Consider the following 94,930-nt stretch of genomic DNA (forward strand, 5'->3'; position numbering starts at 1 on the left):
CCCCCCCCCCCCCCCCCCCCCCCCCCCCCCTTTTTTTTTCACGCCGACGCGATGTGTATAAGAGACAGGACACGGAGAGGGTAGCGCCCGAGGCACGCCCCTCCCCTAACCCCTCCCGCAAGCGGGAGGGGGATACGCGATTACTCGCTGTCGACGAGCACCAGTTCGGAATCTTCGAGCGCGGTGATCGCGACGGTCTGGCCGCCATCCATCGCCGCGCCATCGCGCGCCTTGAACGTCTGGCCGTCGATCTCGACCGATCCCGTCGCAGGAACCAGATACGCGTGACGCCCGGGGCCGACTTCGTGCGTGATCGTCTCGCCAGCCCGCACCAGCGCTGCGAGCACGCGCGCGTCGGCACGGATCGGCAGCGCATCGGTGTCCTCGGCAAAGCCGCTCGCCAGCGTCACGAACTGCCCCGAACGATCGTCCTTCGGGAAAGGCTTTGCGCCCCAGCTCGGCGATCCGCCCTTGCGGCTCGGCTCGATCCAGATCTGGAAGATCGTCGTCTGCTCGGGCTCTAGGTTATATTCGGCATGGCGCACGCCGGTTCCGGCGCTCATCACCTGGACGTCGCCCGCCCCGGTGCGGCCTTCGTTGCCCATCGAATCCTTGTGCGTGATCGCGCCCTTGCGGACATAGGTGACGATTTCCATGTCGCGGTGCGGATGCGGCGGGAAGCCGCTGTTGGCGGCGATCTCGTCGTCGTTCCACACGCGGATCGCGCCCCAGCCCATGCGGGCGGGCTCGTAATAATTGGCGAAGGAAAAATGGTGGCGGGCGTTGAGCCAGCCATGCTCGGCATGGCCGAGGCTCTCGAACGAACGTCTCTCGATCATTGCGGATCTCCCGAAGGAATTGCGTTGGCACCAAGATAGGCGTTTGGATTGCGCGGTAAATGGAAACACTGGAAACCGATCGTTTCGACATGTAAGGAAACGCGTCGCCCGGAGCCTGGTACCAAATGCGTCTTCCCGATCTCGAAGCCTGGGCGATCTTCGCCAGTGTGGTCGAACACCGCTCCTTCAGTGGAGCCGCCGATTCGATCGGCGTTTCGAAGGCGACGGTGTCGAAAGCGGTGACGCGGCTCGAGGCGCATCTCGGGCAATCGCTGTTCCACCGCACGTCGCGCCGGCTGACCTTGACCGAGACCGGCAAGGGCCTGGCGGAACATGCCGCCCGGATTCTCGCCGAGGCGATCGCCGCCGAGGAAGCCGCGCACGATGCCGCGACGACCCCCACCGGGCTGGTACGATTGAGCGCACCGATGACGCTCGGCCTCGCGATCGTCGCGCCGCTCGTCGCCGAGTTCCTGCTGCTCCATCCCGGCATCGAGATCGAGCTGATCCTGTCCGACGCCAAGGTCGATATCGTTGCCGAGGGGTTCGATATCGCGCTGCGCATCGCCGACCTGCCCGACAGTTCGCTGCGCGCGCGTCGGCTTGGGCCGATCGCCATCCATATCGTCGGCTCGCCTGAGTATTTCGCGCGAGAGGGCCGACCGACCCATCCCGCGCAACTCGGCGAACATGCCTGTTTCGGCTATACCAACGTCACCGGACCGTGGCGCTTCTTCGGCCCTGGTGGTGCAGAAGCTGCCGTGCGGCCAAGAGGCCCGCTATCGGCGAACAGCGGCGACGCGCTGCTCCCGGCGCTCCGCGCTGGACTCGGCATCGGCTTGCTGCCGGACTTCATTGTCGGCCCCGACCTTGCCTCGGGGAAGCTCGAGGTCGTGCTCGCCGACTGGCATGGACCGCCGATCGCGCTGCATCTGGTGACCCCGCCAAGTGCGCTCCGGCCCGCGCGCGTCGAGGCGCTGATGGACTTTTTGACGGAGAAAGTTCGCAACCCTTGCGTTCGCGAAGGGTGAAGCGCCTTGCCCCCGATGCCGACGACGCCCGGTTCATCCGCCGTGTCCTGATCGTCATTCTGATCGTCGCGCTCACTGCGGCGGTGTGGCGTGCGGGCAATCTGCTGATCCTCGCGTTCGGCTCGATGCTCGGCGCGGTCGCAATCCGCGCGATTGCCGAGCTCTTTGGCAGGGTCGTCCCGCAACGCGCGACGATGCCGCTCGCGGTGACCACGGTGCTCGCGGTGATCGGGTTTCTCGGGTGGCTGTTCGGCGTCGAATTCGCGCAGCAGATCAACCAGCTCGTCTCGCAATTGCCGCATCTGCTCGACCAGCTTTCGCACTGGATGTCGCAATCGCCGGTCGGTGCGAAGATCGTCGAAGCGGTCAAGGCGGCATTCGCCGGATCGCGCGTCGCCAGCGACATCGGGGGCCTGCTGAGCGGCAGCGGCCAGTTGCTGCTCAACTGCATCCTCCTCCTCGTCGGCGCCCTGTTCTTCTCCGCCGACCCCGACGTCTATCAGCGCGGCGCGTTGCTGCTCGTGCCGCCATCGGTGCGCCCGGCGTTTGCCGATGCGCTGGTCGATGTCGGCACGACGCTGCGGCTGTGGTTGCGCGCCGAGCTGATCGGGATGACCTCGATGGGGCTGCTCGTCGGCACGGGGCTGTGGATCGCTGGCGTGCCCTCGGCGTGGGCGCTCGGGCTGCTCGCGGGCCTTAGCGAATTCATTCCCTATGTCGGGCCTACCGCTGCAATGCTTCCCGCACTCGGGCTTGCCGCGACCGCGGGAACGGCCCCGTTGATGGGCACGCTGATCACCTATGCGATCGTCCGCGTGATCCAGACCAACTTCGTCACGCCCTATGTCCAGAGCCGCGTGATCGACATCCCGCCCGCGATCACGGTGTTCGCGATCATTGCGATCGGCTTCGTCTTCGGGCTGTTCGGGCTCTTCTTTTCGGCAGGATTGCTGGTGGTCGGATTTTCGCTCGTGCGCAGCCTGTATCTGTGCGAGGTGCTCGGCGAGGACCTCACAGACGATGCCGAATCACCCCGCGAATCGCGGATTCAGGCCGATTAATGCGAAATTAACCTTTTGCCTTCATCACTGATCAGGTTAATGGTTTGTGTCAGGCATATCGGGCCGCAGGGAGCTCCGATCGTCTGGTAAGCAATGGGGACCGCCAGATGCGCGTATTGTTGATCGAGGACGAGCCGACGACCGCGAAGGCGATCGAGCTCATGCTGACGGCCGAAGGCTTCAACGTCTACAAGACCGACCTCGGCGAGGAAGGCTTGGATCTCGGCAAGCTCTACGATTACGACATCATCCTGCTCGACCTCAATTTGCCCGACATGCACGGCTACGACGTGCTGAAAAAGCTCCGCGTCGCGCGCGTCCAGACGCCGGTGCTGATCCTGTCGGGCATCAACGAGATGGACAGCAAGGTCCGCAGCTTCGGCTTCGGCGCCGACGATTACGTCACCAAGCCGTTCCACCGCGAAGAACTCACCGCGCGCATCCACGCCGTCGTGCGCCGCTCGAAGGGCCATAGCCAGTCGGTCATCCGCACCGGCAAGCTTGCGGTCAATCTCGACGCCAAGACGGTCGAAGTCGATGGCAGCCGAGTTCATCTGACCGGCAAGGAGTATGCGATGCTCGAGCTGCTGAGCCTGCGCAAGGGCACCACGCTGACCAAGGAAATGTTCCTCAACCACCTCTATGGCGGGATGGACGAGCCCGAGCTCAAGATCATCGACGTCTTCATCTGCAAGCTGCGCAAGAAGCTGTCGCTCGCTTGCGAAGGCGAGAATTACATCGAGACCGTCTGGGGCCGCGGCTATGTGCTGCGCGAGGCCGACGAGATGATGGCACCCGCGGCCGTCGCCTGATCGCCCAACAGTTTACCGCTCCCGCTGCGGCGGGAGACAGGCCGCGACATCGGGGGACGTCGCGGCCTTTTCTTTACTTGCGGCTCCATGCCTTGGCGCCGCCGATCCAGGTCTGCTCGACCTTGGTCGCGCGCAATTCGGTCGGCGAAGCGAGCAGCGGGTCGCGGTCGACGATGATGAAGTCGGCGCGCTGCCCGACGCCGAGGCGTCCGAACTTGTCCTCGGCAAAGCCGGCATAGGCCGCGCCCCCAGTGAACGCCCACCACGCCTGCTCGCGCGTGATGCGCTCTTCGGGGCGCCAACCGCCGAACGGCTGCCCATCGGCATCCTGCCGCGTGAACGCCGCCGCCCAGCCGGCGAACGGATCGGGCTTCTCGACCGGATAGTCCGACCCGAAGGCGAGCGTCGCACCGTTCTTCAGCATCGAGTTCCACGCATAGGCACCGGCGAGCCGATCGGGCCCGAGCCGCGCCTCGGCCATTGCGCGATCGCTCGTCTGGTGCGTCGGCTGCATCGAGGCGATGATGCCGTTCTTGCCGAAGCGCGGCAGATCGACCGGATCGACGATCTGTGCATGTTCGATCCGCCAGCGGCGATCGCCCTTGTACGTATCGGCCATGTCCTCGATCGCCGAGAGGACCTCGGCATTGGCGCGGTCGCCGATCGCATGGACCGCGACTTGGTAATGGTCGAGCGCGGCGCGGCTCATGTAATTGCGGATCACGTCGTCGGACATGAACCCCGCCCCCGTTTGCCCCGGCGCATCGCTATACGGCTTCTTGAGCCAAGCGCCGCGCGACCCGAGCGCGCCATCGGCATAGAGCTTGACCCCGCCCATCCGCAGCCGGTCGCCATAGAGCCACTGCGTCGGCCCGGCGCCGCCGATCCGCACCGCGGTATCGACCCCCATGCCATAGCTCATGATCCGCACGCGCAGATTGCCCGCGTCGCCGGTGCGGCGATACGCCAGCCAGTCGTCCATGCTCGTGCCCATGTCGGCGGTCGCGGTGATGCCGTAGGACATCAGGATCTCCTGCGCCTTGAGGAAGGCGACGTCGCGCTCCTTGGGCTGCGGCTGCGGCACGACCTTCTCGACCAGCGATTGCGCCGCATCGACGAACACGCCGCTCGGTAGCGGGCCGGTCTTCTCGATCCGCCCGCCCGCGGGCGCGACCGACTTGGCCGTGACGCCTGCTGCCTTGAGCGCGGCGCTGTTGCCCCAGCTCGCATGCCCGTCGGCACGCGCGAGCCAGACCGGGCGATCGCTGACCACCGCGTCGAGATCGGCGGCAGTCGGGAAGCGGCCGAGCGCCCACACCTCCTGGTTCCAGCCGCCGCCGATGATCCACTTCTTCTCGGGGTTGGCGGCGGCGTAAGCTGCGATCCGCGCCTTGGCCTCGTCGAGCGACTTGGTGCCCGACAGATCGAGCTCGAGCGCGCGGAAGCCCAATTCCATGACATGCCCATGCGCGTCGATGAAACCGGGGAGCAGCACCTTGCCATGTTCGTCGGCGCGCCAATCCAATTTGACCGGGCGCTTCTCGCTGTCGACGAGCAGCTTGACGACCTTGCCCTCGGGCGAGATCAGCAGGCCGGTGAAGCGCAGGACCCTGCCGTCCTTGTCGAGCGTGATCCCGGTGACATTATCGATCAACCCATCGGCAAAGGCAGCATTCGGGAGCGAGAGCGCCGCAAGGACGAATGCGGCGCGACGGGCGAAGGACTTGGTCTGCATGCGCAATGCGATAAGCAATGTTCCTTCGTCGCGCCAGATGGTCTAGGCGGCGACATGGTTACTCATCCCCGCCCCGCGCCCGAAACCCTCCCCGTCACCCTCGCCGATGTCCAGGCGGCGCACGCGCGGATCGCCGATCAGATCGTGCGGACGCCGACGTTCATCAGCAAGACGCTGTCCGAGCTGACCGGGGCGACGGTCTATCTCAAGTTCGAGAACCTGCAATTCACCGCGGCGTACAAGGAGCGCGGCGCGCTCAACACGCTGCTGCAGCTGCCCGCGGGCACGAGCGGCGTGATCGCGGCGTCGGCCGGAAACCATGCGCAGGGCCTCGCCTATCACGCCAATCGCCTCGGCATCCCGGCGACGATCGTGATGCCGACCAACACGCCGACCGTGAAGGTGACGCAGACCGAGGGCCACGGCGCGACCGTCGTGCTGTTCGGCGACACGTTCGACGCGGCCTATGCGCACGCCCGCGAGCTCGAAGGCGAGCGCGGGCTGACCTTCGTCCATCCGTTCGACGACGTCCGCGTGATTGCCGGCCAGGGCACGTGCGCGATCGAGATGCTGCAGGACGTGCCGAGCATCGACACCTTCCTCACCCCGATCGGTGGCGGCGGCCTGATCTCGGGCATGGCGGTGGTCGCTGCGGCGGCCGACCATCCGATCGAAGTCGTCGGCGTCGAGGCCGAGTTGTTCCCGTCGATGTTCAACCGCATCAACGGCACCGCAATGCCGTGCGCGGGCGATACGCTCGCCGAGGGTATCGCGGTGAAGGAGCCCGGCGGGATCACTTCGGGGATGGTCAAGGCGCTGGTCGACGACATCGTGCTGGTCAGCGAGCGCAACCTCGAACGCGCCGTCAGCCTGTTGCTGCAGATCGAGAAGACCGTGGTCGAAGGTGCGGGCGCAGCCGGCCTCGCCGCGCTGCTCCAGCATCCCGAGCGCTTCGCCGGCAAGACCGTCGGCGTCGTGCTGTGCGGCGGCAATATCGACACGCGGCTGCTCGCCAACGTCCTGCTGCGCGATCTCGCGCGCTCGGGCCGGCTCGCGCGGTTGCGGATCCGGCTGCAGGATCAGCCCGGCGCGTTGTTCAACGTCGCGCGGATCTTCGATGCCGAACGCGTCAACATCATCGAGATCTATCATCAGCGGGTCTTCACGACGCTCCCCGCCAAGGGCCTGATCACCGATGTCGAATGCGAGACGCGCGACCGCGCGCATCTCGACCGGCTCATCGCCGCTTTGCGCGCCGGGGGCTATGAAGTGAGTACCGTCGAACTCGCGTGACGAAACGAATCTGGCGTGCGGCCAACCGAGTCCCGCGACTCTATCGCAGGGGCCCGGATCGGTGCATTTTATTGCCAGCGCGCTGAATCGATTCAGCAAATGCGGCATTAACCACCAATATTGGTAAAGCCGCTTTTCATCACGTTCGGGAAGATTCATAACGGCGGTGCGAACTGGCCGCCGGGGCGGCAGGACACGCTCATTCAAGGGACCTTCCGCGGTGACAGCGCCATTCCGCTTTCCACGATTTTTCGTCACCAGCCCGTCGCCCTGCCCGTATCTGCCCGGTCGCCAGGAGCGGAAGGTGTTTACCGAGTTGCGCGGCGAGCAAGCGAGCGATCTTAACGATGCGCTTGGCCGGATCGGCTTTCGCCGCAGCCAGTCGGTCGCGTATCGCCCGAGCTGTTCGGGCTGCACCGCGTGCGTCTCAGTCCGCGTCGTCGTTTCGGACTTCGAGGCGAATGCGACGCAGCGCAAGCAGTTGCGGAAGAATGCTGACCTCGAAGTCTCGGCGTGCCGGCCGTGGGCGACAGACGAACAATTCCAGCTGCTGCGCCGCTATCTCGCCTCGCGGCATCCCGGCGGCGGCATGGCCGAGATGGACGAAGGCGATTATGCCGACATGGTCGAGCATTCGCCCGTCAACAGCTTCATCGTCGAATATCGCGAGCCGTCGCTCCACGGCGAGCGCGGAAAGCTGATCGGTGCATGCCTCACCGATCAGCATTCTGACGGGCTGTCGATGATCTACAGCTTCTTCGACTCCGACAGCACCGATCGCCCGGGGCTCGGCAACATGATCATCATGGATCACATCCTGCGCGCGCGTGCCGTCGGGCTGCCCTATGTCTATCTCGGCTATTGGGTGAAGGGCTCGCCGCGGATGGCGTACAAGATCCGCTATCGTCCGATCGAAGTGCTCGGCCCGCAAGGCTGGGGGCTGCTGGTCGACGAGGATGCGGTCTATTCGCCGCCCGCCGAAAAATACGCGATCATGGCCGAGCAGGTGGTAACGACGCGCTGATCCGATCGCGGGGTTATTGCCCCGCCGCGCGATCCACATGGAGGTCAACGTCGAGCACCTCGTCGCCCTCGCCGAGCCGCGATCCGGCGACGGGTGCGGCCCCTGCCGAATCGAGCGCGACGGCCACGCGCGCATAGGCTTCGTCGGCGCAGAGGCCCGTGCACGGATCGAACGCTACCCACCCGAGCCCTGCCACATGCGCCTCGGCCCAGCCGTGCGGCGCAGGGCGACCATCCCCGACCTCGATACACGACGGGCTGTAGCCAGAGACGTAACGTGCCGGCACGCCGAGCGTCCGCGCCGCGGTGACGAACACCTGCGCCAGATCGCGCGCGCTGACCTTCCCTTCGGCGAACGCCTCGATTGCGGTGCGGCCTGCGACCGGACGCCCGCGACACAGCGCGAAGCGCCTGTGCACCGCCAGATTGAGCGCATGCAGCCGCGCGACCGGATCGGTCTCGCTGATCGCGCTTGAAAAGCCGATGATCTCGGCATTGGGCTTGGTCAGCGCCGTCTCGCGCAGGAACAGTTCGGGCGGCAACGGCTCGTGCCCGCCATGCACGATCCCGTGCGAGCGGTTGGTCAGCACCTCGCCCGAGACATGGATCTCGATGCTGTCGAGCGGTCCCTCGACATACAGCATCGTCGTGCGGTTGCCGAAACCGTCGCGCCCATAGCGCAGCCGTGCATCGCAATCGACGTGGAGGTTCCACCCTGCGACCGACTGGTCGTGCGTATCTTCCGGGATCAACCGAAGCAGTTGGGTCAGCCGCGCCTGCGGGTTGGTGAAGCGATACGTCGTGCGGTGATCGATCGCGAGCCGCATCAGCTGAACTTGAACTGGCGGCCGACGGCCATGTGGAGATTGTCGTTCTCGGCGATGAAGCCCTGCAGATATTGGTGCAGCCCGCGCGCGATCACTTCGCCCGATTTGGTGCGAGCCAAGCGTTGCTGGCGGGTGCGCGCCATCCGGTCGGCCTCGCCGTGCAGGCCGGTACGCTTGGCGAGCAAATTGAGGATCTCGACTGCTTCCTCGACCGAGGCGGCGAGGCTGCGCGGCAGTTCGGAGCGTGCGATCAGCAAGTCGATGACGTTCGCCGGCTTCAACCCTTCCGAATAGAGCCAGCGATACGCGGTGACTGCGGACACCGTCTGCAGGATCGTCGTCCATTGGTCGCGGTCGACCACACCGCCGACCGATTCGCCCTTGGGCAGCAGGATATGATATTTGACGTCGAGCAGCCGTGCGGTGTTGTCGGCACGTTCGATCGCTTGGCCCAAGCGGATGAACCACGTCGTCTGGTTGCGCAGCATGCGGTGCACCGCGCCCTCGAACCCGCGCGTCTCGGCCTTTACCGCCTCGACCAGGTTGAGCGTCGCCATCGCGCCGCCGGGGCTCGAGCGATTGTCGAAAATCAGCCAGGCGCCGTTGATCGCGGTCCAGGCTTCCTTGGTCAGCGCGGTGCGCACCGCGCGCGCATTGTTGCGCGCCATGTCGAGCGCGCGGACGATCGAGCCCGGATGGCTGGTGTCGACGGTGAGGAAGCGCGCGACCGAGCTTTGTGAGATGTCCTTGCCGGTCTTGGCGAAGGCCTGGTCGGTTTCGGTCACCGCCAGCGCCGATGCCCACGCCGCCTCGCCCGCCGGGCGCGGTGAAAGGACGTCGAGCCTGACGGTCGCCTCGACCAGCCGCGCGATGAAGTCGGTCCGCTCGACATAGCGGCCGAGCCAGTACAGCGACGATGCGGTCCGGCTCAGCATTGCGAGGCTCCGCGGCATGGCGAGGACCGCAGCGCGCCGCTCACGAGACTTGCTCCTGCGATTGCGTCTGCGACTGGAGCGGGTGGGACGGTTGCGCGCCCGCGCCATTGTCCATCAGGACGAAGCTGTCCTTGGTACCACCGCCCTGCGATGAATTGACCACCAGCGATCCCTCTTTCAGCGCGACGCGCGTGAGCCCGCCTGGAACGACCTGGACGCCCTTCGAGCCCGTCAGCACGAACGGCCGGAAATCGACATGGCGCGGCGCCAGGCCTGCCGCGGCAAGCGTCGGTACCGTCGACAGCGCCAGCGTGGGCTGCGCGATGTAGCGGTGCGGCTCGGCGATCAGCGCGGCGCGGAAGCTTTCGATCTCGGCCTTGGTCGCGGTCGGCCCCACGAGCATGCCGTATCCCCCCGAACCGTCGACCAGCTTCACCACCAGCTCGGGCAATCTTTCGAGCACATATTTCAGCGCTTGCGGCTCTCGGCAGCGCCATGTCTCGACATTGGGCAGCTTCGCGTCACCGCCCGAATAGAATTTCACGATCTCGGGCATGTACGAATAGATCGCCTTGTCGTCGGCGATGCCGTTGCCCGGCGCGTTGAGCAACGCGACGTTGCCCGCGGCATAGGCCGCGATCAGCCCCGGCACGCCGAGCATCGAGTCGGGGCGGAAAACGAGCGGGTCGAGATAATCGTCGTCGATCCGGCGATAGATGACATCGACCTTCACGCGCCCCGCAATCGTGCGCATCCACACGACGTCATCATCGACGACGAGATCGGCCGCCTCGACCAGCTCGATCCCCATCGAATCGGCGAGGAAGCTGTGCTCGTAATAGGCCGAATTATAGTGCCCCGGCGTCAGCACAACGCAGACCGGCGCGGCGACGCCGACCGGCGCGACCGACTTCATCGTCTCGAGCAAGCGATCGGGGTAGGAATCGACCGCCGCGACGTGGAAATCGCGGAACAGCTCGGGGCATAGCCGCAGCATCGCTTCGCGGTTCTCGAGCATGTAGCTCACCCCCGACGGGGTGCGCGCATTGTCCTCGAGCACGAAGAAATCGTCGGGTCCGGTGCGCACCAGATCGATCCCGCAGATATGCGCCCAGATGTCGTGCGGCGGGCGGATGCCGGCGATCTCGGGACGGAACTGCGGATTGCCGAAGATCAGGTCGGGCGGCAGCACGCCTTCGGCGAGGATCCGGCGTTCGCCGTAGATGTCGTGGAGAAAGGCGTTGATCGCCTCGACACGCTGGACGAGGCCGACCGACAGCCGCTCCCATTCGTCGGCGAGGAAGATGCGCGGGACGATGTCGAACGGGATGATCCGCTCGCTCGCATCGCTCTCGCCATAGACGGCGAAGGTAATGCCCAATTGACGGAAGGTTGCCTCGGCCGATTGCTGGCGCCGACGGAGCTCGGCGTCGGGGGTGGTCTCGATCCAGGCGCCCAAGGCGGCAAGTTCGTCCCGCGGGGTCGTCGACCCTGCCTGCCCCATGATTTCGTCAAACGCCGGTCGTGTCCCCATCGAAAAGGTAAAGCCCCCAAATACGTCTTGGGTTCCATGCTGCGATGGATTGTTGCGCCGCACAAGCGCTGCCGAAAAGAAATCTGCTGTCTAGCGCGCGCGTTCCTGCGCCAGCGCACTGGCAAAATCGCGCCGCGCTTCCGCCACCAAATGCGGGAGCGTCCCGGGATCGACGAAGGCGTCCACCGCGCCGGCGTCGTGGCGCCTGGCCTGTCCGAGCAAATCGACCTGATCGGGGTGCATCGGCAGCACGATGTCGGCGGGCAGCGTCGCCAGCCGATCAAAGCTGTGGCGATAATCGGCGATGATGCCGGGATAGGCGCGATTGCCGATCAGGCGATTGCCCGCCACGGTCACGCTGCACGGGAATACGACGTTCAATCGCCGCCCACGCTCGACTACCGGGATCGTCCAGGTCGTGCAGCCCGGCGTATGTCCCGGGGTCAGCACCGCGGTCAGCGCGACACTGCCGACGCGGATTTGTTCGCCATCGCGGACGATCCGGTCGACCGGAACCGGCGCAAAGCGGGTGTGACCGTTCGCATTGTCGGCTTCGTGTCGGCCACGGCGTAGCGCGGAGGCATCGCCGGCCGAGGCGACGAGCTTGGCGCCACTCCAGCGGCGCAGTTCGGCGAACGCAGCGGCATGGTCGAAATGCGCGTGCGAATTGAGGATCCATTTGATCTGACGCGGTTGCACCCCGATCGTCGCGAGGTTGCGCTCGACCAGACCGGCGCTCTGCGCGAGTGGGCCGCTGACAAGGATCGTTCCCGCGCGCGTGACGATCGCATAGACGCCGAGCCCCTCGGTCCCGACATACCAGACCGGCCCGGCAATGTGGAATGGCGCTGTCGGTCGCGACCAGGCGGGTGGGTTCTGCGCGCTCGCCGCGCCTGCCCCGAGGACCAGCGCGGCGAAGCCGGCAAGCGCGCGCGCGATCATAACGCCGCCAATATCCCCGGCGTCAGCACTTGCGGGAGAACGCGCGGTTCGGCCGCGCCCGGCGCATAATACAGGTATAGCGGCACCCCCGCGCGGTTATGCGCCTCGATGAAGCGGCCCATCGTCGCATCGCCATTGGTCCAGTCACCGAGCAGCACCGCGACCTTGTGATCGGCAAAGCTTTTGCGCGTCGCATCGGTCTCGATCGCGGCCTTCTCGTTGACCTTGCACGTCAGGCACCAGTCGGCGGTGAAATAGACGAACACCGGTCGCCCCGCCTTGCGCAACGTGTCGAGCCGCGCCTCGGTGAAGGGCTCGTTGCCAGCCTCGGCGACCGCGGCCTTCGCCGGTGCGCGGGACACGAGCGCCGCGCCGCCGATCGTGACGGCGAGCAACGCGATCAGCGCGCCCCAGCCGAACGCCAGCCCGCGTGCCTGGCGGCGACCGCCGATCCACAACGCGAAGCCTGCGAACAGCGCCGCGCCGAGCCCGAGGATCAGCCCGTTGACGCCCGCCTGCCGCCCGAGCACCCAAGCGAGCGCGAGCGCGGTCAGCCACATCGGCACCGACAGGATGTGACGGAAGGTCTCCATCCACGCACCGGGCTTGGGCAGCTTCTTGCGCAACGCTGGCACGAAACCGAGCGCGAGGAACGGGATCGCAAGCCCGAGCCCGAGCCCCGCGAACACCGCCAACGCCGCCGGCCATGGCAGCACCAGCGCAGCGCCCAGCGCCGCGCCCATGAACGGCCCGGTGCACGGCGTCGCGATGAACGCCGCGAGCGCACCGGTTGCGAACGCGCCGCCTGCCCCGCCCGAGCGATTGACGAATTGCGGCGTCGGGATCTCGAACAACCCGCCAAGGTTGAGCGACAGCGCCACCGTCAGCAGCAGCAGCACGACGATCGCGCGCGGATCCTGCAACTGGAACGCCCAGCCGACCGCGGTCCCGCCTGCCCGCAGCGCGAGAATCGCCGCGCCCAGGCCAACGCACACCGCGACGACGCCGCCGGTATAGGCCAGCGCCTCACGCCGCGCCGCGCCCTCGTCGAGATGACCGCGGGCTAAGCTCAGCGCCTTGAGGCTGAGGATCGGGAAGACGCACGGCATGATGTTGAGGATCAACCCGCCAAGCATCGCGCCGGCAAAGGCGATCAGCGTCGCCATCAGCACGCCGCCGGCAGGTGCGCCGGTCGATGTGGCCGCGGTCGCGGCGACGGTGCCGGCATTGGCGGTCACGCGCAGTCCCTGCTGCGCGCCGATCTGCAACACGCCGACAAGCGGCCCCGCCCCGCCGGTCGCGCCCGCCTTGGTTTCGACGATCAGCCGGTCGCCATCCTGGCTCACGGTCTGCGGCGCGTTGTAATCGAGCAGCCCGGTCGTGACCGGGTAGAAATAGGCGTCCTTCGGAGCTGCACCCGCCGGATACGGTATCGCGATGCGGATGCGACCGTCGCTCGCTTGAAAGACGCCCTTCGCATCGAGCGGCTTGGGCACCGCGCGGCGCCACGCATCGAAACGCGCTTGCGTGTCGGGCGCAATCGCGCCGTCGCCAACGGTCAGCGAAAGCGACAGATCGGCGGCTTCAGGAACGCATACCGTCGCCGAGCAGACGAGATAGGTGGTATGGAGCGCGACCGGCAGCGCGGTCCCGGCGGCGAGGCCAGCTGGTACCTTGAGCGTGACGAGCGGCGCATAGGGCTTCTCGAACACATAGTTCATCAAGTCGGCGACGACGAGCCGCCCCGGCACCGGATAGACCGGCTCGCTTGCGGTCACCCCCTTGGGCAGTTTCCATTCGAGCTTGGCCGGAAAGCCCGCATCGCCGGGATTTTCCCAATAGCCGTGCCAGCCAGCCTCGGGCACCGTCGCCAGCGCGACCGTGACGGTCGACCCCGCCGCCGGCGTCGCGCTTTCCGCCACCAGCGTGATTGCGAGGTGATGCGCGCCCGGAGCGCCGATCGGGCCGCCATCGGCTTGCGCCGCGCTTGCCGTCAGCATCGCCAGAACCGTCATCAAGCCGAAATGAAACCAGCGCATTCGCACATCCTTGTAGGTCACGCGCACCAAGGGCATAGCTCGCGCGGGGTCAAGTATATGGCGCGGAGATCACCGATGAAACGACAGGCTTCCCTCGTGGCGATGGCGCTCGCGCTGCTTTCGGCCCCGCTCTCGGCAAAGGAACCCGCGCCGTTCACCCCGCCCGCGAGCGCACCGAAGCTGATCGTGGTCATCTCGGTCGATCAATTCTCCGCCGACCTGTTCGACGAATATCGCAAGTCCTTCACCGGCGGCTTCGCGCGGTTGCAGCAGGGTGGCGTCTTCCCGAGCGGCTATCAGAGCCACGCCGCGACCGAGACCTGCCCCGGCCATTCGACGATCCTGACCGGTTTGCGCCCCGAACATACCGGCATCATCGCCAATAACTGGACCGACCTCAGCGTCGCGCGCGCCGACAAGGTGGTGTATTGCGCCGAGGACGAAACCGTCCCCGGCACGACGCACGACGGCCAGTACACCGTGTCCGACAAGCACCTGCTCGTCCCCACGCTCGGCGAACGGATGAAGGCCGCCAATCCGGCGATCCGCGTCGTCTCGGTCGCGGGCAAGGATCGCGCTGCGGTGATGATGGGCGGCCACAACGTCGACGAGCTCTGGTGGTGGAACGGCAAGGCATTCGTCAGCTATGCCGGCCGCGCCACCCCCGCCGTCGTCGCGCGCGCCAATGCCGCGACCGCCGCGAACATCGCCGCGCCGCAAGCCGCGCTCGACGTGCCCGAGGTCTGCAAGCCGCACGATCGCGCGGTGCAAGTCGGTGGCGGCAAGACCGTCGGCGCAGGACATTTCGAGCGCGCCGCGGGGAGCGCTTCGGCGTTCCGCGCCTCGCCCGCGTTCGACGGCGCGATCGTCGCGCTGGCGGCTGGACTCGTGCAGGACATGAAGCTCGGGCAAGGGCCCACCACCGACATCATCGACGTCGGCGCATCGGCGACCGATTATATCGGCCACACTTATGGCACCGAAGGCGCCGAGATGTGCATCCAGCTCCAGCAGCTCGATGCGACGCTCGGCTCGTTCTTCCAAATGCTCGATTCGACCGGGGTCGATTATGAAGTCGTGCTCACCGCGGACCATGGCGGCAACGACCTTCCCGAACGCGAGGTCGATGCCGGGCTGCCTGCCGCGCAGCGCGCCAAGGTGATGCTCGCGCCTGCGGTCGCTGGGAAAGAGATCGCGACCAAGCTCGGCATCGCAAAGCCGGTGCTGTTCGGCGACATCCCCAATGGCGACGTCTATATCGCCAAGGATCTGACGGGTGCGCAGCACAAGGCGGTCGAGGCCGCGGCGATTGCCTATTACAAGGCGTCACCGCAAGTCGCCGAGGTGTTCACCGCCGCACAAATCCGCGCGACGCCGAGCCCCAAGGGACCGCCCGAGAAGTGGACCATGCTCGAGCGCGCGCGTGCGTCGTTCCGGGCCGGGCGGTCGGGCGATTTGCTCGTCTTCCTCCAGCCGCGCGTCACGCCGATCCCGAGCGCGGCGGGCGGCTATGTGGCGACGCATGGCAGCCCGTACGATTACGATCGCCGCGTCCCGATCCTGTTCTGGCGCAAGGGGATGAGCGCGTTCGAACATACCGGTGGCGTCGAGACGGTCGATATCGCGCCGACGCTCGCGCACCAGATCCGGTTGCCGCTGACGGCGCCGAAGGTCGATGGGCGGTGCCTGGATCTGAATGCGGGCGGGCAGCCCTGCCGCTAAAATCCCTCTCCCACCGGGAACATCGGGTCGGGTGAGGGCAGGCTAGAATAGCTGCCCTCACCCTTCCCGCTCCACATGGGAGAGGGAGATTGGTTACCGAACCTCGTACGATCGGATCCCAGCCCCAAGCCGATTCGCGCCGATCGCCAGCTGATCCCCGCTCATATTGGCGACGAACGCCGGATTGGTCGGCGCACCCGGCGCGAGGCTCGCGTCGTTATCCTCGATCCGCAGGCCCGCCGCGCTGTAGGTCTTCGCCTCGGCCGAGACGACGATCAGCCCGCTGTGATTCTCCTTGCGCGCGCCCTGCACGAAGGTGTTGCGTGCGATCAGCCCGGTCGCGCCTTGCGACAGGTCGATCATGTAGTTGGTCTTGCTGCCCTTGGTGTCGTCGAAGCTGTTGTCGGTGATCGTGACGCGCGGCGTGCGCAGCTTGACGTAATGCCCGCCGGTGCCGCGTTCGAAGCGCGAATTGGTGACGGTCACCGATCCGAGATTGGCGAGGTAGATGCTGTGCGAGCAGCTCGGCGTGATGTCGCACTGCCCGAGACCCGCGAAGGTCGAATGGTCGATCGTGATCTTTTGCCCGCTGGGCTGGCCGCCGAGGATGCCCTCCTGATTGTCGAGGAACATCGAGTTGCGCACGACGAGATCGCCGACTTCGCTGCGGATCCCGGCGCCATTGCCGTCGCCGACCGCGATCTTGCGGAAGACGATGCCGTCGACCACCGAGCTCTGCCCGCGCAGCACGAATGCCGCCTTGTCCTCGCACGCCGTCCCCTCGAAGATCGCCGTGCCCGGGGTCACCGCCTTGAAGGTGATGTGCCCGCCCGACTGGATCGTGCACTGATGATAGACGCCGGGCGCGATCAGGATCGTCGCGGTGCCCATGCGGATCGACTGCACCGCCTCATCGATCGTCTGGAAGCCTTGGCCGGTCCCCTCGATCGTGAAGGGCGCGCGCTTCTGCGCGGCGGCGGGGGCGGCGATCGCGATGGCGAGCAGGGGTAGAATGCGACGCATTGGGCTGGCTCCTTTGCGCGGCACGATGCCCGCGGGGAGCCCGGGTGGGAAGGCTAATTGAGGGTTAACCTCGCACCGTCACCCCGGACTTGGTCTGGGGTCCATACGAGACGGCAGATGACTCGCATGGATGCCGGATCAAGTCCGGCATGACGTTGGGTCAGTCCAGATTGGGCCGCAACCAGCGGGTCGCGGTCGCCAGATCGACACCACGCCGCTCGGCATATTCCTCGAGCTGGTCGGGCCCGACGCGCGCGACACCGAAATACTCCGCCTGCGGATGGCCGAAATAGAAGCCCGACACCGCCGCGGTCGGCAGCATCGCGAAGCTTTCGGTCAGCGTGATGCCGGTCGCTTCGGTCGCGCCGAGCAGCTCGAACAGCATCGGCTTCTCGCTGTGATCGGGGCAGGCCGGATAACCCGGTGCCGGGCGGATACCGCGATATTGCTCGCGGATCAGCGCCTCGTTGGTGAGCTGCTCACCCTCGGCATAGCCCCACAATTCGGTGCGGACATGCTGGTGGAGCCGCTCGGCGAACGCCTCGGCGAGACGGTCGGCGAGCGCTTTGAGCAAGATGTCCGAATAGTCGTCGTTATCGGCCTTGAAGCGCGCGAGGTGCGCGTCGATGCCGTGGCCGGCGGTGACCGCGAACCCGCCGATCCAGTCGCCTGCCGGATCGATGAAATCGGCGAGACACATGTTGGCGCGCCCCTCGCGCTTGGCGATCTGCTGGCGCAGGAAGGGCATCCTCACGTCTTCAAGCCCCTCCCCTTCAGGGGAGGGGTTGGGGGTGGGGGACGTCCCACCGAGACTGTCGGCGGCGGACGCGCTGGACGGCTCCACCCCAACCCCTGCCCTGAAGGGGAAGGGCTTTGCGGAAATCACCACGTCGTCCCCCTCGCGCCGGCACGGCCACAGCCCCGCCACGCCCTTGGCGGTCAGCCATTTCTCGGCGATGATCTGGTCGAGCATCTTCTGCGCATCGGCGAAGAGCGACGTCGCACTTTCGCCCACCACCGAATCGGTCAGGATCGCCGGATAATTCCCCGCCAGCTCCCACGCGCGGAAGAACGGCGTCCAGTCGATCAGTTCGCGCAGATCGGCGAGGTCCCAATCCTCGAACACATGCACGCCGGGCTGCTTCGGTGCTTCGGGCTTTAGCGCCATGTCGGCCGGGAAGGCATTGGCGCGCGCCGCCTCGATCGGGATGAGCTCGCTCTGCCCCTTGTTGGCGCGCGCGATCCGCACCGCTTCATACTCGTCGGCGGTCTTCTGGACGAAATCGTCGCGGATCGTGTCGCTGACCAAGGTCGACGCCACACCCACCGCACGGCTCGCGTCGAGCACATGCACGACCGGCCCATCATAGGCCGGCGCGATGCGCAGCGCGGTATGGACCTTCGAGGTGGTCGCGCCGCCGATCAGCAACGGCATGGTCATGCCCGCGCGCTTCATTTCCTCGGCAACGGTCACCATCTCGTCGAGCGACGGCGTGATCAGCCCCGACAGGCCGATCATGTCGGCGTCATTTTCCTTGGCCGACTTCAGAATGTCCGACCACGGCACCATCACCCCCATGTCGACCACGTCGAAGCCGTTGCACTGGAGCACCACGCCGACGATGTTCTTGCCGATGTCGTGCACGTCGCCCTTGACGGTCGCCATGATGATCTTGCCCTTGCCGCGCGCGCCGGGCTCCTTCGCCGCCTCGATGAAGGGGAGCAGATGCGCCACCGCCTTCTTCATCACGCGCGCCGACTTCACCACCTGCGGCAGGAACATCTTGCCCGATCCGAACAGGTCGCCGACGACGTTCATCCCGTCCATCAGCGGCCCCTCGATCACCTCGATCGGCCGCGCGAATTGCTGGCGGCACTCCTCGGTATCGTCGACGACATGTGCGTCAATGCCCTTGACCAGCGCATATTCGAGCCGCTTGGTCACCGGCAGGCTGCGCCATTCGGCGGCGGCCTTCTCGGCGACGGCGTCAGTGCCCTTGAAGCTCTCGGCCATCGCGATCAGCCGCTCGGTCGCGCCGTCATCGGAATTGAGGATGACGTCCTCGCACGCCTGGCGCAGCTTGGGGTCGATCGCGTCGTAAATGTCGAGCTGCCCCGCATTGACGATCGCCATGTCGAGCCCGGCGGGGATCGCATAATAGAGGAACACCGAGTGCATCGCGCGGCGCACCGGCTCGTTGCCGCGGAAGCTGAACGACAGGTTCGACAGCCCGCCCGAGATATGCGCGTGCGGGCAGCGCGCCTTGATGTCGCGGCACGCCTCGATGAAGTCGACCGCGTAATTGTTATGCTCCTCGATCCCCGTCGCGACCGCGAAGATGTTGGGATCGAAAATGATGTCCTCGGGGGGAAAGGCGATGCCCATCAGCAGGTCATACGCCCGACCGCAGATCTCGAGTTTGCGCGCACGCGTGTCGGCTTGGCCGACGGTGTCGAACGCCATCACCACCACCGCGGCGCCGTAGTTCATCACTTTGCGCGCCTGGGCGAGGAACTGGTCCTCGCCTTCCTTCATGCTGATCGAATTGACGATCGGCTTGCCCGAGACGCACTTGAGCCCCGCCTCGATCACCGACCATTTCGAGCTGTCGACCATGAACGGGATGCGCGCGATGTCGGGCTCGGCGGCGATCAGCTTCAGGAAGGTCGTCATCGCGTACTCCGCGTCGAGCAGGCCCTCGTCCATGTTGACGTCGAGCACCTGCGCGCCGCTCTCGACCTGCTGGCGCGCGACTTCGACCGCGGCGGGGTAATCGCCCGCCATGATGAGCTTCTTGAAGCGCGCCGAGCCGGTGACGTTGGTGCGCTCACCGATGTTGACGAAATTGGTGGAGGAGTTCGCGATCGTCATTTTGCCTGCTTCTCCCTCCCCCGGTTTCGCGGGAGAGGGTTGGGGTGAGGGTCTTCTTCTGCGCGACGCAGGACCCGATTGAAAACGTAGTAGGAAAAGAAGGCCCTCACCCGGCCTCTCCCGCAAACGGGAGAGGGGAAGAAGGCAGTTCGCTCGCGGCTAAGCCGCCATCGTCATCGGCTCGAGCCCCGCCAACCGCGTCACGACCGGCGGCACCGGCAGCGCGCGCGGGGGCAGCTCGCCGACCGCCTTGGCGATCGCTGCGATATGCGCCGGGGTCGAACCGCAGCACCCGCCGAGCACGTTGACCTGCGCGTTGGCCGCCCATTCGCGCACCAGCCCCGCGGTGGTCGACGGCTGCTCGTCATATTCACCGAGCTCGTTGGGCAGCCCGGCATTTGGATACACCATGATCAGCGTATCGCAGATGTCCGACAGCGTGCGCACATGCGGCCGCAACTGCTCGGCGCCGAACGAGCAATTGAGCCCGATCGTCACCGGCTTGGCGTGGCGCACCGCGTGCCAGAACGCCTCGACGGTGTGCCCCGACAGGTTCCGCCCGGAAAGATCGGTCAGCGTCATCGACAGCATGATCGGCACGTCGCGACCGAGCGTGTCGGCCGCTTCGAGCACCGCCATGATCCCGGCCTTGGCGTTCAAGGTATCGAACACCGTCTCGATCAGGATGAAATCGGCGCCGCCTTCGAGCAGCGCGTCGACCTGCTCGCGGTACACGTCCTTCAGATAATCGAAGTCGATCTCGCGGAAGCCCGGATCGTTGACGTCGGGGCTAAGCGACAGCGTCTTGTTGGTCGGCCCGACCGCGCCCGCGACGAAGCGTGGGCGGCCGTCCTTTGCCTGGAACTCGTCGGCGAGTCGGCGCGCGAGCTTGGCGCTCTCGACGTTGATCTCGCGCACGAGATGCTCGGCGGCATAATCGGCCTGGCTGATGCGGTTGGCCGAGAAGGTGTTGGTCTCGGCGATATCGGCGCCGGCTTCGAAATAGGCGCGGTGGATCGCTTCTGGCACCTCGGGCTTGGTCAGCGCGAGGATGTCGTTGTTGCCCTTCTGGTCCTTGGCGAGGCCGAGCGTGCCTGCATAGTCGGCTTCGGACAGCTTCCAGTTCTGGATCTCGGTGCCGAATGCGCCGTCGGTGATCAGGATGCGCTTGGCGGCTTCGGCGAGGAATGTCTGGCGGGTGGTCATCGTCTATCCTCTCCCCTCCCGCTTGCGGAAGGGGCTGGGGGTGGGCACCCGACCTAATCGGGTGGTAGCTTTGGGGAGAGCGCGAGCCCACCCCCAACCCCTCCCGCAAACGGGAGGGAAGAAAAGGTTTACGCCGCTTGCGCCGCGATCAGCGCCGGCTGCCCGCGAATGCCGAGCAGATGGCAGATCGCGTAGCTGAGCTCTGCCCGGTTGAGCGTGTAGAAATGGAAGTCGCGCACCCCGCCCGCATACAAGCGCCGGCACAGCTCGGCCGCGATCGTCGCCGATACCAACTGGCGCGCGGCGGGGCGATCGTCGAGCCCGTCGAACAGCGTCCCCATCCAGTCGGGCACCACCGTGCCGCACATCGCGGACATGCGCTGCACCGCGCCGAAGTTCATGATCGGCATGATCCCCGGAACGATCTCGGCGTCGATCCCGGCCTTGGCAGCGGCATCGCGGAAGCGGAAGAAGGTCTCCGCCTCATGGAAGAACTGCGTGATCGCGCGCGTCGCGCCGGCATCGAGCTTGCGCTTGAGATTGTCGAGATCGGCCGCCTCGCTCACCGAATCCGGATGGCATTCGGGATAGGCCGAAACCGAAATCTCGAACGGGTGGAGCTTGCGCAGACCCGCGACGAGCGCCGCGGCATTCTCATACCCACCGACCGGCGACTGGAACTTCTGCCCCGCGACGGGCGAATCCCCGCGCAGCGCGACGATGTGGCGCACCCCCGCCTTCCAATATTCATCGGCGATCGCGTCGATCTCCTCGCGCGTCGCATCGACGCAGGTGAGGTGCGCCGCTGCCGGAATGTCGGTCTCGCGCGCGATCCGGGCGACCGTCGCATGCGTCCGCTCGCGCGTCGTGCCGCCCGCGCCGTACGTGACCGAGACGAAGCGCGGGCCGAGCGGCGCCAGCGTCTGAACCGACTCCCACAGCGTCTCCTCCATCTTCTCGGTCTTGGGCGGGAAGAATTCGAAGCTCACCCGCGCGTCGCCCGCGATATCGGCGAACAACGGCGCTGCGAGCGCGAGCCGCGCCTCCTGCATCTGCTTTACCGAAACCGTCATGCCGCCTTCACCTCTGCTACGCGTTGGCCGACCTTGCGGGCGAGCCACAGTTTGACCGTCAATTCCCCGCCCTCGAGCGTCTCGATCCGGGCCGGCGCCAGCCCCGCCGCGGCGAACCACGTTTCGATCTGATCGTCCGCGAAGCCCAGGCGGGTATGCGCATCCTTGGCGCGCAGATCCTCGCGGTCATGCGCTGCGAAATCCGCGATCAGCAGGCGCCCCCCCGGTTTCAACACGCGCGCAGCCTCGGCGATCGCCGCGCCGGGTTGCTGCGCAAAGTGCAGCACGTGGTGAACGATCGCGACGTCCGCCGCGTCGTCGCCGAGCGGCAGCGCATAGAGATCGGCCTGGCGCAGTTCGGCATTGCTCAGCCCGCGCTCGGACAGTTTCGCGCGCGCGAGCCGCAGCATTTCGGAACTGCGATCGATCCCGAGCGCTTGCCCTGCCCGTCCCGCGAACAGCTCGAGCATCCGCCCGGTGCCGGTCCCGATGTCGATCAACTGGCCGATCGGTGCGTCGCCAAGCACTGCCGACATCGCCGCCTCGACCTCGCTCTCGGCGATGTGGAGCGAGCGAATCGCGTCCCACTGCCCGGCATTCGCCTCGAACCAGCTTGCCGCCGACGCTGCGCGATCGGCGCGGACCGCAGCGAGCCGCGCGGCATCGGCGACCCGCCAATGATCGGGCTCGATCTCGCCCCACGCATCGAGCGCGGTCGCGATCGGGCCGACGGTGGCGCCGCTGCCGAGCGCGACGAACACCCAGCTGCCTTCCTTGCGCCGCTCGGCGAGCCCCGCGTCGCACAGAATTTTCACGTGCCGCGAAACGCGCGGCTGGCTCTGCCCGAGCACTTGCGCGAGTTCACCGACCGACAGCTCCATCGTCCGCAACAAGGCGACGATCCGCAGCCGCGTGGCGTCGGCAAGCGCGCGAAAGATATCGAGGGCAATGGTCATCGTGGCATCACATATAAAGATATCTTTATATGAGGTCAACGCGGTTCGAACGCCCCTATTCCGAGACTGGCAGCGCAACAACATGCCGTCCGCGGAGTTGAAGCCCCCGACCCCATCCTCTAGCGTGCGCCCATTGCTGGGAGCCAAGGACCTATCATGATCAAGACCCGCATCCTGCTGCCGCTCACGATCGTCGCCGCCATCGGCCTCGCCGCGTGCAGTCCCAAAGCGCAGAACGATATCGGCGAAGCCGCCAACAGCGTTGCAGCCGACGCAAACGCGACCGGCGCCAAGGCCGTTGACGATACAGATGCGGCGCTGGGTGCTGCCGAAACGCGACTCGACAATGCCGGCGCTGTCCTCAGCAACAAGGCCGACCGGCTGTCCGACAAGGCCGACCGCGCCGCCGATCGCGCCGGGGCCGCAATTTCCGACTTCGGCAACGACATCCGCGATTGATGCGCATCGGTTCCAAGCGACGCGCCCTGCTCGTCTCGTTGCTGCTGCTTGCCGCCTGCTCGCGCGGTACGTCCTCGACCGGCGCACCGCCGGGCGAGGACCAGGCGCTTGACGAGGCGGCCGCGTCGCTCGACGCCAATTCTCCCGACACCAACGCCGCCGTGATCGTCACCGACGACGCGCCCGGCAACGAGGACCAGCCGCAATGACCACACTCCGCCGCCTGGGTGCCACAGACCTCCGCATCGCCCCGCTCGTGCTCGGCGGCAACGTCTTCGGCTGGACTGCCGATGAAGCGACCAGCTTCGCCGTGCTCGACGCCTTCGTCGCAGGTGGCGGCACGATGATCGATACCGCCGACGTCTATTCCGCCTGGGTTCCCGGCCACAAAGGCGGCGAATCCGAGACCGTGATCGGCGCGTGGCTCAAGCAATCGGGCAAGCGAGACCAAGTGCAGATCGCGACCAAGGTCGGCATGCTGCCGGGCGAAGGCGGCGAAAAGCTCGCGCCGGCCCGGATTGCCGCTGCCTGCGACGCCTCGCTCAAGCGGCTCGGCGTCGACACGATCGACCTGTATTTCGCACATCAGGATGACGACGCGGTCGCGCAGGAAGATGCGCTCGCCGCGTTCGGCAAGCTGATCGACGCGGGCAAGATCCGCGCGCTCGGCGCATCGAACTTCCACGCCGCGCGGCTGAAATCGGCAAACGATGCCGCCAAGGCACACGGGCTGCCACATTATCATGTGCTCCAGCCCGAATATAACCTCGTCAGCCGCCAGAAGTTCGAGGGCGAGCTCCAGGCGTATTGCGTCGAGTACAATATCGGCGTGGTGCCCTATTACGGGCTCGCCTCGGGCTTCCTGACGGGCAAATATCGCAGCGCCGACGATTTCGGCAAGAGCGTGCGCGGCGGACGGATGCAGGCGTTGCTCGACGGCAGCGGACCGGCCGTCCTCGCCGTGATGGATGCGATCGCCGCGGAAACCGGCGCGAGCCTCGCGCAGATCGCGCTCAAATGGCTCGCCGAACAGCCCGCCGTAACCGCGCCGATCGCCAGCGCGACGAGCGTCGCGCAGGTCGAGGAATTGCTGGGATCGATGGACCTCGTGCTGAGCCCGGAGCAGATCGAGCGCTTGGCGGTCGCGGGCGCCTGAACGCCCAGGCGTCAGGCAACCGCGCGTAGCGGTTCGAGCATGGCGAGCTTGGCGCGCAGCCAGTGCGCGCCAAGCTCGGCGTCGAGCGCGACGGGGCTGAACGGATCGAGCCCAGACCCCGGATAGAAGGTCATTTCGCCGAACAACGGCCGCCCATCGATTTCGTAGAGGTCGACCCGCACGAAATCGCGCCCGTCGGACAGGCGCTCGGCGGCCATGATCATCTGGCCGAGCGTGACCGGCGGCGTCGGGTCGGGATCGGCGCTTGCCGCCGACACGCGCTGCCAGTGGCGGTCGAACAGGATCCAGCGATGCCGTCCGCCGCGACCGAGATGAACCTGCACGTAGCGGACGCGCCCACCGAACACGTAGAATTTATAGTCGATCGGCAGCACCGGCGGCGCGCCGATGAACGGCTCGACCATCAGCCCGTGTGGGATGCCGGCGTAGAGATCCTCATCGAGCCAATATCCATAGGTCGATCGCATCCATCCGGCCGCACGCCGGCGGATGTCCGCCCAGTTGGCGCCATCGTCGAAGACGAAGGCGGTCTGGTTGCAGCCGTGCCGCGCCTTGACGACGAATGGCGTGGGCCATGCCGGTGCCTCGGGTAATTCGGTTCCCTGCCACAGCGTCGGGATGACCCAGTCGGCGCCGAGCCGCTCGGTCACCATCGTCTTCGCCACCAGCTTGTCCGCCATTCGCACCATCGCGGGGTCGGCGCCGGTCAGTTTGCGCGCCTGGACCAGCTCGGTGAAGGTGCGCGGATCATCGAGCGCGGGCCAGCGCCCGTGTCGCCACCAATAAGTCAGGTAGATCCGCCACCGTGCGCGCACCCTGGCAAGTCGAGGCGCTGAGGCCGGAAACGCAACATCCATCGCAGCACAAGCCGCGATGGATGCTGTTGGTTCCGGACTGGCCGAAAGCTGCGGCGGGTTCGAGGGGGAGCTCAAATCCCGCCGCGGCAAAGCCGCGTCGTCGGACGGGGCTGCAGGCCCCGCCGGCCGGGCCTGCCGCGGGCGCGGCGGAGCTTCGCTCCGCCGGCTGCGTCAGGCTGCGAACTGATTCATCGTATTGTGCGCGCCGCCTGCCTTGAGCGCCGCCTCGCCCGCGAAATACTCCTTGTGATCGTCGCCGATGTCCGAGCCCGACATGTTCTGGTGCTTGACGCAGGCGATCCCCTCGCGGATCTCCTTGCGCTGGACGCCCTTCACATAGCCGAGCATCCCCGCATCGCCGAAATACTCCTTGGCGAGATTGTCGGTCGACAGCGCCGCGGTGTGATAGGTCGGCAGCGTGATAAGGTGATGGAAGATGCCGGCGCGTGCGGCGGCGTCCTTCTGGAAGGTGCGGATCCGCTCGTCGGCTTCGTCGCCCAGTTCGGTGCCGTCATAATCGACCGACATCAGCCGCGCCCGGTCATACGCCGAGACGTCCTTCCCCTCGCCCGCCCAGGCATCATAGACCTGCTGGCGGAAGTTGAGCGTCCAGTTGAAACTCGGCGAATTGTTGTAGACCAGCTTGGCGTTGGGGATGACCGCGCGAACGCGGTCGACCATGCCCGCGATCTGTTCGATATGCGGCTTCTCGGTCTCGATCCACAGCAGGTCGGCGCCGTTCTGCAGCGAAGCGATGCAATCCATCACGCAGCGGTCCTCCCCGGTGCCGGCGCGGAACTGGAACAGGTTCGATGCGAGCCGCTTCGGGCGCAGCAGCTTGCCATCGCGGTTGAGGATGACGTCGCCGTTGCGCGCGGTCGCCGGGTCGATCTCCTCGCAATCGAGGTAGCTGTTATACTGGTCGCCGAGATCGCCCGGCTCCTTCGACACCGCGATCTGCTTGGTCAGCCCAGCGCCGAGCGAATCGGTGCGCGTGACGATGATGCCGTCCTCGACGCCGAGTTCGAGGAAGGCGTAGCGGCACGCGCGGACCTTCGCGAGGAAGTCCTCGTGCGGCACCGTGACCTTGCCGTCCTGATGGCCGCACTGCTTTTCATCGCTTACCTGGTTCTCGATCTGCAGCGCGCACGCACCCGCCTCGATCATCTTCTTGGCGAGCAGATAGGTCGCCTCGGCATTGCCGAAGCCCGCGTCGATATCGGCGATGATCGGCACGACATGCGTCTGATAGCCGTCGATCGCGTTGAGCAGGCGCTGCTCCTCGACTTGGTTGCCGCTGGCGCGCGCCGCATCGAGATCGCGGAACATCATGCCGAGCTCGCGTGCATCGGCCTGGCGCAGGAAGGTGTAGAGCTCCTCGATCAACGCCGGCACGCTGGTCTTCTCGTGCATCGACTGATCGGGCAGCGGGCCGAATTCGGAGCGCAACGCGGCGATCATCCAGCCCGAGAGGTAGAGATAGCGGCGCTCGGTCGAGCCGAAATGCTTCTTGATGCTGATCATCTTCTGCTGGCCGATAAAGCCGTGCCAGCAACCGAGCGACTGGGTGTAGGCCGACGGGTCGGCATCATACGCCGCCATATCCTTGCGCATGATCGCGGCGGTGTAGCGCGCGATGTCGAGCCCGCTCTGGAACCGGTTCTGCACCCGCATCCGCGCGACGCTCTCGGCGTCGATGCCGTCCCACGTGCCGTTGTAGCGCTGGATCAGGCTCTTGGTCTGGGCGATGTCGGTCTGGTAGGTCATGGGGGTGCCCCTCGCTCTGTGTGTATGGCGAGATAGGTACATGAATTGACAGCGCTGTAAGCCGCTCATCGACTGACTACCGCGTTATCCTGTCAAACCCGCCGCCGGTGCAGTGTAATATTGTAAATATCACACTGCACCGGCCGGCTGCTATCGCGCTGGGCTTGCCACCGACCCGGCGAGAATGCCGCCGTCGATCGTCAATTCGGTCCCCGTCATGTAGCGCGCCTCGTCGCTCGCCAGCAGCACCGCGAGTGCGGCGACTTCCTCGGGCTCACCGAAGCGGCGCAGCGGCGTGTCTGCGACCAGCGCCGCCTCGCGCGCCGATCGATCCGGCCCGTCACCCAGCATCGGGTCCCACATCGGCGTGAGGATCGCCGCGGGGTGGATCGAGTTGCACCGAATCGCCAGCCCCTGTTGCGCGCAATAGAGCGCCACGGTCTTGCTGTGGTTGCGGATCGCCGCCTTCGACGAGGCATAAGCCGCCGCGGCCGGGATCCCGATCATCCCCGAACGCGACGAGATGTTGATGATCGACCCCGCCCCCGTCGCCCGCATCGCGCCGATCGCATAGCGACAGCCGAGAAAGGTGCCATCGAGATTGACGCGGTGAACCGCTCGCCAATCCTCGAGCGTGGCATGTTCGGGATCATGCGCGGCAACGCCGTCCTCGAACCCGGTGACGCCGGCATTGTTGACCAATACGTCGATCGCTGGCCACGCCACCGCGAACCGCGCCCAATCCGCTTCAAGCGCAACGTCGAGCAAGGCCCAGGCCTGATCGAGCTCGGTGGCGAGCACCTGCGCACGCGAGCCATTCTTGTCGGTCACCACGACGCGCGCGCCTTCGGCCGCGAACGCACGCGCGATCGCCGCGCCGATGCCGCGCCCTGCGCCGGTCACGACGCACAGTTTGTCTTCCAATCGTTTCACGCGAGAATTCCAGAGATGAGAGGCCGCGCTCGGGCGGCAGGATGGTCAGGCAGTCGGCTGCGTGTTCATCGATCTCACTCCGGTTGGCTGCACACTCTAACTGCTGGCGTCGCGGGCGGCAAATTCCCGTTCAATCCCCGCCGAAGGTAAACGCGCTTACTCCGCGCTCGCGATCGTTGAGCACCAGCGCACGCCCCGCCGGCGGCAACGAGCGCTGCGGACAATGCCCGCGCCCGCACGCGCGACACCCGAGGCCGATCGGGGTCGCCTCCCCCTTGAGATCGACCCCGCGCGCGATCGCCAGCGCGCCGGCATGCTCCGCCGCCACGCCCAGCCCGACGACGAACTCGGCCGCTACCGCGCCGAAGCGACGCCCTTGCGGCGCGACCGTCCGCGCGAGCGTCAACCAGCGCGCGCCGTCCTCGAGTTCGACGAGCTGCACGACGAGCTTGCCCGGCCGATCGAACGCGGCATGGATCTGCCACAACGGGCAGCGCCCTTCGGCCTCCGCCAAAGGCGACGCACTCGCCCCCGAAAAGCGCTTCGACGCTTGCCCGGCACGGTCGATCCGCACGAAGAAGAACGGCAGCCCCCGCGCGCCCACGCGCTGCAACGTCGTCAGCCGGTGCGCGACTTGCTCGAACCCGGCACCGAAGCGGCGCTGGAGCAGCTCGATATCGTATCCCGTCGCCTCGCACGCGCGCAGGAAGCGGGCGTAAGGCATCATCACAGCGGCAGCGAAATAGCTGGCGAGGTGGCGGCGATAGAGCCGCTCGGCGGCGCGATCTGTAAAGCCCGCGCCCTTGACCAGCCCGTCGATTTCGCCCCGCGCCTCGATCTCGGCAAGCTGATACGCCACCGCGAAGGTGCGCGACGCAGGGTCGAGGATTTCCGACACCTGCAATTGCCGCGCGTGGAGATCGGTACGGCGCAGCAGGTCGGGCATCACGTCGACCGGCAGCACGCGGATCGTCAGCTGATGCTTGACGCGCAATCGCTCCGAGATCGCGCCGTAGAGATCGCCGGCTCCAAGCCGCAACTCGTCGGCGAGTTTCTCCGCGATCGTGTCGAGATCCGAAAAATGTCCGCGCCAGCGTTCGATCTCGCGGCGTACCTCGCCGACCGAATCGAGCGCGCCGGGCGCGGCCGCGCTGCCCGCGCCGATCCGGTCGAAGGCACGCGCAAAGGCTTCGGCGCCGCCGGGTGCGCCGGCGAGCCATTCCTCGAGTTCGTTGCGGTCGATCTCGAGATCGGCGAACATCGGATCGGCAAGCCGCCGCCTGAGCGCGGCCTCGCCCCCGCCCGGCTCGCCTGCCGCGAGCGCGCGCGGATCGAAGTCGAAACTCTCGGCGAGCTTGACGATCAGCGATCCCGACAGCGGGCGCTGGTTCTTCTCGACGAGGTTGAGATAGCTCGGCGAAATCGTCAGCACTTCGGCCATCGCCGCCTGGGTCAGCCCCGCCTGGCGCCGCAAGCGGCGGATGGCGTGGCCAGCGAAGAGTTTGCGATCGGCCATGACACGTCCTCGGATCTGCTCGGCGCTCCGGCGGAGTCGCGGGCGTACATGACCCTAACTGTCACATCTTTACAAGATCACCCGAGTTTGCGTCAGGATTGGTCACGCCTTTACCGATACCGCAGCCGAATCCCGCTGGCGGTTGGCACGGAATCACTCCTAGTGGCGCCACGACTGGTGAGCAGGCTTGTAAAAAGCGCCACAGTTTGAATGGCTTTGAGAGTTTCCTGGGGAGGAAAGGATGCCCGCCGCGCCTCGTGCGCGGCGGGCATTTCCTGTTTCTACCCCTCTCCCTTCGGGAGAGGGTGGCCGAGCGAAGCGAGGTCGGGTGAGGGCAGCACCCATCGCTGGAGCGCGCTGTCCTCACCCTTCCCACCCGGCTTCGCCGAGCGGGCCCCTTCCCTCTCCCGCAGGGAGAGGGAGTTTCTAAACCCCAGACACAAAAAAGGGACGGGCAGCAGCGCCGCCCGTCCCCTCTTCAATCCCCGCAGATCAGGCCGCGAGCTTGCGCAGCACGTACTGCAGGATGCCGCCGTTGAGGAAATATTCCAGCTCGTTGACGGTATCGATCCGGCACTTCGTCATAAACGTCTCGACCGTGCCGTCGGCGCGGGTCATCGTGACCTCGACGTCCTGGCGCGGACGGATTTCCGAGACCTTCATGATCGTGAAGCTCTCGGAGCCATCCAGGTTCAACGTCTTGCGATCGACGCCTTCGGCGAACTGCAGCGGCAACACGCCCATGCCGACCAGGTTCGAGCGGTGGATGCGCTCAAAGCTCTCGGTGATGACGACGCGCACGCCGAGCAAATTGGTGCCCTTCGCCGCCCAGTCGCGCGACGAGCCGGTGCCATATTCCTTGCCCGCGATGACGATCAGCGGAACGCCATCGGCCTTGAAGCGCATCGCTGCGTCATAGATCGGCATCGTCTCGCCCTTGTACGAGGACATGCCGCCCTCGACGCCGGGGACCATCTCGTTCTTGATGCGGATATTGGCGAAGGTGCCGCGGACCATCACGTTATCGTTGCCGCGACGCGCGCCGTACGAGTTGAAGTCGGCGCGGGTGACCTGCCGCTCCATCAGCCACGCGCCCGCAGGCGAATCTGCCTTGATCGAGCCGGCCGGCGAGATGTGGTCGGTGGTGATCGAATCGCCGAGGATCGCGAGCGGACGCGCCTCGATGATGTCCTGCACCGGCGCCGGGGTCATCGACATGCCCTCGAAGTACGGCGGGTTGGCGATGTAGGTCGATGCCGGCGGCCAGGCATAGGTGTCCGACCCTTCGATCGCGATCGCCTGCCACTTCTTGTCGCCGAGGAAGACGCTCGCATAGCGCGACTGGAACATGCCGCGGTCGATGTTCGCGTCCATCACGTCGCGGACTTCGGCGTTGGTCGGCCAGATGTCCTTGAGATAGACGTCGGTGCCGTCGGTTGCCTGGCCGATCGGGGTGGTGGTGAAGTCCTCGGTCACCGTGCCCTTGAGTGCATAGGCGACGACGAGCGGCGGCGAAGCGAGGAAATTGGCGCGCACGTCGGGCGAGACGCGGCCCTCGAAGTTGCGGTTGCCCGACAGCACCGAGGCAGCGACGATGTCGTTGCCGTTGATCGCTGCCGAGATGGCGGGTGCGAGCGGGCCCGAATTGCCGATGCAGGTGGTGCAGCCATAACCGACGAGGTTGAAGCCGACCGCGTTGAGGTCTTCGGTCAGCCCGGCCTTGTCGAGATAGTCGGTGACGACCTGCGAACCCGGCGCGAGCGAGGTCTTGACCCAAGGCTTGGGCTTGAGACCGAACGCATTGGCTTTCCGCGCGACGAGGCCGGCGGCGACGAGCACCGACGGGTTCGACGTGTTGGTGCAGCTGGTGATCGCGGCGATCACCACGTCGCCGTCGCCGATGTCATGGTCACGGCCTTCGACCGGAACGCGCTTGGCGGTCGAATGATGATAGATCTTCGCCAGGTCGGCGTTGAACGTGTCGTCGACCTCGGTGAGGATGACCTTGTCCTGCGGGCGCTTCGGACCGGCGAGCGACGGCACGACATTGGCCATGTCGAGCTCGAGCGTGTCGGTGAAGACGGGGTCGGGCGCATCGGCCAGACGCCACATGCCCTGTGCCTTGGCATAGGCCTCGACCAGCGCGATGTTCTCTTCGCTGCGGCCGGTCAGGCGCAGATAGGTGAGCGTCGCGTCATCGATCGGGAAGAAGCCGCAGGTCGCGCCATATTCGGGTGCCATGTTGGCGATCGTCGCGCGATCGGCGAGCGACAGCGCATCGAGGCCAGGACCATAGAACTCGACGAAGCGGCCGACCACGCCCTTGGCGCGCAGCATCTGCGTGACGGTGAGCACGAGGTCGGTGGCCGTAATGCCCTCGGCGAGCGAGCCGTGCAGCTTGAAGCCGACGACTTCGGGGATCAGCATCGACACCGGCTGGCCGAGCATCGCGGCCTCGGCCTCGATCCCGCCGACGCCCCAGCCGAGCACGCCGAGGCCGTTGACCATCGTCGTGTGGCTGTCGGTGCCGACGCAGGTGTCGGGGTACGCGATCGTCTTGCCGTCGGGCGCGACCGAGGACCACACCGTCTGGGCGAGGTTCTCGAGGTTGACCTGGTGGCAGATGCCGGTGCCGGGGGGCACGACCTTGAAATTGTCGAGCGCCTTCGAGCCCCATTTCAGGAACTCGTAGCGCTCGTTGTTGCGCTGATATTCGAGCTCGACGTTATCCTCGAACGCCTTGGGCGTGCCGAATTCGTCGACCATCACCGAGTGATCGATCACGAGATGGACCGGCACCAGCGGGTTGATCTTGGCGGCATCGCCACCAAGCTTGGTGATCGCATCGCGCATCGCCGCGAGATCGACGACGCAAGGGACGCCGGTGAAATCCTGCATCAGCACGCGCGCGGGGCGATACTGGACTTCGCGGTCAGACTTGCGCTCCTGCTGCCAGTCGATGATCGCCTGGAGATCCTCGGTGGTGACGGTCTTGCCGTCCTCGAAGCGCAGCAGGTTCTCGAGCAACACCTTCATCGAGAAGGGCAGACGGCTGATGTCGCCGAGCTTCTCGGCCGCAGCGGCGAGGCTGTAATAGTCGTAGTGCACGCCACCCACGTCGAGCGTGGTGCGTGTACCGAGGGTATCCTGGCCGATGGCGGTCATAAGCAGCGGGTCCTTCCCTTTGCGTCAGGCCGCGGCGGGGAGGCGAAACCTTGGAGGTTCCGCGCGGGCGCGACCGACTATGCGAATGCGAGAGTCGGGAGGCCGATAGCAGCGAGGTGTCGCTTGGGGAAGGGCGTGACGGCCGCGCGCAGGCGCGACGCGCGCAATCTTCGGCGCATGAGCGCTTTTTCACTATTGTCGCAGGCGCCGGGCGCGCTACGTCTCGGGCGGGCCGAATGGCGGCTTAGCATTGAGCAGACTGGAGATTTTCGCTCCGGCGCAACAGCTCGAGACTGCGATACGAGGGGGCCGTCGATGCAAATGTTGCGCCTTATCCTTCCTGCGGCAGCGCTGATCGCACCGATGCCGGCATTCGCCAGAACGCCGGCGGGGTGTCAGATCGCCAAAATGCTCGAGCTTCCCGTGACGATGAACGGCCGATCACCGATGGTGCTCGCCAAATTCGGCGCCAAGGATGCGCGCTTCATCCTCGACAGCGGAGCCTTCTACAGCACGATCTCGCGGGCGAACGCCGCCGAGTTCGGCGAACGCGTATTGCCCCTGCCGAGCTATTTCCGGATCACGGGCATTGGCGGCGATGCCTCTGCCGCCTTCATCACCGCCAAGGACTTCTCGCTAGGCGGGATCGCCATCCCGAAGGCGGATTTTGTCGTGGCCGGTAGCGACACCGGGACCGCGGGGCTGCTTGGTCAGAACGTCCTCGGCATCGGCGATGTCGAATATGATTTGCCGCACGGCGCTGTCCGGTTGATGAAGGTGACCGGGTGCGCGAAGGCCAACTTGGCGTATTGGGCAGGCGACAAGCCCATCACGATGGTCCCGCTCGCCGCGCCGGGTCCGGGGCCGTGGAAACCGCATACGATCGGCACGATCCTGCTCAACGGCGTCAAGATCCGCGCGATGTTCGACAGCGGCGCGCAAAGCTCGCTGGTGTCGCTCGCCGCGGCCAAGCGCGCGGGGGTAACGCCCGACTCCCCCGGCGTCATCCGCGCCGGATTTAGCCGCGGCCTCGGCGCGCGGCAGGTGCCGGCGTGGCTCGCGCCGTTCGACACGATCGACATTGGCGGCGAGGCGATCCGCCGCCCTCGCCTGACCATTTCCGAGATCGGGATGCAGGATATCGACATGCTGGTCGGTGCCGATTTCTTCCTGACACACCGCATGTTCGTGTCGAACGCCAATCGCGCGCTGTTCATCACCTATGAGGGTGGCCCGGTGTTCAACTTGACGCCAAAGGGCGCGATGTCGGCCGAGGGCAAGGCGCTCGACTTGACCAACGTCGCCCCCGAGCCGACCACCGCCGAGGAATATAGCCGGCGCGGCGCGGTCTTGTTTTCCAACCACCGCGTTACCGAGGCGTTGCTCGATTTCTCCAAGGCGTGCGCGCTCGCCCCGACCGAGGGCCGCTATTTCTATCAGCGCGCGATGGCGCGGCTCGCCAATCGCCAGCGCGACGCGGCGCTCGGCGATCTCGCCGAATCGATCCGGCTCGCGCCGGGCGACCCTGACGCACGGATCGCGCGGGCGCGGCTGAAAGTCTCGATCGCGCCACGCGCCGAGGTGCTCGACGACGTCAAAGCCGCCGATCGCGCGATCGCCCCCTCGTCGGACAAGCGGCTCGCCGTTGCGAGCCTGTACGACCGGCTCGACGAACCCACCGCCGCGCTTGCCAATTACGATCAATGGCTCGCCAGCCATCCGGAGGACAGCGGTCGCGCATCGGCGCTCAACGGTCGCTGCTGGGCGCGCGGCTTGCTCGGGACCGAGACCGACAAGGCGCTGTCGGATTGCAACGCCGCGATCCGGATCCAGCCCAAAAACCCGTCATACCTCGACAGCCGCGGGCTGATCCGGCTGCGGCGCGGCGAGCTCCGCCAGGCGCTCGCCGATTATGACGCCGCCCTGGCGGTCGCGCCCAAGAACCCCTGGACGCTGTACATGCGCAGCCTCGTCGCGGCGAAGAGCGGCGATACGGTAAAAGCCGAGAGCGACCGCGCGCTGGCGCTGAGCCTCGACCCCACCGTGGTCGAGCGCGCGCGCAAGATCGGCCTCTGACCAGGCAACGCCCCAACTAACTGCAAATTTGTTCATGCCGCGTGCGTCTTACGCACGCTTGCGCTCGTACCTGCGCCGACAAGAACAGCCAAAGCGGTCTCGCGGCGGTTAGCGTCCTGTCGTGTGTAGGCGAAGCGGTGACATCGCAGATCAAGGTCCGCCACGGAGACGTCGCGGTCGTGGTCCGACGATGCACCCGCAGCAGGGGAGGTCTGAACCGATGACCGACGATGCAAGCAAGCAACTGATCGACGTTCTGGATCGGCGTGTCGAACGCCGCAACGAACGCCGTGATTTCTTCAAGACCGCCTTTGGCGCCGCAGCCGTCGCAGGCGCCGGCATCGGCGCGATGTCGATGGGCAGCCGCGCCTCGGCAGCCGACCCGACCACCCCGACCGATCCCGACATCCTCAACTTCGCGCTCAACCTCGAATATCTCGAGGCGCAGTTCTACAGCGTGGCCGTCACCGGCGTCGGCCTGTCGCCATCGATGCTGACCGGAACCGGCACACAAGGTGCCGCGGTCGGTGGCCGCAAGGTCGTCTTCACCGACCCGCTCGTCGCCGCATACGCCAAGGAAATCGCGGCGGATGAAATCACGCACGTGACCTTCCTGCGCACTGCACTCGGCAGCTCGGCCGTCGCGCAGCCCGCGATCGACATCGGCATCACGCCAACCGGCGCGTTCAGCTCGGCCGCCCGCGCCGCAGGCCTGATCGCCTCCGCCCCTGCCGGCACCGCGCAGACTTCGGTGTTCGATCCCTATGCGAACGACGACGCCTTCCTGCTCGGCGCGTTCATCTTCGAGGACGTCGGCGTCACCGCGTACAAGGGCGCTGCCCCGCTGCTCACCAAGACGTATATCGAGGCAGCCGCCGGCATCCTCGCGGTCGAGGCGTATCATGCCGCGCTCGTGCGCACCGCGCTCTATGCGCGCGGCGTTGCGACCCCGTCGCTGCGCACCTCGGCCGATGCGATCTCGAACGCCCGCGACTCGCTCGACGGGACGAGCGACCTCGATCAAGGCATCTCCCCGACGACGATCAACGGCGGCGCCGCCTCGAACATCGTGCCGCTCGACAGTAACGGCATCGCGTTCAGCCGGACCACCGGCCAGGTGCTGAACATCGTCTATCTGAACAATGCTTCGGTCACGATGGGCGGGTTCTTCCCGGCTGGCGTGAATGGCAACATCAAGACGAGCGCCGCGAACTAAGCCGCGCCGTTCCCATTTGGGGAGATATCGACATGACCGATCAGACCATACTCGCGCAAGTCCTCGAGGCCGGTGAACGCCGCCGCCAGGAGCGCCGCCACTTCATGCGCACCGCCGCAACCGCGACCGTAGCGGCCGGTGGCCTGTCGTTGCTTGCAGCGTGCAACGACAGCACGACCCCGACACCCACGCCCACCCCGACCCCAACGCCGACGACATCGTCGAGCATGCAGACCGATCTCGACGTGCTCAACTTCGCGTTGAACCTCGAATATCTCGAGGCGCAATTCTATGTGAACGCGGTGTACGGCCAGGGCCTCCCGGCGTCGGCCTTGACCGGCACGGGAACGCAGGGCGCCGTCGTCGGCGGCCGCCAGGTCACCTTCACCGACCCGGTCGTCGCCCAATACGCCCGCGAAATCGCGGCCGACGAAGCGGCGCACGTCACCTTCCTGCGCTCGGCGCTTGGGTCGGCAGCGGTGGCGCAACCGGCGATCAATATCGACGGCGGTGCCAATGGCGCCTTCACCATGGCGGCGCGCGCTGCCGGGATCGCGACCAACGCGAGCGGCGCGATCGACAACACCGCCGGCACGTTCGATCCCTATGCCAGCGACGTCAACTTCCTGCTCGGCGCCTTCATCTTCGAAGACGTCGGCGTGTCGGCCTATAAGGGCGCGTCGCCGCTGATCACCAACAAGACCTATCTCGAGGCGGCCGCTGGGATCCTCGCGGCCGAGGCCTATCATGCCGGCCTCGTCCGCACGGTGCTCTATGCCAAGGGTCTGGCGACGCCGTCGCTCGTCACCGCGGCCGGCAAGATCAGCGATGCGCGCGACAGCCTCGATGGCGCAAGCGACGACGATCAGGGCATCGCTGGCCCAGACGCGAGCCAGTCGAACATCGTGCCGACCGATGCCAACGGCCTCGCCTACAGCCGGACGACGGGCCAGGTGCTTAACATCGTCTATCTGTCGAAGTCGGCTTTGGTCGGTGGCGGGTTCTTCCCGAACGGCATCAACGGCAATATCCGGACGAGCGCAGCGAACTAAACCGCCGCACCGCACGTTCATGGCCCGCGCGACACCTGTCGCGCGGGCCTTTTTCGTGGGCGACGTCGTGCGCTGTTGCGCAACCCGGCGTTCGCGCGCAGCAAGCAGCCCTGAAACAAGGAGGATCCGATGCGTAAGGTGATGATCGCGACGACGGCCCTGCTGGGCCTGGCAGCCTGCAATACCGAGCACCCCGGCAAGACCGGCGCGCCGATCGCGCAAGGCGCGCATGCGGTCGCCAAGCTGCGCACCGCCGATGGCGCCGATGTCGGGCGCGCGACGGTGACCGAGGTCACCGGCGGGCTGCGTGTGACGCTCGACCTGCAGGGCCTGCCGCCGGGCACGCACGGCGCGCATATCCACACCGTCGGGCGCTGCGACGCCCCCGATTTCGCCACCGCCGGCGGCCACTTCAACCCGCTCGGCACAAAGCACGGGTCGATGAACCCGCAAGGCCCGCATGAGGGCGACATGCCCAATCTGATCGTCGGGGCGAACGGGCGCGGCACGATCGGCGCGGTGCTGCCCGCCGCGACGATGGCGGCCTTGCTCGATGCCGATGGCGCCGCGATCGTCATTCACGACAAGCCCGACGATCTGATGACCGACCCATCGGGCAATAGCAGCGGGCGGATCGCCTGCGGCGTGTTCGCCGCGAGCTAGCCGTTAGATCGCTTCCCCTGCCGCGCGCGCCCAGGCCTCACGGTTGGCCTCGGCGCGCGGGACGAGCTTGTACGCCCCGATGGCGGCGGCGATCGTGATCGGCGCGACGAGCAGCAGCGACAGCACGCCGGTGGAGAGGCTTCCCGACAGTGTCGAGATCCGCCCCGCGAGATACGGCCCCATCGCCAGACCGAGCAGCGTGGTGCCGATGAAGAACGTCCCCGTCGCGGTGCCGCGCATCCGCGGCAGCACGAGATCCTGCATCGTCGCCCCCGCCGCGCCGAGCGCGGTGCTGGCGCAGATCCCCGACAGGAACACCGCGGGATAGAACACCATCGTCGACGTCGCGGTGAAGGCCAGCATGACGAACGGCAGCGGGACGGTCGCCCCGAACAGCACGACGATCAACCGCCCCGCCGGGTTGCGCCGCCGCAAGCGGTCGGCCGCGATGCCGCCAAGCGTCACGCCGAGAAACCCGCCGAGCGCACCGCTCGACCCGACCAACAGCCCCGCCATCGCCGGCGTCTCGTGCAGCGTGCGCAGGACATAGGGCGATGCCCAGAAGCTTACCGCATAGCTGACAAAGGCGTTGAGACCGTATGCGATCACGACGCACAGGAAGGCGGGATTGCCGACGATTAAGCGGAAGGTCGGCGGATCGCGGCGCTTGAGCGCACATGCCCAGGAAAACACCGCATAGGCGCCGATCCCGATCGCGACCCATTGCGGCCAGGGCTCGCCGAACGCGATCAACAGCGTCACCGCGCCGACCACGACGCCCAGCCCGAGCAGATTGACCAGCAGCGCCCTGCCCCCGCCCATCGCCGCGCCGATCAGCGTCAGCGGTGGCAGGATCGTGACGAGTTCGGCGAGGAATTCCTTGAACGGCGCGGGATGCGCCGGCGGCTCGGGCAGGCCTTCGACCGCGCCGCGGATCGGTTCCCGCAAGGTCGCGATCACGAGCGCGAGCACCAGACCCGGAATGCCGACGATCATGAACGCCGCTTGCCAGCCATGCAGCCCGAATGGTCCGCCATCGGGATAAGCGTGGTTCCAGCGCTGGACGATCAGCCCGCCGATCCCGAGCGACAGCCCGCCGCCGACATACAGGCCCGACGAATAGATCGCGAGCGCGGTCGCGCGCAGCCGCTTTGGAAAGTAGTCCGAGATCAGCGAATAGGCCGACGGGCTGGCGGTGGCCTCGCCGATGCCGACGCCGATCCGCGCGGTCGCCAACATCCCGCCGCTGCGCGCCATCCCCGAAAACGCGGTCATCGCCGACCATAATGCGAGCCCGAGCGTCATCAAGCGGACGCGGTGCCAATTGTCGGCGAGCCGCCCGAGCGGAATCCCGAACAACGAATAGAATACGCCAAACGCCGTCCCGTACAGAAAGCCGAGATCCTCGTCCTTCAAATGCAGGTCGCGTTTGATGTCTTCGGCGAGGATCGAAATGATCTGCCGATCGACGAAATTGAGCACGTACACGAGGAAAAGGATGCCGAGCACATACCAGGCATAGGCCGGCGCGCGCGTCGGCGCGGAACCCGGAATGGTCGCCATCAATCGATCCTCTCGGCATTTTCTGCTCTGCCGATGGCACTAGCAGACCATACCCGAAATACGAAAGCGATTTTCGCGCGGACTTCGTGGCAGTGCGACCCGACACACGCGCCCACGCCGTGTGAGCGCGTTTGTAACAAAGTGCTGCTGCCATAAAACGCTACCGCTCACGCTCTGCGGATTCGCTTGAAATGGTCCGGGTGAAGGCCGATATTACTGGTATCCGGCACTTGGCCGGTCATTAGGAGCTTTTCGCAATGGCAAACTGGTCTGATCCCCGTTCGAATGCCTCGGCATTCCAGACGGCCGGGACCACGCGCACCGACGCGTATGACGCGGGTCTGCGGCGCTACATGCTCTCTGTTTATAATTACATGGCGTCGGCCGTGCTGCTGACGGGTATCGTCGCGCTCGGCTTCGTCGCCAGCGGCTTTGCCGCGCAGGTCTTCGGTGGCCCCGGCATCCTGAAGTGGGTCATCTCGCTCGCCCCGCTCGGCTTCGTGTTCGGCATGAGCTTTGGCCAGGCACGCATGACCAACGGCACGCTGCAGGCGATGTTCTGGGGCTTCGCGGTCGCGATGGGCCTCTCGCTTTCGACGATCTTCCTGGTCTACTCGCCCGTCGCGATCGCGCAGGCGTTCTTTGCGACCGCGGCTTCGTTCGGCGCGCTGAGCCTTTACGGCTACACCACCAAGCGTGACCTCTCGGCGTTCGGCACCTTCCTCATCATGGGCGTCGTTGGCCTGTTCGTCGCGAGCATCCTCAACATGTTCCTGCAGTCGGGCCCGCTCGGCTTCGTGATCAGCCTGGTCGGCGTGCTGCTCTTCGCGGGCCTCACCGCCTACGACACGCAGCGCACCAAGAGCCTCTACGCGCAGGTCGCCGGTACGTCGGACGAACAGCGCGTGACGATCATGTCGGCGCTCAGCCTCTATCTCGACTTCATCAACATGTTCCTGTTCATCCTGCGCTTGTTCGGCAACCGCAACTAAGCGTATCAGGGATACCATCTTACAGGGCCCGGCGGACCGCTCCGTCGGGCCGTTTCTTTTGCGCGAAAGACCAGCATGCGGCTCGGGATCGATGTGACGCTCGATTATACGATCGATGGCGCGGCCGATGTGCTGCTGCTGATCGAGGCCGCAAAAGGCATCGACCAGCGGCTCGAACTTCAGGACATGCGAGTCTACACCGACACCCCGCTCCGCGCGGTGCCGGGCGAAGCCGGGATCGGCCAGCGCTGCTGGGCGCGCGGCGACGGTCCGTTCCGCGCCGAATACAAGGCGATCGTCGAGATCGGCCGAACGCCGATCGACCTCGCGACGCTTGGCGATACGCCGATCCGCCTGATGCCGGGCGAGACGATCCCCTATCTCCTCCCCAGCCGCTATTGCGAATCCGACCGGCTCGAGGGCTTCGTCCATCAGGAATTTTCGGGTCTTGCGGCCGGGCCGCTCGCGATCGCGCTGACGCAGTGGGTTGGCGATCATCTAACGTACGCGTGCGGGACATCGACCGGCACCACCACCGCGATGATGACCTTCGCCGAACGCCGCGGCGTCTGTCGGGATTATGCGCATCTGCTCGTCGCGCTCGCGCGCGCTGGCGGCATCCCGGCGCGCTGCGTCTCGGCCTATGCGCCCGGCGTCGATCCGCCCGATTTCCACGCCGTCGCAGAATTGTGGATCGACGGCGGCTGGCATTTGATCGACGCGACCGGAATGGCATCGTGCGCCGACCTTGCCCGCGTCGCGGTGGGGCGCGATGCCACCGATATCGCGTTCATGACCGTGTTCGGCACCGCTACGCTCAACTGGCAGAATGTTGCGGTCACGAAACTATCCTGAGGGAACACCGCAGCGCGCTCGAGTGTTGGGGCTTTCTGTTATTCAGGAGAGCCAAGATGACCGAAGACACCAAACTGGTTGATCAAAAAGCGCTTGACAGCCTGTCGGTCGCGCCCGGCAACCCCGACGATGCCAAGGATATTCACGATCCACGGCAGAATGCGGGCCAGGACGAGTCGATCGCCAAGCGGCTCGAACGCAATCCCGACAGCCCCGATGCAGCCCTCGACAATGCGCTCGATGAATCGATGGACGCGTCGGATCCCCCCTCGAACACCCAGCCGGGCGACAATGGCGCTGCGCCCAAGTCCTCGGGCTATGACTCGGACGCCGAAGCCAAGCGCGCGAGCGACGCGGACTGAACTCCAGCGGCGGTCGCGCAGATGTTGCGCGATCGCCGCAGATCGCGAACTTATCCTTCTGATAGGTCATTTCTATCATAAGATATGTTGCGTCGCATCACGAAACGTGGTCGCTTGATGGGCGGGGACGGTGCGGCGTTAACCATGGCGAAAGGCCTTGAGGCGCAACGTTACTCGACTGCACTTTAGAGTGGGGTGACGGAAATGGGCTCTCGAATGAAACCGGCCAATGGCGCGATGACGCTGTCGGAAATGCAGGAATTTGCGACCTTTGCTTCGGCGACGCAGCGCTACGTGCGTCGCTCGCTCGACATTGGCCTCGACCGTGACGACGCGATCGAACGCTGGTCGCGCGATGGGGTCGAAACCGCGAGCATTCGCGCGCAAGCCCGCCTCTACACCCGCCTCCCCGCGATCCGGGCTCTACTTCCCGATGACACCGGGCTCGACGCGATCGAACCGTTCCTGACGCCGTTGATGACGGTCACCGCGTTCGATCTCGGCCAGGGTCGCCTCACCACTTTCGCGGCGTATCGCTTCCTGTACGAACGCCTCATCGGCGCCGAAGTGCGGCCATGGCTGCCCGCCGCGTTCTGCTCGGCGGCGGCGCTTCCGCATCTCCATCCCGACCTTCGGCGCAAGCTGCTCCAGTCGATCAGCGAAGCGGCGGCGACCGCATCGGGCTGGTCGAACCGCCAGCCGGCCTTCTATCCGAAATGGGTCGAAAAGGTCGAATCGACCGCCCTTCCGCACTGAGGCGCGACGCTACCCCCGAACCGCCGCGCTCATCGGCTCGGCGGTGACGGGATAGCCGAGATCCTCGGGAATGCAGAGATATTCGCGCCCATCGCGCGTTTCGCTCCACGGCGTCACGGTACGGATTTCATGCGCATGGGCATTCGCCACCGCGGCATCGAAATCCGCGAATTGCGCGAGCCGCTCGAGATTGCGCCGCGTCGGGAAGATGATCGTCGCGCGGCCCGCATCGGCATCGTCGAGCACATCCTGCGCGGTCGCCCAGAAGGTGCGGACATTCTCGGTCGCATCGACCACCGCGGCCGCCGACTCCGCGGGCAGCCACGCGAGATAGAAGCGCGTGTCGAAGATCCGGCTCGCCGCGTGCGCCGGCAGCCACCGCGCAAAGCCGGTCAGCGCCGACGGATCGAGCGTCAAAGACAGTTGGTGGAGCACCGCGCCGAACGCGACACCGTCATGCAGCGCAGCGCGCAGCCGCTGGAGCGTCGCCCCCGCCATCGGCGACATGCCGACGGCAACGCCGACTTCCTCGATCGTCTCGCGGATCGCGGCGATCCGCGCCGCCATATCATCGGGGTCGCCGCCAAGCTCGAGCGCGAGCGCGCGATCGCCCGGATCGACGCGCCCGCCCGGGAACACCAATGCCCCACCCGCGAACACCATCGCGCGCGATCGCTCGACGAACAGAAGTTCGGGCGCCGGGCCACCCGTTTCGCGAAACAGCACCAGCGTGGCGGCGGGGATCGGCGTGCTCATGCGCGGAATGCCCAGCGCAGCGTGCTCGCGACGCCGAACGTGCCGGCGCGCAGGAACGGCACGCCAAGGCTCGGCTGCGCGAGGCCATGCATCGCACGTGCCCAGCGGGGAAGCAGATCGACCCCGGCCTGCAAGGTGATCGACGCGAACGGGCCCGCCGCGACCGAGGGCGCGGGCTGATCGAACAGCACGCTCGCCACGTCGCGCGTGCGCGCATCGACCAGCAGCTCGGGCCGCATCGCCGCCATGATCGCCTCGGCCTCCGCGCGGCTGTGCGGCACGGGATCGACTCCGAGCGGCGCCGCGATCCGCGCCATCTCGGCGACGTAGCAGTCCTGGTCGGCGCGCGACATGGTCGGCTCGCCATAGCGGATCCAGCCATCGAGGAAGCTCAGCACCTCGCAGACATGCACCCAGGCGAGCAATGCGGGATCGCCGGCGCGATACGGCGTACCATCGGGCAACGTCCCGCCGATATGATCGTGGATCTGCCGCACGCGCGCGATCAGCGCGCGCGCATCGTCGGGCGCGCCGAAGGTGGTGACCGCGATGAAGCGCGCGGTCCGGCGCAGCCGCCCCTGCATGTCGTCGCGAAAGCCCGAATGGTCCCACACCCCGGCCAGCACCTTGGGATGGAGCATCTGGAGCAGCAGCGCAGCGATCCCGCCGACCATCATCGAGGTGACGTCGCCATGGACGCGCCACGCCACCGAATCGGGCGGAAACAGTGCGCCCGCATGGCGCTGCACTGGCTTTTCGCCCCGCGCCGCATCCTTGAACACGGCGCGTACTTGCCCGACGATCAAGCCCTTGAGCGGACGAGTCAGGTGGCTGGCAGCAGACATGCGGCGCATCGTGCCCGAAGGAAGGCAGTGCGGCTAGGCCCGCGATGCAGCGCGGAGCGGATTTGATCGAGAGCGAGATCTGGCGTGGTGGAGCTGAGCGGAATCGAACCGCTGGCCTCTGCAGTGCGATTGCAGCGCTCTCCCATCTGAGCTACAGCCCCGCACCACGCCCGCGCCCCGTTTTTGGGCGGTACGCCGCCTTAACGAGGCTTTTTGAGCGACGCAACTGCCCGCCTTCGCCGGCAGAAATTTCCTTGCGACGAAGCGAATGCAGGCTGCGACGCATGCGGCCCGAACGCGGCTAAGTCCCGGAACGGATGGCGATCTCCTGCGCTGTATTGAACAGCCCCGCCGACACGAGCAGATCATGCGGCGCGGCGTTCACCGTCTCAGGAGGACGATATCATGGGTTATGAACGCTATCCCCGCAGCACTTCGGGTGGATATGACGATCGCGACCAGGGCCGAGCGTATGGCCGCGAATCCAACAACCGCGATTCCTACGGCGTCGACCGCGATCGCTATGGCAGCCGCGACGCCCAGCCCTGGGGCGCCTACGACGAATTCGGCCAGCGCGACCGCTATAACGACGACGCCAGCCGTGACTCCCAGCCGCAGTCCGGCCGCGACTATGGCTATCAAGGTCAGGGCTATCAGGGCCAGGGCGGATACCGCCGGGACAATGATGGCCGCAACGGCTACGGACAGAACGGCAATCAGGGCGACCGCTACGGCGCACGCGACTATGGCCGTCCCGACATGTACCGCGGCACCACCAACGATCGCTTCCAGCAGGATCGTGGCCAGCAAGGTCGCGCCCAGCCGGGCTATGGCCGCCAGCCGCAGGGCTATGACTATGACGATCGCGGCTTCTTCGACCGCGCCGGTGACGAAGTCCGCTCGTGGTTCGGCGACGAGGAAGCCAATCGCCGCCGCGATCTCGACGCACGCTATGACGAGCAGCGCTCCGGCCATCCCAGTGATGACCATTACAGCGACTGGCGCCGCTCGCAGATCGACGCGCTCGACCGCGACTATCACGAATATCGCCAGGAAAACCGCACCAAGTTCGACAGCGAATTCGGCACATGGCGCACCCAGCGTCAGACGCAGCGCGGCTCGCTCGCGCAAGTCACCGAGCATATGGAAGTCGTCGGTTCGGACGGCGCGCATGTCGGCACGGTCGACAAGGTGCGCGGCGACCGGATCATCCTGACGAAGAACGACGCCGATGCCGGTGGCCGGCATCACTCGATCCCGTCGCGCTGGCTCCAGTCGGTCGCCGACAAGGTGACGATCTCGAAGACCGCCGAGGACGCCAAGGCACATTGGCGTGACGAGGAACGCAACCAGGCGTTCTTCAACGAAGACGGCACGCATCGCGCTGAAAAGAGCGACGACAAGACCACCACGGGCACGCAGGGCTTCGGCCAGACCACGCGGACCTATTGACGCGAGGCGCCCCGCTCCCGGTCGGGAGCGGGGCCAGCCGTGCGAAAGGTGGCGCACGACGCGGAAGCCGCCCCCCTTCCGTCGCGCCGCTCCTCGGCCCCTCTCCCCAGTGGAGAGGGGCTTTTTGTTGGTCCGGTTACAGCGCGCCCGAGAAGGTGTCGCACTGCGCGGGGTCGCCGCTGTCCATGCCCTTGCGCAGCCACGCCATGCGCTGCGCCGAGGTGCCGTGGGTGAAGCTGTCGGGCACGACGCGGCCCTGCGACTGCTTCTGGAGCGTATCGTCGCCGATCGCCTGCGCCGCCGTCATGCCTTCCTCGACATCGCCCGCGTCGAGCCGATCCTTGTTCTGCGCGGCCCACACGCCGGCATAGCAATCGGCCTGGAGCTCGAGCTTGACCGAGGCCTGGTTGCCCTCGAGCGCGCTGCCACGCTGCTGGATCGACGCGACTTGATCCGACGTGCCGAGCAAATTCTGGATGTGATGGCCGAATTCATGCGCGACGACATAATCCTGCGCAAAATCGCCCTTCGCGCCGAAGCGATTGGCCAGTTCGTCGAAGAAGCTGGTGTCGAGATACACGCCCTGGTCGCGCGGGCAATAGAAGGGCCCCATCGCGCTTTGCGCCGCACCGCAGCCCGAGCGGCCGTTGCCGGCAAAGAAGACCAGCTTCGGCTGCTGGAAGGTCTTGCCTTCCCGCTGGAAGATAGACGCCCAGGTCTTGTCGGCCGAACTGAAGGCGTTGCATGCAAGCTTGCTTGCCGCATCGGTGGTGCAGCTCGCGGTCGCGCTCTTGCCGGAGCTCGGCTGCCCGACCTGTTCGGTCGGCGCCGATCGCTGGCTCGTTCCGCCACCGCCGAGCATGCCCATCCCGCCGCCAAAGAAGAACAGCACGGCAAGCAGGATCGCGACGCCGCCGCAGCCGAAGCGGCTGAACACCATCGGCAGCAGCCCGAGCAGCAAGCCACCCCCACCGCCGCCGCCGCCAAATCCGCCAAATCCGCTGCCGCCTTGACCGCGCTGGTCCTCGACGTTGATGTTGGGGTCGAAATCGTCGAGGCGCATTGGATCAGTCCCGGGGTCGTTGCCGCTCGATGCTGAATGCTTCGCGCGCGCGCTTGTTGCAAGGAGCACTTGCTCCCGATCGACCGCCACATGACGCGGCTTTCATCAAACTGTCGTTGATCCGCTCCGGCAACACGCGCATGTCGGACGCATGGCAGATGCAGCTCCGACCCGGCCGAAACGTCGCGCGAAGGCGCTTCCCTTGCCCGATTGCGTCGCGCTGGTGCTGCAGGGCGGCGGCGCGCTGGGCAGTTATCAGGCGGGCGTGATCGAGGGCCTGGCGGCGAGCGGAATCGAGATCGACTGGGTTGCCGGCATCTCGATCGGCGCGATCAACGCCGCGATCGTCGCGGGCAATCCGCCCGAGCGGCGGGTCGAGCGGCTGAATATCTTCTGGGACACGGTCACCTCGGCCTTGCCCAGTTTCCCGATCTTCCCCGACGACCGGATCCGCGAATTCCTCCACGAATGGTCGGCGGGCTTCGTGCTTGCGGCGGGCGTGCCGGGGTTCTTCAAGCCGCGGCTCGTCTCGCCGATGTTCGCGGCGCCCGGCACGCCCGGCGCGATGAGCTTCTACGACACCGCGCCGCTCGAGGATTTGCTCGACGCGCTGGTCGATTGGGATCTGCTCAACCATGGCCCGGTCCGACTTTCGGTTGGCGCGGTCGATGTCGAGAGCGGCAATTTCAGCTATTTCGACACGACCGAGACCGTGATCGACGCGCGCCATATCATGGCGTCGGGCGCGCTCCCGCCTGGCCTGCCGCCGGTCGAAATCGACGGGCGGCTGTGGTGGGATGGCGGCCTCGTCTCGAACACGCCGCTGACGCACGTGCTCGATCATCAGGACGGCGCGCTGCTCGCTTTCCAAGTCGATCTCTTCTCCGCCGCGACCGAGCGCCCGCGCACGATCATGGACGTGATGGCACGCGAGAAGGAAATCCGCTTCTCGAGCCGGACGCGGCAGGTGTCCGACCAGGTGATGAAAGTCCGCAAGGACCGCGAACTCGCGCGCAAGGTGCTCGCCAAGCTTCCACCCGAGCTGGCCGACGACCCCGACGTGGTCGCGCTGCGCAACCGCTCGAACGAGGACCCGGTCAACCTTGTCCACCTGATCTACCGCGCAAATGCGTGGGAGGGCGGCAGCCGCGATTTCGAGTTTTCCGCACGCACGATGCGCGAACATTGGGAGGCGGGGCAGGAAGCCGTCGCCGAGACGATGGCGCATGCGCAACTCGTCGCCGAGAATATCGAGACCGGCAAGAGCGCCGCGTTCGATTTGACCGTTCACCGCACGCCCCTACCCTGACCGAAACGGAGATACGCATGTTCCTCAAGGGCAAGACCGCCATCGTCACCGGCTCGACCTCGGGCATCGGCCTTGAATATGCCAAGCTGTTCGCCGCCGAGGGTGCGAGCGTCGTCATCAACGGCTTCGGCGATGCCGCCGCGATCGAGACCGAGCGCGCCAAGCTCGAGGCGGCAAGCGGCGCCACGGCGCTGTACGACGCCGCCGACATGACCAAGCCCGAAGAGATCGCCGCGATGGTCGCGCGCTGCCATGCCGAGCTCGGCGGGCCCGACATCATCGTCAACAATGCCGGCATCCAGCACGTCGCTACAATCGAGGACTTCCCCGCCGACAAGTTCGAGGCGATCATCAAGATCAACCTCAACTCGGCCTGGTACATGATGCAGGCCGCCGTCCCGCTGATGAAGGCCAAAAAATGGGGCCGCATCATCTCGACCGCCTCGGCGCACAGCCTCGTCGCAAGCCCCAACAAATCAGCCTATGTCATGGCCAAGCATGGCCTTGCCGGCCTGACCAAGACGATCGCGCTGGAAACCGCGACCTATGGGATCACCGTCAACTGCATCTCGCCCGGCTATGTCTGGACGCCGCTGGTCGAGGCGCAGATTCCCGATACGATGAAGGCGCGCGGCATGACCAAGGAGCAGGTGATGAACGACGTCCTGCTCGAGGCGCAGCCGACCAAGGAGTTCGTGACCGTCGATCAGGTCGCAGCGCTCGCGCTGTTCCTCTGCCGCGAAGAGGCAAAATCGATCACCGGCGCCAATCTCTCGGTCGATGGCGGCTGGACCGCCGCCTGATCGGGCTTTTCGGCCGCGGCGGCGCGTGGTTGGCAACCTAGCACCGCCGTGGTTAGTTGTGCGCGCTATACCGGTCGCAATGAAAGAATGGTCGCCTTGAAGAAATTTGCCCGGGGTTTGGGATCGACGTTGTGTACGCTGCCGTTCGCGCTGTTCGGCCAATGCGGCGCCGGGGCGCACAAGACGATCGAAGTGCGGATCGAGCCCCGCTCGTTGATCGGCGTCTCGCACGACACCACCGATTGGCGCCGCGTCGCCACCCCCAACGATCGCGAGCGGCTGCGCGGCTGGCGCCAGGCGTGGATCGCCGCGCTCGCCAAGGCGTCGGCGAGCGTCAATGCCGGGACGCTGACGGCCGATCCCTTGCTGTTCGACCCAGACCGCGCATTACCCGGTGCGACGCCACCGCCCGGCGCGTATCACTGCCGCGTCTACAAACTCGGCGCCAACGGCACCGCGATGCACAACATCACGATCTATCCCGAGGTCGATTGCCACGTCACCCGCGATGGCGCGGTGTCGAGCCTCTACAAGGTGTCCGGGCCACAGCGCCCGGTCGGCCTGCTCTTTCCCGACTCCTCGTCGCGCGCGGTGTTCCTCGGCACGATGGTGATCGGCGACGAAACGCGGCCGCTCAATTACGGCCAGGACGTCAATCGCGATCTCGCCGGGTATGTCGAACGGATCGGCGAGCAGCGCTGGCGCCTCGTGCTGCCACGCCCCCGCTTCGAATCGCTGCTCGACGTGGTCGAGATCGTTCCGATCCCGCGCTGAGTCCTCAGTCCGTCGGCGCCGCCGGCAGCCGCGCGGCGTCTTCCTTGCGTTCGGGGCGAATATAGATCGTCGACAATTTGGGCTCGGCCGCCTTCAATTCGGTCTCGATATCCTCGATCAGCAACTCCGCCTCGCCCATCGTCAGCGAATCCTCGAAGTCGGCGCTGATCGCGAGGAAGATGCTTTCGGGCGCGGTATGGATCGAGCGGACATGGTTGACCGCGGTGATCTGCGGCCGGCGATCGACGATCGCGTGGACCTTTGCGACGATCTCGGGGTCGGCGCCCTCGCCGATCAGCAAGCCCTTGGCCTCGCGCGCGAGCAGCGCGGCGACGACGCCGAGCAACACGCCGATGACGATCGAGGCAATGCCATCGATCCGCGGATCGCCATAGGCATGGCTCAGGAACACGCCGGCACCAGCGACGATCAGCCCGCCAATCGCCGCCGAATCCTCGAACAGCACGATGAAGCCTGCCGGATCCTTCGACCGGCGCACCGCCTTCCACCAGTTCACGCCGCGATTGGCTGCAGCGAATTCGCGGATCGCGAAGAACCAGGATCCGCCCTCGAGCGCGAACGACACGCCGAGCACGATATAATTGACCAGCGGATCGCGCAGCGGTTCGGGATGCTTGTAATGCTCCCAGCCTTCATAGATCGAGACGCCCGCGCCGACCCCGAAGATCAGGATCGCGACGACGAAGCTCCAGAAATAGAGTTCGCGGCCATAGCCGAACGGATGCGCCTCGTCGGGCGGGCGCTTGCCGCGGTGCTGGCCATACAGCAGCAGCACTTGGTTGAAGCTGTCGACGACCGAGTGGAAGCCCTCGGTCAGCATCGACGACGATCCGGTGAACGCCGCTGCGACGAATTTCGCCACCGCGATGCCGAGGTTGGCGGCAAGCGCCGCGATGACGACGAAGTTCGAGCCGCCTTGCTTGGTCGCGGACATAGTGGAAGCTCCCTTTGGCGGCGACATAAACGCGCCGCCCGGCGCTGACTATGCCTTATTGCGCAACGGTAGCGCGCGCACGACCATAAGCGAAATAGACCGCCAGCCCGACCGCGTTCCACGCGAGGAACGAGATTTGCGTCACCACCTGCAGGCTGGTGAACAGATAGACGCAGCCGAGGATCGCGAGCGGTGCGACCACCCAGGCGAGCGGAGTGCGGAACGGCCGTCGTGCGGCGGGGTCACGCCGGCGCAGCACGAGCACGCACGCCGCGACCGCGACGAACGCACACAGCGTGCCCGCATTGGCGAGGCTGGCGATCACGTCGAGCGGGGTCAGCGCGGCAATGACGCTGACGAATACAGCCGTCACCAGCGTAATCCGTGCCGGCGTGCCACGCGTCGACAGCCGCGCGAGCGCTGGCGGCAGGAAGCCGTCGCGCGCCATCACCAGGAAGATTCGGCTCTGGCCATAGAGGAAGCCGAGCAGCACGGTCGGCAGCGCGATCGCCGCGGCGGCGGCGACGATCGTCGCGACGCCGCCCTGCCCGATCTGGCGCAGGATCAAAGCGAGCGGTTCGCTGCTCTTGCCCAACACCGAGAAATGCACCGCCCCAACCGCGACCGCGGCGACGATCATGTAGATCGCGGTGCACGCGACCATCGATCCGATGATGCCGATCGCCAGATCGCGCTCGGGGTTGCGCGTTTCCTCGGCGGCGGTCGAGATCGCGTCGAAGCCGTAGAACGCGAAGAAGATGATCGCCGCAGCCCCCATCACGCCATACTTCACGCCGCCATCGCCCGCGACGCTACCATAGCCATAGGGCGCGAACGGATGGAGGTTCGCCGGATCGAAATGCGGCAGCGCAACCGCGACGAACAAAGCGAGCGTGACGATCTTGACCAGCACGAGCACGGTATTGATCCGCGCACTCTCGCGCGTGCCGAGCGTCAGCAACCCGGCGACGACGGCGATGATGAACACCGCGGGCAGGTTGATCCCGAACGCGCCGCCGATGCTCGGCCCGTGCGTCGCCCAGTCCGGCAGGTCGATGCCCAGACCATGCAGAAAGCCGACCGCATAGCCCGACCAGCCGACCGCAACGGTCGACACAACAAGCGAATATTCGAGGATTAGGCTCCACCCGACCACCCAGGCGATCACCTCGCCGAGCACGGCATAGCTATAGGTATAGGCGCTGCCCGAGGCGGGGATCATCGTCGCCATCTCGGCATAGCAGAGCGCGGCACACGCGCAGATCGCGCCCGCGATCGCGAAGCTCAGAAGCACGGCAGGCCCCGCACGATCCGCCCCGACGCCGATCAGCGTCAGGATCCCGGTGCCGACGATCGCGCCAACGCCCAGCGCAACGAGATGTGGCCATGACAGCGTGCGCGCCATGCGCTCCTCGACCGGCTGGTCGTCGCCGTGGAGGATGATCTTCTTGCGAAACAGACCGGTCAAAATGCTTCCCCCCCGGACCGCGACACGATCGCGCGGTCAAAACCCCTCAGCTGCGGGGACTTATTCCCACTCGATCGTGCCGGGCGGCTTGCTCGTATAGTCGTAGGTCACGCGGTTGATGCCCTTGACCTCGTTGACGATTCGCGTCGCGACCCGCGGCAGGAAGTCGCCGGGGAACTGGAACGCCTCGGCGGTCATGCCGTCGGTCGATGTGACGGCGCGCAGGGCCAGCACATTGTCGTAGGTGCGCCCGTCGCCCATCACGCCGACGCTGCGCACCGGCAGCAGTACCGCGAACGCCTGCCAAATCGTGTCGTACAGCCCCGCCGCGCGGATCTCCTCGAGATAGATCGCATCGGCCTTGCGCAGGATGTCGCAGCGTTCCTTGGTCACTTCGCCCGGAATGCGGATCGCGAGACCCGGCCCCGGGAAGGGATGCCGCCCGACGAACGCCTGCGGCAGGCCAAGCTCCATGCCGAGCGCGCGGACTTCGTCCTTGAACAGCTCGCGCAAGGGCTCGACGAGTTGCATGTTCATCCGCTCGGGCAGCCCGCCGACATTGTGGTGGCTCTTGATCGTCACCGATGGGCCGCCAGTGAAGCTGACGCTCTCGATCACGTCGGGGTAGAGCGTCCCCTGCGCGAGGAAATCGGCACCGCCGACCTTGCGCGCCTCTTCCTCGAACAGATCAATGAACGCGCCGCCGATGAACTTGCGCTTCTTCTCGGGGTCGGTCTCGCCCGCGAGGCCGGCGAGGAACGTCTCTTCCGCGTTCACATGGACGAGCGGGATATTGTAGCTGTTGCGGAACAGGCTGACGACCTGCTCGGCCTCGCCGGTGCGCATCAGGCCGTGGTCGACGAACACGCAGGTGAGCTGCTCGCCGATCGCTTCGTGAATCAGCACGGCAGCAACCGCCGAGTCGACACCGCCCGACAGACCGCAGATGACGCGGCCGCTGCCGACCTGCGCGCGGATCTCGGCGACCTTGGCGGCGCGGAACTCGGCCATCGTCCAGTCGCCGGTGAGGCCACAGACGTGGCGCGCGAAATTGGCGATCAGCTTGGCGCCGTCGGGGGTGTGCGCGACTTCCATGTGGAACTGCGTCGCGTAATATTTGCGCGAATCGTCGGCGACGACCGCGATCGGCGAGCCGGGGCTGACCGCGACCGGGCGGAAGCCGGGGGCGAGCGCGCTGACCTTGTCGCCGTGGCTCATCCAGACGGTGTGCTTCTCGCCCGTCTTCCACACGCCGTCGAAGAGGACGCAGTCGTCGGTAATCTCGATCACGGCATGGCCGAACTCGCCGCTTTCGCCGAGCGTGACGTTGCCGCCAAGCTGCTGCATCAGCACCTGCTGGCCGTAGCAGATCCCCATGATCGGCACGCCGCTGTCGAGAATCGCCTGCGGAATGCGCGGGGATCCCTCGTCGAGCACCGAGGCCGGGCTGCCCGACAGGATCACGCCCTTGGGCGCCATTCGCGCAAAGGCCGCTTCTGCGGTGGTGAAGGGAGCGATCTCGCTGTAGACGCCGGCTTCCCGCACGCGTCGCGCGATCAATTGCGTTACCTGGCTGCCGAAATCGACGATGAGGATCGAGTCTGTCGGATGGGTCATGCCGCCAGATAGCAGATGCGCGCCGTGGGGGAAGAGTTTTGGGGACGAAATGACCGACACCTATTTAAAAGCCGCAGCGCGCGCCGGATTCGAGCCGATGGTCGTTGCCGCCGGCGAGGACGGGCGCAAGCTCGCAGGGCTTGCCGGGCTCGCTGCGAAGATCGGCCTGCGTGGGCGCGTCTACCCGCTTGCGATGCAAGCGCGCACGCACGAGCCCGACGATGTCGAGGTCGCCGCACGGACGCAGCAACTGATCGGCCAGAGCGTCCCGCGCTGGCATTTCAACATGCTGCGCGACGAACCGCGCAACGCTGCGTTCGACGCCGCGATCCGCCGCGCGGTGACGCCGGGCACGCATGTTCTCGACATCGGCGCAGGGAGCGGCCTGCTCTCGATGATGGCAGCGCGCGCCGGCGCCGGGCGCGTCGTCGCATGCGAGGAAAATCCCGCGATCGCCGACATGGCGCGACAGATCGTGGCGACGAACGGCTTTGCCGACCGCGTGCGCGTGGTGACGGGCAATTCGACCGAGCTCGACGTTGAATCCGATCTCGAAGGCCGCGCCGACGTGATCGTCTCGGAGATCGTCTCGAACAATTTGCTGGCCGAGGGTGTGCTCAAGACGCTCGCCGACGCCGCGACGCGGCTGCTCGCGCCGGGCGGTCAGATGATCCCGGCGGGCGGCGACGTGATGATCGCGCTCGGCAGCTGGTCGGCGGCGGAGGAGCACCGGATGACGATGGTGGCGGGCTTCGATCTCGGCGGCTTCAACGCGCTGACGCAGGTCCCGCGCAACGTTGCGGTGAGCGATGCGACGCTCACGTTGCAAAGCGATCCGGCGGCGTTGCTGTCGTTCGACTTTACCGGCGAGGCGGCGCGCGAGCCGCATCACGGTGCGGCGACGCTCGTCGCACAGGGCGGACCGATCGGCGGGATCGTGCAGTGGATCCGGCTGCAGCTCGACGAGGTCGTCGATTACGAGAACCGGCCTGGCCCCGATGCGAAATCGCATTGGGGGGCGCAATATTACCCGTTCGATGTGCCGCTCGAGCTGGCGGCGGGGACCGCGGTGCGCGTCGTGGGGGTGCATGACGGGCACCAGTTGCTGGTGTGGCGCGAAAACGCGGGCGCGACAGAGCTCCCCTCCCCTTCAGGGGAGGGGCTGGGGGTGGGGCTGTAACGGGCACCCGCGCGCCCAAACTTCCCCACCCCAACCCCTCCCCTAAAGGGGAGGGGCTTGCGCGCTATTCTACCGGCTTCACCTGCAACCCGGTCCACTTCGCCGCGAACGCCCACGCATCCGCCGTCTCGGCAATCACCTTGTCGGTTGGCTTGCCGGACCCATGCCCCGCGCGCGTCTCGATCCGCACCAGCCGCGGCTTCGGCCCGAGGTCGGCCGCCTGCAGCGCGGCCGTATATTTGAACGTATGCCCCGGCACGACGCGGTCGTCGGTATCCGCCGTCTCGGCCAGGATCGCCGGATACGGCTTGCCCGGCCGGATGTTGTGATACGGCGAATAGGCATAGAGCGTCTTGAAATCGGCTTCCTTCGACGGATAGCCATAATCGTCGACCCAATAACGCCCCGCGGTAAAGCGGTCGAAGCGCAACATGTCCATCACGCCAACGGCTGGCAGCGCCGCCGCGAACAGATCGGGCCGCTGGTTGGTCACCGCCCCGACGAGCAGACCGCCGTTCGATCCACCCTGAATGACGAGCTGATCCGCGCCGGTGATATGCTGCGCCTTCAGATACTCGCCCGCGGCGATGAAATCGTCGAACACGTTCTGCTTGTTGGCGAGCCGGCCGCCGTCGTGCCACGGCTTGCCATATTCGCCGCCGCCGCGGATGTTGGCGACCGCGAACACCCCGCCCTGCTCGAGCCACGCGATCCGCGTCGCCGAAAACGCCGGCGTCACCGAGATGTTGAAGCCGCCGTACGCATAGAGCAGCGTCGGCGCGGGGCCCGTCACGTCCTTGCGTTTGACGATGAACATCGGGACCTTGGTCCCGTCCTTCGACGCATAGAAACGCTGCTCGACCGCATAGCGCGACGGATCGAACGCGACCTTGGGCGCCGCCCACGGCGTCGCCTTGCCCGTGCTGACATCGTAGCGATAGATCGTCGTCGGCGTGGCGAAGCTGGTGAAGGCGTAGAAGGTCTCGGGATCGTCGGGGTCGCCGCCAAAGCCGCCGACATCGCCGATCCCGGGGAGCGGGACGACGCCATCGGGCTTGCCGTCGAGCGTGTAGCGACGGACCTCGCTCTTCACGTCGGCGAGATAGGACAGCAGCAGCTTGCCGCCGACGATCGACGCGCCGTCGAGCACGTCCTTGCCCTGTGGCACCACCTCATGCTCGGGCACCTCGGCCGAGCGCGCGTAGAGGTTGGTCGCGACGATCCGCAGCCGCGGCGCATCCTTGTTGGTCAGCCAGTAGAAATTGCCGCCGACATTGCCCGCGAAGGTCCACTGGTTCTGCAGCCCCTTGAAGATCGTGCGCGGCGCGAGCTTGGGCGCGGTGAGATCGATGACGGTGATCTCGTAGCGGTTGTCGGTGCCCTCATGCGTCGTGATGACGAGCCATTTGCCGTCGTCGGTCACGATCGCGCCATGGCCCATTTTGGGCCGGTCGGGGGTGGCATAGATCAGCGAGTCGGCGCTCTGCGGCGTGCCGAGCTTATGGAAATAGACCTGCTGGTTCTCGTTGAGCGCCTGGAACTTGGCACCCTGGGCGGGTGCGGCGAAGCGCGAATAATAGAAGCCCGAGCCATCCTTCGCCCATGACAGGCTCGAGAATTTGACCCAGTCGATCTGGTCGCTGATGCCGCCGCTCGCGACGTCGAGCACCTTTACGGTACGCCAGTCGGTGCCGCCGTCCTGCACCGCGTAGAGCAGCTTGCGGCCGTCCTCGGACGGGGTCCATTCGGCGAGCGCCGTCGCGCCGTCCTTCGACCAGCCGTTGGGATCGACCAGCACCCGGCCCGCCCCATCGACGCTGTCGCGCACATAGAGCACCGCCTGGTTCTGCAGCCCGGCATTGCGCGTGTAGAAATAGCGACCGCCCTTCTTCACCGGGACGCCGAAGCGCTCGTAATCGAGCAGCTGCTTCAACCGTGCGGCAAAGACGTCGCGACCGGGCAACGTCGCCAGATAGGCGTTGGTGACGGCGTTCTCATCGGCGACCCACTTCGCCACCTCGGCATCGGTCCGAACATCGTTCTCGAGCCAGCGATACGGATCGGCGACCTTGACGCCGAACTGTTCGTCGACCTGTGGCACACGGCGGGTCTCGGGATATTGCATGGTCTGGGCCTGTAGTTGCACGGGGGCCGCGAGAACGAGAGCGATCAGCGGCAGGGTCAAGCGCATGTAGGGCTCCGAAACGGAAAAAGGAGCCGCACTCTACCGAGCGCGACTCTTTTCTCAACCTGCAAAGCAACTAAGGCTTATGCGGCCTCGTCATACTCGCCGTCGACGATCACCGGGCCCGAATCCTGGCCCTTGGCGCTCACGTCGCGGTCGACGAATTCGATCACCGCCATCGGCGACGCGTCCGACATACGGATGCCGGCCTTGATCACGCGGGTGTAGCCGCCGTTGCGATCGGCATAGCGCGTTGCCAGAACGTCGAACAGCTTGATCAGCTGCGCATCGTCGAGCAGCCGCGCATGCGCCAGGCGGCGGTTGCTGAGACCACCCTTCTTGCCGAGCGTGATCAGCTTCTCGATGTACGGGCGCAGTTCCTTCGCCTTGGCGACGGTGGTGGTGATCTGCTCGTGCTTGATGAGGGCAGCGGACATGTTGCGGAACAACGCAATGCGATGTGCCGAGGTACGCTGCAGTTTACGACCGCCTACGCGATGACGCATGGTGATTTCCTTCGTTCGTTAGGGGGCCGTGTGAGGTACCCCAGACCAGGTGGCCGTTATGGCCGCCACCCATCGCCGTCTTGCTGACCGTAGCCCTCTCCCATTCTTCCTGGGAGAGGGTTGGGTGAGGGTCTTCTTCTACTCGAGCCCGCCGCGGCGAAGCCGCGTCGTCGGACGGGCCAAGCGGCCCGCCGGCCGGGTCGATTTCATCTCCGGCGCAGGATGCGCCGGTGTGAAATCAACCCATAATCTCTTGCTCGAGCTTCTTCGCCATCTCTTCGATGTTCTCAGGCGGCCAACCCGGGATTTCCATCCCGAGGCGGAGCCCCATCGAAGACAGCACTTCCTTGATCTCGTTGAGCGACTTGCGGCCGAAGTTCGGCGTGCGCAGCATCTCGGCTTCGGTCTTCTGGACCAGATCGCCGATATAGATGATGTTGTCGTTCTTGAGGCAGTTGGCGCTGCGCACCGAAAGCTCGAGCTCGTCGACCTTCTTGAGCAAATAGCGGTTGATCTGCTGCGTGTCGCCCGACACTTCGCCAGCCGCAGCCGCCGGAGCAGCGTGACCGATCGGAGCCGAACGCGTCACCGACGAATCGTCGAAGTGGACGAACAGCGCGAGCTGGTCCTGCAGGATGCGTCCTGCGTAACCAACGGCGTCCTCAGGCGTGATCGTGCCATCGGTTTCGATCGTCAGCGTGAGCTTATCGTAATCGAGCTCCTGCCCGACGCGGGTGTTCTCGACCTTGTAGCTCACCTGCTTGACCGGCGAATACAGCGCGTCGACCGGGATCAGGCCGATCGGCGCATCGGCCGGACGGTTGGCGACGGCAGCGACATAGCCCTTGCCGACGTCAGCGGTGAATTCCATGTTGAGCGTCGCGCCCTCGTCGAGGTGGCACAGCACCAGCTTGGGGTTCATCACTTCGATGTCGCCCGTCACCGCGATGTCGCCAGCCGTGACCGCACCTGGACCCGTTGCCGAGAGCTGGAGGCGCTTGGGCCCTTCGCCTTGCATGCGCAAAGCGATCTGCTTCACGTTGAGCACGATGTCGGTCACGTCTTCGCGAACGCCGGCAAGCGACGAGAATTCGTGCAGCACGTTCTCGATCTTGATCGAGGTGACCGCTGCCCCCTGCAGCGACGACAGCAGAACGCGACGCAGCGCGTTGCCGAGCGTCAGGCCGAAACCACGCTCCAGCGGCTCGGCGACGAAGGTTGCCTTGCGCTTGCCATCACCGGACTTCTTCTCGAGGCCGGACGGCTTCTTCAGTTCCTGCCAGTTCTTTGCATTGACGGACATAGGCTATCCCTTGGTTTTGGGTCGGCACTGCGCAATGCCGACCAATTACGAATCCCGGGCGTGCAGCGCGATCAACCGCGCACGCCCGAGAGAAATCAGACGCGACGACGCTTCGAAGGACGCACGCCGTTGTGCGGGATCGAAGTCACGTCGCGGATCGAAGTGATCTGGAAACCGACCGCCTGCAGCGCGCGAAGCGCCGACTCACGGCCCGAACCCGGGCCCTTCACTTCGACTTCGAGCGTACGGACGCCGTGCTCGGCAGCCTTCTTGCCGGCGTCTTCGGCAGCGACCTGCGCTGCGTACGGAGTCGACTTGCGCGAGCCCTTGAAGCCCATTGCGCCGGCCGACGACCACGAAATCGCGTTGCCCTGGGCATCGGTGATCGTGATCATGGTGTTGTTGAAGCTTGCGTTCACATGGGCGACGCCCGAGGTGATGTTCTTGCGCTCGCGCCGCTTAATGCGCTGTGGTTCACGTGCCATTTTGAAATCCTAAATCCTGAACGAGGAGCGAGCCGCGGTCACCCGCGGCTCAAGCTCACTTCTTCTTACCGGCGATCGGCTTAGCCTTGCCCTTGCGGGTGCGCGCATTGGTATGCGTGCGCTGGCCACGAACCGGCAGGCCCTTGCGATGGCGCAGGCCACGATAGCAGGCGAGATCCATCAGGCGCTTGATGTTCATCGCAACCTGGCGACGCAGATCGCCTTCGACGGTGTAATCGGCGTCGATCGCCTCACGGATGTGGAGCACTTCCTGATCGGTCAGGTCCTGCACACGCGCCGTCATCGGGATATTCAGCTTGGTGACGATTTCCTTGGCCTTGGTGTTGCCAATGCCATGAATGTAGGTGAGCGCAATAACGACGCGCTTGTTGGTCGGGATGTTGACCCCGGCGATACGTGCCATGAACTTTTTCTCCTGCTCCACGGGGCTGCATGGCTGCAGACCCCATCTCGACGCGTTGAATACCGTAACGCACGACACCGGCGCACGCAAACAGCGCCGCCGGAGACCGGTGTTTCGGAATAGAGACTCGCTAAGCCCCGACTCGGGTGCTGTCAAGCGAGCGCTGTAGTGTCGACGAGCAGATCGGGGATGGTCGCAGACGGCACCGGAGCGCCCCATGCAAACTCGTCGCGCTGCGCGTAGGTTTCGTTTTCCGGGCCCGCCATTCGGATAATCTTTCGAGCGACGACATCGACGACCCAATATTCGGGGACACCCGTCCGCGCATACAGGCGGGCCTTTCGTCCGAGGTCGAACTGCAGCGAACTGCTCGACACTTCGACCGCAAGCCGGACCGAGTCGCGCGAGACGAAACGATCGTCTTCGACCGTTGCTACGACGACATCAGGCTCGGGCAGGCTGTGATCGTCGAGGTGCGTCGAAACGGGTGCATAAGCCGTGAGGTTCGCTTTCAACTTTCGCACACCGAGGCTGATGGCAATCAAGATCTCGGCCTGCGCTTTGGCGTGCGGGCGATGAACCGCGTTCATGACGAAGATCTCACCATCGATGAGCTGCACGCGTCCGACATTTTCGAAAGCCCCCGCTTCGTCCAAGATCAGAAATTCATCGACGGTGATCAGATGACGAACAGGATCGCCATCCTCCACGGAAGCATTGGCGGCTCGAATGGCTTGCTCGGCACCCATGGCCTTTCTTACCAAAAACCGCCCGTTATCACAACGTCACCGGCACGACGATTGCTGCGACCAGCCCCGGCGCATTGTCGCCCAGCGCGATCCGCCCGTCGTGCAACCGCGCGACCGCCTCGACCAGCGCCATCCCCAACCCCGCCCCCGGCAGACTGCGCGCACTGTCGAGTCGCCCGAAGCGGCGCAGCGCCTGCGCGCGGTCTGCCTCGGCGATGCCGGGCCCGCGATCCTCGACCTGGAAGCGCGCCTCGCCGCCCGCGATCGCCAGCCGCAAGGTGATCGCCCCGCCCGCCCCGGCGTGGCGCAGCGCATTGTCGATCAGATTGGCGAGCGCTTGCGTCATCAATTCGCGGTGCAGCACGATGCGTGGCGCGCCGGACTCGATCACCGCCTCGAAGCGCATTCCTGCATCCTCGACGACTGGCGCGTACAATTCGGCGATTTCTTCCATCAACGCGGCGGGATCGATCGGCGCGAGCCGGTCGCGCGGCACCGATTCGGCGCGGGTAATCTCGATCATCGTCGACAGCATCCGCATCACCAGATCGGTCTCGATCAACAGCCCGCCCATCGCCGCCTCGCGCTGCGCCGGGTCGGCCTGCAACACCGCCGCCTCGGCCTTTGCGCGCAGCCGCGCGAGCGGCGAGCGGAGATCGTGCGCGAGCCCGTCGGTGACGATCCGCAATTCGGTCATCAGCCGTTCGGTCTTGTCGAGCATTGCGTTGAGCCGCAGCGCGAGCCGGTCGAACGCGTCCCCGCCACTCGCCGCATTGGGAACGCGGCGCGACAGATCGCCCTCGGCGACCCCCTCGATCACGTCGGTGACGCGGTTGAGCCGCTGCCCGACATAGCGCGTGACGACGAGACCGCCCCCGACGCCCAGCGCGAGCGACAGCAGCGTCGCGGCGGCCAGCGCGCGTTCGATGCCGCGCTGTTCGGCCTCCCAATCGTCGAGCAGATGCCCGCTGACCAGCCGATTGGGCCCGATCTGGCGCACGGCGTAGCCAGCCTCGCGTTCGGACCACGGCATCGAATCGCCGACTTGCCCTATATGGAAACCAATCGAAGGTGCCCGCCCGACATGCCCGATCGCGGGACCGACCTGCGCCAGCCGACGGCCGTCGGCGGCGACGACCATCACGATCCTGGTCGGATCGCTCGGCGCCTGCGCATCCTCGATCGCGCGGACGAGCGCCGGCAGGCCGCCCGTGCGATAGACCGCGACCAGCGCATCCGATTCCTCGATCGTGTCGCGCCGCACCGCGTCGATCGCGTCGTCATGGACGAGCTTCCACACGAACCCGACGAGCACGAGGTTCGAGATCAGCGCCAGCCCGATCGCGAGCAGCGCGATCCGCGCGGTGACCGAAAGCCGGATCAAGGCTCGGTCGACAACCGATACCCCGCGCCGCGCACGGTATGCAGGATCGGCGCGCTAAAGCCTTCCTCGAGCTTGCGCCGCAACCGCCCGATATGGACGTCGACGACGTTCGATCCCGGGTCGAAATGATAGTTCCAGATCTTCTCGAGCATCATCGTGCGCGTCACCACCTGCCCGGCGTGGCGCGCGAGATATTCGAGCAAGTTGAACTCGCGCGCGCCAAGCGCAATCGTTCGCCCCTGCCGGACGACGCTGCGCGCGAGCAGGTCGATCTCGAGGTCCCCAACCGACAGCTTGGTCGGCTGCCCCTCGGCGCCGCCGCGGTCGACGCGCCGGAAGATCGCGTCGATCCGCGCGGTCAGCTCGGCGAACGAGAAGGGTTTGACGAGATAATCGTCGGCGCCGGCGTTCAGCCCATCGATACGGTCATCGACGGTGCCGAGCGCAGAGAGGATCAAGGCGGGGGTCGCGACGCCTGCGGCGCGGATCGCGCCGAGCATCGCCAGCCCGTTCAGGCCGGGCAGCATGCGATCCGCGACGATCAGGTCGAAAATGCCTTCGCTCGCCAGGAACAGCCCGTCGCGACCATCGCCGCAGGTCTGCACGACATAGCCCGCCTCCCCCAGCCCCTTGGCGAGATAGGCGGCGGTCGAGGCATCGTCTTCGACGATCAGGATTTTACGCGACATAGGTGGCATTCCGGGCGGTTTCCTCGTGCCTAGAATGAAATGAGGCTGGCGGAAAGCAAGCCTTCCGCCAGCCAACGACACTCCCGGGAGTGCGAGTGCCGATCTCGTCAAATCTTCCCGCCGCATGCACTCGGCGATGCACACCGTATGGCGCCGCGCGGCTGCCACGGCGGTGACGGCGAGGTGACGAAATCGTCATTTGGACTGAATCGGGGACCGAAGCGGTCGCCGCGGTCAGGCGGCGTCGAGGATCGCTTCGATCGCGTGCGTCACGGCACCGATTTCGCCCATGCCGTCGACGCGCGCGAGCAGGCCACGTGCCTGGTAGATCGGGATGATCGGCTCGGTCTTGGCGCGATATTCGGCCATGCGCGTGCGAACGGTGTCTTCATTGTCGTCGGGACGACGCTTGAACTCTTGGCTGCCGCAGACATCGCAGGTGCCAGCGAGCTTGGGCTGCTTGAAATGGTCGTGATAACCCGCACCGCATACCGCGCAGGTGTACCGGCCGACGATCCGCGCAACGAGCTTGTCCTCGTCGACCTCAAGTTCGATCACCTTGTCGAGCGTGCGGCTGCGGCCCGCGAGGATCGTGTCGAGCTGCTCCGCCTGCGCCGCGGTCCGCGGATAGCCGTCGAAGATCACGCCCTGCGAAGGGTCAAGCGAAGCCAGCTTCTCGTCGATAATCCCCGAGACGATCGCATCGGAGACGAGCTCGCCCGCCTCCATCACGGCCTTGGCCTGCAAGCCCACCGGGCTGCCCGACTTTACCGCCGCACGCAGCATGTCACCGGTCGAGAGCTGGATCATCCCGCGCGTCGCCTCGAGGTGGCTCGCCTGGGTGCCCTTACCCGCGCCCGGAGGCCCCAACAGAATGATATTCACGCCACAATCCCCTCTTCGACCCGCTCTTCGGCGGCGTCGCGCTCAGCGCAGACGCCCGCCCTTCAGCTTCGCCTTCTTGATCAGATCGCCATATTGATGCGCAAGCAAATGGCTCTGGATCTGCGTCACCGTATCCATCGTTACGTTGACCACGATCAGGAGGCTAGTGCCACCCAGGTAGAACGGGATCGCCAGCGCCGACACGAGATATTCGGGCAACAGGCAGATGATCGCGAGATAGCCGGCACCGATCACGGTGATCCGCGTCAGCACATAGTCGAAATAATTCTCGGTGTTCTTGCCGGGACGGATGCCGGGGATGAACCCGCCATGCCGCTTGAGATTGTCGGCGGTCTCTTCCGGGTTGAACACCACGGCGGTGTAGAAGAACGAGAAGAACACGATGCCGGCACCGTACAGCAGCATGTACACCAGGCTGCCGTGCTGGAGATACTGGTTGAGCGTGATGACCAGATCACCATACCAGGTTTCCTTGGCGCCAGCGGTCTGCTTGCCCGCAAGCTGCATCACCGTCAGCGGCATCAGCAGCAGCGACGAAGCGAAGATCGGCGGGATCACGCCCGCGGTGTTGATCTTCAGCGGCAGATGGCTGCGGTCCGACTGCATCCCGCGCTGCGTCTGGCGCTTGGGGTACTGGATCAGGATGCGGCGCTGTGCGCGCTCCATGAAGCAGATGAACAGGATCAGGCCCGCAACCGCGACTGCGATCGCGATGATCGTGAAGCCGTTGAGGTTACCGGCGCGGCCGCCCTGCGCGAGGTTGTAGAGCGTCGTCGGCAAGTTGGCGACGATGCCCGCCATGATGATCAGCGACATCCCGTTGCCGATCCCGCGCGCGGTGATCTGCTCGCCGATCCACATCAGGAACATCGTGCCGCCGACCAGGCTGACGATCGAGCCGACGATGAACATCGGGCCGGGATCGACCACCACGCCCTGGCTCTGGAAGCCGAGCGTGAGGAAATACCCCTGGATGATCGTAAGCGCGACGGTGCCGTAGCGCGTGTACTGGTTAAGCTTCTTGCGCCCGCTCTCGCCTTCCTTCTTGATCGCGGCAAGCGTCGGCGACAGCGAGGTCGCGAGCTGCACCACGATCGAAGCGGTGATGTACGGGGTGACGCCCAAAGCGATCAGGCTGGCGCGCTTGAGCGAGCCGCCCGAGAAGGCGTTAAAGAAATCGAGCACGCCGCCGCTGGTGCGATTCGCGAGCTCGGTCAGCGCGGTCGGGTCGATCCCCGGCAGCGGCACGTAGCTGAGCAGGCGGAAGACGATCAGCGCGCCGATGGTGAACCACAGCCGCTTCTTGAGGTCGGTCGCCTGTGCGAATTTCGACAGGCTGATGCTGGAAGCCATCTGGTCGGCTGCGGATGCCATGCTGCGTATCGTCCCGGTAACTCAGGTGTCAGGAAACAAAAAACGGCGGAAAGCGTTACCGCCCCCCGCCGCTCATATAGGGGCCCGTACGGGCTTGTCTAACCTTGCGGTTATATTTCCCGCCGATGCACCCTTCCATCATTCCCGCGAAAGCGGGAATCCCGCTTCTTCTAGCGTACGCTAAAAGAGAAGCGGGACCCCCGCTTTCGCGGGGGTGACGGAGGAGAGCACAGACCTGGGAAATTCAGGCCCGAAGCGTTCAGGCCTTGAACGATTCCTTGTGCGCCTTGCGCTCGCGATACTTGACGCCCTTCTTGGCGGCAGCCTTTTCAGCTGCGGGCACGACGTGGATCACGTCGACCTTGCCGCCGAGCTTCTCGACCGCCTCGATCGCGCCCTTCGACGCGCCGGCAACGGTGAAGCTGAGCACTGCCGTCATCTCGCCCTTGGCGAGCAGACGGACGCCGTCCTTGCCGCCACGCGCCAGGCCAGCGGCCTTGAGCGCGTCATGGTCGAGCGTCGCGCCGGCTTCGATCTTGCCTGCATCGACCGCAGCCTGGATCGCACCGAGGTTCACCTCGGCATAGTCCTTGGCGAAGATGTTGTTGAAGCCGCGCTTAGGCAGACGCATGTGGAGCGGCATCTGGCCACCCTCGAAGCCTGCGATCGAAACGCCTTCACGGCTCTTCTGGCCCTTCTGGCCACGACCGGCAGTCTTGCCCTTGCCCGAACCGATACCACGGCCGACGCGCATCTTGGATTTACGCGCGCCCTGATTGTCGCGGATTTCATTGAGTTTCATGTGTGCACTCGCTTTCGCTTTTGTCGCGCTGATAAAATGGAGAAGGGGGCCGTTAGCCCCCTGACCCGAGTTTGTCTATATCCGACTAGCCCCAATAACCTCACCCGCTTGCGGGAGAGGCAACGGAGACTTGGTCCGCCTACTTCAGGCGGGCCTAATCGTAGTCGGTGAGGGCCTTCTTTTTCTGCTCGCTTGGAACAGAAGAAGAAGGCCCTCACCCGACCCTCTCCCGCAAAGGCGGGAGAGGGCTTGTTCAGATCGAGGATTACGCCTCGATCTTCACCATGTGCGCGACCTTGCGGATCATGCCCCGGACTTCGGGGGTATCCTCGAGCTCACGCGTCTTGTGCATCTTGTTGAGGCCGAGGCCGATCAGCGTTGCGCGCTGGTCGGCCTCGCGGCGGATCGGCGAACCGGTCTGCGTGATCTTGATGGTTGCCATGTCGCTTACTCCACAACCGCGGCCGCATCGGCCTCGGCAGTCTCGGATCCACCACGGCCCAGCAGGTCGGCAATCTTCTTACCGCGACGCTGTGCAACCGACTTCGGCGAAACCTGCGAGGTCAGCGCCTCGAAGGTTGCCCGGATCATGTTGTAGGGGTTCGACGTGCCGACCGACTTGGTCACGACGTCGGCGACGCCGAGCGATTCGAACACGGCGCGCATCGGACCACCAGCGATGATGCCCGTACCGGCAGGTGCCGAGCGCAGCGTCACGAGACCGGCACCGAAGTGACCGTTGCCGTCATGATGCAGCGTGCGGCCTTCCTTGAGCGGAACGCGGACCATTGCCTTCTTGGCAGCAGCCGTCGCCTTCGAGATGGCTTCCGGCACTTCGCGCGCCTTGCCATGACCGAAGCCGACCCGGCCCTTGCCGTCGCCGACGACGACGAGTGCTGCAAAGCCGAAGCGCTTGCCGCCCTTGACCGTCTTCGAGACGCGGTTGATGTGAACAAGCTTCTCGATCAGCTCTTCGCCGCCATCGTCGGCGCCAGGGCCGCCACGACCGCGATTGTCGCGACCGCCACGGTTGTCACGGCCGCCACGGTTCGCACCGCCGCCAGGACCACGACCGCCGCCAGGGCCGCCACGGTTGCCACCAGGACCACCACGACCACGGGGCGCTTCCTGCTGCGGAACCGGTGCGCCGTCGGGCGACGCTGCGATTTCGTTTGGAATGTTGTCGTCAGCCATAATTAGAACTCCAATCCGGCTTCACGCGCGGCAGTCGCCAGCGCCTTGACCCGGCCGTGGAACAGGAAGCCACCGCGGTCGAACACGACCTGCGTCACGCCAGCAGCCTTGCAGGCTTCGGCGATGCGCGTGCCGACACCGGTCGCTGCGTCGAGGTTGGCGCCGGACGTGTCGCGCACGTCCTTTTCCAGCGTCGAAGCGGCAGCGATCGTCACGCCCTTGGCGTCGTCGATGATCTGCGCATAGATGTGGCGGCCCGAGCGGTGGATCGACAGCCGCGGACGGCCCGAACCCCGTGCACGAAGCGCGGTGCGGTTGCGGCGGCGCCGCTTCTCGAAGAGAGACATACCCTTGGTCGACATTACTTCTTCTTCCCTTCCTTGCGGAAGATGAACTCGCCGTCGTACTTGATGCCCTTGCCCTTGTAAGGCTCGGGCTTGCGCCAACGACGGATTTCAGCTGCCAGCTGGCCGACCTTCTGCTTGTCCGAACCCGAGATCTCGATCGTCGTGTTGTCGGGGGTCTTGACTTCGATCCCCTCCGGCACGTCGATGTTGACGTCGTGGCTGTAGCCGAGCTTGAGGTTCAGGTTCTTGCCCTGCGCCGCAGCACGATAGCCAACGCCGTTGATCAGCAGCTTCTTGGTGAAGCCGTCCGAAACGCCGGTGATCAGGTTCTGCACGAGGGTACGCTGCATGCCCCAGAACGCGCGAGCGCGCTTGGTCTCGTTCGCGGGGTTGACCGAAACGCCACCCTCTTCGAGCACATAGCTGATCTCTTCGCGCAGCGGCATCGCGAGGGTGCCCTTGGGCCCCTTCACGGTGAGCTGCTGGCCTTCGATCGTCGCGGTCACGCCGCTGGGGATCGCGACCGGCTTTTTACCGATGCGGCTCATATCAGAACACCTCCGCGAGGACTTCGCCGCCGACATTCTGTTCTCGCGCTTCTGCGTCGGACAGAACGCCGCGAGGCGTCGAGACGATGGTGATGCCGAGGCCGTTCATGACGCGCGGCAGTTCGGTCGAAGCCGAATAGACGCGACGGCCAGGCTTCGAAACGCGGGCAACGTGCTTGATCGCAGGCTGGCCCTCGAAATACTTCAGCTCGATGCGGATGCCGGCCGCAGGGCCCATCTGCTCTTCGCTATAGCCACGGATGTAGCCTTCGCGCTGGAGAACGTCGAGAACGCGGGCCCGCAGCTTGGAGCCCGGCGTCAGGACGGAGTCCTTGCGCGCGCGCTGGCCGTTGCGGATGCGGGTGAGCATATCACCCAGGGGATCGGTCAATGCCATCTGTTGATCCTTACCAGCTCGACTTCGTAACGCCCGGGATCAGGCCCTTGTTGGCCAGATCGCGCAGCTGAATACGGCAGAGGCGGAACTTGCGATAATAAGCGCGCGGACGACCCGTCAGCTCGCAGCGGTTGCGGATGCGCGTCGGGTTCCCGTTGCGGGGAATCTCGGCCATCTTCAGACGGGCTTCGATCCGCTCGCCGTCGCTGAGCGAATTGTCGCCGGCGATTGCCTTGAGCGCCGCGTACTTCGGGGCGTACTTCTTGACGAGCATCTTGCGACGCTCGTTCTTGTTGACAGAACTTACCTTCGCCATTTTATGCCGCCTTCTTTTCGGTCGCGTCTTCAGTGACTTCCGGCGGGAACGGGAAGCCGAACAGGCGGAGCAGCTCGCGCGCTTCGTCGTCGGTCCGTGCCGTGGTCGTGACGATCACGTCCATGCCGCGGATCTTGTCGATCCGGTCGTAGCTGATTTCCGGGAACACCAGCTGCTCCTTCAAGCCGCAGGCATAGTTGCCGCGTCCGTCGAACGACTTGGGGTTGAGCCCGCGGAAATCGCGAACGCGCGGGAGCGCGATCGTGATGAAACGGTCGAGGAATTCGTACATGCGCTCACGGCGAAGGGTAACCTTCACGCCGATCGGCATGCCTTCGCGCAGCTTGAACTGTGCGATCGACTTCTTGGCCTTGGTCACGACGGGCTTCTGGCCGGCGATCAACTCCATTTCCTGGGCTGCCTGGTCGACCTTCTTCTTGTCCTGCGTCGCTTCGCCAACGCCCATGTTCAGGACGATCTTGTCGATGCGCGGAACTTCCATCGCGTTCTTGTAGCCGAACTTCTCGGTCATCGCAGCGACGATCTTGTCGTCGTACATGCCCTTCATCCGGGGCTTGGTTGCAGCATCAGCCACTGATCTTCTCCCCGGTCTTGACCGCAACGCGGACCTTCTTGCCGTCCTGGGTCTCGAAGCGAACGCGCGTCGGCTTGCCGTCGGCGGTCACATGCGCAACCTTGGAAATGTGCATCGGCGCTTCCGAACGCTTCAGGCCACCCTCGGGGTCGCCCTGGCTCGGCTTGGTGTGGCGCACGGCGACGTTGACGCCGGCGACAACGACCTTGCCGTCCTTCGGCATGGCCATCGTGACTTCGCCGGTCTTGCCCTTGTCGCGGCCCGACAGGACGATGACGCGATCGCCCTTCTTGATCTTAGCGGCGGCCATTTTACAGCACCTCCGGTGCGAGCGAGATGATCTTCATGTGCTTCTTGCCGCGGAGCTCGCGCACCACTGGGCCAAAGATACGCGTGCCGATCGGCTCTTCGTTCTTGTTGACCAGCACGGCTGCGTTCGAATCGAAGCGGATCACGGTGCCATCGGCCCGGCGAATGTCCTTCGCCGTACGCACGATGACGGCACGGTGCACGTCGCCCTTCTTCACGCGGCCACGGGGGGCAGCTTCCTTGACGCTGACGACGATGATGTCGCCCACGCCTGCAACACGACGCTTGGAACCCCCAAGCACCTTGATGCACATAACCCGCTTCGCGCCGCTGTTGTCAGCGACCTCGAGATTGGATTGCATCTGGATCATTGGATCCGCTTCCTTCTCATTCCAGGCACCGATTCCGACCGGTGCCGCCTAAACTCAGTCGTCACCCCAATTCCGGGGTAGCACGACTATTGCCTGACCCTTTCCATACGGCCCCGGCTTTCACCGGGGTACCGCGCGGAGGTGTCAGGCGTCGACGTCGACCCGCTCAGGCGTCGCGTGGGTGTTAACCCGATCGATCACCTTCCAGGTCTTCAGCTTGGAGATCGGTGCGGTCTCTTCGATCCGCACGGTTTCGCCCTGCTTGAACTCATTGCCCTCATCATGGGCATGATACTTCTTCGTACGACGGATGATCTTGCCGTAGAGCGCGTGCTTGACCTTGCGCTCCACGTTCACGACCACCGTCTTGTCGCCCTTGTCGGAGACGATCAGCCCCGTCAGCACGCGCTTTGGCATGTCTAAATCCTTACTTTGCCGCAGCGTCGCGCGAACGCGTCGACTGCAGGGTCTTGATGCGAGCGATGTCGCGACGGACTTCCTTCACCCGGCTCGACTTTTCGAGCTGGTTGGTCGCCGCCTGGAAGCGGAGGTTGAACGCCTCACGCTTCAGGTTGCCGAGCTCTTCGCCCAGCTGGTCTTCGGTCTTGGCGACCAGGTCGGAACGACGCGTGTCGAGCTTTGCCATCTTATGCAACTCCCAGATGCGAGGTGTCGCCGAGACGGGCAACGACCTTCACCTTGATCGGCAGCTTCATCGCTGCGCGGCTGAACGCCATAGCGGCGATGTCACCCGGAACGCCATCGAGTTCGAACAGGATGCGGCCCGGCTTTACGCGAGCTGCCCAATATTCCGGCGAACCCTTGCCCTTACCCATGCGGACTTCGGCCGGCTTGCCCGAGACGGGAAGATCCGGGAAAACGCGGATCCACAAACGCCCCTGGCGCTTGATGTGACGCGTGATCGCGCGGCGAGCCGCCTCGATCTGGCGTGCGGTGATCCGGTCCGGCTCCATCGCCTTCAGCCCGTACGAGCCGAAGTTGAGGGTCGTGCCGGACTTGGCGTCGCCATGGATGCGGCCCTTGAAGGCCTTGCGAAACTTGGTCTTTTTCGGTTGCAGCATGATCTATTCCTTAGCGGCGCGGATCAGGCCGGACGCCGGAAGTCTGTGCTTCCATCATCAGCCGGTCGGTCGCCATCGGGTCATGACCCAGGATTTCGCCCTTGAAGATCCAGACCTTCACGCCGCACACGCCGTAGGCCGTGTGTGCAGTCGCTTCGGCATAATCGACGTTGGCGCGCAGCGTGTGGAGCGGAACGCGACCTTCGCGATACCATTCCGAACGCGCGATTTCAGCACCGCCGAGACGGCCGCCGCAGTTGATCCGGATGCCCTCGGCGCCGAGACGCATCGCCGACTGGACCGCACGCTTCATGGCGCGGCGGAAAGCGATACGACGCTCGAGCTGATCGGCAATGCCCTGTGCCACGAGCTTCGAATCGACTTCCGGCTTGCGGATTTCGACGATGTTGAGGCTCACGTCGGACGTGGTCATCTTGCCGAGCAGGCGGCGCAGCTTTTCAATGTCTGCGCCCTTCTTGCCGATGATCACGCCGGGGCGCGCTGCGAAGATCGAGACGCGGCACAGCTTGGCCGGACGGTCGATCACCACCTTGGAGATCGCTGCCTGCGGCAGCGTCTTCATGATGAACGCACGCATCTTGAGATCTTCGAGCAGAAGACGACCGTAGTCGGCGCCCTCGGCATACCAACGGCTGTCCCAAGTGCGGTTGATCTGCAGGCGCAGACCGATGGGGTTCGATTTCTGACCCATTACGCTTCTTCTTCCATTTCGCGAACGACGATGCGCAGGCGGCTGAAGGGCTTGAGGATTCGGGTCGACTTGCCGCGGCCGCGCGTGGCGAACCGCTTCATGACGATCGACTTGCCGACCGAGGCTTCCGAGACGACGAGCGAGTCGACGTCGAGGTTATGGTTGTTCTCGGCGTTGGCGATGGCCGAGGCCAGCACCTTGCGCGCTTCGATTGCCATGCCCTTGGTCGAGAATTGCAGGATGTTCATCGCTTGGCCGACCGGCTTGTTGCGGATGAGCGCTGCAACGAGACCCAGCTTCTGCGCCGAACCACGGATCTGCGTGCCGACCGAGAGGGCTTCCTTCTCGCCGACCTTGCGGGGGGATTTCGCCTTAGACATTAGCGCTTGCCCTTCTTGTCCGCGGCATGGCCGGGGAAGTAACGGGTGGGCGCGAACTCGCCGAGCTTCATGCCCACCATGTCCTCGTTGACCGAGACCGGCACGAACTTGCGGCCGTTATAGACGCTGAACGTGAGGCCAACGAACTGCGGCAGGATCGTCGAGCGACGCGACCAGGTCTTGATCGCACCGCGCGCATTGGTTTCCTGCGCGGTTTCTGCCTTCTTGAGCAGGTGGAGGTCCACGAAGGGACCCTTCCAGACTGAGCGAGCCATCTTAGCCCTTCCTCTTCGTCGAATGACGCGAACGGATGATCATCTTATCCGTCGACTTATTGTGACGGGTGCGCGCACCCTTGGTCGGCTTGCCCCATGGCGTAACCGGATGACGGCCACCCGAGGTACGGCCTTCACCACCGCCGTGCGGATGGTCGACCGGGTTCTTGGCGACACCACGCGTCAGCGGGCGGATGCCCAACCAGCGGCTGCGGCCTGCCTTGGCGAGGTTGGTGTTGCCGTTGTCGGGGTTCGACACGGCGCCGACCGTGGCCATGCAGTTCGCATGGAGGTAGCGCTGCTCGCCCGAGTTGAGGCGGACCATGACCATGCCTTTGTCGCGACCGACGACCTGCACATAGGTGCCGGCCGAACGTGCGATCTGACCGCCCTTGCCCGGCTTCATCTCGACGTTGTGGACGATCGTGCCGACCGGCATCTGGCCCAGCTCCATCGCGTTGCCCGGCTTCACGTCGGTCTTCTTGTCCGCGATGACCTTGTCACCGACGGCCAAGCGCTGCGGCGCGATGATGTAGGCAACGTTTTCCTTGCCATCGGCGGTCTGACCATAGTTGATCAGCGCGATGAACGCGGTGCGGTTGGGATCGTATTCGATCCGCTCGACCACGCCATCAACGCCCCAGTTACGGCGCTTGAAGTCGATGATGCGGTAGCGCTGCTTGTGACCGCCGGCGATGCCGCGCGACGTGATGTGGCCCTTGTTGTTACGGCCACCGGTCTTGCGCTTGCCTTCGGTCAGCGCCTTGACGGGGCCGCCCTTGTGCAGTGCCGAACGGTCCACGAGGATGAGCCCGCGGCGTGCCGGGCTCGTCGGGTTATAATGCTTCAGTGCCATCGGATCAGATCCCCGTCGTCACGTCGATGGACTGGCCGTCCTTCAACGTCACGATCGCCTTCTTGATGTCGGAGCGGGTGTAGGGCGCGCCCTTCCACTTCTTGGTCTTGCCCTTCTGGACGATCGTGTTGACCCCCAGAACGGTCACGTCGAACAGCGCTTCCACTGCAGCCTTGATCTGCGGCTTGGTCGCGTCGTTGGTGACCTTGAACACGACGGCGTTATGCTCGGAGAGCAAGGTCGCCTTCTCGGTGATGTGCGGAGCAACGATCACGTCGTAGTGACGTGCGTCGATCCCGGTTTTTGGCTTAGCCATTGAAGCGCGCCTCCAGCATTTCGACGGCAGCGCGGGTCAGGACCAGCGTGTCGTGCTTCAGGATATCGTACACATTGGCGCCAGCCGCCGGCATCACGTTGATCGTGTGCAGGTTGCCCGCCGCCAGTGCGAAGCTCGTGTCGACCATGTCGCCGTCGATGACGAGCGCGGTCTTGCCGGTGCCGAGCTTTGCCCAATCCGCGATCAGCGTCTTGGTCTTGTTCTCGGCAACGCCCAGGCTGTCCATGACGACCAGCGTACCGGCCTGTGCATGCGTCGACAGCGCCATCTTGAGACCGAGTGCGCGGATCTTCTTGTTCAGGCCAGGGTTGAAGTCGCGGGTCCGCTGACCGTGCGCCTTACCACCACCGACGAAGATCGGAGCGCGGCGATCGCCGTGACGAGCCGTACCGCCGCCCTTCTGGCGACCGAACTTCTTGCCGGTCCGCGCAACGTCGGAACGCTCACGCGTGCCGCTTGCGGTCGCACGGCGCTTCTCGAGCTGCCAGGTGACGACGCGGTGCAGGATGTCGGCGCGCGGATCGAGACCGAAGACCTCGTCGTTGAGCTCGACTTCCGTGCCGGCTGCGCCGTCGAAAGACTGAGATGTAACCTTCATGATCAGCCCTCCTGGCCGTCGGTCGCGTCCACGGTCGCGACGTCAGCAGGCGTCTCGGCGGGAGCGGTGTCGTTGGTGTTGGCAACCTGGCGGAGGCCGGCGGGGTACGGCGCATCGGCGTGACGCGCGACCTTGACCGAATCCTTGACCAGCAACCAGCCGCCCTTCGAGCCAGGGACCGAACCCTTGACGAAGATCAGGCCACGCTCGACGTCGGTCGAGACGATTTCGAGGTTCTGCTGGGTGCGGTTCTTGTCGCCCATGTGACCGGCCATCTTCTTGTTCTTGAAGACCTTGCCCGGATCCTGGCGCTGACCGGTCGAACCGAGCGAACGGTGCGAGACCGAAACGCCGTGGGTCGCGCGCAGACCGCCGAAGCCCCAACGCTTCATGCCGCCCTGGAAGCCCTTACCCTGGGTCACACCCTGAATATCGACGATCTGGCCGGAAACATAATGATCAGCAGAGATGGTCGCGCCGACTTCGAGCACGGCATCATCGCTCACGCGGAATTCTGCCAGCTTCGCCTTGGGCTCGACTTCGGCCTTGCCGAAGTGGCCGCGCTGCGGCTTGGCGACATTCTTTGCTTTTGCGGTACCTGCGCCCAGCTGGACTGCAACATACCCATCTCGATCGGCCTCGCGAACGGCCACAACTTGAAGATTTTCCAGTGCCAGAATGGTCACGGGCACGTGGCGCCCGTCGTCCTGGAACCAGCGGGTCATCCCCATCTTTTTCGCGATCACGCCAGTGCGCATGATCAATGCTCCATACAATGCAGAGGCACCCCTCGGACCATTCCGAAGGGTGCGTACTCAGCCCAAACTCATTTTATACTGCGGCCCCGACCCGGGCTGGTGCTCCCCGCGTTGGCGGTGGAGCGTGTCGGGGGACGCAGACCCGAATAAATTCGGCGGTATCCCGTCTATCTGGTGCCGCCCGAAGGCTTCACCGAATCTCGTGGAGGCGCGCTATTACGCGAGCTTGATCTCGACGTCAACGCCTGCGGCGAGGTCGAGCTTCATGAGCGCATCGACCGTCTGCGGGGTCGGCTGAACGATGTCGAGCATGCGCTTGTAGGTACGGACCTCGAACTGCTCACGCGACTTCTTATCGATGTGCGGGCCGCGGTTGACCGTGAACTTCTCGATGCGCGTCGGCAACGGAATGGGGCCACGGATGAGCGCGCCGGTGCGGCGGGCAGTGTCGGCGATGTCGCCGGTAGCCTGGTCGAGCACACGATGATCGAATGCCTTCAGACGAATGCGGATATTGCTGTCCATAGTCCCTACCGATGCGAAAGAGCGGGGCAACTCACCCATTCGTCATCCCGGCATCTCGCGCCGGGGATGACGGCTGAATGGCCGCCTCTACTGATTAAAACCAAAACTGGAGGCGGGCCACTACAGGGCCCTTCCATAAAAAGCAACAGCCCGCGCCTCTCATCGAGGCGCGGGCTGCACTTTTTTCTATTGCTAGAAAATTTAGGCCGAAATGCCCGAGACGATGCCCGAACCAACGGTACGGCCGCCTTCGCGGATCGTGAAGCGCTGGCCAACGTCCATGGCGATCGGTGCGATCAGCTTGACGCCGAGCGCGATGTTGTCGCCAGGCATGACCATTTCGGTGCCCTCAGGCAGCTCGACGGTGCCGGTGACGTCGGTCGTGCGGAAGTAGAACTGCGGGCGGTAGTTGGCGAAGAACGGCGTGTGACGGCCACCCTCGTCCTTCGACAGCACGTAGACTTCCGACGAGAACGCCGTGTGCGGCTTGATCGAGCCGGGCTTGCAGAGGACCTGGCCACGCTCGACTTCTTCACGGCCAACGCCGCGGATCAGCGCGCCGATGTTGTCGCCAGCCTGGCCCGAGTCGAGCAGCTTGCGGAACATTTCGACGCCCGTGACCGTGGTCTTGCGCGTGTCGTTGATGCCGACGATCTCGACTTCCTCGCCAACCTTGACGATGCCGGTCTCGACGCGGCCGGTGACGACCGTACCACGACCCGAGATCGAGAACACGTCCTCGATCGGCATCATGAACGGCTTGTCGAGCGGACGCTCGGGCTGCGGCAGGTACGTGTCGACAGCTTCCATCAGCTTGAGGACGGCGTCATGGCCGATCTCAGGCGTGGTGTCGTTGAGGGCTGCAACAGCCGAACCGCGGATGACGGGGATGTTGTCGCCGTCGAAATCGTACTTCGAGAGAAGCTCGCGGATTTCCATCTCGACCAGCTCGAGGATTTCCTCGTCGTCGACGAGATCGACCTTGTTCATGAACACGACCATCGTCGGCACGCCGACCTGGCGTGCGAGCAGGATGTGCTCGCGGGTCTGCGGCATCGGGCCGTCGGTCGCCGAGACGACGAGGATCGCGCCGTCCATCTGTGCCGCGCCGGTGATCATGTTCTTCACATAATCGGCGTGACCCGGGCAATCGACGTGCGCGTAGTGACGTGCCAGCGTCTCATACTCGACGTGTGCGGTCGAGATGGTGATGCCGCGCTCGCGCTCTTCGGGAGCCTTGTCGATGTTGGCATAGCTGGTGAACGTGGCGCCACCGGTCTCGGCGAGCACCTTGGTGATCGCAGCCGTGAGCGACGTCTTGCCATGATCGACATGGCCGATCGTGCCGATGTTGAGATGCGGCTTGTTCCGCTCGAACTTTGCTTTCGCCATGATTTCCTACCTTATTGATTCGCTCGCGGCCTTCAGAGCTCCACGCGAACGCGGGCCCATAGCGACCTATTTCGGGATACGCTAGCCCTAGCGCCCAACCGGGCGCCAGGGCTTGCAATTACGCCAGCTTTGCCTTGACCTCGTCCGCGACGTTCGCCGGGACTTCTTCGTAATGCGAGAACTGCATCGAGTAGTTCGCGCGGCCCTGGGTGAACGAGCGGAGCGCGTTCACATAGCCGAACATGTTCGCCAGCGGGACCATCGCGTCCACCGACTGCGCATTGCCGCGCGTATCGGTGCCCTGGATCTGGCCACGACGGCTGTTCATGTCGCCGATGACGTCGCCCAGATAATCTTCCGGGGTCACGACTTCGACCTTCATGATCGGCTCGAGCAGCTTGATGCCGGCCTTCTGCGCGACTTCACGCATCGCGCCACGCGCACAGATTTCGAACGCCAGCGCCGACGAGTCGACGTCATGGTAGGCGCCGTCATAGACGAGGATCTCGAAATCGATGATCGGGAAGCCGACCAGCGAACCGGTAGCAGCCGTCTCGCGGAAGCCCTTTTCGATCGCCGGGATATATTCCTTCGGAATATTACCGCCCTTGATCTCGTCCTTGAAGACGATGCCCGAACCGCGCTCGCCCGGCGTGACCTTGACCTTCACGCGACCGAACTGGCCGGTACCACCCGACTGCTTCTTGTGCGTGTAGTCGACGTCGACCGGCTTGCCGAGATACTCACGGTAAGCCACCTGCGGCGCGCCGACATTGGCCTCAACCTTGAACTCGCGCTTCATGCGGTCGACCAGGATCTCGAGATGGAGCTCGCCCATGCCCTTGATGATGGTCTGGCCCGACTCGGCGTCCGACGAAACGCGGAACGACGGATCTTCGCGTGCGAGACGATTGAGCGCGACGCCCATCTTCTCCTGGTCGGCCTTGGTCTTGGGTTCGACCGAGAGCTCGATCACGGGCTCGGGGAATTCCATCCGCTCGAGGATGATCGGAGCGTTCATCGCGCAGAGCGTGTCGCCCGTCGTCGTGTCCTTGAGGCCTGCCAGAGCGACGATATCGCCTGCATAGGCCACCTGGATGTCCTCGCGCTCGTTCGCATGCATCAGCAGCATGCGACCGACCTTTTCCTTCTTGTCCTTGACCGAGTTCGTGACCTGCGACGCAGTCTCGAGCTTGCCCGAGTAGATGCGCGCGAAGGTCAGCGTACCCACGAACGGATCGTTCATGATCTTGAACGCGAGCGCCGAGAACGGCGCTTCGTCCGACGAAGGACGCTCGTCGACGGTCGTGCCGTCGAGCTTGAGGCCCTGGATGGCCGGGACGTCGAGCGGCGAAGGCAGATAGTCGACGACGGCGTCGAGCAACGGCTGAACGCCCTTGTTCTTGAACGCCGAACCGCAAACGACCGGAACGAACGAGAAGTTGAGCGTGCCCTTGCGGATCAGCTTCTTCAGGTCGGCGGTCGAAGGCTCGTTGCCCTCGAGATACGCTTCCATCAGCGCGTCGTCCTGCTCGACGGCCATTTCGATCAGGTCGCTGCGATACTTGGCGGCCTTCTCGGCGAGATCCTCGGGGATCTCGGCATATTCGAACTTCGCGCCGAGGCTCTCTTCGAGCCAGATGATCGCACGGTTCTCGACGAGATCGACGAGGCCCTTGAATCCGCCTTCCATGCCGATCGGGAGATACAGCACGGCCGGACGCGCACCGAGGCGATCGATGATCGACTGGACGCAGAAATAGAAGTCGGCGCCGGTACGGTCGAGCTTGTTGACGAAGCACATCCGCGGCACTTTGTACTTTTCAGCCTGGCGCCAGACGGTCTCGGACTGCGGCTCGACGCCGGCAACGCCGTCGAAGCAGGCGACCGCGCCATCGAGCACACGGAGCGAACGCTCGACTTCGATCGTGAAGTCGACGTGGCCCGGGGTGTCGATGATGTTGATCAGGTGCTCTTCGCCCTTGCCTTCGCTGGCGCGCCACTTGCAGGTCGTCGCAGCCGACGTGATCGTGATCCCGCGCTCCTGCTCCTGCTCCATCCAATCCATCGTCGCGGTGCCTTCATGCACTTCGCCGATCTTGTAGGACTTGCCGGTGTAATAGAGGATACGCTCGGTCGTCGTCGTCTTGCCGGCGTCGATGTGCGCCATGATGCCGATGTTGCGATAGCGTTCGAGCGGATGGCTGCGGGCCATGTCAGTGCTTCCTTAGCGATGTGGGGAGCCGGATGGTCCGGCTCCCCACGATATAGGTTACGATTGCAGCGAGCGCTAGCTTACCAGCGGTAGTGCGAGAACGCGCGGTTGGCCTCGGCCATGCGGTGCGTGTCTTCGCGCTTCTTGACCGCGTTGCCGCGGTTGTTGGCGGCGTCCATCAGCTCGCCCGAGAGGCGGGCCGACATGGTGTTCTCGCTGCGCGCACGGGCAGCCGAGATCAACCAGCGAATCGCCAGAGCCTGGGCGCGCTCGGGGCGCACTTCGACCGGGACCTGATAGGTCGCACCACCGACACGGCGGCTGCGGACTTCGATGCCGGGCTTCACGTTGGTGAGCGCGTCATGGAACACCGCGACGGGATCCTTCTTCGCACGGGCTTCGACGGTTTCCATCGCGCCGTACACGATCAGCTCTGCGACCGACTTCTTACCGTCGAGCATAACCGAGTTCATGAACTTCGAGAGGACCTCATCACCGTACTTAGGATCGGGGAGGATGATACGCTTTTCTGGGCGACGACGACGTGCCATTTCAATTTCCTTCTAAACTTCAGCCATTCGATGATCGGCTATCGAGCCGACCGGCTTACTTCGGACGCTTGGCGCCGTACTTGGAACGCGACTGGCGACGATCCTTGACACCCTGTGTATCGAGGACACCGCGCAGGACATGGTAGCGCACGCCGGGAAGATCGCGAACGCGACCGCCGCGGATCAGCACGACCGAGTGCTCCTGCAGGTTGTGACCCTCGCCCGGGATGTAGCTGATGACTTCGCGCTGGTTGGTCAGGCGAACCTTGGCCACCTTGCGCAGCGCCGAGTTCGGCTTCTTCGGGGTCGTCGTGTAGACGCGGGTGCAAACGCCGCGCTTCTGCGGGTTCTGCTCCATTGCAGGGACCTTGGACTTGGCCTTCTGCGGATCGCGGCCCTTGCGGACCAGCTGGTTGATTGTCGGCATTGAATCTCTTCACCTTGACTGTTGGTTACTTTGCTGGAGCCTTGACGCCCCCCCAGAACAATTCGGGGAATACAAAAAGGGCCGTTGGCAGCGAAACCGCCACCGGGCCCTGGAATGCATCCAGCAATGTTCAAGCACCGTCCCGGAGCAAAACTCCGGTCGAGCGGGGGTGCGCATACAATGCGACTCGGTTTGGGTCAACCGCGCACCGCTGCAATCTTCGGCGCTTCCGATGGGCCGATCATGCTGGTAAGGCCAGTCGCATGACACCATCACCCTATGACCTGCTCATCGTCGGCGGCGGGATCAACGGCTGCGCGATCGCGCGCGAAGCATCCCTCTTAGGGCTCAGCGTGCTGCTGGTCGAGCGCGACGATCTTGCCGCGCATACCTCGTCGGCCTCGACCAAGCTGATCCATGGTGGCCTGCGCTATCTCGAATATTACGAGTTCAAGCTCGTCGCCGAGGCGCTGCGCGAACGCGAGCGGCTGGTGAAGGCGGCACCGCACATCATCCACCCGATGCGCTTCGTGCTGCCGCAGACCAATGCGGTGCGGCCGTGGTGGATGGTTCGGCTCGGGCTCTACCTCTACGATTTCCTCGGCGGCAAGATGACGCTGGCGCGCTCGCGCGGGCTGCGCAAGACCGACACCGCCTATCTCGCGCCGCTCAAGGGTGCTGCGACCGGGTTCGTCTATTCGGACGCGTTCGTCGACGATGCGCGGCTGACCGTGCTCAACGCGATCGATGCCGCCGCCAACGGCGCCGACGTGCGAGTCGGCACCGCAGTCGAGTCGGCGCGGCGCGAGGATGGGCTGTGGCAGGCCGCGCTCTCCGATGGCAGCACGGTAAGCGCCCACGCGATGGTCAACGCCGCCGGCCCGTGGGTCCACCAGATGCTCGGCAAGCTCGGCGTCAATGCCGCGTCGGGCGTGCGGCTGGTCAAGGGCAGCCATATCGTCGTCCCCAAGCTGTTCGAGGGGACGCATTCGTACATCCTCCAGCAGCCCGACCGCCGCATCGTCTTCGCCATCCCCTATCAGGGCGAGTTCACCGAGATCGGCACGACCGACATCCCGGTCGATGCGCCCGAGGACGCCAAGATCGACGATGCCGAGATCGCCTATCTCTGCGACGCTGTGAACCTCCACTTCAGCAAGCAGATCACCCCCGCCGACGTCACCTCGACCTGGTCGGGCGTGCGCCCGCTCTACGACGACGGCGCGAGCGAGGCGAAGGCGGTGACGCGCGACTATGTGCTCGAACTCGACACCAATGGCCCTCCCCTGCTCTCGATCTTCGGCGGCAAGATCACCACCGCGCGCCATCTCGCCGAGGAAGCGATGGAGAAGCTCGCGACGCCGATGGGCTTCACCGCGCACCCGGTGACCCGGGCGCGCGTTTTCCCCGGCGGTGCGATCGCCGATTTCGACACCTTCCTCGCAAGCGTCCGCGCGACCTGGCCGTTCCTCGGCGATGCCCGCGCCGAGCGGATGGCGCATGCCTATGGCGCGATGCTAGCCGAGCTGCTGGCCGACGTGACGAGCGCCGACAAGCTCGGGCCGGACCTCGGCGGCGGCCTGACCGAAGTCGAGGCGCGCTGGCTCTACGGCCGCGAATGGGCGCGCACCCCCGACGATGTGCTGAAACGTCGCAGCAAGCTCGGACTCCACTTGTCCGATGCCGCGCAGGCGCGTTTTGCCGAGCATTGGGATCGGCTCTTTTCTGCCGCAGTGCAGCAAGGCGCCTTGTAACGAGCGGTACACAACCCGATCTTGAGGGCCTCGACATTCCGTTTCCAAATCCGAGGACTCCCCCATGACCACCACCGCCCACGCGTTCGCGGCGCCATCCGCCGACGCGCCCTTCGCGCCTTTTTCGTTCGAGCGGCGCGACCTGCTCGCCGACGACGTCGCGATCGACATCCTGTTCTGCGGGGTCTGCCATTCCGACCTCCACACCGCGCGCGGCGAGTGGGGCTCGGTCAATTATCCGTGCGTCCCCGGCCATGAGATCGTCGGCCGCGTCTCGGCGGTCGGCAGCGACGTCACCAAGTTCGCGGTCGGCGATCTCGCCGGCGTCGGCTGCATGGTCGACAGCTGCGGCCATTGCCCGTCGTGCACCGACGGCGAAGAGCAATATTGCGAGACCACGGGTTTCGTCGGCACCTATGACGCGCCCGACACGCGCTCGGGCGGCTACACCTTCGGCGGCTATTCCGACCATATCGTCGTGAAGCAGGATTTCGTGCTCAAGGTCGGGCATGACGAGGCCGATCTCGCTGCCGTCGCCCCGCTGCTGTGCGCGGGCATCACCACCTATTCGCCGCTGCACCACTGGAACGTCGGTCCGGGCCAGAAGGTCGGTATCGTCGGTCTCGGCGGTCTCGGTCACATGGGCGTCAAGATCGCCAAGGCGATGGGCGCCGACGTCTATGTCTTCAGCACCTCGCCGAACAAGCGCGAGGATGCCAAGCGGCTGGGCGCGACCGACCTGATCGTGTCGAAGGACGAAGCCGCGATGGGCGAACATGCCAACAGCTTCGACTTCATCCTCAACACCGTTGCGGCAAGCCACGATCTCGACCCGTTCCTCAACCTGCTCAAGCGCGACGGCACGATGACGCTGGTCGGCGTCCCCGAGACCCCGCATCCCTCGCCGAGCATCGGCGCGATGGTGTTCAAGCGTCGCTCGATCGCTGGCTCGCTGATCGGCGGGATCCAGGAGACGCAGGAAATGCTCGATTTCTGCGTCAAGCACGGCCTGACCGCGGATATCGAGATGATCGATATCCAGAACATCGACACCGCCTATGACCGGATGGTGAAGAGCGATGTGAAGTATCGCTTCGTCATCGACATGGAGTCGTTGAAGGCGGCGTAACCCGGCCTGCTTCCCCCACCCGTTCGCCCTGAGCTTGTCGAAGGGCAGCCCTCCCCTGGCCCGCGTTCCCTGTGGCGAGGGCCCTTCGACAGGCTCAGGGCGAACGGATGGGTGTTGTTCACCTAATGCCTGAAACGCGTTAGAGGGGCCGCGTCATGACTGCCCCCTCCCCCATCACCGTCGCCGCGCTCTACCGCTTCGCGCGCTTCCCCGACCCGGCGGCGCTCCGTCAGCCACTGCTCGATCTCTGCACCGCCAATGGCGTGCGCGGCACCCTGCTGCTGGCGCAGGAAGGCATCAACGGCACGATCGCCGGCGCGGAAGCCGGCATCGCCGCGGTCGTCGCGCACATCCGCACCCTGCCCGACTGCGCCGAGCTCACCCCCAAATACAGCCACGCGGAGACGATGCCGTTCCACCGCCTCAAGGTCCGCCTCAAGCGCGAGATCGTGACGATGGGCGAACCCGACATCGACCCGCTCGGCGGCGTCGGCACCTATGTCAAACCCGCCGACTGGAACGCGCTGATCGACTCGCCCGACACGGTCGTGATCGACACGCGCAACGCGTATGAAGTGAAGGTCGGCACTTTCGCCGGCGCAATCGATCCCGAGACGGCGAGCTTCAGCGATTTCCCCGCCTGGGCGCGCGCGCACCGCGCCGAGCTTGAGGGCAAGAAGATCGCGATGTTCTGCACCGGCGGCATCCGCTGCGAGAAATCGACCGCCTTCCTCAAGGCCGAGGGTCTCGACGAGGTCTATCACCTCGACGGCGGCATCCTGAAATATCTCGAAGAAATGCCAGCGGCCGAGAGCCGCTGGCAGGGCGAATGCTTCGTCTTCGATGAGCGCGTCGCGGTCGGCCATGGCCTCACGCCAGGTACGCACGCACTGTGCCGCGGCTGCCGGATGCCGGTCAGCCCGGAGGACCGCCTATCGCCGCTTTATCAAGAAGGTGTCGCCTGCCCGGCCTGCGCAGAAACGATCGACGCGACCAAGCGCGCCTCAGCCGCCGAGCGCCACCGCCAGGTCAAGCTCGCCGAAGCCCGCGGCGCGGCGCATGTCGGGGCTTCGTTCGAGAAGCTCTAGACTCGCTAGGGTGCGGTTCCCCGGCGAAGGCCGGGGCCCAGTCGCGGGCGGTCAAGGCTGGCGTTGCGCGTGATGACGTTGGCCATCACGACTGGGCCCCGGCATTCGCCGGGGAACCGGGTCTTGTTAGCTGACCCGCCAGCCGCAGCCTCAGTACGACCGCCCGATCAGCACCCGCTCGACCGCGGGCTCGCCCGTGAAGACACAAACGCCGTCGATCGCGCCCTGCGCCATCGGTGCGTTGCGGATGGTGAGCTTGAGCTTCTTGAGCCGCTCGACGACACCGTCGAGCGCTGCGCCGGTCGGCTTCGACCATTGCACTTCGAGCCAGCCGGGGTTCTTCACACCCTCGGCGAAATGCGTCTCGAGCGCTGCGAAATCAGCACCCGGAACGATGCTCGCCTCGAGCCGCGCACGCGCCTCGCTGTGCAGCGATCCCTGGATCTCCTCGAGCGTCGCCGAGACGGCAGCGACGAAATCACCCTGCGCGACGATCGCGCTGTCGAGCTTGCCGTCGGCGCGGTACAGCCGGTCGCGGCGGATCACCGAGACGTTGCCGCCCGCCATGTCGCGCCCGCCGACTTCGATCACGACCGGCGCGCCTTTCTTGACCCAGCCCCAGCGCTTGGTCGCGGCCTTGCCGAACTTGAGGTCGAGCAGCGCGCGCACCGGCTCGCCGAGCGCCGATTGCTGCGCCAGCTCGGCCTGAAGCGCCTTGCAATAGTCGATGAGCGCCGCATCCTCAGGGCTTTCGCGCAGCATCGGCACGATCACCACCTGCCACGGCGCGATCCGCGGCGGCACGCGCAGGCCGTCGTCATCGCCGTGGACCATGATCACGCCGCCGATCATCCGCGTCGACACGCCCCAGCTCGTCGTGTTGGCGAGCTCGAACACGCCTTCCGAATTCTGGAACTTGATGTCCTGCGCAGCCGCGAAATTGGTGCCGAGGAAGTGCGAAGTGCCCGCCTGGAGCGCCTTGCCGTCCTGCATCATCGCCTCGATGCTGTAGGTCGAGACGGCCCCCGGAAAGCGCTCATTCTCGGGCTTTTCGCCCGCAACCACCGGCAGCGCGAGGCAATCCTCGGCGAACGAGCGATAGACTTCGAGCATCTTGAGCGTCTCTTCGCGCGCCTCTTCAGCCGTCGCGTGCGCGGTGTGTCCCTCCTGCCAAAGGAACTCGCTGGTGCGCAGGAACATCCGCGTGCGCATCTCCCAGCGCACCACATTGGCCCATTGGTTGATCAGTACCGGCAGGTCGCGCCACGACTGCACCCAGCGCGCGAACGCCGCGCCGATCACCGTCTCCGAAGTCGGGCGCACGACGAGCGGCTCCTCGAGCTTGGCGGTCGGGTCGGGCATCAACCCGCCCTTGCCGTCGCTCACCAGCCGGTGATGCGTGACGACTGCCATCTCCTTGGCGAAGCCCTCGACGTGATCAGCCTCCTTCTCGAAATAGGAGAGCGGGATGAACAGCGGGAAATAGCAATTTTCGTGACCGGTCGCCTTGATCCGGTCATCGAGCAAGCGCTGGATGCGCTCCCAGATGCCATAGCCCCACGGCCGGATCACCATGCAACCGCGCACGCCCGATTCCTCGGCGAGATCGGCCTCCGCGATGACGGACTGGTACCAAGCCGAAAAATCGGCTTCGCGGGTGACGGGGAGTGCGTGCTTGATCATGCTGGCGCGGATAGCGCGGAGAAGCGGCGGCGTCACCCCCGGGCGCGCGGGGCGGTGGCGACATCGAGCGGCTTGCCCCACCTCCGTTCGGGCTGAGCCTGTCGAAGCCCTGCCCTCACCGCGCGAGTGCGCGGGAGTCGAGCGCAGGCTTTCCGCACGCTCGGGGCGACCGGACGGGCGCCTTAGCTAACCAGCGCGCCGAAACACCAGCAACAGATTGTTCGCGGGCATCGCTATCGTCTGCTCGAGCACGAACCCCGCAGCGGCCTCGCGTACCGCATCGACCGAGCGAATCCCCCACCGCGGATCACGCGCGCGGAGCGACTCGTCGAACGCCAGATTGCTCTGCGCCGTCGGCACATCGTATTGCAGGAACGGACCGTACAGGATCAGCGGCGCTCCTACCGGAAGCAGCCGTGCCGCGCCCGCCATCAGCCCGAGCGTCGCTTCCCACGGGCTGATATGCACCATGTTGATGCACAGCACCGCATCGGCGCGGTCGACCGGCCACGCAGCGGCGGCCGCATCGATCTCGAGCGGCGGTAGGACGTTCTCGATCCCCTCGCACCACGCCGCGATCGACACGCGCGCAGCGGCATCGGGGTCGCTCGGCTGCCAGTCGAGCGCGGGAAACTCCCCCGCAAAATAGGCGGCATGCTCGCCCGATCCGCTCGCGACCTCGAGCACGCTTCCCGACAACGGCAACACGCCGCGCAGCGTGTCCGCAATCGTCATCCGGTTGCGCAAGGTTGCCGGCGCATGGCGCCGCGCTTCGACGCCCGCCTCGGCCGGGATCCACGGCTCGCTCAAGCGGGGGCGCCTTCGAGCAGGCGTTTGGCGCGCAGGTACATCTCCAGCCGCTGCACCGCGAAGATACCGAGCGACAGCGCCGCCAACCCGTCGACCAGCACGCTGACGTCGAAATGCAGCGCGCTGCCCTCGGCCTGCGCGACGGTCTTGACCGCGATCAGCACGACGATGATCGCCAGCGCCCAGATCGAGCCCTTCTGCATCAGCAGCCCGGTTGCTGGATCGAGATGGATCCGCATCGTCTTGCCGCGCTGCCAGCCGATCGCCCCGCCGACCACCAGACCGAGCGCCGAGACGGCCCAACCGAGCGCGCTCGGCGGGAAGCGGACGAACAAATAGGCGACGACCAGCGCATAGATCGCCGGCACGATCCACAATTGCTCGATCTTGAGCGGCCGCACGCGCATCAGGCTCCGTCCGCGGATCGCAAAGACGATGACGAAGACCACGGCCATGATGGCATATTGCTGCCAGCTGGCCTGAACCTGATGCACCTGCATATATTCCCCCCGTTATTCCGCGGCTTGCGCGAGTCCCGGGTCCTTCCATACCAGTATCGGCTTGCGCGCCGCCAGCGTTTCGTCGAGCCGGCTGCGCGGTGCGAAATGCGGCGCGGACTTAAGGCTTATATCACCCGCCTTGGCGCGCTCGGCGACCGAGCGGAGCGCCACGATGAACTGGTCGAGCGCGGCCTTCGATTCGGTCTCGGTCGGCTCGATCAGCATCGCGCCGTGGACGACGAGCGGGAAGTACATCGTCATCGGGTGGAAGCCCTCGTCGATCAGCCCCTTGGCGACGTCGATCGTCGAGAAGCCGTCGGCAAGGCCATTATCCGAGAACAAGGCCTCGTGCATGCACGGCCCCGAACCCCCGAACGGCGCTTCGAGCGTGCTGTCGAGGCTGCGCAGTATGTAGTTGGCGTTGAGCACGGCATCTTCCGACACCTGCCGCAGGCCATCGGCGCCGTGGCTGAGGATGTAGGTCAGCGCGCGGGTGAACATGCCCATCTGCCCATGGAACGCGACCATCCGGCCGAACGCGCCGGCATGATGCTCGCCCGCGGTTTCCTCCTCGACGAGGTGGAAGCCGTCGTCGGTCTTCTCGACGAACGGCAGCGGCGCGAAGGGGCTGAGCGCCTTCGAGAACACCACCGGCCCCGAGCCTGGCCCGCCGCCGCCATGCGGGGTCGAGAAGGTCTTGTGCAGGTTGATGTGCATCGCATCGATGCCGAGATCGCCCGGCCGCACGCGCCCGACAATCGCGTTGAAATTGGCGCCGTCGCAATAGACGAGCCCGCCTGCGGCATGCACCGCATCCGAGATCACGCGCATGTCGCGCTCGAACAGGCCGCAAGTGTTGGGGTTGGTGATCATTACGCCCGCCACGTCGGGGCCGAGTCGCGCGATCAGCTTCTCGGTATCGACGCGGCCGTCGGCGGTCGCGGGGATGTCCTCGACGCTATAGCCCGCGAACGCCGCGGTCGCCGGGTTGGTGCCGTGCGCGCTCTCGGGGACGAGGATGATCTTGCGATGCCCCTCCCCGCGCGCCTCGAGCGCGGCGCGGATCGCGAGCACGCCGCACAATTCGCCATGCGCGCCCGCCTTGGGGCTCATCGCGACCGAGTCCATGCCGGTGAGCGTGACGAGCCAGTGCGCCAGCTGCTGGATCACTTCGAGCGCGCCCTGCACGCTCTGCACCGGCGCGAGCGGGTGGATGTCGGCGAAACCGGGGAGCCGCGCCATCTTCTCGTTGAGCCGCGGATTGTGCTTCATCGTGCACGAGCCGAGCGGGAAGAAGCCGAGGTCGATCCCGTAATTCTGGCGCGACAGGCGCGTGTAGTGGCGCACCGTTTCGGGCTCGGACAAACCAGGAAGGCCGATCGGCGCGGTACGGGCCAGGTCGCCAAGGCGCGAGGTGGCGGCGACGGGTTCGACAAGGTCGACGCCGGTGGTCGTCGTATCGCCGATCTCGAAGATCAGCGCTTCCTCCAGCATCAGCGCCTTGTTGCCGGTGGTCGTGGGCGCAGCCTTACCGCCCGAGATCGGCGCTTCGGGGCGCCATCCGCTTGCGTTGATGCTCATGCCAGTACCTCCTGAAGCGCAGCGGCAAGGATTTCGACGTCCTCCGCGGTGGTCGTCTCGGTAACGGCGACGACGAGGCCGTTCGCCAGCGAATCCTCGCCCGGATAGAGCCGCCCGAGCGACACGCCCGCGAGGATCCCGCGATCGGCGAGCGTGCGCACGATCGGGCGTGCTTCCTTGGACAGTTTCAGCGTGAATTCGTTGAAGAAGTGCGTCGTCACCAGTTCGACGCCCGGCACCTGCGACAGCCGCTCGGCCGCCGCCACCGCGCCCGCATGGTTGATCGCCGCGAGCTGGCGCAGGCCTGCCTCGCCGAGCAAGGTCATGTGGATCGAGAACGCCAGCGCGCACAGCCCGCTATTGGTGCAAATGTTCGACGTCGCCTTCTCGCGGCGGATATGCTGCTCGCGCGTGCTGAGTGTCAGCACGAAGCCGCGGCGCCCGTCGGCATCGAGCGTCTCGCCGCACAGCCGGCCCGGCATCTGGCGAACGTACTTTTCCTTGCAGCCGAACAGGCCAACGTAAGGCCCACCGAACTGCAGGCCGACGCCGAGCGACTGCCCCTCGCCCACCACGATATCGGCGTCCATCTCACCCGGCGCCTTGATCGCGCCCAAAGCGACCGGCTCGGTCACGACGGCGATCAGCAGCGCCTTGTTGGCATGGCACGCATCGGCGAGCGGCTTCAGATCGGCGATGCGGCCGAGAATGTCGGGATATTGCACCACGACGCACGACGTGTCGGTGTCGATCGCCGCGATCAGCGCGTCGATATCGGTATCTGCCCCGAGCGTCGGTGCCGAAGTCTCGAGCGCGTCGCCGGTGAACTTGGCCATCGTCTTGGCGACCGAGACGTAATGTGGGTGGAGCCCCGACGAGAGGAGCGCCTTGCCGCGCTTGGTGATGCGCCGCGCCATGCCGATCGCCTCCCAGCAGGCGGTCGAGCCGTCGTACATCGAAGCATTGGCGACATCGGTGCCGAGCAGGCGCGCGACCTGGGTCTGGAACTCGAACAGCATTTGCAGCGTGCCCTGCGCGATCTCGGGCTGGTACGGCGTGTAGGCGGTGAGGAACTCGCCGCGCTGGATCAGGTGATCGACCGAAGCGGGCACATGATGCTTGTACGCGCCGCAGCCGAGGAAGAAGGGCACCTCCCCCGCGGTGAGGTTTTTCCGCGACAGCGCGGTCATGTGGCGTTCGACCGCCATCTCGCTCGCATGCATCGGCAGGCCGGGGATCGGGCCCTCGAGGCGAGCGGCTTCGGGCACGTCGACGAACAGATCGTCGATCGTCGCGACGCCGATCACGCCGAGCATCGCGTCGCGATCGATTTGGGTCAGGGGCAGGTAGCGCATCAGAATTCCCGTCGCCCCGGCGAAGGCCGGGGCCGCTAGGTTTGGATCACGCGCCGGGCAAGACAACCCAGCGGCCCCGGCCTTCGCCGGGGCGACGCATCTTAAAGCTTCTCGACGAACGCCGCGTAGGCGATCTCGTCCATCAAGCCGCTCAGCTCGTCCGGATCGGACAGCGTCAGCTTGAAGAACCAGCCGTCGCTCTCGGGCTCCTCGTTGACGAGGCCCGGCGTCTCGGTGAGCGCAGGATTGCCCTCGATCACCGTGCCCGACACCGGCGAATAGACGTCCGACGCGGCCTTGACCGATTCGACCACGGCGGCTTCGTCGCCCTTGGTCAATGCCTTGCCCTCTTCGGGGACGTCGACGAACACGATGTCGCCGAGCTGGCTCTGCGCATATTCGGAGATACCGACGGTGCCGACATCGCCATCGACATCGACCCATTCATGGTCTTCGGTGAAATAACGGCTCATTTTGGACCTCCCAGAAACTTTGGTTGCCGGACGTAGCGGTGGGGAATGAAAGGCATTGCGGTGACGGTCGCGGTGTGGACCTTCCCGCGCTGCGACAAGGAAACGGTGGTGCCTGGCGTCGCGAACTCGGTCGGCACATAGGCCATCGCGATCGCCGCACCGACGCTCGGCGCGAAGCCGCCGCTGGTGACGCGGCCGATGTCGGCGCCGCTGGCATCGACGACGGTCGCGCCCTCGCGCACCGGCTGGCGGCCGGCGATCAGCAGGCCGACGCGCTTGGCCGTCGCACCGGCGGCGCGCTCGGCGAGGATCGGTTCAGCACCCATGAAATCGCCCGCCTCGCGGCGACGCTTCGACAGCGCGAAGCCGAGATCGGCCTGGACCGGGGTCGTCTCGGGATCGAGATCATGACCGTAAAGCGGCAGCCCTGCCTCGAGCCGCAGCGAATCACGCGCGCCAAGGCCGATCGGCTTGACCTCGGGCTCGGCGATCAGCGCATCGGCAAGCGCAACGACATGCTCGCCCGCAACGGAAATCTCGAAGCCGTCCTCGCCGGTGTAGCCCGAGCGGCTGATCCACAGTGGCACGCCGTTCCAGTCGAACGCCCCCGCGGTCATGAACACCATCGCCTCGACGCCCGGCACCAGCCGCGCGAGCGCATCGACCGCCTTGGGCCCCTGCAGCGCGAGCAAGGCCTGCTCCTCGAGATGGTTGATCGCGATGCCATCGGGCAGGAATTCGAGCAGATGCGCGATATCGTCGATCTTGGTCGCGCCGTTGACGACCATGTAGAAGGTCGGCGCGTCGGGATCGGTCGGCGATGCGTCGAGCGGCGACCAGCCTGCGGGCTCGGCGGGTTCGGCGGCGACATCATCCGCCGCAAACGGGTTCTCGCGCGGCAGATGCGTGACCATCAGATCGTCGAGAATGCCGCCATTCTCGGCGAGCAGCAGCGAGTAGCGCTGCTTGTTCTCGGCAAGGCCCGCAATATCGGCAGGCAGCAGTGCTTCGAGCGCGGCGACGACATCGGCGCCACCTTCTGCACGGAAGACGAGCTGGCCCATATGGCTGACGTCGAACAACCCGGCTGATTCGCGCACCCACAGATGCTCGGCCATGATGCCTTCATACTGGACGGGCATGTGATAGCCGGCGAATTCGACCATCCGCCCGCCCTGCGCGCGGTGCCAGCCGTCGAGCGGCAGCGTCTGCGTCGCGATCTCGTCGGGAATCTCGGTGTCGCTCATGTCGGGCCTTCCGTGCTGGGACTACGGCGCGGCTCGACGCGATTGCGCCGATACCCACACCGCCCCCTCTGTCACGGATACCTGAGAGCTTTGACCTGCGTGTTGCAGGCTTACCCCTTCGGTGGCCCCACCAACGCGGCGGAAGCGCTTTCCAGAGTGTCGTTAGCCCGCGCGGTCCGGTTGCCTGAGAGATTCCGGGGCGGTTGCTCCTTCGGCGGCCCGGCTGATCCTTGCGGACCCCCGGGCACTCTCCCGCGCGTGCCTATCCAGGTTGCCCTGCATCGACCAATTCGGTTTGACGCGCTGCAGCAAGCGAGTCAACGCGCCAGATCACCGCGTCGCGTTATATTTCAGCTGATCGTCGGTCAGCTGGAATCCGACCAGCGCCTCGAAGGTCGCGCGGAGCACCGCCTGGCGGACTTCGGGGCGGCTCAGCGGATCGACCGCAGCATCGTCGCCGCCGGCCTTGCGCTTCTCGGTCAGCTTCTTGCGGACATCGTCCGGCAGTGTCGCCGCCGCGCGCGATACCGTCGCAGTGCCCGTCCCCTGGACGACGGCGCGCGCCTGGCCAGCGTCGAAGTGCAGCACCGAACGGCCGATGCGCTTGGCAACGACGGCGTTGCCGCCCTGCACCACGGTCACGAAATACGGCAGCGTCACGTCGCGCGCCGCCTCGGTACGGACGCGTCGCCCCTCGACCGAGAAGGTGACGGTGGTCACCACGTCGGCGCCGGTATCGTCGCACGTCGAACGCACATTGGTCAGCACGGCAGTCACGTCGATCGCGCTCGAATCGCGGCTGGTGACGGGGTCGAACAGCGTGATGTCGCCGGTATGCGCTGGGACAGCGACGCTCGGGCACGCGCTGCGGATCGCGGTGATGCCGCCGGTTTCGTCGAAGTCGCCCGTCGTTTTGCACCCCGCGAGCAGCGAAAGCGCCGACAGCAGGAACACTGGAGCGGCGATGGTCGATTTCCGGAGTGTCACGGGGGCACGCACCTTATTCATGCAAAAGGAATCCGCTGGCCAATGAGAATTCTCGGCACAGAGGGCGCTTCACCATAGGAACCGCCTTCCGCCCGCGCAAGCAATCGCGTAGGCTCCATGCCTGATGGTGCCCGCTTCCAAGCCTAGACTCGATTTGATCATCGCCGCCCCGCGAGGCTTTTGCGCCGGGGTCGACCGAGCGATCCAGATCGTCGAGCTGACGATCGAGAAATACGGCGCGCCGGTCTATGTCCGCCACGAAATCGTCCACAACCGCTTCGTCGTCGACATGCTGCGCGGCAAGGGTGCGGTGTTCGTCGAGGAGCTCGACGAAGTGCCCGAGGGCGTACCCGTCGTTTTCTCGGCGCACGGTGTTCCCAAGGCGGTTCCCGACAAGGCGACCGAACGCGGCATGATCTTCCTCGATGCGACGTGCCCACTCGTCTCGCGCGTCCATCGCCAGGCCGAGCGGCTGGTCGAGGCGGGGCGGCACATTGTGTTCATCGGCCATGCCGGGCATCCCGAAGTCATTGGCACCTTCGGCCAAGTGCCCGAGGGATCGATGTCGCTGATCGAGACCGTCGCCGATGCCGAGGCCTATGCCCCCGCCGACACCGACAGCCTCGCCTTCCTGACGCAGACGACGCTGTCGATGGACGATACCGCCGCAGTGGTCGCGACCTTGCAGCGGCGCTTCCCCTCGATGCTCTCGCCGCGCGGCGAGGACATTTGCTACGCCACGTCGAATCGCCAGACCGCGGTCAAGGCGATCGCGCATGCGTGCGACGCGGTGCTGGTGATCGGCGCGCCCAATTCGTCCAATTCGGTGCGGCTCGTCGAAGTCGCCGAGCGCGAGGGCACGCCCGCGCGGCTGATCGAACGCGCCGCCGACCTCGACTTCGGCTTCCTCGATGGCGTCAAGACTTTGGGCATCACCGCCGGGGCGTCGGCCCCCGAACTGCTGGTGCGCGAACTCGTCGATCTGCTCGGCCAACATTATGCGGTCAGCGAGCAAGAGGTCGAAACCAAGCGCGAGACGATCATCTTCAAGCTGCCGCGCGAACTCGACGCCGTCGCCGCTGCCTGACCGATGGCTGTCTACACTCCCGTCTCGGCCGAACTGCTGGCCGCCTTCCTCGCGCGCTATGATGTCGGCGAACTCGTCTCCTCCAAGGGCATTGCCGAGGGGGTCGAGAATACCAACTATCTCGTCGACACGACGACCGACCGCTTCATCCTGACGCTCTACGAAAAGCGCGTCGAAGGCGGCGACCTACCCTATTTCATGGATCTGCTCGATCATCTCGCCGCGCGCGGCAACCCCGTGCCACCCGCGATCAAGGACCGCGACGGCAATTCGATCCAGATGCTCGAGGGGCGGCCGGCCTGCCTGATCCAGTTCCTGCCGGGCGTATCGGTAACGCACCCGACCCCGGCGCAAGCGTTCGCCGCCGGGCAGGCGATGGGCCGGATGCACGCCGCGCTCGCCGATTTCACGCGCGAGCGCCCCAATTCGATGGGCGTCGCAACGTGGCAGCCGCTGCTCGAGCGCTGCGGCGCGGATCTCGATTCGATCGCGCCGGGGCTGCACGCCGAGGCAAGTGCGATGCTCGACACCGTGCTGCGCGACTGGCCGAGCGACTTGCCGACCGCGACGATCCACGCCGACCTGTTCCCCGACAACGTGCTGATGCGCGGCGATCAGGTCAGCGGGCTGATCGATTTCTATTTCGCGTGCACCGATATCCGTGCGTTCGACGTCGCGATCCTGCACAGCGCCTGGGCGTTCGATGCCGAGGGCCGCTCGGTCGATCGCGAGGTCGGCGCGGCGCTGATCGACGGCTATGATGCGAGCTTTGGCCTGTCGGATGCCGAACGCGGCCAGCTCGGCACGCTCGCCAAGGGCGCGTGCCTGCGCTTCTTCCTGTCGCGCGCGTGGGATTGGCTCAACACCCCGGCCGATGCGCTGGTGACACGCAAGGATCCGCTGGCCTATCTGCGGCGCTTCCAGACCTATGCCACGGACGACCTCTTCCCATGACCGATACTGCCGCCGAAATGACTCGCGTCGAAATCGCCACCGATGGCGCGTGCAAGGGCAATCCCGGCCCCGGCGGCTGGGGTGCGCTGATTCGTTCGGGCGCGACCGAAAAGGAACTGTCGGGCGGTGAAAATCCCAGCACCAACAACCGCATGGAGCTGATGGCGGCGATCGAGGGGCTCAACGCGCTCAAGCGCCCGTGCCGCGTTACGCTATCGACCGACAGCCGCTACGTGATGGATGGGCTGACCAAGTGGATCAAGGGCTGGCAGAAGAACGGCTGGAAGACCGCCGCGAAGCAGCCCGTCAAGAATGCCGAACTGTGGCAGGCGCTGCTCGACGCCGCCAAGCCGCACCGGATCGACTGGGTGTGGGTCAAGGGCCATGCCGGCCACCCCGACAATGAGCGCGCCGATCGGCTGGCGAGCGATGCCGCGGTGCTCGCCGGGCGACGCGGGTAAGGCCTCGGCCTCAGGCCTCTTCGACCGGCGCGCCCGGGCCGTTCTTGAGCATCGACTCGATCGCGTTCTTCGCGCCGGCCTTGCTCGAATAGCCTTCGGTCCACCAGATCAGCTCGGCATTGTATTTGAACTTTGCGACGTATACTCCGTCTGCTTGACGACCCGCAAAATCGTCGCTCGCTCAAGCCATGATTCTGAAATCTGCAGGATCGATGACGCGGAAGTTGTCCGAAACCTGATCGCACAATTCGGTCCAGTTCTTGGGCACGGTCTGG

The 94,930-nt window shown here is 65.6% G+C and carries 95 protein-coding genes, 1 tRNA gene, 1 pseudogene and 1 riboswitch; of the genes and pseudogenes, 28 read left to right on the top strand and 69 right to left on the bottom strand.

What is annotated here, in order from left to right; genetic code table 11:
- Window positions 1-140: 140 nt before the first annotated feature.
- Window positions 141-839, bottom strand: coding sequence for a pirin family protein (locus QN347_RS02990; protein WP_322162789.1), 699 nt, complete (start codon window positions 837-839; stop codon window positions 141-143).
- A 125-nt stretch (window positions 840-964) separates the two neighbouring features.
- Here QN347_RS02990 and QN347_RS02995 point away from each other — a divergent pair, with 125 nt between their 5' ends.
- The 3 genes from QN347_RS02995 to ctrA all read left to right on the top strand — a co-directional run bounded on the left by QN347_RS02995 (window position 965) and on the right by ctrA (window position 3,743).
- Window positions 965-1,870 (top strand): LysR family transcriptional regulator, encoded by a 906-nt coding sequence (locus tag QN347_RS02995; protein ID WP_133189522.1) that lies wholly within the window; start codon window positions 965-967, stop codon window positions 1,868-1,870.
- On the top strand, window positions 1,867-2,931 hold the full coding sequence (locus QN347_RS03000) for an AI-2E family transporter (protein ID WP_322162787.1): 1,065 nt from the start codon (window positions 1,867-1,869) through the stop codon (window positions 2,929-2,931). Before QN347_RS02995 ends, QN347_RS03000 begins: the two co-directional genes overlap by 4 nt.
- A gap of 107 nt (window positions 2,932-3,038) precedes the next feature.
- Window positions 3,039-3,743, top strand: a complete 705-nt coding sequence (gene ctrA, locus QN347_RS03005) for a response regulator transcription factor CtrA (RefSeq protein ID WP_133189526.1) — start codon at window positions 3,039-3,041, stop codon at window positions 3,741-3,743.
- 73 nt (window positions 3,744-3,816) lie between these two features.
- On the opposite strand, the gene QN347_RS03010 is transcribed toward ctrA, so the two are convergent.
- Window positions 3,817-5,478, bottom strand: a complete 1,662-nt coding sequence (locus tag QN347_RS03010; protein WP_322162785.1) for an amidohydrolase — start codon at window positions 5,476-5,478, stop codon at window positions 3,817-3,819.
- Window positions 5,479-5,532: 54 nt separating this feature from the next.
- Between QN347_RS03010 and QN347_RS03015 the strand changes: the two genes are divergently transcribed.
- Complete coding sequence (locus QN347_RS03015; RefSeq protein ID WP_322162784.1) at window positions 5,533-6,771, top strand: threonine ammonia-lyase; 1,239 nt, start codon at window positions 5,533-5,535, stop codon at window positions 6,769-6,771.
- 220 nt (window positions 6,772-6,991) lie between these two features.
- The gene (locus QN347_RS03020; RefSeq protein WP_322162782.1) at window positions 6,992-7,795 is read left to right on the top strand and encodes an arginyltransferase; all 804 of its coding nucleotides are present in this window, start codon (window positions 6,992-6,994) and stop codon (window positions 7,793-7,795) included.
- A gap of 13 nt (window positions 7,796-7,808) precedes the next feature.
- On the opposite strand, the gene QN347_RS03025 is transcribed toward QN347_RS03020, so the two are convergent.
- From QN347_RS03025 to QN347_RS03045, 5 genes are all read right to left on the bottom strand, one after another.
- Entirely contained in the window at window positions 7,809-8,621 is an 813-nt protein-coding gene (locus tag QN347_RS03025) for a transglutaminase family protein (protein ID WP_322162780.1), read from the bottom strand.
- Window positions 8,621-9,556 (bottom strand): alpha-E domain-containing protein, encoded by a 936-nt coding sequence (locus tag QN347_RS03030; protein ID WP_133189536.1) that lies wholly within the window; start codon window positions 9,554-9,556, stop codon window positions 8,621-8,623. The genes QN347_RS03025 and QN347_RS03030 overlap by 1 nt, the downstream gene beginning before the upstream one ends.
- Before the next feature lie 40 nt (window positions 9,557-9,596).
- Window positions 9,597-11,090 (bottom strand): circularly permuted type 2 ATP-grasp protein, encoded by a 1,494-nt coding sequence (locus QN347_RS03035; RefSeq protein ID WP_189675300.1) that lies wholly within the window; start codon window positions 11,088-11,090, stop codon window positions 9,597-9,599.
- A gap of 90 nt (window positions 11,091-11,180) precedes the next feature.
- Window positions 11,181-12,032 (bottom strand): subclass B3 metallo-beta-lactamase, encoded by an 852-nt coding sequence (gene bla, locus QN347_RS03040; protein ID WP_322162777.1) that lies wholly within the window; start codon window positions 12,030-12,032, stop codon window positions 11,181-11,183.
- On the bottom strand, window positions 12,029-14,071 hold the full coding sequence (locus tag QN347_RS03045) for a protein-disulfide reductase DsbD family protein (RefSeq protein WP_322162776.1): 2,043 nt from the start codon (window positions 14,069-14,071) through the stop codon (window positions 12,029-12,031). Before QN347_RS03045 ends, bla begins: the two co-directional genes overlap by 4 nt.
- Window positions 14,072-14,146: 75 nt before the next feature.
- Between QN347_RS03045 and QN347_RS03050 the strand changes: the two genes are divergently transcribed.
- Window positions 14,147-15,793, top strand: a complete 1,647-nt coding sequence (locus QN347_RS03050; protein ID WP_322162775.1) for an alkaline phosphatase family protein — start codon at window positions 14,147-14,149, stop codon at window positions 15,791-15,793.
- A 93-nt stretch (window positions 15,794-15,886) separates the two neighbouring features.
- On the opposite strand, the gene QN347_RS03055 is transcribed toward QN347_RS03050, so the two are convergent.
- From QN347_RS03055 to QN347_RS03075, 5 genes are all read right to left on the bottom strand, one after another.
- Window positions 15,887-16,816 (bottom strand): right-handed parallel beta-helix repeat-containing protein, encoded by a 930-nt coding sequence (locus QN347_RS03055; RefSeq protein ID WP_322162773.1) that lies wholly within the window; start codon window positions 16,814-16,816, stop codon window positions 15,887-15,889.
- Between the two features lie 160 nt (window positions 16,817-16,976).
- Window positions 16,977-19,688, bottom strand: a complete 2,712-nt coding sequence (gene metH, locus QN347_RS03060) for a methionine synthase (RefSeq protein ID WP_322162771.1) — start codon at window positions 19,686-19,688, stop codon at window positions 16,977-16,979.
- A gap of 159 nt (window positions 19,689-19,847) precedes the next feature.
- Window positions 19,848-20,894, bottom strand: coding sequence for a homocysteine S-methyltransferase family protein (locus tag QN347_RS03065; protein ID WP_322162770.1), 1,047 nt, complete (start codon window positions 20,892-20,894; stop codon window positions 19,848-19,850).
- A gap of 128 nt (window positions 20,895-21,022) precedes the next feature.
- Window positions 21,023-21,967: a methylenetetrahydrofolate reductase [NAD(P)H] gene (gene metF / locus QN347_RS03070; RefSeq protein WP_322162768.1), complete on the bottom strand. Its 945-nt coding sequence runs from the start codon at window positions 21,965-21,967 to the stop codon at window positions 21,023-21,025.
- Window positions 21,964-22,923 carry an ArsR/SmtB family transcription factor gene (locus QN347_RS03075; protein ID WP_189675306.1) on the bottom strand — a complete coding sequence of 320 codons (960 nt, stop codon included), beginning with the start codon at window positions 22,921-22,923 and terminating at the stop codon, window positions 21,964-21,966. The genes metF and QN347_RS03075 overlap by 4 nt, the downstream gene beginning before the upstream one ends.
- A 156-nt stretch (window positions 22,924-23,079) precedes the next feature.
- Between QN347_RS03075 and QN347_RS03080 the strand changes: the two genes are divergently transcribed.
- From QN347_RS03080 to QN347_RS03090, 3 genes are read left to right on the top strand one after another with little or no spacing between them, the layout of a single operon-like run.
- Entirely contained in the window at window positions 23,080-23,382 is a 303-nt protein-coding gene (locus QN347_RS03080; protein ID WP_133189555.1) for a hypothetical protein, read from the top strand.
- On the top strand, window positions 23,382-23,591 hold the full coding sequence (locus tag QN347_RS03085) for a hypothetical protein (protein WP_189675307.1): 210 nt from the start codon (window positions 23,382-23,384) through the stop codon (window positions 23,589-23,591). Before QN347_RS03080 ends, QN347_RS03085 begins: the two co-directional genes overlap by 1 nt.
- Window positions 23,588-24,538, top strand: coding sequence for an aldo/keto reductase (locus tag QN347_RS03090; RefSeq protein WP_322162765.1), 951 nt, complete (start codon window positions 23,588-23,590; stop codon window positions 24,536-24,538). Before QN347_RS03085 ends, QN347_RS03090 begins: the two co-directional genes overlap by 4 nt.
- A gap of 11 nt (window positions 24,539-24,549) precedes the next feature.
- On the opposite strand, the gene QN347_RS03095 is transcribed toward QN347_RS03090, so the two are convergent.
- From QN347_RS03095 to acnA, 5 genes are all read right to left on the bottom strand, one after another.
- On the bottom strand, window positions 24,550-25,374 hold the full coding sequence (locus QN347_RS03095) for an ATP-grasp fold amidoligase family protein (protein ID WP_322162764.1): 825 nt from the start codon (window positions 25,372-25,374) through the stop codon (window positions 24,550-24,552).
- Window positions 25,375-25,587: 213 nt separating this feature from the next.
- Window positions 25,588-27,183, bottom strand: a complete 1,596-nt coding sequence (locus QN347_RS03100; RefSeq protein ID WP_322162763.1) for an isocitrate lyase — start codon at window positions 27,181-27,183, stop codon at window positions 25,588-25,590.
- Window positions 27,184-27,333: 150 nt separating this feature from the next.
- Window positions 27,334-28,116 (bottom strand): SDR family oxidoreductase, encoded by a 783-nt coding sequence (locus tag QN347_RS03105; protein WP_322162761.1) that lies wholly within the window; start codon window positions 28,114-28,116, stop codon window positions 27,334-27,336.
- Between the two features lie 130 nt (window positions 28,117-28,246).
- Entirely contained in the window at window positions 28,247-29,632 is a 1,386-nt protein-coding gene (locus QN347_RS03110; protein ID WP_322162760.1) for a helix-turn-helix domain-containing protein, read from the bottom strand.
- A gap of 492 nt (window positions 29,633-30,124) precedes the next feature.
- On the bottom strand, window positions 30,125-32,797 hold the full coding sequence (gene acnA / locus QN347_RS03115; protein ID WP_133189569.1) for an aconitate hydratase AcnA: 2,673 nt from the start codon (window positions 32,795-32,797) through the stop codon (window positions 30,125-30,127).
- 315 nt (window positions 32,798-33,112) lie between these two features.
- Here acnA and QN347_RS03120 point away from each other — a divergent pair, with 315 nt between their 5' ends.
- From QN347_RS03120 to QN347_RS03135, 4 genes are all read left to right on the top strand, one after another.
- Window positions 33,113-34,873, top strand: coding sequence for an aspartyl protease family protein (locus QN347_RS03120; RefSeq protein WP_323493964.1), 1,761 nt, complete (start codon window positions 33,113-33,115; stop codon window positions 34,871-34,873).
- Window positions 34,874-35,093: 220 nt separating this feature from the next.
- Window positions 35,094-36,089: a ferritin-like domain-containing protein gene (locus tag QN347_RS03125; RefSeq protein ID WP_322162758.1), complete on the top strand. Its 996-nt coding sequence runs from the start codon at window positions 35,094-35,096 to the stop codon at window positions 36,087-36,089.
- A gap of 32 nt (window positions 36,090-36,121) precedes the next feature.
- Window positions 36,122-37,141: a ferritin-like domain-containing protein gene (locus QN347_RS03130; RefSeq protein ID WP_133189573.1), complete on the top strand. Its 1,020-nt coding sequence runs from the start codon at window positions 36,122-36,124 to the stop codon at window positions 37,139-37,141.
- A 129-nt stretch (window positions 37,142-37,270) separates the two neighbouring features.
- Window positions 37,271-37,804 (top strand): superoxide dismutase family protein, encoded by a 534-nt coding sequence (locus tag QN347_RS03135; RefSeq protein ID WP_322162756.1) that lies wholly within the window; start codon window positions 37,271-37,273, stop codon window positions 37,802-37,804.
- A 3-nt stretch (window positions 37,805-37,807) separates the two neighbouring features.
- Here QN347_RS03135 and QN347_RS03140 read toward each other — a convergent pair whose 3' ends face one another.
- Window positions 37,808-39,367 (bottom strand): spinster family MFS transporter, encoded by a 1,560-nt coding sequence (locus QN347_RS03140; protein ID WP_133189577.1) that lies wholly within the window; start codon window positions 39,365-39,367, stop codon window positions 37,808-37,810.
- A 257-nt stretch (window positions 39,368-39,624) separates the two neighbouring features.
- Between QN347_RS03140 and QN347_RS03145 the strand changes: the two genes are divergently transcribed.
- From QN347_RS03145 to QN347_RS03160, 4 genes are all read left to right on the top strand, one after another.
- A complete protein-coding gene (locus QN347_RS03145) occupies window positions 39,625-40,359 on the top strand; it encodes a Bax inhibitor-1 family protein (protein ID WP_133189579.1) in 735 nt (244 codons plus the stop codon).
- Between the two features lie 75 nt (window positions 40,360-40,434).
- The gene (locus QN347_RS03150; RefSeq protein ID WP_322162753.1) at window positions 40,435-41,214 is read left to right on the top strand and encodes a transglutaminase family protein; all 780 of its coding nucleotides are present in this window, start codon (window positions 40,435-40,437) and stop codon (window positions 41,212-41,214) included.
- A gap of 56 nt (window positions 41,215-41,270) precedes the next feature.
- Window positions 41,271-41,576, top strand: coding sequence for a hypothetical protein (locus QN347_RS03155; RefSeq protein ID WP_133189583.1), 306 nt, complete (start codon window positions 41,271-41,273; stop codon window positions 41,574-41,576).
- A gap of 216 nt (window positions 41,577-41,792) precedes the next feature.
- Entirely contained in the window at window positions 41,793-42,332 is a 540-nt protein-coding gene (locus QN347_RS03160; RefSeq protein ID WP_416194491.1) for a hypothetical protein, read from the top strand.
- A gap of 9 nt (window positions 42,333-42,341) precedes the next feature.
- Here QN347_RS03160 and QN347_RS03165 read toward each other — a convergent pair whose 3' ends face one another.
- The 3 genes from QN347_RS03165 to QN347_RS03175 all read right to left on the bottom strand — a co-directional run bounded on the left by QN347_RS03165 (window position 42,342) and on the right by QN347_RS03175 (window position 44,094).
- Complete coding sequence (locus QN347_RS03165) at window positions 42,342-43,088, bottom strand: NUDIX hydrolase (protein ID WP_322162751.1); 747 nt, start codon at window positions 43,086-43,088, stop codon at window positions 42,342-42,344.
- On the bottom strand, window positions 43,085-43,933 hold the full coding sequence (locus QN347_RS03170; protein WP_322164184.1) for an oxygenase MpaB family protein: 849 nt from the start codon (window positions 43,931-43,933) through the stop codon (window positions 43,085-43,087). The genes QN347_RS03165 and QN347_RS03170 overlap by 4 nt, the downstream gene beginning before the upstream one ends.
- A gap of 85 nt (window positions 43,934-44,018) precedes the next feature.
- Window positions 44,019-44,094 (bottom strand) — tRNA-Ala (locus QN347_RS03175).
- Between the two features lie 244 nt (window positions 44,095-44,338).
- Here QN347_RS03175 and QN347_RS03180 point away from each other — a divergent pair.
- Complete coding sequence (locus tag QN347_RS03180; protein ID WP_322162750.1) at window positions 44,339-45,385, top strand: DUF2171 domain-containing protein; 1,047 nt, start codon at window positions 44,339-44,341, stop codon at window positions 45,383-45,385.
- Between the two features lie 136 nt (window positions 45,386-45,521).
- Here the strand turns inward: QN347_RS03180 and QN347_RS03185 are convergent, their stop codons facing one another.
- Entirely contained in the window at window positions 45,522-46,448 is a 927-nt protein-coding gene (locus QN347_RS03185) for a neutral zinc metallopeptidase (RefSeq protein ID WP_322162749.1), read from the bottom strand.
- 151 nt (window positions 46,449-46,599) lie between these two features.
- On the opposite strand from QN347_RS03185, the gene QN347_RS03190 reads away from it, so the two are divergent.
- From QN347_RS03190 to QN347_RS03200, 3 genes are all read left to right on the top strand, one after another.
- Complete coding sequence (locus tag QN347_RS03190; RefSeq protein WP_322162747.1) at window positions 46,600-47,757, top strand: patatin-like phospholipase family protein; 1,158 nt, start codon at window positions 46,600-46,602, stop codon at window positions 47,755-47,757.
- Between the two features lie 17 nt (window positions 47,758-47,774).
- The gene (locus tag QN347_RS03195; RefSeq protein WP_322162745.1) at window positions 47,775-48,560 is read left to right on the top strand and encodes a 3-hydroxybutyrate dehydrogenase; all 786 of its coding nucleotides are present in this window, start codon (window positions 47,775-47,777) and stop codon (window positions 48,558-48,560) included.
- Window positions 48,561-48,689: 129 nt separating this feature from the next.
- Window positions 48,690-49,334 carry a DUF4893 domain-containing protein gene (locus tag QN347_RS03200; protein WP_322162744.1) on the top strand — a complete coding sequence of 215 codons (645 nt, stop codon included), beginning with the start codon at window positions 48,690-48,692 and terminating at the stop codon, window positions 49,332-49,334.
- Window positions 49,335-49,338: 4 nt separating this feature from the next.
- Here QN347_RS03200 and QN347_RS03205 read toward each other — a convergent pair whose 3' ends face one another.
- The 3 genes from QN347_RS03205 to guaA form a co-directional block, all read right to left on the bottom strand.
- Window positions 49,339-50,289 (bottom strand): cation diffusion facilitator family transporter, encoded by a 951-nt coding sequence (locus QN347_RS03205; protein ID WP_322162742.1) that lies wholly within the window; start codon window positions 50,287-50,289, stop codon window positions 49,339-49,341.
- Window positions 50,290-50,344: 55 nt separating this feature from the next.
- The gene (locus QN347_RS03210; RefSeq protein WP_322164183.1) at window positions 50,345-51,694 is read right to left on the bottom strand and encodes an amino acid permease; all 1,350 of its coding nucleotides are present in this window, start codon (window positions 51,692-51,694) and stop codon (window positions 50,345-50,347) included.
- A gap of 123 nt (window positions 51,695-51,817) precedes the next feature.
- A complete protein-coding gene (gene guaA, locus QN347_RS03215) occupies window positions 51,818-53,374 on the bottom strand; it encodes a glutamine-hydrolyzing GMP synthase (RefSeq protein WP_322162741.1) in 1,557 nt (518 codons plus the stop codon).
- Between the two features lie 49 nt (window positions 53,375-53,423).
- Here guaA and QN347_RS03220 point away from each other — a divergent pair, with 49 nt between their 5' ends.
- Window positions 53,424-54,554: a 50S ribosomal protein L11 methyltransferase gene (locus QN347_RS03220; protein ID WP_322162739.1), complete on the top strand. Its 1,131-nt coding sequence runs from the start codon at window positions 53,424-53,426 to the stop codon at window positions 54,552-54,554.
- A 64-nt stretch (window positions 54,555-54,618) separates the two neighbouring features.
- Here QN347_RS03220 and QN347_RS03225 read toward each other — a convergent pair whose 3' ends face one another.
- The 35 genes from QN347_RS03225 to rpsL all read right to left on the bottom strand — a co-directional run bounded on the left by QN347_RS03225 (window position 54,619) and on the right by rpsL (window position 79,546).
- Window positions 54,619-56,745 carry a prolyl oligopeptidase family serine peptidase gene (locus tag QN347_RS03225; RefSeq protein ID WP_322162738.1) on the bottom strand — a complete coding sequence of 709 codons (2,127 nt, stop codon included), beginning with the start codon at window positions 56,743-56,745 and terminating at the stop codon, window positions 54,619-54,621.
- Between the two features lie 77 nt (window positions 56,746-56,822).
- Window positions 56,823-57,245 carry a 50S ribosomal protein L17 gene (gene rplQ, locus QN347_RS03230; RefSeq protein ID WP_133189611.1) on the bottom strand — a complete coding sequence of 141 codons (423 nt, stop codon included), beginning with the start codon at window positions 57,243-57,245 and terminating at the stop codon, window positions 56,823-56,825.
- Window positions 57,246-57,483: 238 nt separating this feature from the next.
- The gene (locus QN347_RS03235; RefSeq protein WP_133189613.1) at window positions 57,484-58,548 is read right to left on the bottom strand and encodes a DNA-directed RNA polymerase subunit alpha; all 1,065 of its coding nucleotides are present in this window, start codon (window positions 58,546-58,548) and stop codon (window positions 57,484-57,486) included.
- A gap of 95 nt (window positions 58,549-58,643) precedes the next feature.
- Window positions 58,644-59,033: a 30S ribosomal protein S11 gene (gene rpsK / locus QN347_RS03240; RefSeq protein ID WP_010164557.1), complete on the bottom strand. Its 390-nt coding sequence runs from the start codon at window positions 59,031-59,033 to the stop codon at window positions 58,644-58,646.
- A gap of 55 nt (window positions 59,034-59,088) precedes the next feature.
- The gene (gene rpsM / locus QN347_RS03245; RefSeq protein WP_010185518.1) at window positions 59,089-59,457 is read right to left on the bottom strand and encodes a 30S ribosomal protein S13; all 369 of its coding nucleotides are present in this window, start codon (window positions 59,455-59,457) and stop codon (window positions 59,089-59,091) included.
- Window positions 59,458-59,609: 152 nt separating this feature from the next.
- The gene (locus QN347_RS03250) at window positions 59,610-60,206 is read right to left on the bottom strand and encodes a Uma2 family endonuclease (RefSeq protein WP_322162736.1); all 597 of its coding nucleotides are present in this window, start codon (window positions 60,204-60,206) and stop codon (window positions 59,610-59,612) included.
- 28 nt (window positions 60,207-60,234) lie between these two features.
- Window positions 60,235-61,590, bottom strand: a complete 1,356-nt coding sequence (locus tag QN347_RS03255; RefSeq protein ID WP_189675327.1) for a sensor histidine kinase — start codon at window positions 61,588-61,590, stop codon at window positions 60,235-60,237.
- The gene (locus tag QN347_RS03260; protein ID WP_189675328.1) at window positions 61,587-62,279 is read right to left on the bottom strand and encodes a response regulator transcription factor; all 693 of its coding nucleotides are present in this window, start codon (window positions 62,277-62,279) and stop codon (window positions 61,587-61,589) included. Before QN347_RS03260 ends, QN347_RS03255 begins: the two co-directional genes overlap by 4 nt.
- Window positions 62,280-62,513: 234 nt before the next feature.
- Window positions 62,514-63,164 (bottom strand): adenylate kinase, encoded by a 651-nt coding sequence (locus QN347_RS03265; RefSeq protein WP_322162735.1) that lies wholly within the window; start codon window positions 63,162-63,164, stop codon window positions 62,514-62,516.
- 42 nt (window positions 63,165-63,206) lie between these two features.
- Window positions 63,207-64,559 carry a preprotein translocase subunit SecY gene (gene secY, locus QN347_RS03270; protein ID WP_133189623.1) on the bottom strand — a complete coding sequence of 451 codons (1,353 nt, stop codon included), beginning with the start codon at window positions 64,557-64,559 and terminating at the stop codon, window positions 63,207-63,209.
- 259 nt (window positions 64,560-64,818) lie between these two features.
- On the bottom strand, window positions 64,819-65,361 hold the full coding sequence (gene rplO, locus QN347_RS03275; protein WP_010185512.1) for a 50S ribosomal protein L15: 543 nt from the start codon (window positions 65,359-65,361) through the stop codon (window positions 64,819-64,821).
- A gap of 265 nt (window positions 65,362-65,626) precedes the next feature.
- Window positions 65,627-65,803, bottom strand: a complete 177-nt coding sequence (rpmD, locus tag QN347_RS03280; RefSeq protein ID WP_010164564.1) for a 50S ribosomal protein L30 — start codon at window positions 65,801-65,803, stop codon at window positions 65,627-65,629.
- Between the two features lie 5 nt (window positions 65,804-65,808).
- On the bottom strand, window positions 65,809-66,555 hold the full coding sequence (gene rpsE / locus QN347_RS03285; RefSeq protein WP_133189625.1) for a 30S ribosomal protein S5: 747 nt from the start codon (window positions 66,553-66,555) through the stop codon (window positions 65,809-65,811).
- A 2-nt stretch (window positions 66,556-66,557) separates the two neighbouring features.
- Complete coding sequence (gene rplR, locus QN347_RS03290; RefSeq protein WP_010185509.1) at window positions 66,558-66,917, bottom strand: 50S ribosomal protein L18; 360 nt, start codon at window positions 66,915-66,917, stop codon at window positions 66,558-66,560.
- Window positions 66,917-67,450: a 50S ribosomal protein L6 gene (rplF, locus tag QN347_RS03295; RefSeq protein ID WP_010185508.1), complete on the bottom strand. Its 534-nt coding sequence runs from the start codon at window positions 67,448-67,450 to the stop codon at window positions 66,917-66,919. The genes rplR and rplF overlap by 1 nt, the downstream gene beginning before the upstream one ends.
- Before the next feature lies 1 nt (window position 67,451).
- The gene (gene rpsH / locus QN347_RS03300) at window positions 67,452-67,847 is read right to left on the bottom strand and encodes a 30S ribosomal protein S8 (RefSeq protein ID WP_010185507.1); all 396 of its coding nucleotides are present in this window, start codon (window positions 67,845-67,847) and stop codon (window positions 67,452-67,454) included.
- A 10-nt stretch (window positions 67,848-67,857) separates the two neighbouring features.
- A complete protein-coding gene (gene rpsN / locus QN347_RS03305) occupies window positions 67,858-68,163 on the bottom strand; it encodes a 30S ribosomal protein S14 (protein ID WP_010185506.1) in 306 nt (101 codons plus the stop codon).
- A gap of 1 nt (window position 68,164) precedes the next feature.
- The gene (gene rplE / locus QN347_RS03310) at window positions 68,165-68,758 is read right to left on the bottom strand and encodes a 50S ribosomal protein L5 (protein ID WP_029625217.1); all 594 of its coding nucleotides are present in this window, start codon (window positions 68,756-68,758) and stop codon (window positions 68,165-68,167) included.
- The gene (gene rplX / locus QN347_RS03315; protein ID WP_133189627.1) at window positions 68,751-69,068 is read right to left on the bottom strand and encodes a 50S ribosomal protein L24; all 318 of its coding nucleotides are present in this window, start codon (window positions 69,066-69,068) and stop codon (window positions 68,751-68,753) included. Before rplX ends, rplE begins: the two co-directional genes overlap by 8 nt.
- A gap of 1 nt (window position 69,069) precedes the next feature.
- Entirely contained in the window at window positions 69,070-69,438 is a 369-nt protein-coding gene (gene rplN, locus QN347_RS03320; protein WP_010164574.1) for a 50S ribosomal protein L14, read from the bottom strand.
- Window positions 69,439-69,582: 144 nt separating this feature from the next.
- The gene (rpsQ, locus tag QN347_RS03325) at window positions 69,583-69,855 is read right to left on the bottom strand and encodes a 30S ribosomal protein S17 (RefSeq protein ID WP_010185503.1); all 273 of its coding nucleotides are present in this window, start codon (window positions 69,853-69,855) and stop codon (window positions 69,583-69,585) included.
- 10 nt (window positions 69,856-69,865) lie between these two features.
- Window positions 69,866-70,084: a 50S ribosomal protein L29 gene (rpmC, locus tag QN347_RS03330; RefSeq protein WP_133189629.1), complete on the bottom strand. Its 219-nt coding sequence runs from the start codon at window positions 70,082-70,084 to the stop codon at window positions 69,866-69,868.
- A gap of 1 nt (window position 70,085) precedes the next feature.
- Complete coding sequence (gene rplP / locus QN347_RS03335) at window positions 70,086-70,520, bottom strand: 50S ribosomal protein L16 (protein WP_010185500.1); 435 nt, start codon at window positions 70,518-70,520, stop codon at window positions 70,086-70,088.
- A 10-nt stretch (window positions 70,521-70,530) separates the two neighbouring features.
- Window positions 70,531-71,232 carry a 30S ribosomal protein S3 gene (gene rpsC, locus QN347_RS03340; RefSeq protein ID WP_010185499.1) on the bottom strand — a complete coding sequence of 234 codons (702 nt, stop codon included), beginning with the start codon at window positions 71,230-71,232 and terminating at the stop codon, window positions 70,531-70,533.
- A complete protein-coding gene (rplV, locus tag QN347_RS03345; protein WP_010185498.1) occupies window positions 71,232-71,612 on the bottom strand; it encodes a 50S ribosomal protein L22 in 381 nt (126 codons plus the stop codon). The genes rpsC and rplV overlap by 1 nt, the downstream gene beginning before the upstream one ends.
- A complete protein-coding gene (gene rpsS / locus QN347_RS03350) occupies window positions 71,612-71,887 on the bottom strand; it encodes a 30S ribosomal protein S19 (protein WP_010164582.1) in 276 nt (91 codons plus the stop codon). Before rpsS ends, rplV begins: the two co-directional genes overlap by 1 nt.
- Before the next feature lies 1 nt (window position 71,888).
- Window positions 71,889-72,743, bottom strand: coding sequence for a 50S ribosomal protein L2 (gene rplB, locus QN347_RS03355; RefSeq protein WP_133189631.1), 855 nt, complete (start codon window positions 72,741-72,743; stop codon window positions 71,889-71,891).
- A gap of 4 nt (window positions 72,744-72,747) precedes the next feature.
- Window positions 72,748-73,059 (bottom strand): 50S ribosomal protein L23, encoded by a 312-nt coding sequence (locus QN347_RS03360; RefSeq protein WP_010185496.1) that lies wholly within the window; start codon window positions 73,057-73,059, stop codon window positions 72,748-72,750.
- On the bottom strand, window positions 73,052-73,678 hold the full coding sequence (gene rplD, locus QN347_RS03365) for a 50S ribosomal protein L4 (protein ID WP_133189635.1): 627 nt from the start codon (window positions 73,676-73,678) through the stop codon (window positions 73,052-73,054). The genes QN347_RS03360 and rplD overlap by 8 nt, the downstream gene beginning before the upstream one ends.
- A 2-nt stretch (window positions 73,679-73,680) precedes the next feature.
- Window positions 73,681-74,436 (bottom strand): 50S ribosomal protein L3, encoded by a 756-nt coding sequence (gene rplC, locus QN347_RS03370; protein ID WP_322162729.1) that lies wholly within the window; start codon window positions 74,434-74,436, stop codon window positions 73,681-73,683.
- A 216-nt stretch (window positions 74,437-74,652) separates the two neighbouring features.
- On the bottom strand, window positions 74,653-74,961 hold the full coding sequence (rpsJ, locus tag QN347_RS03375; RefSeq protein ID WP_007406109.1) for a 30S ribosomal protein S10: 309 nt from the start codon (window positions 74,959-74,961) through the stop codon (window positions 74,653-74,655).
- A gap of 201 nt (window positions 74,962-75,162) precedes the next feature.
- Window positions 75,163-76,353 carry an elongation factor Tu gene (tuf, locus tag QN347_RS03380; protein WP_010185493.1) on the bottom strand — a complete coding sequence of 397 codons (1,191 nt, stop codon included), beginning with the start codon at window positions 76,351-76,353 and terminating at the stop codon, window positions 75,163-75,165.
- 118 nt (window positions 76,354-76,471) lie between these two features.
- Window positions 76,472-78,568, bottom strand: a complete 2,097-nt coding sequence (gene fusA, locus QN347_RS03385) for an elongation factor G (protein ID WP_189675332.1) — start codon at window positions 78,566-78,568, stop codon at window positions 76,472-76,474.
- A gap of 80 nt (window positions 78,569-78,648) precedes the next feature.
- Window positions 78,649-79,119, bottom strand: a complete 471-nt coding sequence (gene rpsG, locus QN347_RS03390) for a 30S ribosomal protein S7 (RefSeq protein ID WP_133189639.1) — start codon at window positions 79,117-79,119, stop codon at window positions 78,649-78,651.
- Window positions 79,120-79,174: 55 nt separating this feature from the next.
- Complete coding sequence (rpsL, locus tag QN347_RS03395; RefSeq protein WP_019516007.1) at window positions 79,175-79,546, bottom strand: 30S ribosomal protein S12; 372 nt, start codon at window positions 79,544-79,546, stop codon at window positions 79,175-79,177.
- 263 nt (window positions 79,547-79,809) lie between these two features.
- Between rpsL and glpD the strand changes: the two genes are divergently transcribed.
- From glpD to QN347_RS03410, 3 genes are all read left to right on the top strand, one after another.
- Window positions 79,810-81,300 (top strand): glycerol-3-phosphate dehydrogenase, encoded by a 1,491-nt coding sequence (gene glpD / locus QN347_RS03400; protein ID WP_322162705.1) that lies wholly within the window; start codon window positions 79,810-79,812, stop codon window positions 81,298-81,300.
- A 64-nt stretch (window positions 81,301-81,364) separates the two neighbouring features.
- Entirely contained in the window at window positions 81,365-82,429 is a 1,065-nt protein-coding gene (locus QN347_RS03405; RefSeq protein ID WP_322162704.1) for an NAD(P)-dependent alcohol dehydrogenase, read from the top strand.
- Window positions 82,430-82,584: 155 nt separating this feature from the next.
- Window positions 82,585-83,517 carry a rhodanese-related sulfurtransferase gene (locus tag QN347_RS03410; protein WP_322162703.1) on the top strand — a complete coding sequence of 311 codons (933 nt, stop codon included), beginning with the start codon at window positions 82,585-82,587 and terminating at the stop codon, window positions 83,515-83,517.
- A gap of 150 nt (window positions 83,518-83,667) precedes the next feature.
- On the opposite strand, the gene QN347_RS03415 is transcribed toward QN347_RS03410, so the two are convergent.
- The 8 genes from QN347_RS03415 to QN347_RS03450 all read right to left on the bottom strand — a co-directional run bounded on the left by QN347_RS03415 (window position 83,668) and on the right by QN347_RS03450 (window position 92,174).
- Complete coding sequence (locus QN347_RS03415) at window positions 83,668-85,200, bottom strand: aminoacyl--tRNA ligase-related protein (protein ID WP_322162702.1); 1,533 nt, start codon at window positions 85,198-85,200, stop codon at window positions 83,668-83,670.
- A 186-nt stretch (window positions 85,201-85,386) separates the two neighbouring features.
- The gene (locus QN347_RS03420) at window positions 85,387-86,010 is read right to left on the bottom strand and encodes a DUF938 domain-containing protein (protein ID WP_322162701.1); all 624 of its coding nucleotides are present in this window, start codon (window positions 86,008-86,010) and stop codon (window positions 85,387-85,389) included.
- Window positions 86,007-86,510, bottom strand: coding sequence for a DUF1453 domain-containing protein (locus QN347_RS03425; RefSeq protein WP_322162700.1), 504 nt, complete (start codon window positions 86,508-86,510; stop codon window positions 86,007-86,009). The genes QN347_RS03420 and QN347_RS03425 overlap by 4 nt, the downstream gene beginning before the upstream one ends.
- Before the next feature lie 12 nt (window positions 86,511-86,522).
- On the bottom strand, window positions 86,523-88,091 hold the full coding sequence (gene gcvPB / locus QN347_RS03430) for an aminomethyl-transferring glycine dehydrogenase subunit GcvPB (RefSeq protein ID WP_322162699.1): 1,569 nt from the start codon (window positions 88,089-88,091) through the stop codon (window positions 86,523-86,525).
- Window positions 88,088-89,446, bottom strand: coding sequence for an aminomethyl-transferring glycine dehydrogenase subunit GcvPA (gcvPA, locus tag QN347_RS03435; RefSeq protein ID WP_133189655.1), 1,359 nt, complete (start codon window positions 89,444-89,446; stop codon window positions 88,088-88,090). The genes gcvPB and gcvPA overlap by 4 nt, the downstream gene beginning before the upstream one ends.
- Window positions 89,447-89,547: 101 nt before the next feature.
- Window positions 89,548-89,919 (bottom strand): glycine cleavage system protein GcvH, encoded by a 372-nt coding sequence (gene gcvH / locus QN347_RS03440; protein ID WP_133189657.1) that lies wholly within the window; start codon window positions 89,917-89,919, stop codon window positions 89,548-89,550.
- Window positions 89,916-91,166, bottom strand: a complete 1,251-nt coding sequence (gene gcvT, locus QN347_RS03445; protein ID WP_322162698.1) for a glycine cleavage system aminomethyltransferase GcvT — start codon at window positions 91,164-91,166, stop codon at window positions 89,916-89,918. Before gcvT ends, gcvH begins: the two co-directional genes overlap by 4 nt.
- A gap of 162 nt (window positions 91,167-91,328) precedes the next feature.
- A riboswitch (glycine riboswitch) is annotated at window positions 91,329-91,431 on the bottom strand.
- 65 nt (window positions 91,432-91,496) lie between these two features.
- Window positions 91,497-92,174 carry a hypothetical protein gene (locus QN347_RS03450; RefSeq protein ID WP_229839234.1) on the bottom strand — a complete coding sequence of 226 codons (678 nt, stop codon included), beginning with the start codon at window positions 92,172-92,174 and terminating at the stop codon, window positions 91,497-91,499.
- 103 nt (window positions 92,175-92,277) lie between these two features.
- Between QN347_RS03450 and ispH the strand changes: the two genes are divergently transcribed.
- Genes ispH through rnhA form a run of 3 tightly spaced genes read left to right on the top strand, consistent with a single transcriptional unit; the run spans window position 92,278 to window position 94,655 of the window.
- Entirely contained in the window at window positions 92,278-93,240 is a 963-nt protein-coding gene (gene ispH, locus QN347_RS03455) for a 4-hydroxy-3-methylbut-2-enyl diphosphate reductase (RefSeq protein WP_322162696.1), read from the top strand.
- Window positions 93,241-93,243: 3 nt separating this feature from the next.
- The gene (thrB, locus tag QN347_RS03460) at window positions 93,244-94,194 is read left to right on the top strand and encodes a homoserine kinase (protein ID WP_322162695.1); all 951 of its coding nucleotides are present in this window, start codon (window positions 93,244-93,246) and stop codon (window positions 94,192-94,194) included.
- Complete coding sequence (rnhA, locus tag QN347_RS03465) at window positions 94,191-94,655, top strand: ribonuclease HI (protein ID WP_133189665.1); 465 nt, start codon at window positions 94,191-94,193, stop codon at window positions 94,653-94,655. The genes thrB and rnhA overlap by 4 nt, the downstream gene beginning before the upstream one ends.
- A gap of 10 nt (window positions 94,656-94,665) precedes the next feature.
- Here the strand turns inward: rnhA and QN347_RS03470 are convergent.
- Window positions 94,666-94,803 (bottom strand): annotated as a pseudogene (locus QN347_RS03470) (YegP family protein); the annotation flags it as partial.
- Window positions 94,804-94,930 lie beyond the last annotated feature (127 nt).

Source organism: Sphingomonas sp. 10B4 (assembly GCF_035019905.1).
Lineage (GTDB): Bacteria > Pseudomonadota > Alphaproteobacteria > Sphingomonadales > Sphingomonadaceae > Sphingomonas > Sphingomonas glacialis.

Coding starts and splice junctions, on each gene's coding strand:
- QN347_RS03410 (WP_322162703.1), top strand. CDS start 82,585: ATGACTGCCCCCTCCCCCATCACCGTCGCCGCGCTCTACCGCTTCGCG.
- QN347_RS03185 (WP_322162749.1), bottom strand. CDS start 46,448: ATGCGCCTCGACGATTTCGACCCCAACATCAACGTCGAGGACCAGCGC.
- QN347_RS03180 (WP_322162750.1), top strand. CDS start 44,339: ATGGGTTATGAACGCTATCCCCGCAGCACTTCGGGTGGATATGACGAT.
- rpsG (WP_133189639.1), bottom strand. CDS start 79,119: ATGGCACGTCGTCGTCGCCCAGAAAAGCGTATCATCCTCCCCGATCCT.
- metH (WP_322162771.1), bottom strand. CDS start 19,688: ATGACGATCGCGAACTCCTCCACCAATTTCGTCAACATCGGTGAGCGC.
- ispH (WP_322162696.1), top strand. CDS start 92,278: ATGGTGCCCGCTTCCAAGCCTAGACTCGATTTGATCATCGCCGCCCCG.
- QN347_RS03140 (WP_133189577.1), bottom strand. CDS start 39,367: ATGGCGACCATTCCGGGTTCCGCGCCGACGCGCGCGCCGGCCTATGCC.
- QN347_RS03090 (WP_322162765.1), top strand. CDS start 23,588: ATGACCACACTCCGCCGCCTGGGTGCCACAGACCTCCGCATCGCCCCG.
- bla (WP_322162777.1), bottom strand. CDS start 12,032: ATGATCGCGCGCGCGCTTGCCGGCTTCGCCGCGCTGGTCCTCGGGGCA.
- QN347_RS03085 (WP_189675307.1), top strand. CDS start 23,382: ATGCGCATCGGTTCCAAGCGACGCGCCCTGCTCGTCTCGTTGCTGCTG.
- rpsJ (WP_007406109.1), bottom strand. CDS start 74,961: ATGGACAGCAATATCCGCATTCGTCTGAAGGCATTCGATCATCGTGTG.
- QN347_RS03415 (WP_322162702.1), bottom strand. CDS start 85,200: ATGATCAAGCACGCACTCCCCGTCACCCGCGAAGCCGATTTTTCGGCT.
- rplB (WP_133189631.1), bottom strand. CDS start 72,743: ATGGCACTGAAGCATTATAACCCGACGAGCCCGGCACGCCGCGGGCTC.
- QN347_RS03110 (WP_322162760.1), bottom strand. CDS start 29,632: ATGGCCGATCGCAAACTCTTCGCTGGCCACGCCATCCGCCGCTTGCGG.
- acnA (WP_133189569.1), bottom strand. CDS start 32,797: ATGACCGCCATCGGCCAGGATACCCTCGGTACACGCACCACGCTCGAC.
- QN347_RS03220 (WP_322162739.1), top strand. CDS start 53,424: ATGACCGACACCTATTTAAAAGCCGCAGCGCGCGCCGGATTCGAGCCG.
- QN347_RS03130 (WP_133189573.1), top strand. CDS start 36,122: ATGACCGATCAGACCATACTCGCGCAAGTCCTCGAGGCCGGTGAACGC.
- thrB (WP_322162695.1), top strand. CDS start 93,244: ATGGCTGTCTACACTCCCGTCTCGGCCGAACTGCTGGCCGCCTTCCTC.
- QN347_RS03250 (WP_322162736.1), bottom strand. CDS start 60,206: ATGGGTGCCGAGCAAGCCATTCGAGCCGCCAATGCTTCCGTGGAGGAT.
- gcvT (WP_322162698.1), bottom strand. CDS start 91,166: ATGAGCGACACCGAGATTCCCGACGAGATCGCGACGCAGACGCTGCCG.
- QN347_RS03055 (WP_322162773.1), bottom strand. CDS start 16,816: ATGCGTCGCATTCTACCCCTGCTCGCCATCGCGATCGCCGCCCCCGCC.
- rplC (WP_322162729.1), bottom strand. CDS start 74,436: ATGCGCACTGGCGTGATCGCGAAAAAGATGGGGATGACCCGCTGGTTC.
- rplF (WP_010185508.1), bottom strand. CDS start 67,450: ATGAGCCGCATCGGTAAAAAGCCGGTCGCGATCCCCAGCGGCGTGACC.
- ctrA (WP_133189526.1), top strand. CDS start 3,039: ATGCGCGTATTGTTGATCGAGGACGAGCCGACGACCGCGAAGGCGATC.
- rpsE (WP_133189625.1), bottom strand. CDS start 66,555: ATGGCTGACGACAACATTCCAAACGAAATCGCAGCGTCGCCCGACGGC.
- QN347_RS03035 (WP_189675300.1), bottom strand. CDS start 11,090: ATGGGGACACGACCGGCGTTTGACGAAATCATGGGGCAGGCAGGGTCG.
- QN347_RS03210 (WP_322164183.1), bottom strand. CDS start 51,694: ATGGCGCGCACGCTGTCATGGCCACATCTCGTTGCGCTGGGCGTTGGC.
- rplD (WP_133189635.1), bottom strand. CDS start 73,678: ATGAAGGTTACATCTCAGTCTTTCGACGGCGCAGCCGGCACGGAAGTC.
- QN347_RS03225 (WP_322162738.1), bottom strand. CDS start 56,745: ATGCGCTTGACCCTGCCGCTGATCGCTCTCGTTCTCGCGGCCCCCGTG.
- QN347_RS02995 (WP_133189522.1), top strand. CDS start 965: ATGCGTCTTCCCGATCTCGAAGCCTGGGCGATCTTCGCCAGTGTGGTC.
- QN347_RS02990 (WP_322162789.1), bottom strand. CDS start 839: ATGATCGAGAGACGTTCGTTCGAGAGCCTCGGCCATGCCGAGCATGGC.
- gcvPA (WP_133189655.1), bottom strand. CDS start 89,446: ATGCGCTACCTGCCCCTGACCCAAATCGATCGCGACGCGATGCTCGGC.
- QN347_RS03025 (WP_322162780.1), bottom strand. CDS start 8,621: ATGCGGCTCGCGATCGATCACCGCACGACGTATCGCTTCACCAACCCG.
- QN347_RS03030 (WP_133189536.1), bottom strand. CDS start 9,556: ATGCTGAGCCGGACCGCATCGTCGCTGTACTGGCTCGGCCGCTATGTC.
- rnhA (WP_133189665.1), top strand. CDS start 94,191: ATGACCGATACTGCCGCCGAAATGACTCGCGTCGAAATCGCCACCGAT.
- guaA (WP_322162741.1), bottom strand. CDS start 53,374: ATGACCCATCCGACAGACTCGATCCTCATCGTCGATTTCGGCAGCCAG.
- rpsN (WP_010185506.1), bottom strand. CDS start 68,163: ATGGCGAAGGTAAGTTCTGTCAACAAGAACGAGCGTCGCAAGATGCTC.
- fusA (WP_189675332.1), bottom strand. CDS start 78,568: ATGGCCCGCAGCCATCCGCTCGAACGCTATCGCAACATCGGCATCATG.
- rplX (WP_133189627.1), bottom strand. CDS start 69,068: ATGGCCGCCGCTAAGATCAAGAAGGGCGATCGCGTCATCGTCCTGTCG.
- rpsL (WP_019516007.1), bottom strand. CDS start 79,546: ATGCCGACAATCAACCAGCTGGTCCGCAAGGGCCGCGATCCGCAGAAG.
- QN347_RS03065 (WP_322162770.1), bottom strand. CDS start 20,894: ATGACCACCCGCCAGACATTCCTCGCCGAAGCCGCCAAGCGCATCCTG.
- QN347_RS03235 (WP_133189613.1), bottom strand. CDS start 58,548: ATGTCCGTCAATGCAAAGAACTGGCAGGAACTGAAGAAGCCGTCCGGC.
- rpsM (WP_010185518.1), bottom strand. CDS start 59,457: ATGGCACGTATCGCCGGGGTCAACATCCCGACCAACAAGCGCGTCGTT.
- rpsS (WP_010164582.1), bottom strand. CDS start 71,887: ATGGCTCGCTCAGTCTGGAAGGGTCCCTTCGTGGACCTCCACCTGCTC.
- QN347_RS03195 (WP_322162745.1), top strand. CDS start 47,775: ATGTTCCTCAAGGGCAAGACCGCCATCGTCACCGGCTCGACCTCGGGC.
- QN347_RS03425 (WP_322162700.1), bottom strand. CDS start 86,510: ATGCAGGTGCATCAGGTTCAGGCCAGCTGGCAGCAATATGCCATCATG.
- rplN (WP_010164574.1), bottom strand. CDS start 69,438: ATGATCCAGATGCAATCCAATCTCGAGGTCGCTGACAACAGCGGCGCG.
- QN347_RS03125 (WP_322162758.1), top strand. CDS start 35,094: ATGACCGACGATGCAAGCAAGCAACTGATCGACGTTCTGGATCGGCGT.
- QN347_RS03145 (WP_133189579.1), top strand. CDS start 39,625: ATGGCAAACTGGTCTGATCCCCGTTCGAATGCCTCGGCATTCCAGACG.
- rpsH (WP_010185507.1), bottom strand. CDS start 67,847: ATGGCATTGACCGATCCCCTGGGTGATATGCTCACCCGCATCCGCAAC.
- QN347_RS03010 (WP_322162785.1), bottom strand. CDS start 5,478: ATGCAGACCAAGTCCTTCGCCCGTCGCGCCGCATTCGTCCTTGCGGCG.
- QN347_RS03190 (WP_322162747.1), top strand. CDS start 46,600: ATGGCAGATGCAGCTCCGACCCGGCCGAAACGTCGCGCGAAGGCGCTT.
- QN347_RS03120 (WP_323493964.1), top strand. CDS start 33,113: ATGCAAATGTTGCGCCTTATCCTTCCTGCGGCAGCGCTGATCGCACCG.
- QN347_RS03135 (WP_322162756.1), top strand. CDS start 37,271: ATGCGTAAGGTGATGATCGCGACGACGGCCCTGCTGGGCCTGGCAGCC.
- tuf (WP_010185493.1), bottom strand. CDS start 76,353: ATGGCGAAAGCAAAGTTCGAGCGGAACAAGCCGCATCTCAACATCGGC.
- QN347_RS03360 (WP_010185496.1), bottom strand. CDS start 73,059: ATGGCTAAGCCAAAAACCGGGATCGACGCACGTCACTACGACGTGATC.
- rpsK (WP_010164557.1), bottom strand. CDS start 59,033: ATGGCACGTGAACCACAGCGCATTAAGCGGCGCGAGCGCAAGAACATC.
- QN347_RS03260 (WP_189675328.1), bottom strand. CDS start 62,279: ATGTCGCGTAAAATCCTGATCGTCGAAGACGATGCCTCGACCGCCGCC.
- QN347_RS03080 (WP_133189555.1), top strand. CDS start 23,080: ATGATCAAGACCCGCATCCTGCTGCCGCTCACGATCGTCGCCGCCATC.
- QN347_RS03100 (WP_322162763.1), bottom strand. CDS start 27,183: ATGACCTACCAGACCGACATCGCCCAGACCAAGAGCCTGATCCAGCGC.
- QN347_RS03050 (WP_322162775.1), top strand. CDS start 14,147: ATGAAACGACAGGCTTCCCTCGTGGCGATGGCGCTCGCGCTGCTTTCG.
- rplP (WP_010185500.1), bottom strand. CDS start 70,520: ATGCTGCAACCGAAAAAGACCAAGTTTCGCAAGGCCTTCAAGGGCCGC.
- rplR (WP_010185509.1), bottom strand. CDS start 66,917: ATGTCGACCAAGGGTATGTCTCTCTTCGAGAAGCGGCGCCGCCGCAAC.
- QN347_RS03045 (WP_322162776.1), bottom strand. CDS start 14,071: ATGCGCTGGTTTCATTTCGGCTTGATGACGGTTCTGGCGATGCTGACG.
- rplO (WP_010185512.1), bottom strand. CDS start 65,361: ATGAAACTCAATGAAATCCGCGACAATCAGGGCGCGCGTAAATCCAAG.
- rpmC (WP_133189629.1), bottom strand. CDS start 70,084: ATGGCAAAGCTCGACACGCGTCGTTCCGACCTGGTCGCCAAGACCGAA.
- QN347_RS03155 (WP_133189583.1), top strand. CDS start 41,271: ATGACCGAAGACACCAAACTGGTTGATCAAAAAGCGCTTGACAGCCTG.
- QN347_RS03405 (WP_322162704.1), top strand. CDS start 81,365: ATGACCACCACCGCCCACGCGTTCGCGGCGCCATCCGCCGACGCGCCC.
- QN347_RS03015 (WP_322162784.1), top strand. CDS start 5,533: ATGGTTACTCATCCCCGCCCCGCGCCCGAAACCCTCCCCGTCACCCTC.
- QN347_RS03150 (WP_322162753.1), top strand. CDS start 40,435: ATGCGGCTCGGGATCGATGTGACGCTCGATTATACGATCGATGGCGCG.
- secY (WP_133189623.1), bottom strand. CDS start 64,559: ATGGCATCCGCAGCCGACCAGATGGCTTCCAGCATCAGCCTGTCGAAA.
- QN347_RS03160 (WP_416194491.1), top strand. CDS start 41,793: ATGAAACCGGCCAATGGCGCGATGACGCTGTCGGAAATGCAGGAATTT.
- glpD (WP_322162705.1), top strand. CDS start 79,810: ATGACACCATCACCCTATGACCTGCTCATCGTCGGCGGCGGGATCAAC.
- rplQ (WP_133189611.1), bottom strand. CDS start 57,245: ATGCGTCATCGCGTAGGCGGTCGTAAACTGCAGCGTACCTCGGCACAT.
- gcvH (WP_133189657.1), bottom strand. CDS start 89,919: ATGAGCCGTTATTTCACCGAAGACCATGAATGGGTCGATGTCGATGGC.
- QN347_RS03205 (WP_322162742.1), bottom strand. CDS start 50,289: ATGTCCGCGACCAAGCAAGGCGGCTCGAACTTCGTCGTCATCGCGGCG.
- QN347_RS03170 (WP_322164184.1), bottom strand. CDS start 43,933: ATGTCTGCTGCCAGCCACCTGACTCGTCCGCTCAAGGGCTTGATCGTC.
- QN347_RS03165 (WP_322162751.1), bottom strand. CDS start 43,088: ATGAGCACGCCGATCCCCGCCGCCACGCTGGTGCTGTTTCGCGAAACG.
- rpmD (WP_010164564.1), bottom strand. CDS start 65,803: ATGGCAACCATCAAGATCACGCAGACCGGTTCGCCGATCCGCCGCGAG.
- metF (WP_322162768.1), bottom strand. CDS start 21,967: ATGACGGTTTCGGTAAAGCAGATGCAGGAGGCGCGGCTCGCGCTCGCA.
- rplV (WP_010185498.1), bottom strand. CDS start 71,612: ATGTCTAAGGCGAAATCCCCCCGCAAGGTCGGCGAGAAGGAAGCCCTC.
- gcvPB (WP_322162699.1), bottom strand. CDS start 88,091: ATGAGCATCAACGCAAGCGGATGGCGCCCCGAAGCGCCGATCTCGGGC.
- rpsQ (WP_010185503.1), bottom strand. CDS start 69,855: ATGCCAAAGCGCGTGCTGACGGGGCTGATCGTCTCCGACAAGGGCGAC.
- QN347_RS03450 (WP_229839234.1), bottom strand. CDS start 92,174: ATGAATAAGGTGCGTGCCCCCGTGACACTCCGGAAATCGACCATCGCC.
- rpsC (WP_010185499.1), bottom strand. CDS start 71,232: ATGGGTCAGAAATCGAACCCCATCGGTCTGCGCCTGCAGATCAACCGC.
- QN347_RS03075 (WP_189675306.1), bottom strand. CDS start 22,923: ATGACCATTGCCCTCGATATCTTTCGCGCGCTTGCCGACGCCACGCGG.